The 113,366-nt window shown below is 74.2% G+C and carries 98 protein-coding genes and 8 pseudogenes (2 of these 106 only partly in view); 60 read left to right on the forward strand and 46 right to left on the reverse strand.

What is annotated here, in order from left to right; translation table 11 throughout:
- Together VSR01_RS24655 and VSR01_RS24660 are read right to left on the reverse strand one after the other, a co-directional pair.
- Positions 1-32, reverse strand: the 5' end (the start) of a protein-coding gene (locus VSR01_RS24655; RefSeq protein WP_326451314.1) for a DUF5691 domain-containing protein. It extends 1,531 nt beyond the left edge of the window; the window shows 32 of its 1,563 coding nt (coding positions 1-32); its start codon is at positions 30-32; the stop codon falls past the left edge of the window.
- Between the two features lie 223 nt (positions 33-255).
- Positions 256-1,647 carry an SWIM zinc finger family protein gene (locus VSR01_RS24660; protein ID WP_326451315.1) on the reverse strand — a complete coding sequence of 464 codons (1,392 nt, stop codon included), beginning with the start codon at positions 1,645-1,647 and terminating at the stop codon, positions 256-258.
- A gap of 222 nt (positions 1,648-1,869) precedes the next feature.
- Here VSR01_RS24660 and VSR01_RS24665 point away from each other — a divergent pair, with 222 nt between their 5' ends.
- From VSR01_RS24665 to sucD, 5 genes are all read left to right on the forward strand, one after another.
- A complete protein-coding gene (locus tag VSR01_RS24665) occupies positions 1,870-3,015 on the forward strand; it encodes an ATP-binding protein (RefSeq protein WP_326451316.1) in 1,146 nt (381 codons plus the stop codon).
- Positions 3,012-5,630 (forward strand): DUF5682 family protein, encoded by a 2,619-nt coding sequence (locus VSR01_RS24670; protein WP_326451317.1) that lies wholly within the window; start codon positions 3,012-3,014, stop codon positions 5,628-5,630. The genes VSR01_RS24665 and VSR01_RS24670 overlap by 4 nt, the downstream gene beginning before the upstream one ends.
- 172 nt (positions 5,631-5,802) lie before the next feature.
- Positions 5,803-6,942, forward strand: a complete 1,140-nt coding sequence (locus VSR01_RS24675; RefSeq protein ID WP_326453795.1) for a VWA domain-containing protein — start codon at positions 5,803-5,805, stop codon at positions 6,940-6,942.
- 402 nt (positions 6,943-7,344) lie between these two features.
- Positions 7,345-8,523 (forward strand): ADP-forming succinate--CoA ligase subunit beta, encoded by a 1,179-nt coding sequence (gene sucC / locus VSR01_RS24680; RefSeq protein WP_326451318.1) that lies wholly within the window; start codon positions 7,345-7,347, stop codon positions 8,521-8,523.
- A 22-nt stretch (positions 8,524-8,545) separates the two neighbouring features.
- Complete coding sequence (gene sucD, locus VSR01_RS24685; RefSeq protein ID WP_326451319.1) at positions 8,546-9,433, forward strand: succinate--CoA ligase subunit alpha; 888 nt, start codon at positions 8,546-8,548, stop codon at positions 9,431-9,433.
- A gap of 7 nt (positions 9,434-9,440) precedes the next feature.
- Here the strand turns inward: sucD and VSR01_RS24690 are convergent, their stop codons facing one another.
- Positions 9,441-10,487, reverse strand: a complete 1,047-nt coding sequence (locus tag VSR01_RS24690; protein ID WP_326451320.1) for a hypothetical protein — start codon at positions 10,485-10,487, stop codon at positions 9,441-9,443.
- Between the two features lie 704 nt (positions 10,488-11,191).
- Between VSR01_RS24690 and VSR01_RS24695 the strand changes: the two are divergent.
- Positions 11,192-13,929, forward strand: a pseudogene (locus tag VSR01_RS24695) (cell division protein PerM).
- Between the two features lie 93 nt (positions 13,930-14,022).
- On the opposite strand, the gene map reads toward VSR01_RS24695, so the two are convergent.
- A complete protein-coding gene (gene map, locus VSR01_RS24700; protein ID WP_326451321.1) occupies positions 14,023-14,790 on the reverse strand; it encodes a type I methionyl aminopeptidase in 768 nt (255 codons plus the stop codon).
- 150 nt (positions 14,791-14,940) lie between these two features.
- Here map and VSR01_RS24705 point away from each other — a divergent pair, with 150 nt between their 5' ends.
- A complete protein-coding gene (locus tag VSR01_RS24705; protein WP_326451322.1) occupies positions 14,941-15,228 on the forward strand; it encodes a helix-turn-helix domain-containing protein in 288 nt (95 codons plus the stop codon).
- Between the two features lie 111 nt (positions 15,229-15,339).
- On the opposite strand, the gene VSR01_RS24710 is transcribed toward VSR01_RS24705, so the two are convergent.
- Complete coding sequence (locus VSR01_RS24710; RefSeq protein WP_326451323.1) at positions 15,340-15,942, reverse strand: hypothetical protein; 603 nt, start codon at positions 15,940-15,942, stop codon at positions 15,340-15,342.
- A gap of 637 nt (positions 15,943-16,579) precedes the next feature.
- Here VSR01_RS24710 and purN point away from each other — a divergent pair.
- Both purN and purH read left to right on the forward strand, forming a co-directional pair.
- Entirely contained in the window at positions 16,580-17,200 is a 621-nt protein-coding gene (gene purN / locus VSR01_RS24715) for a phosphoribosylglycinamide formyltransferase (protein WP_326451324.1), read from the forward strand.
- Entirely contained in the window at positions 17,197-18,852 is a 1,656-nt protein-coding gene (purH, locus tag VSR01_RS24720) for a bifunctional phosphoribosylaminoimidazolecarboxamide formyltransferase/IMP cyclohydrolase (protein WP_326451325.1), read from the forward strand. Before purN ends, purH begins: the two co-directional genes overlap by 4 nt.
- Before the next feature lie 225 nt (positions 18,853-19,077).
- Here purH and VSR01_RS24725 read toward each other — a convergent pair whose 3' ends face one another.
- Positions 19,078-19,983: an SDR family oxidoreductase gene (locus VSR01_RS24725; RefSeq protein ID WP_326451326.1), complete on the reverse strand. Its 906-nt coding sequence runs from the start codon at positions 19,981-19,983 to the stop codon at positions 19,078-19,080.
- A 120-nt stretch (positions 19,984-20,103) separates the two neighbouring features.
- Between VSR01_RS24725 and VSR01_RS24730 the strand changes: the two genes are divergently transcribed.
- Positions 20,104-20,706 (forward strand): TetR/AcrR family transcriptional regulator, encoded by a 603-nt coding sequence (locus VSR01_RS24730; protein ID WP_326451327.1) that lies wholly within the window; start codon positions 20,104-20,106, stop codon positions 20,704-20,706.
- A gap of 136 nt (positions 20,707-20,842) precedes the next feature.
- On the opposite strand, the gene VSR01_RS24735 is transcribed toward VSR01_RS24730, so the two are convergent.
- A complete protein-coding gene (locus tag VSR01_RS24735) occupies positions 20,843-21,619 on the reverse strand; it encodes an RDD family protein (RefSeq protein ID WP_326451328.1) in 777 nt (258 codons plus the stop codon).
- 172 nt (positions 21,620-21,791) lie between these two features.
- Here VSR01_RS24735 and VSR01_RS24740 point away from each other — a divergent pair, with 172 nt between their 5' ends.
- The 4 genes from VSR01_RS24740 to VSR01_RS24755 all read left to right on the forward strand — a co-directional run bounded on the left by VSR01_RS24740 (position 21,792) and on the right by VSR01_RS24755 (position 25,326).
- Positions 21,792-22,652 carry a bifunctional methylenetetrahydrofolate dehydrogenase/methenyltetrahydrofolate cyclohydrolase gene (locus tag VSR01_RS24740; RefSeq protein ID WP_326451329.1) on the forward strand — a complete coding sequence of 287 codons (861 nt, stop codon included), beginning with the start codon at positions 21,792-21,794 and terminating at the stop codon, positions 22,650-22,652.
- A 174-nt stretch (positions 22,653-22,826) separates the two neighbouring features.
- A complete protein-coding gene (locus VSR01_RS24745) occupies positions 22,827-23,102 on the forward strand; it encodes a DUF3017 domain-containing protein (protein WP_442785530.1) in 276 nt (91 codons plus the stop codon).
- 215 nt (positions 23,103-23,317) lie between these two features.
- Positions 23,318-24,142, forward strand: a complete 825-nt coding sequence (locus tag VSR01_RS24750; RefSeq protein WP_326451330.1) for a helix-turn-helix domain-containing protein — start codon at positions 23,318-23,320, stop codon at positions 24,140-24,142.
- Positions 24,143-24,336: 194 nt separating this feature from the next.
- Complete coding sequence (locus VSR01_RS24755) at positions 24,337-25,326, forward strand: malate dehydrogenase (RefSeq protein WP_326451331.1); 990 nt, start codon at positions 24,337-24,339, stop codon at positions 25,324-25,326.
- A 115-nt stretch (positions 25,327-25,441) separates the two neighbouring features.
- Here VSR01_RS24755 and VSR01_RS24760 read toward each other — a convergent pair whose 3' ends face one another.
- On the reverse strand, positions 25,442-26,284 hold the full coding sequence (locus VSR01_RS24760) for an alpha/beta fold hydrolase (protein WP_326451332.1): 843 nt from the start codon (positions 26,282-26,284) through the stop codon (positions 25,442-25,444).
- 326 nt (positions 26,285-26,610) lie between these two features.
- On the opposite strand from VSR01_RS24760, the pseudogene VSR01_RS24765 reads away from it, so the two are divergent.
- Positions 26,611-26,955 (forward strand): annotated as a pseudogene (locus VSR01_RS24765) (winged helix-turn-helix transcriptional regulator); the annotation flags it as partial.
- Between the two features lie 101 nt (positions 26,956-27,056).
- On the opposite strand, the gene VSR01_RS24770 reads toward VSR01_RS24765, so the two are convergent.
- On the reverse strand, positions 27,057-28,154 hold the full coding sequence (locus VSR01_RS24770) for an SDR family oxidoreductase (protein ID WP_326451333.1): 1,098 nt from the start codon (positions 28,152-28,154) through the stop codon (positions 27,057-27,059).
- A 134-nt stretch (positions 28,155-28,288) separates the two neighbouring features.
- Between VSR01_RS24770 and VSR01_RS24775 the strand changes: the two genes are divergently transcribed.
- A complete protein-coding gene (locus tag VSR01_RS24775; RefSeq protein ID WP_326451334.1) occupies positions 28,289-28,849 on the forward strand; it encodes a TetR/AcrR family transcriptional regulator in 561 nt (186 codons plus the stop codon).
- A gap of 50 nt (positions 28,850-28,899) precedes the next feature.
- On the opposite strand, the gene VSR01_RS24780 is transcribed toward VSR01_RS24775, so the two are convergent.
- A complete protein-coding gene (locus VSR01_RS24780; RefSeq protein ID WP_326451335.1) occupies positions 28,900-29,118 on the reverse strand; it encodes a DUF397 domain-containing protein in 219 nt (72 codons plus the stop codon).
- Positions 29,094-29,933 (reverse strand): helix-turn-helix domain-containing protein, encoded by an 840-nt coding sequence (locus VSR01_RS24785; RefSeq protein WP_326451336.1) that lies wholly within the window; start codon positions 29,931-29,933, stop codon positions 29,094-29,096. The genes VSR01_RS24780 and VSR01_RS24785 overlap by 25 nt, the downstream gene beginning before the upstream one ends.
- A 267-nt stretch (positions 29,934-30,200) precedes the next feature.
- Here VSR01_RS24785 and VSR01_RS24790 point away from each other — a divergent pair, with 267 nt between their 5' ends.
- From VSR01_RS24790 to VSR01_RS24810, 5 genes and pseudogenes are all read left to right on the forward strand, one after another.
- A complete protein-coding gene (locus VSR01_RS24790; protein ID WP_326451337.1) occupies positions 30,201-30,581 on the forward strand; it encodes an ATP-binding protein in 381 nt (126 codons plus the stop codon).
- 185 nt (positions 30,582-30,766) lie between these two features.
- Entirely contained in the window at positions 30,767-31,114 is a 348-nt protein-coding gene (locus VSR01_RS24795) for a hypothetical protein (RefSeq protein WP_326451338.1), read from the forward strand.
- Between the two features lie 187 nt (positions 31,115-31,301).
- A pseudogene (locus VSR01_RS24800) lies at positions 31,302-31,511 on the forward strand (DUF6879 family protein); the annotation flags it as partial.
- A gap of 132 nt (positions 31,512-31,643) precedes the next feature.
- Positions 31,644-31,865, forward strand: coding sequence for a hypothetical protein (locus tag VSR01_RS24805; RefSeq protein ID WP_326454019.1), 222 nt, complete (start codon positions 31,644-31,646; stop codon positions 31,863-31,865).
- Positions 31,862-32,938, forward strand: coding sequence for a methyltransferase domain-containing protein (locus tag VSR01_RS24810; RefSeq protein WP_326453796.1), 1,077 nt, complete (start codon positions 31,862-31,864; stop codon positions 32,936-32,938). The genes VSR01_RS24805 and VSR01_RS24810 overlap by 4 nt, the downstream gene beginning before the upstream one ends.
- A 15-nt stretch (positions 32,939-32,953) precedes the next feature.
- Here VSR01_RS24810 and VSR01_RS24815 read toward each other — a convergent pair whose 3' ends face one another.
- The 3 genes and pseudogenes from VSR01_RS24815 to rocD all read right to left on the reverse strand — a co-directional run bounded on the left by VSR01_RS24815 (position 32,954) and on the right by rocD (position 37,577).
- Positions 32,954-34,717, reverse strand: a complete 1,764-nt coding sequence (locus VSR01_RS24815) for an aminotransferase-like domain-containing protein (protein WP_326451339.1) — start codon at positions 34,715-34,717, stop codon at positions 32,954-32,956.
- A 36-nt stretch (positions 34,718-34,753) separates the two neighbouring features.
- Positions 34,754-35,697 (reverse strand): annotated as a pseudogene (locus VSR01_RS24820) (hypothetical protein).
- Positions 35,698-36,326: 629 nt separating this feature from the next.
- The gene (rocD, locus tag VSR01_RS24825; protein ID WP_326451340.1) at positions 36,327-37,577 is read right to left on the reverse strand and encodes an ornithine--oxo-acid transaminase; all 1,251 of its coding nucleotides are present in this window, start codon (positions 37,575-37,577) and stop codon (positions 36,327-36,329) included.
- A gap of 194 nt (positions 37,578-37,771) precedes the next feature.
- On the opposite strand from rocD, the gene trpS reads away from it, so the two are divergent.
- Complete coding sequence (gene trpS / locus VSR01_RS24830; protein ID WP_326451341.1) at positions 37,772-38,785, forward strand: tryptophan--tRNA ligase; 1,014 nt, start codon at positions 37,772-37,774, stop codon at positions 38,783-38,785.
- A gap of 177 nt (positions 38,786-38,962) precedes the next feature.
- Complete coding sequence (locus VSR01_RS24835) at positions 38,963-39,535, forward strand: 2'-5' RNA ligase family protein (protein WP_326453797.1); 573 nt, start codon at positions 38,963-38,965, stop codon at positions 39,533-39,535.
- 163 nt (positions 39,536-39,698) lie between these two features.
- Here the strand turns inward: VSR01_RS24835 and VSR01_RS24840 are convergent, their stop codons facing one another.
- Positions 39,699-40,472 (reverse strand): TetR/AcrR family transcriptional regulator, encoded by a 774-nt coding sequence (locus tag VSR01_RS24840; RefSeq protein WP_326451342.1) that lies wholly within the window; start codon positions 40,470-40,472, stop codon positions 39,699-39,701.
- 102 nt (positions 40,473-40,574) lie between these two features.
- Here VSR01_RS24840 and VSR01_RS24845 point away from each other — a divergent pair, with 102 nt between their 5' ends.
- From VSR01_RS24845 to VSR01_RS24860, 4 genes are all read left to right on the forward strand, one after another.
- On the forward strand, positions 40,575-40,844 hold the full coding sequence (locus VSR01_RS24845; protein ID WP_326451343.1) for an NmrA family NAD(P)-binding protein: 270 nt from the start codon (positions 40,575-40,577) through the stop codon (positions 40,842-40,844).
- Positions 40,808-41,518 carry an SDR family oxidoreductase gene (locus tag VSR01_RS24850; protein ID WP_326451344.1) on the forward strand — a complete coding sequence of 237 codons (711 nt, stop codon included), beginning with the start codon at positions 40,808-40,810 and terminating at the stop codon, positions 41,516-41,518. The genes VSR01_RS24845 and VSR01_RS24850 overlap by 37 nt, the downstream gene beginning before the upstream one ends.
- A 118-nt stretch (positions 41,519-41,636) precedes the next feature.
- Positions 41,637-42,872: a lytic polysaccharide monooxygenase gene (locus VSR01_RS24855; RefSeq protein WP_326451345.1), complete on the forward strand. Its 1,236-nt coding sequence runs from the start codon at positions 41,637-41,639 to the stop codon at positions 42,870-42,872.
- Between the two features lie 96 nt (positions 42,873-42,968).
- Positions 42,969-44,162, forward strand: coding sequence for a GH12 family glycosyl hydrolase domain-containing protein (locus VSR01_RS24860; RefSeq protein ID WP_326451346.1), 1,194 nt, complete (start codon positions 42,969-42,971; stop codon positions 44,160-44,162).
- 125 nt (positions 44,163-44,287) lie between these two features.
- On the opposite strand, the gene VSR01_RS24865 is transcribed toward VSR01_RS24860, so the two are convergent.
- Both VSR01_RS24865 and VSR01_RS24870 read right to left on the reverse strand, forming a co-directional pair.
- Positions 44,288-45,043, reverse strand: coding sequence for a decaprenylphospho-beta-D-erythro-pentofuranosid-2-ulose 2-reductase (locus VSR01_RS24865; RefSeq protein WP_326451347.1), 756 nt, complete (start codon positions 45,041-45,043; stop codon positions 44,288-44,290).
- Positions 45,044-45,125: 82 nt separating this feature from the next.
- Positions 45,126-46,559, reverse strand: a complete 1,434-nt coding sequence (locus VSR01_RS24870; RefSeq protein ID WP_326451348.1) for an FAD-binding oxidoreductase — start codon at positions 46,557-46,559, stop codon at positions 45,126-45,128.
- Positions 46,560-46,670: 111 nt separating this feature from the next.
- Here VSR01_RS24870 and VSR01_RS37915 point away from each other — a divergent pair, with 111 nt between their 5' ends.
- The 5 genes and pseudogenes from VSR01_RS37915 to VSR01_RS24890 form a co-directional block, all read left to right on the forward strand.
- A complete protein-coding gene (locus VSR01_RS37915) occupies positions 46,671-46,904 on the forward strand; it encodes a hypothetical protein (protein ID WP_442785531.1) in 234 nt (77 codons plus the stop codon).
- Positions 46,905-46,909: 5 nt separating this feature from the next.
- Positions 46,910-47,215, forward strand: coding sequence for a phosphatase PAP2 family protein (locus tag VSR01_RS37920; protein WP_442785532.1), 306 nt, complete (start codon positions 46,910-46,912; stop codon positions 47,213-47,215).
- A gap of 3 nt (positions 47,216-47,218) precedes the next feature.
- Entirely contained in the window at positions 47,219-48,181 is a 963-nt protein-coding gene (locus VSR01_RS24880; protein ID WP_326451349.1) for a decaprenyl-phosphate phosphoribosyltransferase, read from the forward strand.
- Positions 48,182-48,282: 101 nt separating this feature from the next.
- Positions 48,283-48,768, forward strand: coding sequence for a GtrA family protein (locus tag VSR01_RS24885; protein WP_326453798.1), 486 nt, complete (start codon positions 48,283-48,285; stop codon positions 48,766-48,768).
- Positions 48,756-49,595, forward strand: a pseudogene (locus VSR01_RS24890) (YihY/virulence factor BrkB family protein); the annotation flags it as partial. The gene VSR01_RS24885 and the pseudogene VSR01_RS24890, both read left to right, overlap by 13 nt.
- Before the next feature lie 194 nt (positions 49,596-49,789).
- On the opposite strand, the gene VSR01_RS24895 reads toward VSR01_RS24890, so the two are convergent.
- Positions 49,790-51,112 (reverse strand): D-alanyl-D-alanine carboxypeptidase family protein, encoded by a 1,323-nt coding sequence (locus VSR01_RS24895; protein WP_326453799.1) that lies wholly within the window; start codon positions 51,110-51,112, stop codon positions 49,790-49,792.
- 228 nt (positions 51,113-51,340) lie between these two features.
- Here VSR01_RS24895 and VSR01_RS24900 point away from each other — a divergent pair.
- Positions 51,341-51,586, forward strand: a pseudogene (locus VSR01_RS24900) (SCO4848 family membrane protein); the annotation flags it as partial.
- A gap of 122 nt (positions 51,587-51,708) precedes the next feature.
- Here the strand turns inward: VSR01_RS24900 and VSR01_RS24905 are convergent.
- The 5 genes from VSR01_RS24905 to VSR01_RS24925 form a co-directional block, all read right to left on the reverse strand.
- Positions 51,709-53,007 carry a S53 family peptidase gene (locus VSR01_RS24905; protein WP_326451351.1) on the reverse strand — a complete coding sequence of 433 codons (1,299 nt, stop codon included), beginning with the start codon at positions 53,005-53,007 and terminating at the stop codon, positions 51,709-51,711.
- Positions 53,004-55,352 (reverse strand): hypothetical protein, encoded by a 2,349-nt coding sequence (locus VSR01_RS24910; RefSeq protein WP_326451352.1) that lies wholly within the window; start codon positions 55,350-55,352, stop codon positions 53,004-53,006. Before VSR01_RS24910 ends, VSR01_RS24905 begins: the two co-directional genes overlap by 4 nt.
- Positions 55,353-55,624: 272 nt before the next feature.
- Positions 55,625-55,909 carry a helix-turn-helix domain-containing protein gene (locus VSR01_RS24915; RefSeq protein ID WP_326451353.1) on the reverse strand — a complete coding sequence of 95 codons (285 nt, stop codon included), beginning with the start codon at positions 55,907-55,909 and terminating at the stop codon, positions 55,625-55,627.
- The gene (locus tag VSR01_RS24920) at positions 55,906-56,364 is read right to left on the reverse strand and encodes a hypothetical protein (protein WP_326451354.1); all 459 of its coding nucleotides are present in this window, start codon (positions 56,362-56,364) and stop codon (positions 55,906-55,908) included. The genes VSR01_RS24915 and VSR01_RS24920 overlap by 4 nt, the downstream gene beginning before the upstream one ends.
- Positions 56,365-56,500: 136 nt before the next feature.
- Positions 56,501-56,929: an ATP-binding protein gene (locus tag VSR01_RS24925; RefSeq protein ID WP_326451355.1), complete on the reverse strand. Its 429-nt coding sequence runs from the start codon at positions 56,927-56,929 to the stop codon at positions 56,501-56,503.
- 182 nt (positions 56,930-57,111) lie between these two features.
- Here VSR01_RS24925 and VSR01_RS24930 point away from each other — a divergent pair, with 182 nt between their 5' ends.
- From VSR01_RS24930 to VSR01_RS24940, 3 genes are all read left to right on the forward strand, one after another.
- Positions 57,112-57,900: a helix-turn-helix domain-containing protein gene (locus VSR01_RS24930; protein WP_326451356.1), complete on the forward strand. Its 789-nt coding sequence runs from the start codon at positions 57,112-57,114 to the stop codon at positions 57,898-57,900.
- Positions 57,876-58,091 carry a DUF397 domain-containing protein gene (locus tag VSR01_RS24935; RefSeq protein WP_326451357.1) on the forward strand — a complete coding sequence of 72 codons (216 nt, stop codon included), beginning with the start codon at positions 57,876-57,878 and terminating at the stop codon, positions 58,089-58,091. The genes VSR01_RS24930 and VSR01_RS24935 overlap by 25 nt, the downstream gene beginning before the upstream one ends.
- Positions 58,092-58,258: 167 nt before the next feature.
- Positions 58,259-58,540, forward strand: coding sequence for a DUF397 domain-containing protein (locus VSR01_RS24940; RefSeq protein WP_326451358.1), 282 nt, complete (start codon positions 58,259-58,261; stop codon positions 58,538-58,540).
- A 39-nt stretch (positions 58,541-58,579) separates the two neighbouring features.
- Here the strand turns inward: VSR01_RS24940 and VSR01_RS24945 are convergent, their stop codons facing one another.
- Complete coding sequence (locus VSR01_RS24945) at positions 58,580-59,545, reverse strand: NADP-dependent oxidoreductase (protein WP_326451359.1); 966 nt, start codon at positions 59,543-59,545, stop codon at positions 58,580-58,582.
- Positions 59,546-59,637: 92 nt separating this feature from the next.
- On the opposite strand from VSR01_RS24945, the gene VSR01_RS24950 reads away from it, so the two are divergent.
- Positions 59,638-60,237, forward strand: coding sequence for a TetR/AcrR family transcriptional regulator (locus VSR01_RS24950; protein WP_326451360.1), 600 nt, complete (start codon positions 59,638-59,640; stop codon positions 60,235-60,237).
- Positions 60,238-60,242: 5 nt separating this feature from the next.
- Here VSR01_RS24950 and VSR01_RS24955 read toward each other — a convergent pair whose 3' ends face one another.
- The 4 genes from VSR01_RS24955 to VSR01_RS24970 all read right to left on the reverse strand — a co-directional run bounded on the left by VSR01_RS24955 (position 60,243) and on the right by VSR01_RS24970 (position 65,317).
- Complete coding sequence (locus VSR01_RS24955; RefSeq protein WP_326453800.1) at positions 60,243-61,187, reverse strand: TetR/AcrR family transcriptional regulator; 945 nt, start codon at positions 61,185-61,187, stop codon at positions 60,243-60,245.
- Between the two features lie 19 nt (positions 61,188-61,206).
- Positions 61,207-61,980, reverse strand: coding sequence for a thiol-disulfide oxidoreductase DCC family protein (locus tag VSR01_RS37925; RefSeq protein WP_442785533.1), 774 nt, complete (start codon positions 61,978-61,980; stop codon positions 61,207-61,209).
- A gap of 1 nt (position 61,981) precedes the next feature.
- Positions 61,982-62,392: a hypothetical protein gene (locus VSR01_RS24965; protein ID WP_326451361.1), complete on the reverse strand. Its 411-nt coding sequence runs from the start codon at positions 62,390-62,392 to the stop codon at positions 61,982-61,984.
- 201 nt (positions 62,393-62,593) lie between these two features.
- Positions 62,594-65,317 (reverse strand): MMPL family transporter, encoded by a 2,724-nt coding sequence (locus tag VSR01_RS24970; RefSeq protein ID WP_442785704.1) that lies wholly within the window; start codon positions 65,315-65,317, stop codon positions 62,594-62,596.
- 329 nt (positions 65,318-65,646) lie between these two features.
- Between VSR01_RS24970 and VSR01_RS24975 the strand changes: the two genes are divergently transcribed.
- The 5 genes from VSR01_RS24975 (at position 65,647) to VSR01_RS24995 (ending at position 72,169) form a co-directional block, all read left to right on the forward strand.
- Positions 65,647-66,378 (forward strand): response regulator transcription factor, encoded by a 732-nt coding sequence (locus VSR01_RS24975; protein ID WP_326453801.1) that lies wholly within the window; start codon positions 65,647-65,649, stop codon positions 66,376-66,378.
- A 5-nt stretch (positions 66,379-66,383) separates the two neighbouring features.
- Entirely contained in the window at positions 66,384-67,907 is a 1,524-nt protein-coding gene (locus VSR01_RS24980) for a sensor histidine kinase (protein ID WP_326453802.1), read from the forward strand.
- 109 nt (positions 67,908-68,016) lie between these two features.
- Positions 68,017-68,853 (forward strand): carboxymuconolactone decarboxylase family protein, encoded by an 837-nt coding sequence (locus VSR01_RS24985; RefSeq protein WP_326451363.1) that lies wholly within the window; start codon positions 68,017-68,019, stop codon positions 68,851-68,853.
- A 441-nt stretch (positions 68,854-69,294) separates the two neighbouring features.
- Positions 69,295-69,687 (forward strand): hypothetical protein, encoded by a 393-nt coding sequence (locus tag VSR01_RS24990; protein ID WP_326451364.1) that lies wholly within the window; start codon positions 69,295-69,297, stop codon positions 69,685-69,687.
- Between the two features lies 1 nt (position 69,688).
- Positions 69,689-72,169, forward strand: coding sequence for a DUF4132 domain-containing protein (locus VSR01_RS24995; RefSeq protein WP_326451365.1), 2,481 nt, complete (start codon positions 69,689-69,691; stop codon positions 72,167-72,169).
- Positions 72,170-72,268: 99 nt separating this feature from the next.
- Here VSR01_RS24995 and VSR01_RS25000 read toward each other — a convergent pair whose 3' ends face one another.
- The 5 genes from VSR01_RS25000 to VSR01_RS25020 all read right to left on the reverse strand — a co-directional run bounded on the left by VSR01_RS25000 (position 72,269) and on the right by VSR01_RS25020 (position 76,500).
- Entirely contained in the window at positions 72,269-73,051 is a 783-nt protein-coding gene (locus VSR01_RS25000; RefSeq protein WP_326451366.1) for a succinate dehydrogenase iron-sulfur subunit, read from the reverse strand.
- Positions 73,051-74,805, reverse strand: coding sequence for a succinate dehydrogenase flavoprotein subunit (sdhA, locus tag VSR01_RS25005; RefSeq protein WP_326451367.1), 1,755 nt, complete (start codon positions 74,803-74,805; stop codon positions 73,051-73,053). Before sdhA ends, VSR01_RS25000 begins: the two co-directional genes overlap by 1 nt.
- A gap of 28 nt (positions 74,806-74,833) precedes the next feature.
- Positions 74,834-75,316 (reverse strand): succinate dehydrogenase hydrophobic membrane anchor subunit, encoded by a 483-nt coding sequence (locus tag VSR01_RS25010; RefSeq protein ID WP_326451368.1) that lies wholly within the window; start codon positions 75,314-75,316, stop codon positions 74,834-74,836.
- Positions 75,317-75,322: 6 nt separating this feature from the next.
- Positions 75,323-75,703: a succinate dehydrogenase, cytochrome b556 subunit gene (gene sdhC / locus VSR01_RS25015; RefSeq protein WP_326451369.1), complete on the reverse strand. Its 381-nt coding sequence runs from the start codon at positions 75,701-75,703 to the stop codon at positions 75,323-75,325.
- A gap of 197 nt (positions 75,704-75,900) precedes the next feature.
- A complete protein-coding gene (locus tag VSR01_RS25020; protein WP_326451370.1) occupies positions 75,901-76,500 on the reverse strand; it encodes a 2-oxo-4-hydroxy-4-carboxy-5-ureidoimidazoline decarboxylase in 600 nt (199 codons plus the stop codon).
- 228 nt (positions 76,501-76,728) lie between these two features.
- Here VSR01_RS25020 and VSR01_RS25025 point away from each other — a divergent pair, with 228 nt between their 5' ends.
- Both VSR01_RS25025 and VSR01_RS25030 read left to right on the forward strand, forming a co-directional pair.
- Entirely contained in the window at positions 76,729-77,418 is a 690-nt protein-coding gene (locus VSR01_RS25025) for an RNA polymerase sigma factor (protein WP_326451371.1), read from the forward strand.
- Positions 77,419-77,514: 96 nt separating this feature from the next.
- Complete coding sequence (locus VSR01_RS25030) at positions 77,515-78,396, forward strand: hypothetical protein (RefSeq protein ID WP_326451372.1); 882 nt, start codon at positions 77,515-77,517, stop codon at positions 78,394-78,396.
- A gap of 24 nt (positions 78,397-78,420) precedes the next feature.
- Here VSR01_RS25030 and VSR01_RS25035 read toward each other — a convergent pair whose 3' ends face one another.
- The gene (locus VSR01_RS25035) at positions 78,421-79,314 is read right to left on the reverse strand and encodes an IS982 family transposase (RefSeq protein WP_326451373.1); all 894 of its coding nucleotides are present in this window, start codon (positions 79,312-79,314) and stop codon (positions 78,421-78,423) included.
- A gap of 306 nt (positions 79,315-79,620) precedes the next feature.
- A complete protein-coding gene (locus VSR01_RS25040) occupies positions 79,621-80,568 on the reverse strand; it encodes a L,D-transpeptidase family protein (protein ID WP_442785534.1) in 948 nt (315 codons plus the stop codon).
- Between the two features lie 213 nt (positions 80,569-80,781).
- On the opposite strand from VSR01_RS25040, the gene VSR01_RS25045 reads away from it, so the two are divergent.
- Positions 80,782-82,362 carry an acyl-CoA mutase large subunit family protein gene (locus VSR01_RS25045; protein ID WP_326451375.1) on the forward strand — a complete coding sequence of 527 codons (1,581 nt, stop codon included), beginning with the start codon at positions 80,782-80,784 and terminating at the stop codon, positions 82,360-82,362.
- Positions 82,363-82,397: 35 nt separating this feature from the next.
- On the opposite strand, the gene VSR01_RS25050 is transcribed toward VSR01_RS25045, so the two are convergent.
- The 5 genes from VSR01_RS25050 to VSR01_RS25070 all read right to left on the reverse strand — a co-directional run bounded on the left by VSR01_RS25050 (position 82,398) and on the right by VSR01_RS25070 (position 86,717).
- Positions 82,398-83,087, reverse strand: a complete 690-nt coding sequence (locus VSR01_RS25050) for a TetR/AcrR family transcriptional regulator (RefSeq protein WP_326451376.1) — start codon at positions 83,085-83,087, stop codon at positions 82,398-82,400.
- A gap of 20 nt (positions 83,088-83,107) precedes the next feature.
- The gene (locus VSR01_RS25055; protein ID WP_326451377.1) at positions 83,108-83,680 is read right to left on the reverse strand and encodes an acyltransferase family protein; all 573 of its coding nucleotides are present in this window, start codon (positions 83,678-83,680) and stop codon (positions 83,108-83,110) included.
- Positions 83,611-84,153, reverse strand: coding sequence for an acyltransferase family protein (locus VSR01_RS25060; protein WP_326451378.1), 543 nt, complete (start codon positions 84,151-84,153; stop codon positions 83,611-83,613). The genes VSR01_RS25055 and VSR01_RS25060 overlap by 70 nt, the downstream gene beginning before the upstream one ends.
- Positions 84,154-84,348: 195 nt before the next feature.
- Positions 84,349-85,737 carry an alpha-2,8-polysialyltransferase family protein gene (locus tag VSR01_RS25065; RefSeq protein ID WP_326453803.1) on the reverse strand — a complete coding sequence of 463 codons (1,389 nt, stop codon included), beginning with the start codon at positions 85,735-85,737 and terminating at the stop codon, positions 84,349-84,351.
- On the reverse strand, positions 85,737-86,717 hold the full coding sequence (locus VSR01_RS25070; protein ID WP_326451379.1) for a glycosyltransferase family 2 protein: 981 nt from the start codon (positions 86,715-86,717) through the stop codon (positions 85,737-85,739). The genes VSR01_RS25065 and VSR01_RS25070 overlap by 1 nt, the downstream gene beginning before the upstream one ends.
- Positions 86,718-86,927: 210 nt before the next feature.
- Here VSR01_RS25070 and VSR01_RS25075 point away from each other — a divergent pair, with 210 nt between their 5' ends.
- From VSR01_RS25075 to VSR01_RS25095, 5 genes and pseudogenes are all read left to right on the forward strand, one after another.
- Positions 86,928-88,244, forward strand: coding sequence for a DUF6716 putative glycosyltransferase (locus tag VSR01_RS25075; RefSeq protein WP_442785535.1), 1,317 nt, complete (start codon positions 86,928-86,930; stop codon positions 88,242-88,244).
- A gap of 307 nt (positions 88,245-88,551) precedes the next feature.
- Positions 88,552-89,772, forward strand: a complete 1,221-nt coding sequence (locus tag VSR01_RS25080) for an acylneuraminate cytidylyltransferase (RefSeq protein WP_326451380.1) — start codon at positions 88,552-88,554, stop codon at positions 89,770-89,772.
- Between the two features lie 71 nt (positions 89,773-89,843).
- Entirely contained in the window at positions 89,844-90,809 is a 966-nt protein-coding gene (locus VSR01_RS25085) for an N-acetylneuraminate synthase family protein (protein WP_326451381.1), read from the forward strand.
- Between the two features lie 104 nt (positions 90,810-90,913).
- Positions 90,914-92,101: pseudogene (locus VSR01_RS25090) on the forward strand (hypothetical protein).
- Between the two features lie 328 nt (positions 92,102-92,429).
- Complete coding sequence (locus VSR01_RS25095) at positions 92,430-94,025, forward strand: glycosyltransferase (protein ID WP_326451382.1); 1,596 nt, start codon at positions 92,430-92,432, stop codon at positions 94,023-94,025.
- Between the two features lie 42 nt (positions 94,026-94,067).
- Here VSR01_RS25095 and VSR01_RS25100 read toward each other — a convergent pair whose 3' ends face one another.
- Entirely contained in the window at positions 94,068-94,637 is a 570-nt protein-coding gene (locus VSR01_RS25100; RefSeq protein ID WP_326451383.1) for a Uma2 family endonuclease, read from the reverse strand.
- Positions 94,638-94,950: 313 nt separating this feature from the next.
- On the opposite strand from VSR01_RS25100, the gene VSR01_RS25105 reads away from it, so the two are divergent.
- The 7 genes and pseudogenes from VSR01_RS25105 to VSR01_RS25135 all read left to right on the forward strand — a co-directional run bounded on the left by VSR01_RS25105 (position 94,951) and on the right by VSR01_RS25135 (position 103,387).
- On the forward strand, positions 94,951-96,204 hold the full coding sequence (locus VSR01_RS25105; RefSeq protein ID WP_442785536.1) for an amidohydrolase: 1,254 nt from the start codon (positions 94,951-94,953) through the stop codon (positions 96,202-96,204).
- Positions 96,205-96,418: 214 nt separating this feature from the next.
- Positions 96,419-97,447, forward strand: a complete 1,029-nt coding sequence (locus VSR01_RS25110) for a BMP family lipoprotein (RefSeq protein WP_326451384.1) — start codon at positions 96,419-96,421, stop codon at positions 97,445-97,447.
- Between the two features lie 161 nt (positions 97,448-97,608).
- Positions 97,609-99,236: pseudogene (locus VSR01_RS25115) on the forward strand (ABC transporter ATP-binding protein).
- Complete coding sequence (locus VSR01_RS25120; RefSeq protein ID WP_326451385.1) at positions 99,233-100,342, forward strand: ABC transporter permease; 1,110 nt, start codon at positions 99,233-99,235, stop codon at positions 100,340-100,342. The pseudogene VSR01_RS25115 and the gene VSR01_RS25120 overlap by 4 nt, the downstream one beginning before the upstream one ends.
- Positions 100,339-101,625, forward strand: a complete 1,287-nt coding sequence (locus tag VSR01_RS25125) for an ABC transporter permease (RefSeq protein WP_326451386.1) — start codon at positions 100,339-100,341, stop codon at positions 101,623-101,625. Before VSR01_RS25120 ends, VSR01_RS25125 begins: the two co-directional genes overlap by 4 nt.
- Positions 101,622-102,038: a cytidine deaminase gene (locus VSR01_RS25130; RefSeq protein ID WP_326451387.1), complete on the forward strand. Its 417-nt coding sequence runs from the start codon at positions 101,622-101,624 to the stop codon at positions 102,036-102,038. Before VSR01_RS25125 ends, VSR01_RS25130 begins: the two co-directional genes overlap by 4 nt.
- Positions 102,039-102,097: 59 nt before the next feature.
- Positions 102,098-103,387: a thymidine phosphorylase gene (locus tag VSR01_RS25135; RefSeq protein WP_326451388.1), complete on the forward strand. Its 1,290-nt coding sequence runs from the start codon at positions 102,098-102,100 to the stop codon at positions 103,385-103,387.
- Positions 103,388-103,430: 43 nt separating this feature from the next.
- On the opposite strand, the gene VSR01_RS25140 is transcribed toward VSR01_RS25135, so the two are convergent.
- The gene (locus VSR01_RS25140) at positions 103,431-106,706 is read right to left on the reverse strand and encodes a galactose-binding domain-containing protein (protein WP_326451389.1); all 3,276 of its coding nucleotides are present in this window, start codon (positions 106,704-106,706) and stop codon (positions 103,431-103,433) included.
- Between the two features lie 169 nt (positions 106,707-106,875).
- Entirely contained in the window at positions 106,876-108,288 is a 1,413-nt protein-coding gene (locus VSR01_RS25145; RefSeq protein ID WP_326451390.1) for an MFS transporter, read from the reverse strand.
- A gap of 124 nt (positions 108,289-108,412) precedes the next feature.
- Here VSR01_RS25145 and VSR01_RS25150 point away from each other — a divergent pair, with 124 nt between their 5' ends.
- Positions 108,413-109,474 (forward strand): LysR family transcriptional regulator, encoded by a 1,062-nt coding sequence (locus tag VSR01_RS25150; protein WP_326451391.1) that lies wholly within the window; start codon positions 108,413-108,415, stop codon positions 109,472-109,474.
- A gap of 136 nt (positions 109,475-109,610) precedes the next feature.
- On the opposite strand, the gene VSR01_RS25155 is transcribed toward VSR01_RS25150, so the two are convergent.
- Entirely contained in the window at positions 109,611-110,510 is a 900-nt protein-coding gene (locus VSR01_RS25155; protein WP_326451392.1) for an alpha/beta hydrolase, read from the reverse strand.
- A 100-nt stretch (positions 110,511-110,610) separates the two neighbouring features.
- Here VSR01_RS25155 and VSR01_RS25160 point away from each other — a divergent pair, with 100 nt between their 5' ends.
- Together VSR01_RS25160 and VSR01_RS25165 are read left to right on the forward strand one after the other, a co-directional pair.
- Positions 110,611-111,798, forward strand: coding sequence for an adenosine deaminase (locus tag VSR01_RS25160; RefSeq protein WP_326451393.1), 1,188 nt, complete (start codon positions 110,611-110,613; stop codon positions 111,796-111,798).
- 91 nt (positions 111,799-111,889) lie between these two features.
- Positions 111,890-112,204 (forward strand): hypothetical protein, encoded by a 315-nt coding sequence (locus VSR01_RS25165; protein ID WP_326451394.1) that lies wholly within the window; start codon positions 111,890-111,892, stop codon positions 112,202-112,204.
- A gap of 316 nt (positions 112,205-112,520) precedes the next feature.
- Here the strand turns inward: VSR01_RS25165 and VSR01_RS25170 are convergent, their stop codons facing one another.
- On the reverse strand, positions 112,521-113,003 hold the full coding sequence (locus VSR01_RS25170; protein WP_326451395.1) for a VanZ family protein: 483 nt from the start codon (positions 113,001-113,003) through the stop codon (positions 112,521-112,523).
- Positions 113,004-113,125: 122 nt separating this feature from the next.
- A protein-coding gene (locus tag VSR01_RS25175; RefSeq protein WP_326451396.1) for a hypothetical protein crosses the window boundary here: on the reverse strand, positions 113,126-113,366 show its final stretch. It continues 404 nt past the right edge of the window; 241 of the gene's 645 nt are visible here — the last part of the coding sequence; its start codon lies off the right edge, out of view — the gene reads right to left on this strand; the stop codon is at positions 113,126-113,128.

Here is a 113,366-nt window from a genome sequence, read left to right on the forward strand (position 1 = left end):
ACCCCCACCAGGTCGTCCCACCCCAACCCCATCCCCGACTCCCCTCACTCCGCATCCCGATCCCGATCCCGATGCCGGTTCCGATCCCGATCCCGATCCCGAAAGGCTCCGCGCTGCTCCTCGCCCTGCCCGGCCCGTCCCGCCGTGAGCGCAGCCCAGGCCCGAGCAGGCGCGGCCCGCACCGATCCGCAGCCCTGCCCCGGTCCTGGCCCCGTCCCAGCCGGACCCGGGCTCTGCCCCGGACCCGGGCGGGACTCAGGCGGTGAGTGACACCGGTGGCGTCGACGGAGCGGGCCAGGCGGCCAGGGGGCGGGCTCCCGCGGGGGTGACCTCGGCGAAGACCGTGAGCGGGTGGCCGCCGGAGAGCGCGGCCAGGCGCCAGTGCGACGCCGCGCCGGCCAACGGCACCGCTTCCTCGCCGGTGGCGTCCGCGAGCTGCCACCGGGTGGCCGAGGGTATGGGGACGACCCCGGACAGCACGACCGGCCACGCGTCGAGCCAGGGGTCGTCCGCGAGCGCCGCGCCGTAGGAGTCGAGCGCGGCCGCGACGCCGACGCCGCGGGGGACCGCACCGTCGCCGGGCTCCGTGGCGTACTGCGTGCCCAGCGCCGCCCGCAGCGGCACCGCCGACGGGTAGTAGGCCAGCTCCGCGTCGAGCACCGCCCCGGTCGGGAGGACGAGTTCGGGCGCGCGCCCGGCCGCCCCGAACGACAGCAGCAGCGCGAACCGGCCCGGCCCCTCGGCGTGCAGCCATATCCGCCGCGTCGTCAGCCGGTCCTCGGCGGTGTCCGTGACGGACAGGACCAGCCACCGCTCGCGCATCGCCGCCCCCGCGAGCACCTCGGCGGTGTCGACCGTGAAGCCGATCCGGGTCCTGACCGTCTCGACCAGCGGCTGCGGCAGCCGCTCGCGGCCGAGATAGCCGCGGGCCAGCAGATGCAGCAGCCCGGCCTCCTCCAGCATCCGCGACGGCCAGTCGCCCCCGCTCGCCGGCAGCGCGGCCAACTCCCGAACCCGCGCGGCCAGTCCGGGCGCCTGCGCGTCCACCATGCGCGCCGCGACCTCGTCCCACGGCTGATACCCGGCCCGGTCCGCGTCGGCCAGCCCGCCGCGCAGCAGATCCGTCAGCCGCTGCTCCAACTCCACCGCACCCCCCTCGACCCGCACCGCCCGCCGCTCGGCCCGCCGCCGCGCCGCCTCCCGGCCCGGCGGTTCCGGGGGCGGGGCCGCGCTCCCCTGCGCCGCGGCCCCGCCCACGCTCTTCGCCCCGCTCCCTTCGTCCCCGATCCGCGCGGCCGACCACTGCGCCACCCAGTCCGGCACGGCCGCCGTGTCCACCCCGCCGACCGTGGCCGTCCCGCCCTGCGCCGCGGTGCCCTGCGCCCACCGCAGCAGCAGTCCCAGCGCGTGCTTGCACGGGAACTTGCGGCTCGGGCACGTGCAGCGGAAGGCCGGGCCGCTCACGTCCACGGCCGTCTGATACGGCCGGCTGCCGCTGCCCGTGCACAAGCCCCACACCAGCGAACCGGCCGCGCCGGTGCCCGACCACGGCGCGGGCGTGGCCAGCCGCGCGCCCGCCTTTCGTGATGAGTCGTCAGGCGCGAGCGCGAGCACCTGATCGACCGTCCACCGTGCCTCGGTCTCCATGCCCAAAACCGTAGGGCCCACCACTGACAATCGCGCTGACCTGCGCATATCGCGCTCGGTGACGGATTGTCAGTGGTCGGGTGCATCGTGGTGGACAACGACGAACGCACGACGAGAGCACGACGCGAAGCACCACGAGAAGCACGACGCGAAGCACCACGAAAAGCACGACGAACGAGCCCGGGCCGGGGCCCAGATCCCGGCCGGTGAGTGGGGGAGACCATGTCCGAAACGACAAGCGCCGCGACCGTGACCGCGCACGCCGCCGGAGTCGGGACCGAGGCGGCGGCCGACGCCCTGCGCCCGCACGCTGAGACCGCGTTCGCCGACGAACTCGCCGCGCTCGCCGCCGCCGACGACCGCCCGCGCCCGCCGCGGTGGAAGCTGTCCCCGTGGGCCGTGGCCACGTATCTGCTGGGCGGCACACTGCCGGACGGAACGGTCGTCTCGCCGAAGTACGTCGGCCCGCGGCGCATCGTCGAAGTGGCGGTCACCACGCTGGCCACCGACCGCGCGCTGCTGCTGCTCGGCGTGCCCGGCACCGCCAAGACCTGGGTGTCCGAGCATCTGGCCGCGGCGATCAGCGGCGATTCAACGCTGCTGGTGCAGGGCACCGCCGGCACCCCGGAGGAGGCCATCCGCTACGGCTGGAACTACGCGCAGCTGCTCACCCACGGGCCCAGCCGCGCCGCGCTCGTGCCCAGCCCGGTGATGCGGGCGATGGCCGAGGGCCGGATCGCGCGCGTGGAGGAGCTGACGCGCATCCCGGCCGACGTGCAGGACACGCTGATCACGATCCTGTCGGAGAAGACGCTGCCGATAGCGGAGCTGGGCGCCGAGACCCAGGCGGTCCGCGGCTTCAACGTGATCGCGACCGCCAACGACCGCGACCGGGGGGTCAACGAGCTGTCCAGCGCGCTGCGCCGCCGGTTCAACACGGTGGTCCTGCCGCTGCCGGCCACCGCGGACGACGAGGTGGAGATCGTCTCCCGCCGGGTCGGCCAGCTCGGCCGCGCCCTCGACCTGCCCGCCGCCCCGCACGGCGCGGACGAGATCCGCCGGGTCGTCACCGTCTTCCGCGAGCTGCGGACCGGTGTCACCGAGGACGGCAGGACCAAGCTCAAGTCCCCGTCGGGCACGCTCTCCACCGCCGAGGCCATCTCCGTGCTGACCAGCGGCCTCGCGCTGGCCGCGCACTTCGGCGACGGCGTGCTGCGCGCCGGCGACGTGGCCGCGGGCCTCCTCGGCGCGGTGGTCCGCGACCCGGTGGCCGACCGGATCGTCTGGCAGGAATATCTGGAGACCGTCGTGCGGGAACGGGACGGGTGGAAGGACTTCTACCGTGCCTGCCGCGAGGTGTCGGCATGACGCCGCCCGCGCCCCGGCCCGGCGAGGAGCCGGTGCTGCTCGGGGTACGGCACCACGGACCCGGTTCTGCGCGGGCGGTGCGCGCGGCGCTGGAGGCGTACCGCCCCCAGGCCGTGCTCATCGAGGGGCCGCCCGAGGCGGACGCGCTGACCGCGCTCGCCGCCGATCCCGCGATGCGCCCGCCGGTGGCACTGCTCGCCCACGCGGTGGAGGACCCGTCGAAGGCGGCGTTCTGGCCGTTCGCGGAGTTCTCCCCGGAGTGGGTGGCGATCCGGTGGGCGGCCAAGGCGGGCGCGGAGATCCGCTTCATCGACCTCCCGGCCGCGCACACGCTCGCCTCCGGGAGCGAAGAGGCCGGCGAGGGCGGGAAGGCCGGCGAGCCTGGGGCGGGGACGGACCGGGAGGCGCGGGAGCAGGCGGTGCGGGGACGGGGGGATGCCGCGGAGGCGGAGGGACCGGCGGGGGGACCCTCGGGGAGACCGGCGGACGGCCCGGCGGACGGCCCGGCGCACGGTCGTGCGGGCGGACCGTCGAAGCGTCCGGCGGTCGGACCGGCGGACGACTGCGCGGAGGAGCCGAAAGGGGACGCCGCGGCCGTGCGGATCGATCCGCTCGCCGTGCTGGCCGCGACCGCCGGGTACGACGACGCGGAGCGCTGGTGGGAGGACGCCGTGGAGCACCGCGGCGGGGAGGGGGACGCGCTGGCGCCGTTCGCCGCGCTCGCCGAGGCCATGGCGGCGGTCCGGGAGACGTACGGCGACGGCGGGCACGAGCAGGACGCGGTGCGCGAGGCGCACATGCGGCTGCGGCTGCGGGAGGCCCGGCGCGCGTACGCCCGCACGGCGGTGGTGTGCGGCGCCTGGCACGTGCCGGCGCTCACCGCGCGGACCACCGTCGCCGCGGACAAGGCTCTGCTCAAGGGCCTGCCCAGGACCAAGGTCGAGACGACCTGGGTGCCCTGGACGCACCGCAGGCTGGCCAGGGCGAGCGGGTACGGCGCGGGGATCGACTCGCCGGGCTGGTACCGCCACCTGTTCACCGCGCAGGACCGGCCGGTGGAGCGGTGGCTCACCAAGGTCGCCGAGCTGCTGCGCGCGGAGGACTTCCCGGTCTCCCCGGCGCACGTGATCGAGGCGGTCCGGCTCGCCGAGACGCTCGCGGCGATGCGCGGCCGCCCGCTCGCCGGGCTCGGCGAGACCACCGACGCGGTCAGGGCGGTGATGTGCGACGGCTCCGATGTGCCGCTCGACCTGATCCGCGACCGGCTGGTGGTGGGGGACGTGCTCGGCGAGGTGCCGCCGGACGCGCCCGCCGTGCCGCTGGCCCGCGACCTGGCGCGCGAGCAGCGCCGCCTGCGTCTCAAGCCCGAGGCGGCGGAGCGCGAACTGGAGCTGGACCTGCGCCGCGACCTCGACGCGGACCGCAGCCGGCTGCTGCACCGCCTGCGGCTGCTGCGCATCGCGTGGGGCGAGCCGGTGGCGAGCCGCGGCGGCAAGGGGACGTTCCGGGAGACCTGGCGGCTGCGGTGGGAGCCCGAGGCGGCGATCGGCGTCGCCGAGGCGGGCGTGTGGGGCACCACGGTCCGGGCCGCCGCGACCGCCCGGGCCGAGGACGCGGCGACCGGGTCCGCCACCCTCGCCGAGGTCACCGCGCTCGCCGAGGCCTGCCTGCGGGCCGGGCTCTCCGAGGCGCTGCCCGTGGTGATGCGGGTGCTGGCCGACCGCGCGGCCCTCGACGCGGACGTGGCCCACCTCGCGGCGGCGCTCCCCGCGCTGGTCCGCGCGGTGCGCTACGGCGACGTGCGCGGCACCGACTCCGCCGCCCTGGCCGAGGTCGCCGAGGGCATCGCCGAACGCGTCCGGATCGGCTTCCCCGCGGCCTGCGTCAACATCGCGCCCGACGCGGCCCGCGCCCTGCGCGTCCATCTCGACGCGTCCCATCGCGCCGTCCACCTCCTCGCGCCCTCCGCCGGCCCGACGCCCCCGGCGGTCCCGCCGCCCGCCGCGCCGGCGGAGGAACGGTCCCCGGCGGCCGGCGGCGCGGTCGCCGGCGCCGCGCCGGGGGGCGGTCTCCGGGAGCGGTGGGCGCAGATGGTGCGGGCGCTGGCCGAGCGGGACGGCGCGATACCCGGACTGCTGCGCGGCGCGGCGGCGCGGCTGCTGGTGGACGAGGGGAGGCTGCCGGCCGACGAGGCGGCCCGGCTGATGGGCCTCGCGCTGTCGCCCGGCGCCGGGCCGGTCGAGGCGGCCGGCTGGATCGAGGGCTTCCTCGCCGGCGGCGGCATGCTGCTGGTGCACGACGAACGGCTGCTCGCGCTGGTCGACGGGTGGCTGTCGCGGGTGCCGGCGGAGGCGTTCACGGATGTGCTGCCGCTGCTGCGCCGGACGTTCGCCGAGTTCGAGCCGGGAGTGCGCCGCAGCCTCGGCGAACTCGTCCGCCGCGGCCCCGCGCGGTCGCGTCCCGCCGCCACCGGCGGCGAGCCCGGCCTGCCCGGCTTCGGCGCGGCTCTCGACACCGCGCGCGCCGACGCGGCCGTCCACACCGTACGGCTCCTGCTCGGCACCACGACCACAACGGACCTGGGGGAACTGGCAGATGACCACCTCACCGACTGACCCGCGGCCCGCCGCCCCCGCCGACGTCCCCGCCGACTTCCCGGCCGGCGCCTCCGCCAGCGTCCCGGCCGGCGTCTCGGCCGGCGTCTCGGCCGACGTCCCAGCCGCCGCCCCCGCCAGCACCCCCGCCGGCGCGGGGCCCGCCCCGCGCCCCGCCGGGGACGACGAACGGATGCGGCGGTGGCGGCTGGTGCTCGGCGGTGGGGGAGCGGACGGCACCGGGCACGAGCCGGCCGGGGAGGACGCCGCGATGGACCGGGCGCTCGCCGCGCTCTACGGGGACGGGCCGGGCGCCGGCGCCGGCGTGGCGAGCCGGGGCACGGAGCGCGGCGCGGGGCTCGGCGGGTCCGCGCCGCACGTGGCGCGCTGGCTCGGCGACATCCGCAGGTACTTCCCGAGCTCCGTCGTCCAGGTGATGCAGCGCGACGCGATCGACCGGCTCGGCCTGTCCGCCCTGCTGCTGGAGCCCGAGATGCTGGAGGCGGTCGAGGCGGACGTCCACCTGGTCGGCACCCTGCTGTCGCTGAACAAGGCGATGCCCGAGACCACCCGCGAGACCGCCCGCGCCGTCGTGCGCAAGGTGGTGCGGGACCTGGAGGAGCGGCTGGCCGGCCGCACCCGTACCGCGCTCACCGGCGCGCTGGACCGCGCCGCCAAGGTCGGCCGCCCCCGGCACCGGGACATCGACTGGGACCGCACCATCCGCGCCAACCTCCGGCACTACCTGCCCGAGCACGGCACGATCGTCCCCGAGCGGCTGATCGGCCACGGCCGCGCCGAGCACGCGGTGAAGAAGGACGTCGTGCTGTGCGTCGACCAGTCCGGGTCGATGGCCGCGTCGGTCGTCTACGCCTCGGTGTTCGGCGCGGTGCTCGCCTCGATGCGGTCCTTGAACACACGCCTGGTGGTGTTCGACACCGCCGTGGTGGACCTGACGGAGCACCTGGACGACCCGGTCGACGTGCTGTTCGGCACCCAGCTCGGCGGCGGCACCGACATCAACCGGGCGCTGGCGTACTGCCAGTCCCTGATCACCCGTCCGGCCGAGACGGTGGTCGTCCTGGTCAGCGACCTCTACGAGGGCGGCATACGGGACGAGATGCTCAAGCGCGTCGCGGCGATGAAGGCGGCCGGCGTGCAGTTCGTCGCGCTGCTCGTGCTCAGCGACGAGGGCGCGCCCGCCTACGACCGGGAGCACGCGGCGGCGCTCGCGGCCCTCGGTGCGCCCGCGTTCGCCTGCACCCCCGACCTGTTCCCCGAGGTGATGGCCGCGGCCCTGGAGAAGCGCCCGCTCCCCATACCCGAGGCGTGACCGCCCGCCCGGCGGCCCGCCCGGGTGCCCGGCCGTCCCTCCCCGCACCCGGCCGCCCGTCCGGTGGCGCGGCGCCCGCCCGCCCCCGCGCGCCCCGCGCCCCGCCCCGCCGCTGGATCTGTGACCGTTCTCACCGCGCACAAGTGATCCGCGATTTAGGCCGCCACCGCCCGCGGCGATAACCTGCAAGACGGACATGCCGCGTACTCGGTCACCGTGTGCGCTTCCCTTGTGACAGTGCAGTCGCCCTGCCCGTAGCGGCACGCCCAGCCGATCAGGCGGCGCCGCACATCCCCGATGGCGGCAGCGGCCTGCGGCCCGACGAGGCCCGACCAGGTGCCCAGCACCTGCCACGGCCTGACAAGTGGCCTGACAAGTCCAGGAAAAGGGAGACGGACGCGCGTGGACCTGTTCGAGTACCAGGCGAGGGACCTCTTCGCCAAGCACGGTGTACCGGTGCTGGCCGGTGAAGTCATCGACACGCCTGAGGCGGCGCGCGAGGTGGCCGAGCGACTCGGCGGCCGTGCGGTCGTCAAGGCGCAGGTCAAGGTCGGTGGCCGCGGCAAGGCCGGCGGCGTCAAGCTCGCCGCCGACCCCGCCGACGCGGTCGCCAAGGCCGACGCGATTCTGGGCATGGACATCAAGGGCCACACGGTCCACAAGGTGATGCTCGCCGAGACCGCGGACATCAAGGAGGAGTACTACGTCTCCTTCCTGCTGGACCGCACCAACCGCACCTTCCTGGCCATGGCCTCGGTGCAGGGCGGCGTGGAGATCGAGGTCGTCGCCGAGGAGAACCCCGACGCCCTCGCCCGGATCCCGGTGGACGCCCTGGAGGGCGTGACGCCGGAGAAGGCCGCGGAGATCGTGGCCGCCGCGAAGTTCCCGGCCGACGTCGCCGACCAGGTGGCCGAGGTGCTGCAGAAGCTGTGGACCGTCTTCGTCAAGGAAGACGCCCTGCTGGTCGAGGTGAACCCGCTGGTCAAGACCGGTGACGGCAAGGTCATCGCGCTCGACGGCAAGGTCTCGCTGGACGCCAACGCCGCGTTCCGCCAGCCGGAGCACGAGGCGCTGGAGGACAAGGCCGCCGCCAACCCGCTGGAGGCCGCCGCCAAGGCCAAGGGCCTGAACTACGTCAAGCTCGACGGCCAGGTCGGCATCATCGGCAACGGCGCGGGCCTGGTCATGTCCACCCTGGACGTGGTCGCCTACGCCGGTGAGGCGCACGGCGGCGTCAAGCCCGCCAACTTCCTGGACATCGGCGGCGGCGCGTCCGCCGAGGTGATGGCCAACGGCCTGGAGATCATCCTCGGCGACCCGGACGTCCGGTCGGTGTTCGTCAACGTCTTCGGCGGCATCACCGCCTGCGACGAGGTGGCCAACGGCATCGTGCAGGCGCTGGAGCTGCTCGCCTCCAAGGGCGAGCAGGTCACCAAGCCGCTCGTCGTCCGCCTGGACGGCAACAACGCGGAGCTGGGTCGCAAGATCCTGTCCGACGCGAACCACCCCCTGGTGCAGCGGGTGGACACCATGGACGGCGCGGCCGACAAGGCCGCCGAGCTGGCCGCGGCCGCGAAGTAAGGGAAGAGGACTACACACCACCATGGCTATCTTCCTGAACAAGGACAGCAAGGTCATCGTCCAGGGCATGACCGGCGCGACCGGCATGAAGCACACCACGCTGATGCTCGGCGACGGCACCAACATCGTCGGCGGCGTGAACCCGCGCAAGGCCGGCACCTCCGTCACCTTCGAGGGCGGCCGCGAGGTCCCGGTTTTCGGCGGCGTCAAGGAGGCCATCGAGGCCACCGGCGCGAACGTGACCGTGATCTTCGTCCCGGAGAAGTTCACCAAGGACGCGGTGGTCGAGGCGATCGAGGCCGAGATCCCGCTGGCCGTCGTCATCACCGAGGGCGTCGCGGTGCACGACACCGCCGCGTTCTGGGCGCTGGCCCAGGCCAAGGGGAACAAGACCCGGATCATCGGCCCGAACTGCCCCGGCCTGATCACCCCCGGCCAGTCCAACGCGGGCATCATCCCCGGCGACATCACCAAGCCCGGTCGCATCGGCCTGGTCTCCAAGTCGGGCACCCTGACGTACCAGATGATGTACGAGCTGCGGGACATCGGCTTCTCGTCGGCGGTCGGCATCGGCGGCGACCCGGTCATCGGCACCACGCACATCGACGCGCTGGAGGCGTTCGAGGCCGACCCCGACACCGACCTGATCGTGATGATCGGCGAGATCGGCGGCGACGCGGAGGAGCGGGCCGCGGCGTTCATCGAGAAGAACGTCACCAAGCCCGTCGTCGGCTACGTCGCCGGCTTCACCGCGCCCGAGGGCAAGACGATGGGCCACGCCGGCGCCATCGTCTCCGGCTCCTCCGGCACCGCGCAGGCCAAGAAGGAGGCGCTGGAGGCCGCGGGCGTCAAGGTCGGCAAGACGCCGTCCGAGACCGCGCGCCTCGCGCGGGAGCTCCTCGCCGGCTGATCCGGCGTCAGCGCGCCACCGCCGCGCGCGTCACGGCAGCACGGCCCGGGCCAGGCTCCCCGAAGGGGGGTCGGCCCGCGGCGTTTCCGGGACCCGTGGCGTTCCCGGGACCAGCGGCGTCCTCGGGGGCGTCCGAGCCGCGCGCGTGGCCCGAGCCGCTGCCGTGGTGGCCGGAACGGTGCGTGCCGGCGCCGCCGCCCGCGCCGGTGGTGAGGACGGCCACCAGCGTGACCAGCGCGATCAGGCCGGTGAGCGCGTACGCGCCGAGGGTACGGTTGCGCACCCCGCGCTCGCTGGCGTCGCGCACGCCCGCGGGGCGCTCCGGCGGCTCGGCGTCCGGACCGACGTCCAGCAACGCGCCCAGCCGCGCGGGCAGGTCCGCGCCGTCCGGCTCCAGCAGGTCCGGCGCGGCCATGACGATCTCCTCGCGTGCGTGCATGATGCGGGCGGCCATCGTCGCGGTCGTGGCCTCGTTCTCCACCGCGGCCTCGGGCAGGTCCAGGCCGAGGCCGTCGTAGAGCAGCAGCGCGCGGCGGTGCCCGGGCGGCAGTTCGAGCAGTGCCGTCTCCAGCGGGGAGCACGGCCGCAGCGGGTGCGCGCGGCTGCCCGGCAGCCAGCGTTGCCACGGCGACAGCGCGTAGTCATGCACCGCGGCGCGCACCCAGCCGACCGGGTCGCTGTCGCGCGCGACCTCGGGCCAGCGCTGCCACGCCATGTCGAAGGCATACGCCACCGCGCGTCGCGCCACCGCCAGGTCGCCGGTCAGCACCTCGGCCTGGCGCAGCAGGTCGCCGGCGGTGCGCTCGTAGAGCCGGTCGAACGCGGCTTCGGCCCTGCGGGCCAGGCGGTCGCCCTCGCGGCGCGCGTCGGCGTCGGCGTTGCCACCGCGGCCGGTGCCGGCGGACTTCGGCGCTTCCTCATGCGCCGGCGCGGCCTTCGGCTCGGGCTTGGGGTCGGGCTCAGGCCTGGGCTCGGCCCTGGACGCGGCTTGCGGGGAGGCGATCGTCGCGGCGACGGGACGGTACGCGCGGGGGTCCGCGCCCGGCGATCGCACCGCGCGCGGACCTTGTCCCGCGGAACGCCGTACGGTCGGCCCGTGGGCCGCCGCCTCCGCCCCCGCGCCAAAGGTTCCCTTCGTCCCCGCCCCGGACGGTCCCGCCGCCCCCGCCTTGGCGCCTCCCGTGCTTCCGGGATCTCCGACGCCCCGCGCCGCCTTCGCCCGGGTAGCGCCGCCCTGCGCCCCGGCCTGCGGTCCGGCCTTCGGTCCGCCCTGCGCCCCGGCCTTCGCTCCGGCCGCCCCAGCCTGCGCCCCGGCCTTCGAGGCGCCCGCGACGCCTCCGGCCGCGGCGCGGCGCCGCTGGGCCTTCTTGCGGTTGCGGCGGCTCATCGGCGGCCGCCCGCGAGCGGGCAGATGGTCCGGAGATCCGACCGTCGGAAGAAGTGACACATAGTGCTCATCGTGGGCGACACGTCGACCTTTCGCCCGCTCCCTGGGCGAAACGGGTGTTCTTGGCACCATGGGACGCCGTGACGCCTTCCCGCGATCCCCTGCGCGCCGCGGCGTCGGCCGCCCGCGCGCCGCACGCCGCCCATGACGCTGCCCGTGACGCTCGTGACGCCGCTCGTGACGCCCCCGGGGCCCGCGATCCGTACGGCGCGCACGGTCCGTACGGCGGGCCGCCCGCCCGCCGGGCCCCCGGTCCGCGCCGTGCCGCGCCCGGCCGGGGCGAGCCCTCCGCCCGTTGGGCCTCGACCCGGGTGTCCGCGCTCGCCGCCGGCGCGTCGGCCGCCGGGCTGGGCCTGGGCATCCCGGCGACGGTCGTCCTGCTGCTGTGGATCGCCTCGCCGTACGCCGACAGCGGCCTCGGCGGCGCCCTGCACGTCGGCGCGGGCCTGTGGCTGCTCGCCCAGGGCGCGGAGCTCGTCCGCTCCGACACCCTCTCCGGCGCGCCTGCGCCCATCGCCCTGACGCCGCTGCTGCTCAGCGTGCTCGCGGCGTGGCTGGTCCACCGCGGTACCTCGTCCGCGGTCGCCCCCGCGGAGGAGGAGGCGGAGGAGTCCGAGCCTGCCTCGAAGGATGGGTCGAAGGATGTGTCGAAGGACGCGTCGAAGGACGCCGCGCGTCGGCGCCGCCGTGCCGGGGAGCGTGCCGTGCGGACGCGGGCCGGGCAGGCCGCGCCGGGGTACGCCGGGCCGGTGCACGCCGCGCCCGACCTGCGCGAGGCCGCGGTCGTCGCCGGGTGGGTGCTGGCCGGCTACCTGAGCGTCGCGGCGATGGCGGTGGCATACGCGGCGTCCGGGCCGGTCCATGTCGCGCCGCTCACCGCGCTCTACGTCCCGCTGTTCGCGGCCGTGGCGGCGGCGTCCGGCGCGTGGACGGGCTGCGGCCGGCCCCGCTCGCGCCACTGCTGCGGCTGCCCGCGCGGTACGCCGAGGAGGCCGTCGCCGCGCTGCGGGCCGCGGGGGTCGGCTGCGGCGTCCTGATCGGCGGCGGCGCGCTGCTCGCGGCGGCGTCCCTGGTCTGCCACGCGGGCGCGTCCGGGAGTACGTACGCGCAGCTCAGCGGGCCGTACGCGGGACGGTTCGCGGTGTTCCTGCTCGCCGCGGCGCTGGTGCCCAACATGGCGGTGTGGGCGATGTCCTACGGGCTGGGCGCGGGCTTCTCGGTCGGCGCGGGCAGCGCGGTGGCGCCGACCGGTGTGCACGGGCTGCCGGTGCTGCCGGCGTTCCCGCTGCTGGCGGCGCTGCCCGGCGGGCGGTCCTGGGCCGGGTGGGCCGCGCTCGCGCTGCCGGTGCTGGCGGGCGCGGCGGTGGCGTGGACGGTCGGCGACGGCGGCTGGTCGCCGTGGCGCACCCTGCGGATCGCCTCCGGCGCGGCGCTGCTCCAGGGGGTCTTCGTCGCGGTCGCCGCGGCCTGGGCGGGCGGCGCGCTCGGCAACGGCGTGATGGCCGAGGTCGGCCCCACGTGGTGGCTCAGCGCCCTCGCCGCGCTCTGCTGGACCCTGCTCATCGCCCTCCCGGCAGCCCTCCTCCTCACCTGGCACACCGCCCACCCGCCCACGGCCGCGGCGAACCCGGCGTCGGGTGGGGGTAGCTGGTGGCGCGGGCGCCGGGGGGTGGTGGACGCGGGTTCTGCGCCGGGCGCTGCGGCGGAAGCCGAATCGGCGTCGGATGGGGGTAGCTGGTTGCGCGGGCGCCGGGGTGTGGGCGCGGGTTCTGCGCTGGGGGTTGGCTCGGGCGTCGACTCGCGGTCCCGTGGCGGTAGTTGGTGGCGCGGGCGCCGGGGGGTGGTGGACGCGGATCGCGCGCCTGGCAGAGGCGCGGCGTCTGCTCCGGGGGCTGCGGGCGCGGACGGCGTGAGCGACGGTGGCTCGGACCGGCGGGCCTGGGCGTTCCTCCGCCGTCGGTCCGGAACGGGTTCGGCGGGCGCGTCCACGCGTGGGGCCGGGGGAGGGGACGGCAGCGCCGAGGGCGTGCCGGCTCCGCGTCCGGCGTCCGGGCAGTGGTTCGCGCGCCGCCGCTTCCGCCGCGCGAACGCCGCGGAATCCGCCGCCGCCCGGACCGCGTCCGCGTCCACCGCGACCACCGCGTCGGCCTCCGACGCCGGCTCGACCGGCCCCGGCCGAGCCTGGCTGCCGTTCCGGCGTCGCGCCGACGACTTCGGTGATCCGGGAGCGCCTGCTTCCGACGCCGCCTCGACCGCCGACGCGCCGCCGACCGCCGCTCCCCGACCCCCGCGCCGCCGGTCCTGGCCCCTTCCCGCCCGAAACCCCTTCACGAAGACGCCCGCCGCGCCCCCGCACACCACCGCGTCGGCCCGCACCCCCGACGCCGTCCCACCCGCCGCGACGCAGGCCCGCCCGGCCGACGCGCGCCGGCACGCGAACACGCCGCCCCGCGCCGGTGCGTCTGCCCGCAGGAGCGATGCGGACCCGCCGGCCGGTGCGTGGGCTCGGACGCGCGACGTGGACTCGCAAGCCCGCCCAGCCGTCACGGGCCCCTCCGCCGTCACGGGCCCCTCCGCCGACGCGAGCCCGGACGCCGATGCGCGTGCTCGCACGGACGATGGCGACCCGCGTGCCGGTGCGCAGACCCGCCTGACCGACCCGGCCCCCTACGACACGGCCCCGTACGACGGCGCACCCGCGCGTGCGGCCGACGCGCGCCGGCACGCGAACACGCCGCCCCGCGCCGGTGCGTCTGCCCGCAGGAGCGATGCGGACCCGCGGACCGATGCGCCTGTCCGCACGGACTCGGCGGGCAGCGACGTGTCGGGGCGGACGGGCGGAGTGCCCGGTGTGGATGACGCGGCCGACGTGGGACGCCGCGGCAACCGCCAGGGCGGCACCGCGGCGGACGGCGCGCCCGATCTCGTGCCGCCTGCGCCGGACCCGCTGCCGTGGCCCGCGCCTGCGCCGACGCCCGCGCCGCTTCCGGTGTTCCCGCCGGTCCTGCCGGACCCGCCGCCGCTGCCGCCGTCGACGCCGGAGGAGTGACCGGCCGCTCGGCGCCTGCGCTATGCGGCGGCGGCCCTGCGGGGAGGCGGCCCCGCCCCCGCCGCCGGCCCCTGGACAACGCCCCCCGCCGGCTCACGGCAGCGTCAGCACCCGCGGCCCCTCCTCCGTGACGGCGATCGTGTGCTCGATGTGCGCCGCGCGGGAGCCGTCCGTGGTGCGCAGGGTCCAGCCGTCGGGGTCGGTGCGGTACGCGTTGCGGCCGCCGGCCATCATCATCGGCTCGATCGCCAGGGTCAGGCCGGGGCGCAGCGGGAAGCCGCGGCCCGGGCGGCCGCGGCCCGGCACCGAGGGGTCCTCGTGCATGCGCCGGCCGATGCCGTGGCCGCCGAAGTCCGGCGGCATGCCGAAGCCCGCCTCGTCGGCGACCGCCCCGATCGCGGCGGAGATGTCGCCGATCCGGTTGCCGGGCACGGCTGCCGCGATGCCGGCCTCCAGCGCCCGCCGGGTCGTCTCGATCAGCGCCAGGTCCTCGGGGCGGGCCTCTCCGACGACGAAGCTGATCGCCGCGTCGCCGGTCCAGCCCTCCAGGGTCGCGCCGCAGTCGACGCTCACCAGGTCGCCGTCGCGCAGCTTCTCGTCGGTGGGGATGCCGTGGACCACCGCGTCGTTCACCGACACGCAGACCACCGCGGGGAACGGCGTCGGCGCGAAGTGCGGCCGGTAGCCGAGGAAGGGCGACGTCGCGCCCGCCTTGGCCAGCACCTCCCGCGCCACCTCGTCCAGCTCCCGCAGCCGCACCCCGACCGCCGCGGCGTCGCGCGCGGCGACCAGCGCGTTCCCCACCACACGCCCCGCCTCGCGCATCGCCTCCAGCGCCGCGGGGCTCTTGATCTCCACCATGTCCGTCCACCTCTCCGGCGCCCTGGCCGGTTCCGACACCGCCCGGGCCGCTGCCGCCCGCCGCCCGGACGCCCTCCGGCGGCCCGGGCGGGCTCGACGGCACGGCACCCGGGCTGCCCCAATACTTATACCGGTATTAGTATCACAGGCATGGTGAGGACTCCCTTGACCCCGTGGGAACGAGAGCGCGGCGAGCGGTTCGGCACGCTGCTGCGCCGGGCCCGCGGCGACCGCAGCATGGTGGAGGTCGCCGCGGCGGCCGGGGTCTCGGCGGAGACGCTGCGCAAGATCGAGACCGGGCGGGCGCCGACCCCGGCGTTCTTCACGGTGGCGGCGCTGGCCGCGGCGCTCGGCATATCGCTGGACGAGCTGGCCGCGACCTGCCTGCCCGCCGGCCTCCCCGAGGACGCCGCGCGGCCCCCGGCCCTGTCGGCCTGACCCGGTCGTGCCCGCGCCGCGGTGGCGCCGACCGCGGCGGCTCAGCTCCTGGACGTCAGTTCCCGAACGTTCCCGAACGTTCCCGAACGTTCGCGAACGCCGGTTCCTGAGTCAGTTCTTGAACGCCGGCAGGTCCCGGAACGGCCCCGGCAGCAGCTTGGTGCACGCGTGCGACGCCGGCGAGGTCAGCGCGTCGGACTTGCAGGTGTAGTAGTCGCGGTAGGCGAGCTGGAAGCCGTACGTCGCGGCGACGATCGCCAGCGTGACCGCGCTGGTCACGATGCCCGTCCACGCCGCGGTCAGGAACGACCGCTGCGCGTCCGGGCCGGGCGCCGGCGGCGCCGGGCGGGGCGTCTGCGTGGCGTCGGCGAGCGCGGAGGCCGCCGAGGCCCGGGCGGACTCGCGGTCCTCGGGCGACATGCGCAGCGCGCTGATGCCCCAGTACAGGGCGAGCGCGCCGAGCAGCAGCCCGATCGCGGTCCAGCCGAACAGCGCGAAGATCAGGCCCCAGCCGCCGCACACCAGTGCGTAGCGGGAGCGCCGCTGGGCGGGGTCGGTCGGGTCGAACCGCGGGCCGGTGCCCTGCGGGCCGCTGGGCTGTTGCTGCTGCGGAGGCCGCTGGAACGGGTCTGCGCCGGCCCGACTGCGGCTGCCGGCTGCTCCACTGGCTGCCCCACACCGGCGGCGGGGGAGGCGTGCCGCGTCCGTCGCCACCGGAGCCGTCGCCCTGGCCGGACCCGGGCTGCGACCCCGGCCCCCAGCCGCCGGACCCCGAGCCGCCGCCGGACCCCGAGCCGCCGGAACCGGACCCGCCGCCGGACCCCGGGTCCGCGCCCGGACCCCCGCCCGGACCCCCGCCCTGCCCCTGCGCTCCGCCCTGCGGCCCGCGCGGCTGCCACGGCCGGTCCGGGGCGCCCTCGGCGGGCGGCGCGAACGGGTTGTCCCGCTGATCGCCCTCGGGCGCGCGCAGCGCGAGTTCAATGCGGCCGCTGCTCATGGTGTGATGCGCCATCCCTCTGGGCTCGACTCCTGTCGCGTACGTCTGTCGTACGCCGCTCGTACGTGTTGCCTCCAACGAAACGCTACCGTCCGCGCGCTCCCCCGTCCCGCGGGGGCCGTCCCCGGTGCCGGTATCGTTGCTGACGGTCGGCGGCTTCGTAGGGTTCCCCGGAATCCGGGCGGGCCCCGACTCGTACGAACATCCAAGCGGACCTGACCGGCAACGCCCCGGGATGTCCGAAAGTGTCCGACGCCGCCCGACGACCCCGGTCAACGTCCGCGCCCCGAGCCGCATTCCCGACCAGCCGTTCCCGCGCGCACCGCGCGCACTGCACCGAGAGAGGCCCGAACCGTGGCCCGCACCCCTGCCCGCCTCGTCGTCCTCGTCTCCGGTTCCGGCACGAACCTGCAGGCGCTGCTCGACGCCATCGACGCCGACCCCGGGTACGGCGCCCGCGTCGTCGCGGTCGGCGCCGACCGCGACGGGATCGCCGGACTCGCCCGCGCCGAGCGCGCCGGGCTGCCCACCTTCACCGTGAAGGTGGGCGACCACGCCGACCGCGCCGCCTGGGACCTCGCGCTGGCCGAGGCCACCGCGGCGCACGACCCCGACCTGGTGGTGTCGGCCGGCTTCATGAAGATCGTCGGCAAGGAGTTCCTGGCCCGCTTCGGCGGCCGGTTCGTGAACACCCACCCGGCGCTGCTGCCCAGCTTCCCCGGCGCCCACGGCGTCCGCGACGCGCTCGCGTACGGCGCCAAGGTCACCGGCTGCACCGTCCACTTCGTCGACGACGGCGTCGACACCGGCCCCGTCATCGCGCAGCGCGCGGTCGAGGTCCGGCCGGACGACACGGAGGAGGCGCTCCACGAGCGCATCAAGGACGTCGAGCGGCGCCTGCTCGTCGACGTCGTAGGACGGCTGTCGCGCGACGGCTACCGCATCGAAGGACGAAAGGTACGGATTCCGGCATGAGCGCCGACGTCACTCCTGGCACCCTCGGCTCCACGGACACTCTTGGCACCCCCGGCTCCACAACGGCCACCGGCTCCACGGACACCCCCGACCGCGACCCCGCCACCAAGCGGGCCTTCCGCCGGGCCCTGATCAGCGTCTACGACAAGAGCGGCCTGGAGGAGCTGGCCCGCGGCCTGCACGCGGCCGGCGTCGAACTCGTCTCGACCGGCTCGACCGCCGCCCGGATCGCCGACGCGGGCGTGCCGGTGACCCGGGTCGAGGAGCTGACTGGCTTCCCCGAGTGCCTGGACGGCCGGGTCAAGACGCTGCACCCTCGGGTGCACGCCGGCATCCTCGCCGACCTGCGCCTGGAGGACCACCGGCGGCAGCTGGAGGAGCTGGACGTCCGGCCGTTCGAGCTGGTGGTCAGCAACCTCTACCCGTTCAGCGAGACTGTCGCCTCCGGCGCGGGCCCGGACGAGTGCGTGGAGCAGATCGACATCGGCGGCCCCTCGATGGTCCGCGCCGCCGCCAAGAACCACCCCTCGGTGGCGATCGTCACCAGCCCGGCGCGGTACGCCGACGTGCTGGCCGCCGCCGAGGACGGCGGCTTCGACCTGGCCACGCGCAAGCGGCTGGCCGCCGAGGCGTTCCAGCACACCGCCGCGTACGACGTGGCCGTGGCCTCCTGGTTCGCCGGCAGCGGCTACGCCGGGCAGGACGAGTTCCCGTCCTTCGCCGGCGCCACATACACCCGGCAGTCCACCCTGCGCTACGGCGAGAACCCGCACCAGGGCGCGGCGCTGTACTCGGACGGCAGCGGCGCGGGCCTGGCCGGCGCGGAGCAGCTGCACGGCAAGGAGATGTCGTACAACAACTACGTCGACACCGAGGCCGCGCGCCGGGCGGCGTACGACCACGACGGCGTGTGCGTGGCGATCATCAAGCACGCCAACCCGTGCGGCATCGCGGTCGGCGCCGACGTCGCCGAGGCGCACCGCAAGGCCCACGCGTGCGACCCGCTGTCCGCCTTCGGCGGCGTGATCGCGGTGAACCGGCCGGTGTCGGTGGCGCTGGCCGAGCAGGTCGCGGAGATCTTCACCGAGGTGATCGTCGCGCCCGCGTACGAGGACGGCGCGGTCGAGGTGCTGTCGCGCAAGAAGAACATCCGCGTGCTGCGCTGCGCGGGCGCGCCCGCCGCGACCCTGGAGCAGCGCCCGATCGAGGGCGGCCTGCTGGTCCAGCACAAGGACCGGCTGCAGGCCGCGGGCGACGACCCGGCGACCTGGACGCTGGCCACCGGCGAGGCGCTGGACCCGGCGGGCCTGGCCGAGCTGGCCTTCGCCTGGCGGGCCTGCCGCGCGGTGAAGTCCAACGCGATCCTGCTCGCCAAGGACGGCGCCACGGTCGGCGTGGGCATGGGCCAGGTCAACCGGGTCGACTCGGCGAAGCTCGCGGTGGCGCGGGCGGGCGTGGAGCGGGCGGCCGGCTCCTACGCGGCCTCCGACGCGTTCTTCCCGTTCCCCGACGGCTTCGAGGTGCTCGCCGAGGCGGGCGTCAAGGCGGTGGCCCAGCCCGGCGGTTCGGTCCGCGACGAGCTGGTGGTCGAGGCGGCGCGCAAGGCGGGCGTCACGATGTACTTCACCGGGACGCGGCACTTCTTCCACTGAGGTGCGCCGGTTCCACCGCCGGGTCCAGTGCCGGTTCCGCTGCCGGCTCCAGTGCCGGTTCCAGTGCCGGTTCCCCTGAGGTGAGCCGAGCGTTCCCGAGCGTCGACGCGGCGGGGGCCGCGGGCCCGGTGCCCGCGGCCCCCGCCGCCGCGTCAGGCGGCCCGGCCCAGCGGCCCGCGCCCCGCCGGGTCGAGCCCTCCCCGCCCGCGTCGACGCCCCACGCCCTCACGCCGCGTCGAAGTAGTGCCCGTCCTCCAGCTCGGCGAGCAGCCCGGGGCCGACCGGCTCCCAGCCGAGCAGCTCGCGGGTGGAGGCGTTCGGCATGACGACGTCGAGCGCGGCGAACTGGAAGCCGGTGAAGTGCTCGGCGGCGCGTTCGGCCGGGATGCTCGCGGTGGGCAGGCCCAGGCGGCGGCCGATCGCCTCGGCGATCGTCCGCACCTCGATGCCCTCCTCCGCCGCGCCGATGAGCGGCACGCCGGCCGGGGCCTTCTCCAGCGCCAGCCGGAACAGCCGGGCCAGGTCCTCGGTGTGCACGGCGGGCCAGTGGTTGGCGCCCTCGTCGACGTAGCCGGAGACGCCCCGCTCGCGGGCCACCCGGATCATCATCGGGATGAACCCGTGCCGGTCCCGCGCGCTGTGCGTGACCGGCGGGACGGCCATCAGCAGCGGCCGCACGCCGCGCTCGGCGAAGCCGACGATCTCGCGCGCGACGGCGCTGCGCGGGTTGGCCTGGAAGGCCGCGTCGCTCGCCGGGTCGCCGGTGGGCGTCAGGCCGATCCCGACGAACGTCTTCTGCGCGCCCGAGCCGGAGCCCGGGCCGCCGGCCAGGGCGTCGCCCAGCGCGCGCACCACGGCCAGGTCGGTGCGCACCGCGGCCGGGAAGTCGCCCGCGGCCAGCGTCGCGTGGTCGAAGGCGAGGTGGACCACCGCGTCCGCGCCGGCCGCGGGCTCGCGCAGCGCGTCCGGGTCGGCCATGTCGGCGCGGTACGCCTGCGCGCCGAGCGCCTCGACCGCGGCGGCCGACTGCGCCGACCTGGCCAGGCCCACCACCTCGTGGCCCGCGCCGAGCAGTTCGGGCACCACGGCCGACCCGATGTGGCCGCTGGCGCCGGTGACGAATACACGCATGGTGACTCCCGTGCCGAGCCGCCCCGCCGGTGCGGGGCGCAAGTGATGTGACTCGGTACCGTCACCGTACCTCACCCCGTGAGTGTGACGGTACCGAGTCACATCACTTATGCTGGGCGCATGGGTCGATGGGAGCCGAACGGGCGGGAGAGGCTGGTGCTGGCCGCGCTGGACCTGTTCGCCGAGCAGGGCTACGACAGCACCACGGTCGCGCAGATCGCCGAGCGCGCCGGGCTGACCAAGACCACGTTCTTCCGGCACTTCCCGGACAAGCGCGAGGTGCTCTTCGTCGGCCAGCCGGTGCACAGCAGGCTGCTCGTCGACGCGATCGCCGACGCGCCCGCGGACGCCACGCCGATGGAGGCGGTCGCCGCGGCGCTGGACGCGGTCACCGCGTCGTTCGTGCCGGAGCAGCGCGCGTTCGGGCCGCGGCTGCTGAAGGTCGTCGCCGCCAACCGCGAGCTGCGGGAGCGCTCGGCGTTCAAGCGCTACGGCCTCGCGGAGGCGGTGGCGCAGGCGCTGCGGCTGCGCGGCGTCGAGGAGCGGACCGCCACGGTCGCCGCCGAACTCGGGATGCTCGCGTTCCACGACGCGTTCGCGCGCTGGACCGAGCCGCCGCACGAGCGGACGTTCACCGAGCTGGCCCGCGAGGAGCTGGAGCGGCTGTGGTCCGCCGCCGCGGGGCTGGGCGAGCCGCGGGTCACGGCGGCGGAGCCGGGCTGACGGACGCGGGCTGACGGAGCGGGCGGAGCCGGGCGTACCGGACGCCGGCTGACCCGGGCGCGGGCTGACCCCGGCCCGGGCTAGCCGGGCGCGGGCGCGGCGTCCGTGGCCGGGCCCGCGGCTGCGGTGCCGGGCGCTATCGCGGGTCGCGGACGACGACCGTGTGCGTCATCTTGTCGGCGAAGGTCTGCTTCCGCCCGTCCCACAGCGGCCACAGGAAGCCGAGGTAGCACGGCAGTGCGTCGAGCACATGCAGCAGCCGGCGGCCGAGCGCGAGGCCGAAGCCGAGCGCCGAGCCGTCCTGCTCGCGCAGCAGCCGGATGCCGACGATCCGCTTGCCCGGCGTCTGCCCGGTCTTCCCCTCCCGCAGGACCAGGAAGACCATCGCGACCAGTGACAGCACCCCGCCGATCACGATCAGGGTCACGGAGGAGGCGGGCGCCTTCGGCGTCGGGCACGCGTCACGGCTGATCCCCGCGTCGTCGCAGTCCTTCCAGCGGTCCGCGAGCTTCACCGCCAGCTGCACGTACCCGGCCGTGATCAGGCCGGACGGCACGAGCATGACCGTCAGCCCGTCCAGCAACAGCGCGCCGAGCCGGGCTCCCCAGCTCGCCGGCGGCGGCATCCCGGGCAGCGTCCCCGGCGGCATCCCGGGCGCGGGGTAGCCGTAGCCGGCGTAGGGGTACGCGCCCGGCGCCGGGTAGCCGTACCCGCTCCCGTAGGCCGGCGGCCCGCCGTACGGCTGCTGCGGCCCGCCGTACGGGGAGGCGGGCTGGGACTGAGGCGGTTGCTGCGGCTGCGCGTACGGGTACGGCGGCGGGCTCCCGTACGGCTGGGCGGGCGCGGGCTGCTGCGGTTGCTGCGGCTGCTGCGGGATGCCGGACGGCGTGCCGGGGCCGGGAGGCTGACTCACTCGTGGTCCTAGGGAGGGGCGGGACGGGCGGTGCGGGGGGACGCGGCACATCGTCCGGCCCGGGCCGGTGCGGACGCAAGAGGCTGGGGGCAACGGTGCCGGGCAGGGGGGCGTCACGGCGTGATCCGGGGGTGATTGGTCGGCGGCGGCCCCGATCCGCGAGTATGGGCACATGACCGCCCAGATTCTCGACGGCAAGGCCACCTCCGCCGCGATCAAGTCAGAACTGACCGCCCGCGTCCAGGCGCTCAAGGCCCGCGGGACCACCCCCGGACTCGGCACGCTGCTGGTCGGCGACGACCCGGGCAGCAAGTGGTACGTCGCCGGCAAGCACCGCGACTGCGCCGAGGTGGGCCTGGCCTCCATCCAGCGCGAGCTGCCCGCGACCGCCACGCAGGAGGAGATCGAGGCGGTCGTCCGCGAGCTGAACGAGAACCCGGAGTGCACCGGCTACATCGTCCAGCTCCCGCTGCCCAAGGGCATCGACACCAACCGCGTGCTGGAGCTGATGGACCCGGCCAAGGACGCGGACGGCCTGCACCCGACGAGCCTGGGCCGGCTGGTGCTGGGGGTGCCCGGCCCGCTGCCGTGCACCCCCAACGGCATCGTCCAGCTGCTGCGCCGGCACGACGTGGAGATCAACGGCGCGCACGTGGTGGTGATCGGCCGGGGCATCACCGTCGGCCGGTCGATCGGACTGCTGCTGACCCGCAAGTCGGAGAACGCGACGGTGACGCTGTGCCACACCGGCACGCGCGACCTGCCGGCGCTGCTGCGCCAGGCGGACATCGTGGTGGCGGCGGCGGGCGTGCCGCACATCGTCAAGCCCGAGGACGTCAAGCCCGGCGCGGCCGTCCTGGACGTCGGCGTGAGCCGCGACGAGAACGGCAAGATCGTCGGCGACGTGCACCCGGGCGTGGCCGAGGTGGCCGGCTGGCTCTCGCCGAACCCCGGCGGCGTCGGGCCGATGACCCGCGCGCTGCTGCTGTGGAACGTGGTGGAGGCGGCCGAGGCGGCGGAACGTGTCGGCTGAGTCGGCCGGCGCCGACCGGCCGCCGGCGCCGAGCCGGCCTGGCGGCACGCCGGCCGGCCGCCGCGCGAGCCCGGCGGGCGGCCGGCGGTCACCCGCGACACCGCGCGGCCCGAGGGCGGCGGTCGCGCGGCCGGCGGCGACGCGCCTGCGCCGGCCCGTCAGTGGCCGATCCTGGTGGTCATCGCGGGTGCGGTCATCGGCCTCATCGTCACCGCGACCGGCCAGTTCAGGGCCGGCTGCATCGTGGTCGCCGTGGCCCTGCTGACCGGGGCGGTGCTGCGCTGGGCGGTCGCCAACGTCGGCATGCTCGCGGTGCGCAGCCGCTTCACGGACGTCATCACGTACGCCGTCCTGGGGCTCGGGATCCTCCTGCTGGCGCTGATGGCCCAGCCGGACCCGATCATCCGGATCCCGTTCCTGGAGGACATCATCCACTTCTCGGTCCGTTAGCCGAACGGCAGCGGCGGGGCGCCGTCGTGCGCGGGCGCACTGTAGCCCCGGCAGGCGCGGGTTCGGGGCGAGTTGGGGAAACGGGCCTGTCGGCTGGACGGGTGTTCTAGCGTGACCTCGGGGGAAGTCGGGGCGTGGTCGGGCGGTCACCAAGGGTGGGGGCGGGTGCAGTGGCGGGTACGTGGGAACCGTTGGCCGACCGGATTCCCGTGGACATGCGGCGGCTCGCGACGCAGCTGCGGCGGATGAAGGACCGCAGCGGCCTGACCGTTCCCGCGCTGGCCGCGCGGACCGCGCACTCCGTCGAGGGCTGGGAACGCGCCTTCGCCGCCCGCCAGTTGCCCCCGCTGGACGCCGTGGAGGTGCTGGCGCAGGCCAGCGGCGCGGACTACGACCGGGTGGGCGCGCTGTGGAAGCTCGCGCAGAGGGCGAGCACCGGCGGCGGCGACCGCGGGCGCGGCAGACCGGTGCCGCACCCGGACCCGCTGGACCCGCTGGGCGCGGAGGAGGGCCTGCCCGGGCGCGGGCGCCGCGTGCTGCTGCTCCTCGCGGTGGCCGCGCTGGCCGCGGCGGCGCTGGTCGGGGTGATGCTCACGGCACGCACGGGCGGCGGGGCGCCGGACGGCAGCGCGCGCCCGACGATGGACGCGTCGTCCGTGCCGGAACGTTTCGCCTCTCCCGCCTCCGGCGGTGGCGGCACGGCGGCGGGCGGCGCGGGCTCGGCCCCGGGCGCGTCGTCCGGCGCGGCCGGGGGAGCCCCTGCCGCCGGCGACACCCCGTCCGCGATGGGCTCGGCCGTCCCCGCGGCCACGCCGGACGCCGCCTCCACCGCGCCGCCTTCCGCGGCGTCCACCACCGCCCCGGCCGGTCCCGCCGGCACGACGCCCCCGCCCACCACGTCCGCGCCACCCGCGACCCCGCCCCCCTCGGCCACGGCCGGCACCGCCGCCACCGGCGGCACCACCCCACCCGCCACGCCCACCCCCACCCCGTCCCAGCTCTGCCTCGGCCTGATCCTCCTGGGCGTCTGCATCGGCTGACCGCCCGAACGGAGCAGCGGTGATCGGGGCCACATGACCCGGCGGCGGGCGGGGTGGGCCGCGCGCGATAGCCTGGCCGGTGGGTTTCTTGACGCCGAGAGATCCGCGAACGGGGCCGCTCGGGCCACTGCCGGGGCGACCATCACCCGCGCAGTACACCCGCAGCACACCCGCAGCAAAGGCCAGGAGAAGGCATGACTCGCACTCCCGTCAACGTCACCGTCACCGGAGCGGCCGGCCAGATCGGCTACGCCCTCCTCTTCCGTATCGCCTCGGGCCACCTGCTCGGCGCGGACGTGCCGGTCAACCTCCGCCTGCTGGAGATCACCCCGGCGCTCAAGGCCGCCGAGGGCACCGCGATGGAGCTGGACGACGCCGCCTTCCCGCTGCTGCGCGGCATCGAGATCACCGACGACCCGAACGTCGCCTTCGACGGCGCCAACGTCGCCCTCCTCGTCGGCGCCCGCCCCCGCACCAAGGGCATGGAGCGCGGTGACCTCCTGGAGGCCAACGGCGGCATCTTCAAGCCGCAGGGCAAGGCGATCAACGACCACGCGGCCGACGACATCAAGGTCCTGGTGGTCGGCAACCCGGCGAACACCAATGCGCTCATCGCCAGGTCCGCCGCGCCCGACGTCCCGGCCGAGCGCTTCACCGCGATGACCCGCCTGGACCACAACCGCGCCATCGCCCAGCTCGCGAAGAAGACCGGCGCGCAGGTCTCGGACATCAAGCGCGTCACCATCTGGGGCAACCACTCCGCCACGCAGTACCCGGACATCTTCCACGCGGAGATCGCCGGCAAGAACGCCGCGGAGGTCGTCAACGACGAGCAGTGGCTCGCCGACACCTTCATCCCGACCGTCGCCAAGCGCGGCGCGGCCATCATCGAGGCCCGCGGCGCCTCCTCGGCCGCCTCGGCCGCCTCCGCGGCCCTGGACCACGTCCACACCTGGGTCAACGGCACCGCCGAGGGCGACTGGACGTCGATGGGCATCGCCTCCGACGGCTCCTACGGCGTCCCGGAGGGCCTGATCTCGTCCTTCCCGGTCACCACGAAGAACGGCGCGTTCGAGATCGTCCAGGGCCTGGAGATCAACGAGTTCTCCCGGCCGCGGATCGACGCGTCGGTCAAGGAGCTGGAGGAGGAGCGCGAGGCGGTCCGCGCGCTCGGCCTGATCTGACGTCGCCGCGTTCCCTGGTGCGGTGGAGGCCGCGTCCGCCCACGGGCGGGCGCGGCTTTCGCGTTCGCGGGCGAGCCGGTGTGCGTGCGGGTGGGCCGGCCGATGCGTCCGCGCCTCACGCCCGCGCGAGGAACGGCCGCAGCAGGTCCAGGAGTTCGGCGGGGCGGTGCAGCGGGATGATGTGGCCGGTGTCGGGCAGGAGGTGCTCGGTCAAGTCGTCGGTGACCGGCGCGAGTTGGCGGGCGAGCGCCGGGCCGACCGGGTACGCGCCGATCGCCAGGGTCGGCACGGTCAGCCGGCTCTGCGCGGTCGCCTCGGCGATCTGCGCGGCGCTCGCGGGCAGTTCGCGGTAGTACGAGAACGCGCAGCGCAGCGCCTCCCGCCCGGTGTACGCGGCGGTGAACGCGTCGCGGATCTCGGGCCGCACGCCCGCGCCCAGCGTCCCCTGGTTCAGGAACCACTCCACGTACTCCGCCTCGTGGCCCAGCAGCACGGACTCCGCCAGCCCCGGCACCGCGTGGAAGCCGAACCACCACGGCGGGCCGCCGGCGAGGAAGTCCTCCGCCCCGGGCAGCCGGCCGAGCAGCGACTCCATCAGCACCAGGCGCCGTACGAGGTCCGGGCGGCGCAGCGCCAGCAGGAAGGCCGGCGGCGTCCCCGCGTCGATCGCCACGACGTCGGCGGAGGTCTCGCCCAGCGCGGCGAGCAGCGCCTCGGCGTCGGCGGCGAGCGTACCGGCGTCGTAGCCGCCGGGGGCGTGCTCGCTCGCGCCGAACCCGCGCAGGTCGGGCGCGATCACCCGGTGCCGTGCGGCCAGGTCGTCCAGCACGTCCGTCCACAGCCGCCAGGTGTGCGGGAAGCCGTGCAGCAGCAGCACGGCCGGGCCCTGCCCGGCGACGGCGACGTTGAGGCGGACGCCGTTGGCGGTGACACGGCGGATGTCGACGGCGGGGGTCATGCTCTCTCCCAGGTGTGGTGCGTGTATGAGGTCACCAATGGTGACCACCTCACGCTAGGCGACTAGGCTGGGCGTTCCAAGAACGTACGAGCGCGACAGGTGGTGAGCCCGAGGTGACCACCCCGGCGACCCGCGGTTCCGAGGTCGGCCCTGGCCCTGGCCCTGGCCCTGGCCCTGGCCCTGGCCCCGGTCCCGGAAGCCGGACCGGCCCCGGTCCCGGCCCCGGTCCCGGAAGCCGGACCGGCCCCGGTTCCGGTCCCGGAAGCCGGACCGGTCCGGACGGTGCGGGTCCGGCGCCCGGCAGCCGCGGCGATCTCTTCGACCCGCTGTGCCCGACCCGGCGGCTGCTGGACCGGATCGGCACGAAGTGGACGTCGATGGCGGTCAAGGTGCTCGCGGAGGCCGCGCCGGAGGAGGTGCGGTTCGCCGAGCTGCGCCGCCGCATGCCGGGCGTCTCGCAGAAGATGCTGTCGGTGACCCTCCAGGCGCTGCTGCGCGACGGCCTCGCCGAGCGCCGCGTCGAGCCCACGGTCCCGCCGCGCGTCCACTACCGCCTCACGCCGCTCGGCTTGTCCCTCGACGCCCCCCTGGCGGCGGTCCGCGCCTGGGCCGAGGAGCACATGGTCGAGATCGACCAGGCCAACCGCCGCGCCGACGCGGCTGGCGCGGCTGGCGCGGCCGACGCGGCCGGCGTGGTCGACGCGAGCGGCGCGGCTGACGCGAGCGGCGTGGTCGATGCGAGCCGCGCGGCCGGCGGAACGTAGCACCGCGATCACGCCGACCGGCCCGACAGCCGTCGACCTCCTCCACCGCGTGCGCGGGACGCCTGGGCCGCGGCCGTCACGAGTCCGAGCCCGACCAGGCTCCGGGCGGTGTCGACGATGGACTGCTCGGACGGCCTGGGCTGCCAGCCCAGCACCTCACGCGCCTTGCGACCGCTCGACCTCTTGACCTTCCCGAGTTCGTACACGGCGCCGCGCAGGGACGGGTCCGCCAGGGCCGCGACGCGCAGCACCAGGTCGGGGAGCCTGCGGGTGGGCACCCGCCTCGCGGTGTCGTCGAGGCGGTCCCGCAGGACGCGGGCCACCTCGGCGACCGACATGGGTTCACCGGCGGTGGCGAGGAAACGCTCGCCCGGGGCCGCCGGGTCCGTCATCGCGCGCAGGTGCAGGTCGGCGACGTCGCGCACGTCGACCAGGCTGTAGGACAGGCGGGGCAGTCCCGGCATGTCGCGGTTCAGCAGGCGGTGGATCAGGGTCACCGAGGTGGACATGTCTCCTCCCAGCATCGGCCCGAGGATGCCGACCGGGTTGACGACGGCGAGTGCGAGCCCGTCGCCGTGGCGCTCGACGAAGTCCCAGGCGGCGCGCTCGGCCAGCGTCTTGGACTTGGCGTAGGCGCTCACGTGCGGACCGTCGAGGTCGGTCCAGTCCGTCTCCGTGAAGGTGCGGTCCAGGTCCCTGTGGCCGTGGCTCATCGCCGCGAAGGAGGAGGTGAGCACCACCCGGCGCACTCCGGCCTTGCGGGCGGCGCGCAGGACCCGCAGTGCTCCGTCGCGCGCGGGGACGATCAACTCGTTCTCGTCCCGCGGCACGGTCGCGGGGAACGGGGAGGCGACGTGGAGGATGAGGTCGCAGCCGGCGACCGCCGCGTCCCAGCCGTCGTCGGCGGTGAGGTCGGCCACCGCGAAGCCGAGCGCGTCGCCGGGCTCGATGCCGGCGGTACGCAGCATGGCGCGGACCGTCTCCTCGCGGCCCGGCGAGCGCACGGTCGTGCGCACCGCGTATCCGGCGCGCAGCAGTTGAGCGACGCAGTGCGCCCCCAGAAACCCCGAGCCGCCCGTGACCAGCACTGTGGCACCCCTGCTCATGCGTCCTGCCTCCCCGGCGATTCACTAGTCGATCGGCTCATGAATCGAAGCATTTCGCTAGCCGATCGTCAAGTGAATCATGAGTCGATGGGCTAACATCGGGACGTACGTCGGCGAGGGAAAGGGGTCGGTCTGTGGCACCGAGCCGGGCGGAGCAGGCCGAGCAGGCGCGTTCGAAGATCCTGACGGCCGCGGTCGCCCTGTTCAGCGAGCGCGGCTACGACAGCACGTCGCTGGCGGTCATCGCCGAGGCGGTGGGCATGACGAAGGCGCACGTCTACCACTACTTCCCGACCAAGGCGGCGATCCTGGAGGCGGCGTTGGCACCGCTGTACGCCGCGACGGAGGAGCTGCTGGACTCCGCGTCCGCCGTGCGCAACCGGTCGGAGCGGCTGGACCTCCTGGTCGACGGCTACGTCGAGCTGCTCCTGGAGCACCGCCGGCTGAACGCGCTGACGGCCAACGATCCGGCGATGCGGCGGGAGAAGGGCTTCCACGCCGCCCTGGGCGATCTCAACGCCCGTGCGCTGCACGTGCTGTTCGGAGAGCGTCCGAGCCTGGGCCAGCGGCTGGCGTTCCTGCAGCTGCGCGGGCTCGGAGCACTCGTGGAAGAGCTCGCCCCGGCCTCCGACGACGAGCTGCGCGCCACCCTCGCGCAGACCTGCCGCCGGCTCCTGGCCACCCGCGTCACCTGACGCGAGGCGGCCCCGACGCGGCGTCCGGCAGGCGCTACGAGGTCACGATGTCAGTGGGCGTAGCGCCCCGCCTTGATGTCGTTGACGAACGCGGTCCAGGCGTCGGCGGGGAAGACGAGGGCGGGTCCTTGCGGGTCCTTGGAGTCGCGGACGGGGACGATGCCGGTGTAGCCGTCGGCCACTTCGACGCAGCTGTCGGGGTCGGCGTGGTCGCTGTACGACGACTTACGCCACGCTGCGGTACTCAGGTCTGGTCCGGTGGTGTGCATGACGGTTGGCCCTCCAGCGTCGATCGCAGTAGCTCAAGAGACTCGGCTGGCGACAGCGCGGAGTCTCGCACTCGATCGTAGGACAGGCGGAAGTGCTCGACCTCCTCGATTTCGCTAATGAGCTGGCCGCTCCAACCGCCTTCTACGTAGGCAATCGTTTGGCCGCTGGGAAGCCACAACAACTGCAGCGATCCGCCGAGCAGGCTGTGGAGGCCCGCGTTGAGCGGCACGACGTGCAGCGTGATGTTGGGTCGCTGCGCAGCGTCGATCAGATGCTGCACCTGCTCGGTCCATGTCGACGGGCGCAACGTCGGTCGGCGGATGACCGACTCGTCCAGCAGCGCGCGGTAGTTGAGGGGCTTTACGCCGGTCAGGCGGTCCTGTCGGCTCATCCGGTCGTGCACCTGGCTGGCCAGTTGCTCCTCGCTGTCCGGGCCGAACGAACGTAGGAGTTCCTCCGCGTACCCGGGCGTCTGCAGCAAGCCTGGAACCGTGTTCGCGCTGAACGCCTGGATTCCTGTGGCCTCGGCTTCCAGTTCAGCGAAGCCTTGGTATCGCCGCTGTTTGTCCTCGCGTTTTGCCTTGCGCCACAGTTTGCTGAGCAGATCACCCGTGTCGTACAGGCGGTCCAGCACCACCATCACGTCATGGGAGCCGAGCCGAGTGCCGGTTTCGAGTCGCTGAAGGTACGACGGGTCGTACCTGGAGCGTTCGGACAGCTCCATCAGCGTCCAACCGGCCCGCTCCCGTTGGCGCTTCAGCTCGGCCGCGAGCAAGCTACGGGTACTGAGTTCGTCGTCGTCGGTGGCGTTCATCGAATCGTCTGCACCTTTCCCCTTGCCTCGGTGGCCGACAACAGCCGTACCGGCAGGGTCACTTCTCGCTCTCACCTGTGCGTTCCGCGGCGGTCGGCACAGGCGTGCCCCCGCGCCTTTTTGCTGGCCCGAAGGTCAACGGCTCAACTCTGGTGATCGTAGGCCGTAGTACGCACCCTTGTATGCAGAACGTCAGGACTCGGTCACAGTGAGAGTGGACACACGATGCAGGCAGCGAGGGATGTCACGGACACGGACACCGCGTCCGTGACCCATCGGTGGGCGCAGGTTCCCGCTTCCGTGGGGCTGGCGCGCCGCGAACTTCGCGTGGTGCTCGCACTGTGGGGCCGGGGCGATCTGGCGGACGAAGCCGGCGTCGTCGTCTCGGAGTTGATGACCAACGCGGTCCAGCACGCGCGCGGCCTCGACGGCGCGATCGAGACGACGTACCGCCTGCTGCCGGGCGACCGGGGCGTACGGATGGAGGTACGCGACGGCGATCCGTCGCGCCGGCCACGCGTACGGCCCATGACGGCCGAGGACTTCGGCGGTCGCGGCCTGCACCTCGTGGACGAACTCACCTGTCACCGGTGGGGCGTCGAGGCGGCGGCGGACGGCAAGACGGTGTGGGCGGAGATGCGCGGGTGAGGCCGCCGCGCGTCCTCGCGCCACGACACGACTACCAGGAAGGTACGGAGACGGATATGGGAACGTTGGAGCGTCGGACGAACGGAACGGCGGAGGCGGCCGGGGGCACCGGGGGCGCGACCGGAGCCGCGGCCTCACCCGCGACCGGAGCCGCGACCTCGCCCGGGACGGGGACCGGGCCCGGGGTGTCGGCCGTCGCCGGGGACGGCGTCTGCGAAAAGTCGGCGTTCCTGACGCCGGCGCTGCGGGCGGAGCTGCTGGCCAGCTACCCGGACGTGCGGCCGGACCTGGTCGCGGACGACCTGATCTGCCACCTGGCGGCGCACGACGACGGCGACCACTTCGCGATCCTCTACGACCACCTCCCCGGCCCGGACGCCGGCGCCCTGTGGACCCGCTGGTCCGACGACGTCCCCCGGGTGATCCTGCTGCGCCCCGACTGCCCGGCGCGCTCCCCCGAAGACCGCATCCCCTGCGGCCACTTCACCGCCCACCCCGGCCCCCACTCCTGGCAGACCCCCACCCAGGCATGACCGCCAGAGGCGGGTCGCCCCCAGCCCTTGACTACGTGAGGCGGGTACGTGACGCTCAAGCAATCCGCCGCGTTCCCGGCCACGGCACGGACGTCCCGGATCACGAAGAGATCATCCGGCTGCCCAGGGTCATGCTCCAGTACATCCCTCGACCGGGCGGAGGAACCACCGGTGAATCCTCCGGCACGTGAGCCGTTGTCCCGGGCGCGACGCACCGGACTGGTGGGAAGGCTGGCACGGCGTCGTCCGGTCTGCCGTCTCCCGTGGAGTCTCTGTGCGCCGCGCCCGGGTGATCTCCGAGCCGCTCACCGAGTACGTTCGCTGGGAATACGACTATGCCCTGACGAATGTCCTCGCAGGCGAGGACGTCCGCTGGCTTCCCCGGCGCCAGGCCAAGGACTTGGCGGTTCCCCCGTCGACTTCTGGGTGTTCGACGGCGGGCTGGTGCTCTTCCATCACTTCAGCGGGGACGGCGTCCTGACGGAACGCGAGTACGTCGAGGACGCGGCCTTGGCGGCGTGGTGCACTGATGCGTTCGATGCCGTCGACCGCCCACTACCTCCAGGAGCAGATCCCGAAGGCGTACGAGGTACGGCTCACGGTGGTCGACGGCAGGATGTTCCCCGCTCGGCTGGACGTGTTCTTCGAATGCAACCCTGCGGGCACCTGGGCCTGGGCCGAGAACGCAGCGGGATTGGGAATCGCGTCGGCGCATGCCGACTACCTGAGCGAAGGAACGAACGGAACATGAGCACCACTGACCAGGCCGCCGACCTGCGCGCCAGGTTCGCGGCCCAACTCGGGGAGGGCCATGCGGCCCCGTGGTGGCGTCAGGCATTCGCCGACGTGCCGCGTCATCTGTTCGTGCCTCGCTTCTACGACATGGGCCAGGGCCGGCCCACGGAGGTGACCGAGGATTCCCCCGGCTACTGGGAGAGGGTCTACTCGGACAACGCCCTGGTGACCCAGGTGGACGACAAGGGCATCCCCACGTCCTCGTCCAGCGAGCCGACCACCATGCTCACCATGCTCGAAGCCCTCGACGTCGAGGACGGACACACGGTCTTCGAACTGGGCACCGGCACCGGGTACAACGCGGCCCTGATGTCCCACCGCCTCGGAGCCGAGAACGTCACCTCCGTCGACGTCGACCCCGAGCTGGTGGACCTCGCCACACGCAGGCTCAGCGTCCTCGGCCCCCTCCCGTACGTCTTCGCCGGGGACGGGGCCCTCGGCTGCCCGGAACGTGCGCCGTACGACCGCTTGATCGCCACGGCCGCGATCCGGGCGGTCCCTCCGGCTTTCCTGGACCAGGCGAAGCCGGGGGCCGTGATCGTGGCCCCGATCGGCTTCGGCCTCGCCCGTCTCACCGTCTCCGAACCGGGACACGCTGACGGACGCTTCCTGGCCCTGCCCGCGTTCTTCATGCCGCGACGTGTGCCGGGACGGGCGCCCGACTTCCGGACATTGCTGGACCAGGAGCCGGACACCACCTCGGTGCCCGCCGCCGACGTGATGACACGGCTCGATTTCCCGCTCAGCCTGGCCCTACCCGGTCACAACTCGTGCACGTGGCGGGACGACAACGGTGAACTGACCAGCGTCGGGCTGTGGACCGAGGACGGCTCCACGGCCACCGCCCACGTGAACGGGAGCGTCCGTCAGACCGGACCCCAGCGGCTCTGGGACATCGTCGAAGCCCTGTCCGCGTGCTTCCCCGCGGCGCCCGGTCGAGAAGACTTCGGCGTCACGGTCCGGCCCGGCGGCCAACGCGTCTGGTACGGCCACCCGGACGGCCCCGCCTGGACGCTGCCGACGGCGTGATCTGCTCCTCGCGGCTCACCCCGGATGCACATCCGGAGAGGCGAGGACGTCGCAGAGGCGGGTGAGGGCCTCGGTGAAGGCGTGGTCCGGCGGGGTGGCGTAGCCGATGACCAGGGCCGGGGGTGCGGTGGGTGGGGCGCCGTAGACGGGGAGGGCGCCCAGGGCCAGGCCGTGGTGACGGGCGCGGGACACGACCTCCTCCAACGGAGCCGCGCCCGGCGGGAGTTCGAGCAGCGCGTGGAGGCCCGCGGCGATGCCGGACAGCCGTACGGACGGCACGCGTTCGGCGAGCGCGGCCACCAGGCGGTCCCGGCGCGCCCGGTAGCGCAGCCGCATCCGCCGCACGTGGCGGTCGTACGCCCCCGAGCCGATGAACTCCGCCAGCGTCAACTGGTCCAGCACCGGCGAGAGATGGTCGCTCAGCCGCTTCTCCCGCACCACGTCCTCCAGCAGGTGCGGCGGCACGGCGATCCACGCCAGCCGCAGGCCCGGCGCGAGGCTCTTGCTCGCCGTGCCCGCGTAGACCACCTGCTCGGGCGCCAACCCCTGCAACGCGCCTACGGGTTGGCGGTCGTAGCGGAACTCCCCGTCGTAGTCGTCCTCCACGACGACCCCGCCGGTGCGCCGCGCCCACTCCACCACGGCGGCGCGGCGCGCGGGCGACAGGCTCACGCCCATCGGGAACTGGTGCGCCGGCGTGAGGAACACCGCGGCGCACGACCCGGCGGCGCCGTCCCCGTACGCGTCGAGGCGCTCCACCGCCGCGCCCTCCGCGTCCACCGGCAGCGTCACCGGCTCCAGCCCGGCCGCCGCCAACTGCACGCGGGTGTCCGGCAGTCCGACCTCCTCGACCGCCACCCGCCGGGCGCCGCGGGCCCGCAGCGCCCGGCCCAGCACGGTGACCGCCTGCGCGTATCCGCTGCACACGACGAGCAGTTCGGGGTCGGTGCGCACGCCGCGCACCCGGGCGAGGTACGCGGCCAGCGCCGCGCGCAGCTCGATCCGGCCGCGCGGGTCGGAGTAGCCGAGCGCCTCGTTCGGCGCGGCCATCAGCGCGCGGCGCGCCGCCGCGGCCCACGCGGTGCGCGGGAACGAGGACAGGTCCGGCGAGCCCGGCCACAGGACGTACGGGGGCCGCGGCGCGTTCTGCGCGGACGGGAGGAGCGGTGCGGGCGCGCCGTGCGGTGCGGGCGGTACGGGTGCGCCGTGCGGTTCCGGCGACGTTCCGAGGCCGTACGTTCCGAGGCCGTACGTTCCGAGGTCGTACGTTCCGAGGTCGTACGCCCCGACGCCGCCGCCCCCGAAGCCGCGAGCTTCCAGATCCCGCACCACGCCGCCCGCCGCCCCGGCCGGGCGCGGCCCGAGCAGCGGCCCGCGCACCGGCGCCGGCGCGACCGGCGGCGCGGCGACCGACGTGCCCGAGCCCTGCCGCGCGGTCAGCCACCCTTCGGCGACCAGTTGCCCGTACGCGTCCGCGACCGTGTTCCGGGCCAGCCCCAGGTCCTTGGCCAGCACCCGGCTCGACGGCAGCCGGGTCCCGGCCGCGAGCCGGCCCTCGCGTACGGCCTCCCGCAGGGCGTCCTCCAGCGCGGCGCGGGAGTGGCGTCCCGCGAGGTCCAGCAACAGGTCGTAGTCGCCCCGGCTGGTCGCCGGGCCGGGCTCCCGTACGTAGCGCCGACCGTCGTCCCGTACGTCGCGCCTGCCGTCCTTCCGGCCCTCGTGCCGGTCGTCATGCCGGTCGTCGGTCCGGCCTCGCCGTTCCGCCGTGGGTTCTGCCATGGGCCCAGTGGACCATGCCCGGTGGGCCGGGGCCGCTCAGGAGCGGTGCGCGGAGGAGGACCGCGTGGGGGACCGCGTGGGGGAGTGCGTGGCGGGGGCGGAGGCGTCGGCGGGCGCGGAGCCGTCCGCGGGCGCGGAACCGTCCGGCCGGGCGGCGTCGGCGGGGGCGGCCGGCTCACCGAAGCGGGCCAGCGCGAGGGCGCCCAGCAGCGCGAGCGCGAAGCCCGCGACGGCGGCTGGGGCCCAGCCGGAACGCGTGCGGTCGCCGAGCGCCAGGACGCCGACCAGCGCGGGGCCGATCGTCTCGCCGACCACCATGCCCGCGGTGGCCGCGGTGACCGAGCCGCGTTGCAGCGCGGAGGTCAGCAGGAGGAAGCCGGCCGCGCCGCCGAGCAGCAGCGCGTACAGCGCGGGGTTGGTCAGCAGCCGGCCCGGCGCGAGGCGGTCGAGGAGGCGGACCGCGACCTCGACCACGCCGAAGCCGAGGCCCGCGCCGAGGCCGAGGGCCGCGGCGCGGGAGCGTTCCGGCAGCGCCAGGCGGTCGAGCCCAGCGCGAGGACCACCGCGGCGGCGGCGAGCGTGCCCCAGCGCAGCGCGGGCGAGCCGTGCGAGTCGCCCTCGCCGGCCGAGGCGAGGCCGAGCAGGGCGAGGCCGCCGCAGACGGTGGCGACCGCGGCCCATTCGCGGCCGCTCAGGCGTACCCCGAGCAGGCGGCCCGCGGCGACCGCGGTCACCGCGAGGCTGGCGGCGAGGGCGGCGCCGACAGCGTAGATCGGGAGGGAGCGCAGGGCGATCAGTTCGAGCACGAAGCCGACGGCGTCGAGGGTCAGGCCGAGGGCGTAACGCCATTGGAGGGCTGCTCGCGCGAGCAGTCGGGCGTCCACGCCGGAGCCCGTGCCGGGGGCGGTGGAGCGCGTCGCGACGGCTTGCAGCACCGATGCGATGCCGAAGCATACGGCTGCGCCGAGCGCCGCGATCATGCCCATAGCCACTCGCCCACTCTACGGCCCAGCTCGCGCTGGGCGCTCCGCTCTCAGCGCGCCAGCGGTCGCCCTCGCGCCGGGCCGTCGCGCCCCGGACGCCGGGGGCTGCCGATGCGCTGGGGCGCTGCCCCCCAGCCCCGCCCGGCCGCCGATGCGCTGGACGCTGCCTCTCAGGGGCGCGGGGAACGGCGCGCTCAATCGTCCGCATGCCGGTGGTCCGGAGCGGGCCGGACAGCCCCTTTGGGACGGTGACGATCTGCGGCCCGCAGATGGGCTTGTCGCGCAGTTCCCCGCGCCCCTTGTGTGCTGACGTCCAGCGTCGACGCGGCCCGGGTCGCTGAAGACACGTCCGGCGCCGGCGCAGCGCCGCGCGCCGGGGGCGCGGGGAACTGCGCGCTCAAGCGTCCGCATGGCGGTGGTCCGGAGCGGGCCGGACAGCCCCTTTGGGACGGTGACGACCTGCGGCCCGCAGATGGGCTTGTCGCGCAGTTCCCCGCGCCCCTTATGTGCTGACGTCCAGCGTTGACGCGGCCCGGGTCGCTGAAGACACGTCCAGCGCCGGCGCAGCGCCGCGCGCCGGGGGCGCGACGGTCGGCGCGGAGGTGACGTGGCGGGGCAGGGGGATCTCAGCCGGCGGCGAGGACCTCGCGGAGTTGGGTGAGGGACCAGTCGAGGTCGTCCTTGGAGATGACCAGCGGCGGCGCGAGCCGGATCGTGGAGCCGTGCGTGTCCTTGACCAGGACACCCCGCGCGAGCAGCCGCTCGGAGATCTCGCGGCCCGTCCCGAGCGCGGGGTCGATGTCGACCCCGGCCCACAGCCCGCGCCCGCGCACCTGCGTGACCGCCCCGCCGCCGACCAGCAGCGCCAGCTCCCCGTGCAGGTGCGCGCCCAGCTCCGCCGCCCGCGCCTGGTACTCGCCCGACCGCAGCATGTCGACGACTTCCAGGCCCACCGCGCAGGCCAGCGGATTCCCACCGAAGGTGGACCCGTGCTCGCCGGGCCGGAACACCCCGAGCACCTCGCGCGAGGACACCACCGCCGAGACCGGCACGACACCGCCGCCGAGCGCCTTGCCGAGCACGTAGACGTCCGGCGCCACGTCCTCGTGCTCGCACGCGAACGTCCGGCCGGTCCGCCCCAGCCCCGACTGGATCTCGTCGGCGATGAACAGCACCCCGCGCTCGCGGGTGAGCGCGCGCACCCCGGCGAGATAGCCCGGCGGCGGCACCAGCACGCCCGCCTCGCCCTGGATCGGCTCCAGCAGCACCGCGACCGTGTCGTCCCCGTTCGCGTCGAGCACCGCCTCCAGCGCGGCGAGGTCGCCGTACGGCACCACGTCGAAGCCCGGCGTGTACGGACCGTAGTCCGCGCGGGCCTCGGGGTCGGTGGAGAAGCTGATCACCGTGGTGGTGCGGCCGTGGAAGTTGTTCGCGGCGACGACGATCCTGGCCCGGCCGTCCGGCACGCCCTTGACCCGGTAACCCCACTTGCGCGCCGTCTTGACCGCGGTCTCGACCGCCTCCGCGCCGGTGTTCATCGGCAGCACGGCCTCCATGCCGCACAGCTCCGCCAGCTCCCGGCAGAACTGCCCGAACCGGTCGTGGTGGAAGGCCCGCGAGGTCAGCGTGACCCGGTCCAGCTGGGCCTTGGCCGCGGCGATCAGCCGGGGGTTGCCGTGGCCGAAGTTGAGCGCGGAGTAGCCGGCCAGCATGTCCAGGTAGCGGCGGCCCTCGACGTCGGTCATCCACGCGCCCTCCGCGGAGGCGACCACCACCGGCAGCGGGTGGTAGTTGTGCGCGCTGTACGCGTCGGCGGCGGCGATCTCGCGGTCCGTGCGCGTGCCGTGGACCTCTTCGGCGGCGGGTGTCGTGGTCACGTGCGTACTCCGTTCGTCGTGCGTCGGGAGGCCGGCCTGCTACGGGGGCGGGGGTGGTGCCCCGTTCGTTCGTACGGCTGTGCCTCCCATCGTCGCTCGCCGCCGCCCCCGCGCACCACCCCCCCCGCAGCGCGCGCAAAGGGCTCTCTGGGCGGCTCTATGGGCGCGCCCCCGCCACCTGAGACAATGGCCGCATGGCCACTGATCGTCCTCGCGCACTGTCCGGCATCCAGCCCACCGCCGGCTCCTTCCACCTCGGCAACTACCTCGGTGCGATCCGCCAGTACGTCGCGCTCCAGGAGAGCCACGACGCCTTCTACATGGTCGTCGACCTCCACGCGATCACGGTGCCGCAGGACCCGGCCACGCTGCGGGCCAACACCCGGCTCGCCGCCGCGCAGCTGCTCGCCGCGGGTCTCGACCCGGAGCGCTGCACGCTGTTCGTGCAGAGCCACGTGCCCGAGCACGCCCAGCTCGGCTGGGTGATGAACTGCCTGACCGGCTTCGGCGAGGCGTCGCGGATGACGCAGTTCAAGGACAAGTCGGCCAAGCAGGGCGCCGACCGCGCGACCGTCGGCCTGTTCACGTACCCGATCCTCCAGGTCGCCGACATCCTGCTGTACCAGGCCGACGCGGTGCCGGTCGGCGAGGACCAGCGGCAGCACGTCGAGCTGACCCGGGACCTGGCCGAGCGCTTCAACTCCCGCTTCGGTCCGACCTTCACCGTGCCCGCCCCGCACATCGTCCGCGAGGTCGCCAAGATCTACGACCTCCAGGACCCGAGCGCGAAGATGAGCAAGTCGGCGGCCACCCCGAAGGGCCTGGTCAACCTGCTGGACGAGCCGTCCGCCTCGGCGAAGAAGTTCCGCAGCGCGGTGACCGACACCGACACCGTGATCCGCTTCGACGAGGTCGCCAAGCCCGGCGTCAGCAACCTGCTCACCATTCACTCCGCACTCACCGGCACCACAGTCGCGGAACTGGAGGAGCGGTACGCCGGCAAGGGCTACGGTGCGCTCAAGACGGACCTGGCGGAGATCTTCGTCGAGTGGGTCACGCCGTTCCGGGAGCGCACGCAGGAGTATCTGGGCGACCCGGAGACGCTGGACTCGCTGCTGGCGAAGGGGGCGGAGAAGGCGCGCGCGGTGGCGGCGGAGACGCTGGCCGCGGCGTACGACCGGATCGGCTTCCTGCCCGCCAAACACTGACACAAGCGGACGAGGGCCCCCGGTGGCTGTGACGCATCTCGCTCCCGGGGCCCGCGCCCGCGCGCGACACTGGACCGACACTGGACGGGGTATCCGTCCCGGCATGACCGTGCATGACCGTTTCTGACCGACCCGGGGAAAGAGGTGAACGCAGTGGCCGGCTCCGCGGGCTCCACCATCGGAAGCACCACCATCGGCGTGTCCATCGCGGTCCCGGAGCCGTACGGACGGCTGCTGCAGGAGCGGCGCGCCTCCTACGGGGACCCGGTCGCCTACGCCATCCCCACGCACATCACGCTGCTGCCGCCCACCGAGGTGGCCTGCGCCCAGCTGCCCGCCTTCGGCCGCCACCTGGCCGACGTGGCGGCCGGCAGCCGGCCCTTCGCGCTGCGTCTCGACGGCACGGACAGCTTCCGGCCGCTGTCCTCGGTGGTCTACGTCAAGGTCGTCGAGGGCGTGCCGGCCTGTGCCGCGCTCCAGGAGGCGGTCAGGTCCGGGCCGGTGCGGCGCGAGCTGCTGTTCCCGTACCACCCGCACGTCACGGTCGCGCACGACATCGCCGAGGAGGCGATGGACCGCGCGCTGGTCGACCTGGCCGGCTTCACCGCGCAGTGGCGGGCGAACGGCTTCGCGCTGTACGAGCAGGGGCTCGACGGCGTCTGGCGGAAGATCCGCGACTACCCTTTCGGCCCCGACCCGCGCCCGGCGGTCCCGCACCAGGCGACGCGCGAGCCCGCCTCGCGTCTGTGAGGTGCGGCTGACGCGCCGCTGCGGCGTACGGTCGGCCCGCCTCGGGCGCTGACGAAGGTCTCCGCCGCCGCGGTCCCGCCGTCCCGCCGCCGTGGTCCCGCCGTGCCCCGCCGTCCCGCCGCCGTGCCCCGCCGTCCCGCCGTCTGGCCCTCGGGTGTGCCCGCTACCGGGCGGCGGTCGCCGGGCCGGCGCTCGCGTACGGGCCGGGTCCGGGGCCCTGGCTGGGGTCCACGCCGCTGACGGCGATCCGCAGCAGGCGGCCGGCCAGCTCGGGGTCGTCCTCGGCGCGCGCCGCGATGCCGTTGGCCAGTGCGAGCAGGTCGTCGACCGTGATCCCCGGGCGCAGCCGGCCCGCGGCCCTGGCGCTCTCGGCGAGGTCGGCGGCGACGGCCGCGAGCACGCCGTGGCAGTCGTCCTCGACGGTCGCGGTGGGCCGCAGTGAGACCGCCAGGCCGCGGGTGGTCGCGGTGTAGCGGGTGATCTCCTCCAGCCAGAGCGCCAGCGCGCCGCCGCCCTCCTGCTCGCCGAGCTGCCGGCCGCGCGCCGCGATCTGCTCGACGCCCTCGTGGAAGACCTCGGTCAGCAGCGCCTCGCGAGAGCGGAAGTGCCGGTGCAGCGTGGCCGAGCCGACGCCCGCGCGCCGCGCGATCTCCTCCAGCGAGGCCGAGGCGCCGTCGCGGGCCACGATCTCCGCGGCGGCGGCGAGCAGGCGCGCGCGGTTGCGCCGCCAGTCGGCGCGCTGCGGATTCGCCGGACCCGCCGACCGCCGCGGGCTCTGCGCGGCCCGCCCGGCCGCCGACGTGCCACCGATCGGCGTCTGCCCGGCCGCCGACATGCGGCTGTCGACCGGCGTGCTCTCGCCCGCCGGCGCGCCGCCGTCGCCGGTCGCGGGCCCGTCCACGCCGCCGCTCGCCGGCACTGTCCGCTCACTGCTCATCGCGCCGATTCTAGCCGCCGCTCGACAAACGGGGGGCCACCCCATATTCTCCGGGACAGGAAACGGGGACCCACCCCGTTTTCTCGACGCGAGGAGCATCCCATGGCGACATCCGACCGCGGCTCCGCGGACCCCGTGCTGGTGACAGGGGCGACCGGGAACCAGGGCGGCGCGGTTGCCCGCGCCCTGCTCGCCGAGGGGCGGCCGGTGCGGGCGCTGGTCCGCGACCCGTCGTCCGCGGCGGCCCGGGCACTGGCGACGGCGGGCGCGACGCTGGTCCGCGGCGACCTGGACGACTCCGCCTCCCTCAAGGAGGCGGTGACCGGGCCGGCGCGGTGTTCTCGCTGGAGACCGCCGACTACGCGAACCTGATGGCCGACTCCGAGGTGCGGCGGGCCCGCAACCTGGTCGCGGCGAGCTGCGCGGCCGGCGTCGCCCAGATCGTGCACACCTCGGTGTCCGGCGCGGGCGACGACGACCCGGCGGCGTTCGACGCGCAGAGGTGGGGCGCGTTCCCCGCGCACTACTGGCGCAGCAAGATCGAGGCCGAGCGGGCGGTGCGCGAGGCGGGCTTCCCGGCCTGGACGATCCTGCGGCCGGCCGCGTTCATGGAGAACCTCCGGCAGCCGTCGATCTGGTTCGCCGGCTTCACCTCGAACCGGCTGGGCGTGGTCAACGACCTCGACCTGCCCCGCCCGTGGGTCGCGGTCCGGGACATCGCGACCGCCGCCCTCGCGGCCTTCGCCCGGCCGCGGCGCTTCCACGAGGTGGTCCTTGAGCTGGCGGGCGACGAACTCTCCCTGCGCCGCGCGGTCGGGATCCTCAACGCCGTGCGGTCCGAGCCCATCGGACTGCCGGACAGCCCCGAGCAGGCGCTCGCGTGGGGCGTCCTGCCCGAACTCGCCGCGTCCCAGCGCCGGATGGACGCCCATCCGGCCCCGGCCCGCCCGGCGGCGGCCCGCGCGCTGGGGATCGCCCTGACGACCTTCGAGCAGTGGGCCGAGGGGGAGGCGGGTCCGGTGCGCGAGTTGTTTACAGCTCATTGAGGTGCTGTTACTTTCGAGAGCGATGGGAGCGCTCCCATATGGATTTCCCCCCACTTGTCCCCGAGCGCCCGCACTGGTGGACCACGGCCTCGGGGACGTTGCCCGAAAGGTCACCACCTTGCGCAAGAACAAGAAACTGTCCTTAATCGCCACGCTCGCCACGCTGCTGTCGGCCTTCGGCATCGTCCTCTTCGCCCAGAGCTCGGCTCAGGCGCACGGCGTCGCGATGATGCCGGGCTCGCGCACGTACCTGTGTTACGAGGACGCCGTCACCGGCTCGGGCGCGCTGAACCCGACCAACCCGGCCTGCGCCGCGGCGGTCGCCCAGAGCGGCACGACGCCGCTGTACAACTGGTTCGCCGTGCTGGACTCCAACGCCGGCGGCCGCGGCCAGGGGTACGTACCGGACGGCACGATCTGCAGCGCGGGCAACAAGTCGCCGTACGACTTCTCGGCGTACAACGCGGCACGCGACGACTGGCCGCGCACGCACCTGACGTCCGGTTCCTCGATCCAGTTGCAGTACAGCAACTGGGCCGCGCACCCGGGCACCTTCAAGGTCTACCTGACCAAGCAGGGCTGGTCGCCGACCACGCCGCTGGCCTGGGCGGACATGGACCAGATCGGCAGCGTCACCAACCCGCCCGCGGTGGGCTCGCCGGGCACCGACGGCGGCCACTACTACTGGGACCAGGCGCTGCCCTCGGGCCGCAGCGGCAACGCGCTGCTGTTCATCCAGTGGGTGCGGTCGGACAGCAACGAGAACTTCTTCTCCTGCTCCGACATCGCCTTCGACGGTGGCCACGGTGAGGTCACCGGCATCCACCTCGGCAGCGGCTCGACCAACGGCGGGACCACGTCCGGCACCACGTCGGGCACCACGTCCGGCACCACGTCCGGCACGAGCACCGGCACCAGCACCGGCACGACGACCGGCACCACCAGCGGCACGACCTCCGGTACGAGCACCGGCACCACGTCCGGTACGAGCACCGGCACGACCACCGGCACCACCAGCGGGTCCACGGGCGGCACCGATCCCGGCAACACCTGCATGGCCATGTACTCCGTCACCAGCTCCTGGGGCGGCGGGTTCCAGGGCCAGGTCGAGGTCATGAACCACGGCACCTCGCCGTCCAGCCACTGGAAGGTCACCTGGACGCCGGGCACCGGCACCCAGATCACCCAGCTGTGGAACGGCACCCTCTCCAGCAGCGGCGGCGTCGCGAACGTCACCAACGCCTCCTACAACGGCACCATCGCTGCGGACGGTTCGACCACGTTCGGCTTCACCGCCAACTCCAGCAGCGGCAACAACCTGCCCGCCGGCTCGATCACCTGCTCGTTCGCGTGATCCGCTGACACCACGCCCGCCCCGTCCGGTTCCCCACGACCGTGCGGGGCGGGAGTGTGCCCCACCCCATCCCCCCACCGTCCGCGAAGGGACATCATGGACATCCTCGCGCACGCACTCAGAACCACCCGCACGGCCGTCGTGGCGGTCCTGTGCGTCCTCGGCCTGGCCGTCGCCGGCGTCGTCATGCTGGGCACCGCCCCCTCGGCGCACGCCGACACCCAGATCTGCGACCAGTACGGCTCGACGACGATCGAGGGCCGGTACGTGGTGCAGAACAACCGCTGGGGCACCAGCGAGACGCAGTGCATCAACGTGACCAGCACCGGCTTCCAGATCACCCAGGCCGACGGCTCGGTGTCCACCAGCGGGGCGCCCAAGGCGTACCCGTCGATCTACAACGGCTGCCACTACACCAACTGCTCGCCCGGCACGAACCTGCCGGCCCAGCTCAGCGCCATCGGCAGCGCGCCGACGAGCATCTCGTACTCCTACGTCAGCAACGCGATCTACGACGCCGCCTACGACATCTGGCTGGACCCGACGGCGAAGAAGGACGGGGTGAACCAGACGGAGATCATGGTCTGGTTCAACCACGTGGGCTCGATCCAGCCGGTCGGCTCCAAGGTGGGCACGGCCTCGGTGGCCGGGCGCAGCTGGGACGTGTGGACCGGCAACAACGGCTCCAACAACGTCATCTCGTTCGTCGCGCCCTCGGCGATCGGCAGCTGGAGCTTCGACGTCAAGGCGTTCGCCAACGAGGCGATCAACCGCGGCCTGGCGCAGAACTCGTGGTACCTGACGAGCGTCCAGGCCGGCTTCGAGCCGTGGCAGAACGGCGCGGGCCTCGCGGTCAGCAACTTCTCGTCCACGGTGAACCTCGGCGGCGGCTCCACCGGCGGCTCCACGACCGGCGGTTCGACCACGGGCGGTTCCACCACCGGCGGGTCGACCGGCGGCACCGGCGGTCCGGCCGCGTGCAAGGTGACCTACGCGACCCAGTCGTGGTCGAACGGCTTCACGGCCAACGTGACCGTCGCCAACACCGGTTCGGCGGCCGTCGACAACTGGCGGCTGGCGTTCACCCTGCCGTCGGGCCAGACGGTGACCAGCGCCTGGAACGCCACGGTCAGCCCGTCCTCCGGCGCGGTGACGGCCTCCGGCCAGTCCTACAACGCGCAGATCCCGGCCGGCGGCAGCCAGTCCTTCGGCTTCCAGGGCAGCTACAGCGGCAGCTTCGCCAAGCCCGCGGCGTTCTCCCTCAACGGCACGGCCTGCACGGTCGCCTGACCGCCCGCAGCCGGACCTCCGGCCCGCCGCCCGGCCCGAGTCGCCGGGCGGCGGGCCGGACCCGCGCGCCGGACCCGCGCGCCGGGGCGGCGGGGCGGGGCGGCGGCGCCGCCCGGCCGCCCGCGCTACAGCGTGATGCTGCGGAAGACCCGCCGCGGCAGCAGCCGGACCGCCGCCATGACCGGGCGCAGCGTCCCCGGCACCCAGAGGACCTCGGCGCGGCGGCGCAGCCCGCTCTCGATGGCGGCGGCGACCGCGTCCGGCGTCGTGGACATCGGGGCGGGCGGCAGCCCCGCGGTCATCCGGGTGTGCACGAAGCCCGGCCGCACCACCATCACGTGGATGCCGTCGTCGTGCAGCGCGTCGCCCAGGCCCTGCGCGAAGGCGTCCAGGCCGGCCTTGCTGCTGCCGTAGATGAAGTTGGAGCGGCGGGCCCGCTCGCCGGCCACCGAGGAGAGCACCACCAGCGAGCCGTGCCCCTGCCGCTGGAGCGCCGCCCCGCACACCAGCGCCGCGGACACCGCGCCGGCGTAGTTGGTCTGCGCGACCCGCACCGCGGCGGCAGGCTCCTGCTCGTCCCTGGCCTGGTCGCCGAGCACGCCGAAGGCGAGCAGTACCGCGTCGATGTCGCCGTCGGCGAAGACCTTGCCGAGCACCTCCTCGTGGCTGTCGGGGTCCAGCGCGTCGAAGGCGACGGTGGACACCTCGGCGCCGAGCGCGCCCAGGTCCCGCGCGGCCGAGTCCAGCGCGGGGGAGGGGCGGCCGGCCAGCACCACCCGGCGGGTGCGGCGGGCGATCAGCCGGCGGGCGGTGGCCAGGCCGATCTCCGAGGTGCCGCCGAGCACCAGCAGGGACTGGGGGGCGCCGAACGCATCCTTCATCAAGGGCCTCCAGGACGGGAGTGGGACGGGTGCGTGAGCCGCGCCGGCGAGCCGGCCGCCGCGGCGGGGACTGCCCGGCGGGTCACAGCGCGAGCCGCCGCGCCAGGTCGGAGGTGAGCACGCCGCGCGGGTCGTAGCGGGCGCGCAGCTCGCGGAAGTCGTCGAGCCGCGGGTACATCGCGCGCACCAGCTCCGGCCGCAGCCGGGAGTCCTTGGCGAGGTAGACCCGGCCGCCCGCGGCGGCGACCTCCTCGTCCAGCTCGTCCAGCAGCGCGTCCAGGCCGGGCAGCGCGGCCGGGATGTCCAGCGCCAGCGTCCAGCCCGGCACCGGGAAGGACAGCCAGCCGGGATCGCCCTCGCCGAACCGCTTGAGCACCGCGAGGAAGGACGGGCAGCGGTGCGCGCTCAGCCGGCCGACGATCCGCCGCACCGCCTCCTGCTCGCCGTACCCGACGGCGAACTGGTACTGCACGAAGCCGCCGGGACCGTAGATCCGGTTCCACTCCGGCAGGCCGTCCAGCGGGTGGAAGAACGACGTCAGCTTCTGCAGCTGCCCGCGGCGCTCGCGCGGCGCCTTGCGGAACCACAGCTCGTTGAAGAGCCCGACCGAGGTGCGGCCGAGCAGCCCGCCGGGCAGGTGGCGCGGCGCGGCCGGCAGCCGCAGCGGCCGGAAGGCCAGCGGGTCGCGGCGGGCCCGCGCGCCGCGCCCGGCGGCGGGCAGCGCCTCCAGCGGGGCGTGGTCGCCGCGGGTGAGGACCGCGCGGCCGGTCGCCGCGCCGCGCGCCAGCAGGTCGATCCAGGCGACCGAGTAGCGGTAGCGGTGGTCGGTGGCGGTCAGCCGGTCCATCAGGTCGTCGAGGTCGGCGGCCCGCTCGGTGTCGACCGTCATCAACGATGTGGCCACCGGCAGCAGCCGGATCGTCGCGGCCAGGATCACGCCGGTCAGGCCCATGCCGCCGGCCGTCGCGCGGAACAGTTCGGGGTCGTCCTCGGGCGTCACCAGCCGGGTCTCGCCGTCGCCGGTGAGCAGTTCCAGCGCCGTCACATGGCGGCTGAACGAGCCCGAGACGTGGTGGTTCTTGCCGTGGATGTCCGCGCCGATTGCGCCGCCGACGGTCACGTACCGGGTCCCGGGGGTGACCGGCACGAACCAGCCCAGCGGCAGCAGCACCTGCATCAGGCGGTGCAGCGAGACGCCCGCGTCGCAGGCCACCAGGCCGTTGACCGCGTCGATCTCGTGGATGCGGTCCAGGCCGGTCATGTCCAGGACGGTGCCGCCGGCGTTCTGCGCGGCGTCGCCGTAGGCCCGGCCCAGGCCCCGCGCGACCACCCCGCGCGCGCCGCACCCGCGCACCGCGGCGACCGCCTCCTCGTACGAGCCGGGGCGCAGTAGCCGCGCCGAGGTGGGGGCGGTCCTGCCCCAGCCGGTGACGGGGGTCGTCGGCGCCGCGGCCGGCCCGGCGGCGGGCGGCGGGGGCGCGGACGCGGACGCGTCGGTGGCGGAGGGTACGGGCATGCGGCGACCGTATCGCCCTGAGACGGCCGTATTGCTTCTTATGCGGCTTTTCTCACTGAAAAGGCGCACAGGGGGTGCGTGAGCGGGAGGGCCGCACGGTAAGGACTCGGGGTGCGTTACGACCGAGAACTGCTCACCGTGCTGCGCCGCTGCGGCGACGCCCGGCACGTCGCGCGTGCCGCCCGGGGGCTGTCCTGGGCCGGTGAGCACGGCGCGGTCTGGCTGCTCGCGGGCCTCGCCGGAGCGTACGACGCGGCCGGCCCCGGCGCGCCGGACGCGGCGGCGACCGCGGCCTGGCCGCGGCCTGGCTGCGGGCCACCGCGCTGGTCGCCGGCGCGCACCTGACCAGCATGGCGGTCAAGCGCGTGGTGCGCCGGCCGCGCCCCGAACTGCCGGGCGCCGCGCCGCTGGTGCGCACTGCCGGCCGGCACAGCTTCCCCAGCTCGCACGCCGCCTCCTCGGCCGCCGCCGTGGTCGCCTTCGGCGCGGTGCTGCCGCGCGCCCGGTTCGCCGCGGCCGTCCCGCCGCTGGCCGCCGCGGTCTGCGTCTCACGGCTGGTGGCCGGCGTGCACTATCCCACCGACGTGGTCTGTGGCGCGCTGCTGGGCGGGGCGATGGCCCGCCTCGGCCGCGCCTGGGCCCTGGCAGGTGTCTGACCCATGAGCGAACGTTCCGCCGCCGTCATCGACCCGTCCGCCGCCGTCCCCGCACCGGCCGCCACCCCGGCGTCCCTGCTGGCCCTGGCCGCCGGGCTGCTGCGCACCGCGCGGCCCCGGCAGTGGGTGAAGAACGGCCTGGTGCTGGCCGCGCCGATGGCTGCGGCCCGGCTGCTCAGCGCCGCAGAAACGGTACGCCTGGGCATCGTCCTGATCCTGTTCACCGCGTGCTCCGCGGCCGTCTACCTGATCAACGACGCGCGCGACGCCGAGGCCGACCGGGCCCACCCGGTCAAGTGCCTGCGCCCGGTGGCCAGCGGCCAGGTCCCGGTCGGCGCCGCCTACGCCGCCGGCGCGCTGCTGGCCGTGCTCGCCCCGGCCGCCGCCGCGGTGGCCTGCAACGCCGACACCGCCGCGCTGCTGGCCGGCTACGTGGTGATGCAACTCGCCTACTGCGTTCGCCTGAAGCACATCCTGGTCGTCGACCTGGTCATCGTCACCACCGGCTTCCTGATGCGGGCGATGGCCGGCGGGCTGGCCCTGGACATCACCCTGTCCCGCTGGTTCCTGATCACCTCCGGCTTCTGCGCGCTGTTCATGGTCGCCGCCAAGCGGTACAGCGAGCTGCTGCTGATGGCCGACCGCGACGGCGACATCGGCGCCTCGCGCGCCCTGCTCGGCGAGTACACCACCGGCTACCTGCGGTTCGTGTGGCAGCTCGCGGCGGGCGTCGCGGTGCTCGCGTACTGCCTGTGGGCGATGGAGACCGGCGGCCGGCCCGGCGGGCTGCTGCCGTGGCGGCAGTTGTCGATGGTCCCCTTCACCCTCGGCGTGCTGCGCTACGCGGTCTTCGCCGACGCCGGCTCCGCGGGCGCCCCCGAGGACGTGGTGCTGCGCGACCGCGCGCTCGGCGTCATCGGCGTCGCGTGGGGCGTGCTCTACGTGCTCGCCGTGGTCAACCGGTGAGCCGCGGCCGCCTCCCCGCGCCGGCGGGGCGCGGTCCGTGGCGGCGCGGGGGCGGCGCCCGCCCGGCCGCGGACGTCCCGGGCGCCCACGGCGTCCCGGGTCTGCCGCGCGCCTCGGGCCTGTGGCACGAGGTCGGGTCGTTCGCCGCGTCCGGGGCCGCCGCCTACGCCGCCGACCTCGGACTGTTCGTGTGGCTGCGCGGCCCCGGCGGCTTCGGCCCGCTCACCGCCAAGGCGCTGTCCTTCGTGGCCGGCTGCACCGTCGCCTACCTCGGCAACGCGCTCGTCACCTACCGCGGCCGCACCCCCGCGGTCGGCCGCGCCCGGCAGTACGGCGTGTTCGTCGCGGTGAACGTCGCCGGCGCGCTCGTCCAGCTCCTCTGCCTGGGCTTCTCGCACTACGTCCTGGGCCTGACCGCGCCGCGCGACGACGTGGTCTCCGGCCTCGGCGTCGGGATGCTGCTGGCGACGGCGCTGCGGTTCTGGGGCACCCGCACCCTCGTCTTCCGGGCCGGCGCCTCACCCGTACGAGGCGCGGCAAGCGTGCACCGGACGGAGGAGGGTAACCGCTCCCCATGGACTGGTTGACGAGGCTGCCGTGGATCGGGCCGCGCATCGCGGCGGTGTTGCGCACCCACGCCTACCGCGCCTTCGCCCACCTGCAGACCGTGCACTGGACCCGGCTGGCCGCGGCGATGACGTTCACCAGCTTCCTCTCGCTCTTCCCGCTGCTCGCCGTGGTCGCCGCGGTCGGCGCGGCGCTGCTCAGCAAGCAGCAGCTGGACACCCTGGAACACAAGATCACCGAGCAGATCCCCGGCATCGCGGGTCAGCTCGACATCAGCGGACTGGTCGCCAACGCCGGCACCGTCGGCGTCATCGCCGGCGCCGCGCTGCTCTTCACCGGCGTCGGCTGGGTCGGCTCGCTGCGCGACTGCCTGCGCGCGGTGTGGGCCAAGGACGACGAGGAGCGCAACCCGGTCGTCGCCAAGCTGCTCGACCTCGGCGTGCTGGCCGGCCTCGGCGCCGCGGTGCTGGTTTCGCTGGCCGCCTCCGGCTTCGCCACCGCCGCGGTCACCTGGACCGCGCACCGCATCGGCCTGGCCGACCACGGGCCGGGCCGGGCGCTGCTCACCCTGGTCGGCTTCTGCCTGGCCGTGGTCGCCGACTTCCTGATCCTGACCTACCTGCTGACGCTGCTGCCGGGCGTGGAGCCGGCCCGCCGCTCGGTGGTCGTCGCCTCGCTGATCGGCGCGGTCGGCTTCGAGCTGCTGAAGCTGCTGCTCAGCGGCTACCTCCAGCAGGTGGCGGGCAAGAGCATGTACGGCGCCTTCGGCACGCCGGTCGCGCTGCTGCTGTGGATCAACTTCATGTCCAAGCTGCTGCTGTACTGCGCCGCGTGGACCGCGACGCCCGTCCACGTCAAGGAGGTCGACGGCGGCTGGCGCAGCATCGAGCCCGAGGACACCGGCACGACGGAGCTGCCCCCGGACACCGCGGCCGGCCCGACGCCGAGAAGGTCGAAGAGGCCGAGAAGGCCGGGGGCGCCGAGGAGGCCGGAGAGGCCGGGGACGCCGAGGGGGAGGCCGGCCCGACGCCGGGGAGAAGGTCAGCTCCGGCGCCGCCGGGAACGGCCACGGCGGCGGCGCCCACCGATGGGACCCCCGTCCGAAGCGGCGCCCGCACCGCGCGGACCCTCGGACGGAAGCGGACGGCGACGCCGTACGACGATGACGACCAGGGCCAGCAGCAGCGCCGAGCCCGCCGCCACGGCCGCCGCGGTCCACGCCCCGCCGGAGGAGGAGCCGGTCGCCGCTGCCGCCGCGTGCTCACCCGGGCCGGCCGCCTTCACCGTGCCGCTCGGCGTGGCGGAGGCGTGCGGCACCTTGCTCAGCGGCGGCACCAGCGTGCCGACCGGCTGCACGGTCGGCGCGGCCTTGAAGCCCCAGTCCAGCAGCGACGCGGCCTCCCGGTAGACCAGATTGTGCTGGGTGTGCGCCGGGTTCATGACGGTGACCAGCAGCTTGCGCCCGCCGCGCTCGGCGACGCCGGTGAAGGTCGCGCCGGCGTTGGTGGTGTCGCCGTTCTTCACCCCGGCGATGCCCGGGTAGCGGTCGATGTCGTAGTCGCCCGCGAGCAGCCGGTTGGTGTTGGAGATCGCGAACGACTCCCTGACCTTGGTCGGCTTGCCGTTCTTGCCCTTCTTGTAGTCGCCGGGGAACTGCGCGGAGACCGTCGAGCAGTACGCCCGGAAGTCGGCGTTCTGCAGGCCCTGCCGGGCGAACAGCGTCAGGTCGTACGCGCTGCTCGTCTGCCCCGGCTCGTCGTAGCCGTCCGGGGTGACCACGTGCGTGTCGTCCGCCTGCAGTTCGTGCGCCTCGGCGTTCATCTCGCGCACGGTGGCCGGCACGCCGTGGTTCATCGCGGCCAGCACGTGCACGGCGTCGTTGCCCGAGCGCAGGAAGACCCCGAGCCACAGGTCGCGCACGCTGTAGGTGAGGTTCTCCTTTATCCCGACCAGGCTGCTGCCCTCGCCCATGCCGTTCAGGTCCGAGGGCGCGACCTTGTGCACGGTGCTCGCCGGGAACTTCGGCAGCACGGTGTCGGCGAAGAGCATCTTCAGCGTGCTGGCCGGGGGCAGCCGCCAGTGCGCGTTGTGCGCGGCGAGCACCGCCCCGGTCTCGGCGTCCGCGACGATCCACGAGCGCGAGGTCAGCTTGGCGGGCAGCGCGGGGACGCCGGGCGCGGCGTTCACCTGCGTGCCGGGCAGGCCGAGACGGTCGCCGCCGACCGTCGACATCCGCGCGGGCGGGGTGGGCGTGGGCGTGGGCTTCGGGGCCGCGGCGGCGGTCCCGGCCAGCACGGTGCCGCCGAGCAGGGCGGCGGTCACGGACACGGCCAGGGCGCGGCGGCGGGCGGCGGAGGTCGTCATCACAGGCACCAGGCGAACGTACAGGCCCGGCTTCCCCGTACATATCACCGGGTCCGCGCCCATCGGGGTGAGCAATCCCACGGCGGTCCCGTGGAACCTCCGGGGGGCGCCGCGCCCTCCCCGGGGCCCGGGACCGGGTCCGGGGTTCGCCCGGGACCGGGTCCGGGGTTCACCCGGGACCGGCCCCCGCGCGGGGCGGCGCGGACGGGTCCGCCCATACTGGGACGCATGAAGCTCAGCCGCCGCGCCTCCTGGTTCCTCGCCGCCTTCGGCGTGTGGTCGTGGATCGTGTGGACCACGTTCGTGAAGAACCTGTGGAAGGACGCCAGCGGTCTCGCCTTCCACCACGGCGACCACGCGTCCCCGACCGCGTACTTCTGGATCCACCTCACCCTCGCGGTCGTCTCGACGGCGCTCGGCACCGCCATCGCCGTGCTCGGCGTCCGCAGCCTGCTGGCGCACCGCAGGGCCGCGCCGGCGCCGGACCCCGCTGCCGACGCCGCTGCGGATGCCGCCGCGGACCCCGCCGCGGACCCCGCCGTGGACGCCGCCCCGGACGTCGTCGCCGATGCCACCGCCCCAGGACGCCAGACTGTCTAGAACGCCCCGAGTCCGTTCGGGGTGCCGTTGCCGGTCGGGCCGTCGTAGCCGGGGACCGCGGTGCACAGGTAGTCGCCGCCGCAGTCGTTCTGGCTGACGTTGTCGCCGCCGACCACGTCGTTGAGCTGCCCGGCGTGCGCGTAGAGGTACGACGCGTCGGGGAACCGCTCCGGGTGGCCGGCCAGCGCGATCACGCCCGCCACGAACGGCGCCGCCGCGCTCGTGCCGCCGACCCTGACCCAGCCGTCCTCGTCGTGCGTGTCGTAGACGGCCGGCGAGGTCCGCGGGTCGGCGACGGCGGATACGTCCGCGACCGTGCGCCCCGGGCAGTTGGGGTCGGTCTGCCACGCGGGCTTGTCCAGCCACGCCGAACAGCCGCTGCCCGCGCCGTTCCACGCGGTCTCGTGCCAGCCGCGCGCGTCGTCCGAGGGGGTCAGCGAGGTGCCGCCGACCGCGATCACGCTCGGGTAGACCGCGGGCAGGCTCGGCACCGTGTAGCCGGAGTCGCCGCCGGCCGCGACGATCGCCGCGCCGGGGTGGGCGTAGTCGGCCCGGAAGGCGTCGACGCCGGTGGCCTCGGGCGAGCCGTAGCTGTTCGACACCTCGTCCGCGCCGAGCGCCACCGCCGTGTCGACCGCGGTGGCCAGTGCGCTGATCGACGGGTCGTCGGACTCCACGAGCAGGATGCGGCACTGCGGGCAGGCCGCCGAGACCATGTCCAGGTCCAGCGAGGTCTCCAGCGCCCACCCCCAGTCCTGCGGCAGCGGGTCGGCCCTGCCGTCCTGACCGACCTTGCGGAAGCAGCCGTCGGCGGTGGTGCACGGCGGCAGGCCGTACGTCCGCCGGTACACCGCGAGGTCCGCCTCGGCGGTCGGGTCGTCGCCCGCGTCCACCACGGCCACGGTCTGGTCGGCGCCGCCAGCAGCAGGCAGGTGGTAGGCGGCCCGCAGGTCGGCCGGGCCGTAGCCGTCGGGCAGCGTCGCGTCGGCCGGGCGCCGGGCGGCGGCCCCGCGCACTCCCGGGCCGCCGTGCACGTCGGTGCGGACCTCGGCGTAGCAGCGCGCGAAGCCGGGAGCGGGGGCGCCGCAGACGTCGCGGACGGGAGCGGAGGCGGCCGGGGCGGCGGGAGAGGCCGGGGCGGCGGGGGAAGCCGGGGCGGCCGGCGCTGTGGGGGCGGCGGGGCTCGCGTGGGCCGTCGCGGCGGGCGCCAGCGCCGTCGCGGCAGGCGCCAGCGCCGTCGCCGTCACGGCGAGCGCCGCGGTCAGGATCGCGCGCAGGCGGTGGATCGCGGTCATCGGGCCTCTCCCTGCGTGCTGTCGGCACGGTCGCCGGACGTGGCGATCGTGTACGCGGCGCTGACGGTCTGGCTGAACGCGTCGCCCGCCGCGTCGCGCGCGGTGACCTTCAGCGAGGGCGACGTGCCCGCCGCGGCGACCGGGTTCGGCCACACGGCCGCGTATCTGCCGAGCGCGCCCGCGACCGCGGCCCGCTGCCAGGTCCTGCCGCCGTCGAACGACACCGAGACCGTCACCGAGGTGATCGGCGAGCGCGACCCGACGCCGTGGTAGGCGACGTGCCCGACCCGCAGGCCCATCGTCTGCAGCCGCGCGCCGGAGGTGTTGGTCAGGTCCGCGGCCAGCCGGTAGTCGACGGTGATCGCGCCGCTGACCTGACAGGGCGTCAATTCGGCGTCCTGGTAGCAGGAGTCGTCGCCGGACAGCGGGGTGCCGGTGGCGTCCGGGTCGTAGCGGACGGTCTCCTCGGTGTGCGTGACCAGGCCCTGGCTGATCCCGTAGCCGCCGGTCTGGTCGACGTCCAGGACGCCGCGGAAGACCGCGGGGGTGTGCGGCACGCCGGTGACCACCGCGCCGTAGCCCGCCTGCTCGAAGACCAGCGCGTCGTCGCGGTACAGCGCGAAGTGCGCCTTCACCGAGCCGAAGGACGAGCCGGAGTGGTCGGGCACGCTGTCGCGGAACAGCGGGAGCGCGAGGCTGACGGTGTCGCCGGAGGAGCAGGCGTCGCACAGCTGCCTGGTCGTCCACTGCCCGAGCCCCGGGACGACCGGGCCGCGCCCCCAGTCCACCGTGGCGTGCTGCCCGCCGCGGTATGTCCGCGGGTCGGCCAGCATCAGCACGGCGGTGGGGGTCAGCGCGGCCTGGAACCAGCCGCCGGTGTCGGCGGTGCCGAGGTACTCGGTGGTGACCTGGCCGCCGGGCACGAAGTAGCCGACCGAGCCGTAGCTGTGCGCCAACAGCACGGGGTCGACGGGGCCGTTCAGCAGGGTGGCGGGCAGCGCGAGCCTCGCGGCCTGCGGGTCGCTGTACATCGCGTCGCGCACGGTGGCCAGTTGGTCGGCCCGGCCGGTGAACGACTCGTCGGCCGGGATTTGCGCGGCGGGGAACGCGAGGTCGACGCGGTAATGGTCGTCCGGGTCGGGCGCGGCGCCGCCCCAGTGCACCACGTAGTGCAGGGAGCCGACGGCCGGCTCCGGCACCGGGGTCGCGTACAGCGGAAGCCCGCTGAAGGCCGTCACGCCGACGGTGATCAGGCCCTTCCCGGTGGCGTCGAAGCGCGCGACGGTGGTGTCCACGAGGTCCTGCACGGCCGGCTTCGGCGAGACCACCGTGACCTTCGAGGTGGCGGTGCGCTCGTCGACGGTGGCGTACGTGGTCCCGGTGGCGTCCTCGGGCACGGTGAAGCCGTCCAGCGCGACCTGCCGGGCCGCGGTCGCTTGGCCGTCGTCGCCGTAGTCGAAGAACGTCGCGTAGGCGGCGTAGTGGCCGGCCGGGACGGCGATCCTGGCGATGCCGCCGGAGAGGTCGACGCGGTCGGTCTCCTTGGCGGTGGAGTCGGTGTTCGTCAGGGTGATCTCGCCGTTCACCGCCTGGCCGGAGAGGTCGGTGGCGCCCAACTGGAGGATGTGCAGGGGGTAGTTCGGGTGCACGCCGGTGGTGGCCGCGGCGGTCGGCGCGCTCGGTGTGCTCAGCCGGGCGGGCAGCGGGGTGGTCCCGGCCGGGCGTCCGGCGGCGACGTCGGCGCCGATCAGCCGGCGGAGCGCGGCGGCGAAGGAGGGCGCGGAGGCGGGGGTGAGGTAGCCGGTGGCGGTACGGTCGCCGGCCGACGTCACGGTGACGCCGGCCGGCGCGACGGGAGCCGACCCGGCCGGGTAGGAGAGGGCGACGGGGATGCGCGCCGGGCCGTCCGGTCCCGAGTCGGCCGGGGCGGCGGCGGCCAGCGCCGTCACGTCGAACAGCGAACGGTCCAACTGGCCCAGGTACGGCACGGCGGCGGCCGGCACGATGTACCGGTCGCCGTCCCCCGCCTGGAAGGACTCGAACCCGGCGGTGCCCGGGGCGGGGTGGACGGCGTAGGTGGTGGCGCCGCTCGCGGAGGTGGCGACGGTGACGCGGTCGCCGGTGATCAACGTGACGGTACGGGCCGCGGGAACGGCTCGCGCGGAGTAGGGAGGTGCCGCGGCGTCCGCCGAACTCCCGCTTCCGGGTGCCGCGGTGATTTCCGCCGAACTCCCGGGCGCGGGTGCGGCGGTGACTTTCGCCGAACTCCCGTGCGCGGGCGCCGCGTCGGCCGGAACGGCGAGCGCGGTGGCGAGCAGCGCGGCGACGCCGAGCGCTCCCACCACCCCCGCGACCGGCGCGCCGCGCCGCCTCCCCCTCGCACGTAACGGTGTGCGTCGTTTCACGGGCGTACCCCCTCCGAACGCGTTCCCCAGCAGGTCCGGACCATTCAGACACCGTTGTCATGTCCCGTCAACCCCACCCGCACCCCTCCCCCCACGCGTCCCTCGGCAGGACGCGCCGGGCCCGCCCACCGCACGGCGCGATCAGCACCCAGGGTGTGCGCGGTGGACGAACTCCCGGCTGGGGCCGAAGCGTTGGTCAGATCCGCTGGGGGTCAGCGGGCCTTGCGGACGTCGCCGCCGCGGCCGCGCAGGGGGATGCCGGCCTCGGTGAGGAGGCCGTGGATGAAGGAGTACGAGCGGTGGGTTCGGGCGGCGATGGTGCGGATGGAGGCGCCGTCGCGGTAGGCGCGGACGGTGAACTGCCGTAGTACGAGCCGTTGGTGGGGGCTGAGACGGCGGCCCCGGGGGAGGGCGCCCAGGGCATCCACGGCATCGGCGCCCTCCTCCTTGTCGCCGCCGTTGGCCGCCGGGTTGGGTGGGTTGGCCGGTGTGGTCATGCCCGGCCTTCGGTCTGCCAGGAGTGGGGGCCGGGGTGGGCGGCGAAGTGGCCGCAGCTGACGCCGAGTCGGGGGGAGTGGCTGGGGCAGTCGGGGCGCAGCAGGACGGTGGTGGGGAAGTCGTCGGTCCAGCGGGTCCACAGGGCGCCGGCGTTGGCTCCGGGCAGGTGGTCGTAGACGATGGCGTAGTGCTCGCCCTCGGTGTGCTGTCCGAGGTGGCACATGAGGTCGTCGGCGACCAGGTCGGGGTCCACCTCGGGGTAGAGCACGGCCACTTCGGCCCGCATGCGCGGCGTGAGGTAGGTGGTCTCCTCGCACTGTGTCAGCGCGACGCCGTTGTCGCTCTGCGGGGACGCGCCGGTCGTGTCGGGCGCGCCGGTCGCGTCGGTCGCCGTACCGGCCGGGTCCGCGGTCTCGACTCCGCTGTCCAGGACGTGCGTTCGTGACGTGTTCACAGGTTCAGGTCACCTTCCGTGGAGTTCGTTGAGCTGCGACAGTTCGTGGAGGAGCGCGGAGAGGTGAGCCCCGCCGTCGCGAGCAGGGCGACGTAGAGCGGTCCGGCGTAGCGGCCGAGTGCGCGCAGCAGCGGCCTCACCGGGACACCTCCGCCCAGACGGTCTTGCCGGGCGCGTCGGGCCGCAGGTGAACTCCCCAGCGTCGCCGGGTCAGTTCGTCGACCAGGTGCAGGCCGCGCCCGCCGAAGTCGTCCGCCGTGGCCGGCCGCATCCGCGGCCAGCGCTCGCGGTCGGCGTCGTAGACGTCGAGCCGCACGCCGTCGCCGCCGGGCAACAGGCTGAAACGCGTCTCGACCGTCCCCGCAGGGTTCCTCGCGTGCTGCACCGCGTTGGTCATCAACTCGGACAGCACGAGCTCCGCCTCGTCCGCTAGTTCGCGCAGCGCCCAGTCCGACATCACCGTGCGCAACGCCCGCCGCGCCCGTCCCACCGACGCCGCCGCCTGCGGCCATGCACCGGTCAGAGCAGGCTGATTGCCTGCGCTGACGGCGGAAGTTGCTGCCATGACCGGAACCCCTCTTTGCACGGACTGTCGCAATGTGCTCACAGCTTGCTGCCATCCGGGTTACCGTTGCCAGAGTCCAGTCGTGGCCTACTACGCAGGGGCCATGCGGCAGCGAGTGATACGGAGGTCTGTCCGTGGATGTGAGCCGACCGAGGCGTCCTTCGGCCAGGTTGGTCCTGGCCGTGGAGTTGGCCCGCCTACGAGAAGCCGCAGGTTGGTCGCTTACCGAGCTGGCGGAGAAGACGACGTACGACCGCTCGTACCTGCTCAAGCTGGAGAAGGGCGAGAAGCTCGGCTCGCTCAACGCGATGGCGGCGCTGGACAAGGCGTACGACACCGGCCGCCACCTGCAGAATCTCTGGGAGTTGGCGAAGCAGGAGGTCGTGCCCGACCGATTCCGGAGGTTCATGGCCCTGGAAGCCCAGGCCACAGTCCGGCAGACGTACAGCGTCTCGACGGTGCCGGGACTGCTGCAGACCCAGGCGTACGCGACCGAGGTTCTGAGCCTGCAGCGCCTCACCGAGGAGGAGCTGGCCGAGCAGGTCGCGTACCGCATGAGCAGGCAGCTGCTGATCTACGGCGACTCGCCTCAGCACTTCCGGGCGCTGCTGGACGAGGCCGTGCTCAGGAGGGGGGCTCGCGACCCGAAGGTGTGGCGCGAGCAGCTCGAACGCCTCATCGAGGACGCGCAGCGCCCCAACATCACCATCCAGGTGGTGCCGTTCAGTTCCGGGCTGCACAACCTGATGGGCGGCTCCCTCACCCTGCTCTGGCTGCCGGGCGGGAAGACGGTGGCGTGGACCGAATCGTCCTATTCCGGCGACCTGTTCGAAGAGTATGCCGATGTCGAGCACCTGAAACTGTCCTACGATCTGCTGAGGGACGCCGCGCTGTCACCGGCGGCGTCGCTGGACCTGATCCGGCAAGCGATGGAGGACAGCACGTCATGCTCAGCCCCGAGCCAGACCTGAGCGTCGCCCACTGGCGCAAGTCGTCGTACAGCAATTCCGCGGGAGGCGACTGCGTCGAGGTGGCCGACGGCTTCGCCGGGGTCATCCCCGTGCGCGACTCCAAGGACCCCGAGGGCCCGGCCCTCGTCTTCGGCGCGGACGCGTGGACCGCGTTCGTCGCCGACGTGAAGGCCGGCCACTTCTCCGCCTGAACCGTCCGCGTCCCCGGGCGCGTACCGGCACATCAGCCCCCGGCGCCCACACGGCCGCCGGGGGCTTCGCCGATCCTGGCCGGTTCGCGCCCTCCCCGCGCGCCCCGGCGTTCTGCTCTCCTGGACACAGCACGCGAGCCCCCACCGACGTCCCAGGAGGCGTACCCATGCCCGACCTGACCGGCGCCCGCTGGCGCAAGTCGTCGTACAGCAACTCCGCTGGCGGCAACTGCATCGAGGTGGCCGACAACCTCCCCGGCCTCGCCCGCTGGCGCAAGTCCACCTACAGCAACTCCAATGGCGGCGACTGCGTCGAGGTGGCCGACGGCGTTGCCGGCGTGGTCCCCGTGCGCGACTCCAAGGACCCGGACGGCCCGGCCCTCGTCTTCGGCGCGGACGCGTGGACCGCCTTCATCACCGCCGTGAAGGCCGCCCATTTCCCCGCCTGACCGCGCGGGTTGCCTCGGCCCGGCCGACCGCCGCGTGGGTCACATCGTCACGACGACCTTTCCGACGTTGTGCTCGCGGGCGTACGCGACGGCCGCGCCCACCGCGTCCTCGAAGCGGTGGCGGCGGGCGATCCGGACCGACAGCTCGCCGCGTTCCGCCGCCTCCGCGACCGCGCGCATCCCGCCGAACTCGCCCTCCGTGGCCAGGAAGTACCGCAGGTCCACGTCGTCCCGGCCGAGCAGTTCCTTCGCCGGTTCGGGGTAGATGATCGTCACCAGCCGTCCGCCGGGCCGCAGTGCGGCCGCCGCCGCGGACAGCCGGTCGTGGGGCAGCGTCAGGTCGAAGACGGCGTCGACCCCCGAGGGGTAGTCCGCCGCGTCGTAGCCGATGACCTCGCCGGCGCCCAGTTCCCGCAGCACCGCGTGGTCGGCGGCGGCCCCGGTCGCGACGACCGTCGCCCCCGCGGCGGCCAGCAGCGGGAGCAGCGCGGTGCCCACGCCGCCCGAGGCGCCGATGACGAGCGCGGTCTCCCCGGGCCGGATCGCGGCGAGCGCCATGATCCCCAGCGCGGTCGACCCGGCGATCGGCAGCGCCGCGGCCTGCTCGACGGGGACGCCGGCCGGGCGGTGCGCCAGATGCGGGGTGTCGGCTTCGAACACCGCGTACTCGGCCAGCGCGCCCGTGCTCAGCGACGGGCGGCGGCCGGTCACGAAGCGCATCTGCCGGGGCAGGGCCGATCCGAAGATCTCGTCGCCCACCCGGTAGTCCGCCACCCCGGCCCCGACCTCGGTGACGGTGCCGGCGAACTCGTTGCCGGGGACGTAGGGGAACACCAGCTCGACGGCCGCGCGGTACTCGCCCGCGACCACGCGGATGTCGGTGGGGTTGATCGCGGACGCGGCGATCCTCACCTGGATCTGCCCCGGGCCGGGGCGGGGCACGTCGAGGTCGGCGATCGAGAGCTGCTCGGGCTCTCCGTAGGCGGTCGCGACAAGGGCTTTCACGGGTTCCTCCGGTAAGCGGACCAGTCGGTCAGGTTAGCTGTCACGACCGTACGCATAAACGGACCGGGCGGTCAACTTGCTAGGATCGACGGGTGAGCCCGCCCTCCCGGACCCTGCGCGCCGACGCCGCACGCAACCGCGACCTGCTGCTGGCCGCGGCCGAGGCCGAGTTCGCCGAGCGGGGGCCGGACGCCTCGGTCGCCGACATCGCGCGCCGGGCCGGGGTGGGCAAGGGCACCGTGTTCCGCCACTTCGCCACCAAGGACGACCTGATCGCCGCGATCGTGCGCGTCCACGTCGACGCGCTCGACGCGGTCGGCCGACGGCTGCTGGACGCGGCGGACCCCGCCGCGGGGCTGCTGGAGTTCCTCACCGCGGCCGGCGGGCAGCGGGAGCAGCGCGACCTGTCGTTCCTGCTCAACGCCGACGACGCGGGGCCGGAGGTCGTCGCGCTGCGCGAGCGGCTGTACGGCACGGTCTGCCAACTGGTCGACCGCGCGCGCGAGGCGGGCGCGGTCCGGGCGGACGTCACCGGCCATGACGTCGTGCTCCTGATGTGCGCGCCGAACCACGTCGTCAGCTTCCTGAAGGACCCGCCGCCCGACCTGTGGCGGCGCTACCTGGCGATCATCTTCGACGGCCTGCGCCCCGAGGGAGCGCACCCGCTGGCCCCACCGGCGCCGGAACTCTAGGCCCTCTAGGACTTCTTGCGGCCGCGGCCCCCGGACCGCGCGGACCGCGCGGATCGCGGTGCGCCGGACGCGGCGGGGGTGGATCTGCCTATGACGGGGAGGACGAAGTCCTGGATCAGGGACTTCGCGTCGCGGACCAGGGGGCGGAAGGCGCGGTAGCGGGTGAGGGCGATCACGCGGGCCGCCAGGGGGGTGGAGCGGCGGACGAACTCGCGGGTGCGGGCGGTGTCGGGGGTGCGGTCGAAGACCCAGTAGAGGACGACCACCATCAGGTGCAGCCAGAGGAGGTCCGGGAGCAGTTCGGCGAGTTCGGCGTCGAGCTTGGGCGCGAGGTCGGAGCCGGTGAGGACGTCGCGGAAGAGCGCCACTGCGGTCGCGCGGGCCGGGTGGGACTCGCTGGAGAACGGGCTGAGCGAGCTGTCCGGGTCGGCCGCGGTGCGGAAGAACTGCGCGGCGAACTCGTGGTAGTCCGCCGCGCAGTCCAGCCAGGACTGCAACGCGATCTCCAGCCGCCGGGCGAAGTCCCGCTCGCCCTCCATGCGGGCCGCCGCGTCCACGGCGTGCGCGTGGGTCATCACGTCGTAGAACCCCTGGATCAGGAATTCCTTCGACTCGAAGTAGTAGTAGGCGTTGCCGACCGAGACGCCCGCCTCCTTGGCGATCGCCCGCATGGTCGTCTTGTCGTAGCCGCGCTCCTCGAACAGGCGCATCGCGGTGTCCAGGATCAGCGTCCGGGTCTGCTCGCTCTTGCCGGTCTTCGGCCGCGCCCGGCCGCCCGGCAACTCCTCGGCGCCGGGGGCCGCGCCGGGGGCTGCCGCGCCGGGGGCCGCGCCGGCGGTCCCGGTCGCGCCGGTCGTCCCGGCGGTCCCGGTCGCGCCGGCCGCGCCGTTCGCGCCGGCAGCCGCGCCGGTGGCCGTCCCGCCGGCCGCGTCCGCCGCCGCCTCGCTCATGTCCTCCACGCGAGCGAGCCTAACCGGGCGGCGGGCAGCCGTCCGCGCACGTGTCGGGCCCCGCTCCCGTCCCCGCTCCCGTCCCCGGTCCGGGCCCCGGTCCCGTCCCCGGGCGCGGCGGCGGCCCCGGCGGCCCCGGAAGGCGCTGCGTCCAGCCGCCGTTGCCCTCGTAGACCCAGACCGGCGCCGGGCCGTACGGACTCGCGCCGCGCCGGCCCGCCGGCGGAGCGCCGCGGCCGGGGGCGCGGACCGCGGCGCCGTGCGGCGGCCCCCCGGCGGGCGCGGGGGCGGGGCGCTGCCACCGCGCCCAGCCGCCCTGCCCCGCCCCCGCGTCGGCCGCGTTCCCGCGCGCGCCGCGCTCGCCGCGCTCGCGCCACTTGGCCGCGGTGAGGACCGCCGCGCGGGCGAGCCTGCGGCCGGCCGGCGTGGTGAGGGTGTGCGACAAGGCGCGGTGGTCGGCCAGCGCCCACAGGCACACGATCCACGCGGAGTCGCCCTTGTAGACCTGGCCGGCGTCGCCGACGACGGTGATCTCGCGCCGGGTCGCGCCGTCGTGGTCCAGCGCCGGGAACCACTGCCGGGCGCGCTCGGAGCCGACCGGCACCAACCGCACCGGTACGAGCTGCCGCTGCGACCGCAGCCACCCCGCGACGAACGCGCACAGCCGGCAGTTCGGGTCGTACAGCACGGTCAGCCCCCGCAGCGGCGCCCGCCGCCCGGCCGGGGAACCCGCGGCTCCCCGCGAGCCCTCCGCCGCTCCCCGCGAGCCCCCCGCGGCTGTCGTCGCCGGCACCTCACACCCCCGCCGCGGCGACCTTGGTGGTCTCGTCCGGGTCGATCGGCGGGAACTGCTCGCGCTCCAGCATCCCGCGGCGCCGGAAGCGGTTGAGTGCGTAGACGTTGCCCAGGTGCATCACGCCGAGCACCAGCAGGACCACGCCCAGCTTGACCGACAGCGCCTCGAAGACCTCGCGGGCGTCGTCGATCGCGTCGCCGGTCTTCAGGTAGAGGGCGACGAAGCCCAGGTTCACCAAGTAGAAGCCGACGACCAGCAGCCGGTTCACCGCGTCGGCCAGCGGTTCGTTCCCGTGCAGGACGTCGGCCAGGAAGACCCGGCCGTTGCTGCTGAGGGTGCGGGCGACCCACACCGTCAGGCAGACGCTGATCAGCAGATACACGACATACGCGAGGACCGTCATGTCCATTGCACGTACCACCCCTTATGTTGAACGTGTTCAAAATTCTCGCTCGACACGACGGTAGACCTGTTTTTGAACATGTTCAACGTGACCTGCGGCACGGTCCGGGCACGCAGAAGGGCCCGGCTCCCTCGGGGGAGGAGGAGCCGGGCCCGGTCCTGCGGGGCAGGTGGGGGAGGGGCGGCGGCCGAGGCCGCCGTACGCGCGTCAGTCCGTGGAGTAGCTGAGCTCCAGATCCACGCTGCCGTCGCCGTCGTCGTCCCCGCCCTCGCCGATCCGCACGGTCGCGGGGAACGGCGGATACCCCATGGTCAGCAGGGTGTAGCGGCCGGGGTAGAGGTTGCCGAAGGAGTAGCCGCCGTCCTTGCCGGTGACGACCGTCGCCACCTCGTGGCCGTCGGCGTCCTTGAGCACCACCCGCGCGTCCTCGACCGGCTCGCCGTCCGCGCGGCGCACCGTGCCGGCGAGCGTGCCGGTGCCGGTGAGGCTCAGGTCGCACTCCGCGGCGGCGCCCTCGGCGGTCAGCACGCTGGCCGTCTGCGGGTGGTGACCGTCCGCGTTGGCCACCAGGACGTACGCGCCCGGGCCGGGGGTCGGCAGCAGGAACGTGCCGTCCTCGGCGGCCCGCGCCCGGCCCACCTGCCGGCCGTCGGAGGCGATCAGCGTCAGCTCCGAGCGCGGCACCGGCAGCCCGGCGACGCCCGTCACCCGGCCGCGCACCGCGGGCCCGGAGGCGAACGCGCCGCCGCCACCCGCGCCGCCCGCGCCCGTACCGCCCGCGCCCGCGGCGCCCGGCGCGGCCTCCTCCGCCGGCTCGACCGCCAGGTGCGGCAGCCGCCGGTCCAGCCAGCCCGGCAGCCACCAGTTGGAGGAGCCGAACATGTGCATCAGCGACGGCACCAGCACCGTGCGCAGGATGAACGCGTCCAGCGCCACCGCCCCGGCCAGGCCGATGCCGAACATCGCCAGCACCCGCTCGCCGCTGAGCACGAAGGCGAAGAAGACGCAGATCATGATCACCGCGGCCGAGTTGATCACCCGGCTGGTCTCGGCGAGGCCGACCCGCACCGCCCGCGCGTTGTCCTTGGTGTGCACCCACTCCTCGTGCATCCGGCTGACCAGGAATACCTGGTAGTCCATCGACAGGCCGAAGAGCAGCGAGAGCATGATCACCGGCAGGAAGGCGTCGATCGGCCCGGCCCGGCCGGCCAGGGAGCCGCCCCAGCCGAACTGGAAGACCGCGACCAGCACGCCGAACGACGCGGCCGCCGCGACCAGGTTCATCACCGCCGCGGTGAGCGGCACCACCAGGCTGCGGAAGGCGAACAGCAGCAGCACGAAGCCCAGCGCGATGATCACGCCGATGAACAGCGGCAGCTTGCCGTAGAGCACCGACGCGAAGTCCTCGAAGATCGCCGTCTGCCCGCCGACGTAGGCGTGCATCGTGGTGCCCTGCTCGGCGGCCGGCACCACGTCGTCGCGCAGGTGGTCGATGAGGTCCGAGGTGCCCTTGTCCTGCGGCGAGGTGGTCGGCACCGCGTTGACGAACGCGATGTCGCCGGCGTCCTTCAGCGGCACCTGGGCGGCGTAGGCGATGCCGGGCGTCGACTTCAGCGTGGTGACCAGCCGGGTGACCGCGGCCTTGTCGCCCGCGGTCGGCGCCTCGGCGAGGATCGTCAGCGGGCCGTTGAAGCCGGGCCCGAAGCCGTCCGCCAGCATGTCGTACGCCTTGCGGGTGGTGGTCGTCGTCGGGTTGTTGCCCTGGTCGGAGGAGCCGAGCCGCAGCGACAGCGCCGGGATGGCCAGCACCGCCATGACGATCACCGCGACCGCGGCCAGCGGGCGGGTGTGCCGCTGCAGGAAGGACGACCAGCGGGCCGCGGCGCCCGGCGCGCCGGTCGTCTTCGGGTCGCCGGCCGCCAGCTTGCGGCGCTGGCGGCGGCTGAGCACCCGCATGCCGAGCGCGCCGAGCATCGCCGGCAGCAGCGTGGAGGCCGCGGCGACCGTGATGACGACGGTGAGCGCGGCGGCGACCGCCACGCCGTTGAGGAAGGTCAGCCGCAGCGTGAACATGCCCAGCAGCGCGATGCAGACCGTGCCGCCGGCGAACAGCACCGCGCGTCCGGAGGTGTTGAGCGAGGAGACCGCGGCCTCCTCGGGCGTCTTCCCGGCCAGGATGCCCTTGCGGTGCCGGGTGACGATGAACAGCGCGTAGTCGATGCCGACGCCGATGCCGACCAGGCTCGCCAGCTGCGGGGAGAAGTCCGCCACGTTCATGGCGTGGCTGAGCAGGATGATCGCCGACGACGCGATGCCGACGCCGAACAGCGCGGTCAGGATCGGCAGCAGCATGCCGAACAGCGAGCCCAGCGCGAGGAAGAGCACCACGGCCGCGGCGGCGATGCCGACGCCCTCGGCCAGCCCCGGCAGCGGCTGCTCGGCCTGCGCCGGCTTGTTGCCGCCGACCTCGACGTGCAGGCCCGGCGCCCGCGCCTCGTGCGCGGTGTCGATCAGCAGCGTCGCCTGGTCGTTGGTCATGTCGTTGCCGAGCTTGGTGTACGTCACCTGCGCGTACGCCGTGCGGCCGTCCTTGCTGACCTGCGCGGCGCCCGCGGGGTCGTACGGGCTGACGACGGTGCCCACGTCCGGCTGCTCGGCGATCTTCGCCAGCACCGGGGTGATCCGCCGGCGCACCGACGCGTCGCGCACCGAGCCGGAGTCGACGTGCCACACCACGGTGTCGGCCTCGCCGGAGCGCGCGGGGATCGCCTTGTCCATCAGGTCGAGCACCTTGCTCGACTCGGTCCCCTTCAGGGAGAACGCGTTGGAGTAGGCGTCGCCGGCCGCGCGGCTCGCGCCGCCCACACCGAGCAGCGCCACGACCCACAGGGCGATCACCCACCACTTGTGTCGGAAACACCATCGCGCCACTGCGGCCACGGTCACATCCCCCATCGTTCGGGCACTGCACACGGGTCGGGTACGTCGGACAACACCCTCAGCCTCTGGGGCGGGAAGGGCCGCCGCCAAACGGATCGGCGGACTCTCAAGGAACTCCAAAGTTCCGGCCGTGACCGGGCGCGCGGGCGGCCACGGATACTGGGGCAATGGACGCTGAAACGGCCGAGCCGGCCGCCGCCGCCGTGAGCCGTGCTGTGGGTGCCGCTGCCGCCGCCGCTGCCGCCGCTGCCGCCGCTGCCGCCGCGCCCGCTGCCGCTGCCGCCGTGACCGGTGCCGCCGCGCCCGCCGCCACCGTGCTGATCGTCGAGGACGACCCGGGCATCGCGGACGTGCTGCGGATCACCCTGCGGTACAACGGCTTCGCGGTGCACAGCGCGGCCACCGGGCGGGAGGCGCTCGCCGCGGCCCGGCGGCACCGGCCGGACCTGGTGCTGCTCGACGTGATGCTGCCGGACGGCAACGGCTGGGAGGTCTGCCGCGAGCTGCGCGCCGGGCGGGCCCGCGAGGCCGCGACGGCCGGACCCGACCGGCTCGACGGGGGCGAGGGGGTCGACGACCTCGCGATCATCTTCGTCACCGCGCGGGACGCGCCGCGCGACGTGGTGGCCGGGCTCGCGCTCGGCGGCGACGACTACATCACCAAGCCGTTCGAGGTGGACGAGGTGGTGGCGCGCGTGCACGCGGTGCTGCGCCGCACCCGCCGGCCCGAGGCCCGCCCGGCCGCGCGGGTGCTGCGCCACGGCGACCTGGAGATGGACGAGGCGACGTACACCGTGCGGCGGGCCGGGCAGCCGGTGGAGCTGACGCCGACCGAGTACAACCTGCTGCGGCACCTGCTGCGGCACGCGGGCCGCATCCTCACCAAGGAACAACTGCTCCAGCACGTCTGGCAGTTCGACACCGCGGTGTCCTCCACGGTGGTGGAGACCTACATCTCGTACCTGCGCCGCAAGCTGGACCGGTTCGGGCCGCCGCTGATCGAGACGCGGCGCGGCGTCGGCTACGGGCTGACCGGGGGCGGCGCGCGGTGAACGTGATGCGCTGCTCGTTCTGGCCGCGCCCGCACTCGCTGCGGGCCCGCTTCACCATCGCCAACGTCGCCTTCCTCGCCGTCGGCCTGGTGCTCGCCGCGACGGCCAGCATCGCCGCGACGTACATGGTGCTGGTCGGCCAGATCGACGACTCGCTGAAGTCGTCGAGCACCGCGCTGGGCCGCGCCACGACCGGTAGCGAGGGCCTGCGCCAGCTGTGCGCGCTGGGCAACCTGCTCAAGATCGACAAGGGCGGGCCGTCGGTCGCCGACGCCTTCCGGCAGGACCTGTTCATCGTGCTGGACGCACACGGCCGACCCGCGTCGATGTGCGAGAACGACGACCACCCGATCACCGACGACCAGCGCGAGATGGCCGGCGCGCTGCCCGACCCCGCCCGGCTGGCGGCCCACGGCGGCGCGGCCACCGTGCACTCCGGCGGCACCCAGTACCGGGTGATGGCGACCCGGCTGGCCGACGGCACCCTCGTGGTGCACGGCATCCGGCTCAACGGCGTCAAGCACGCCATCGGCAAGCTGCTGATCTGGGAGTCCGGGGCGGGGGTGCTGCTGCTCGCGCTGCTGGCGGCCGGCTCGATGACCGCCGCGCGCCGCCGGCTCAGCCCGCTGGAGGTGATGGTCGGCACCGCGTCGGCGATCGCCGAGGGCGACCTGTCCCGGCGGGTGCCGGCCGCGCGGCACGGCTCCAGCGAGGTCGAGGAGCTGAGCACCGCGCTCAACGCGATGCTCCAGCAGATCGAGACCGCGCTGACCGAGAGCGAGCGGGCCAGCGCCCAGCTGCGGCAGTTCCTCGCCGACGCCTCGCACGAGCTGCGCACCCCGCTGGCCTCGGTCCGCGGCTACCTCCAGCTGTACGAGAAGGGCATGCTCGACCCCGACGAGAAGGAGCGCGCGCTGCACCGGGTGTCCGCGGAGGCGCTGCGGATGAGCCGGCTGGTCGACGAACTCCTCGCGCTGGCCCGGCTGGAGGACCGGCCGTCGCTGCCCTTCCGCCCGGTCGACCTGTGCTGCCTGGTGCGCGACGCGGCGGCGGACCTCGCGGCGCAGCAACCCGAGCGGCCGCTGACGCTGCGGCTGCCGCAGGGCGGCGGGGACGCCGCCGGGCCCGCGGACGGCTGGTGCCACGCGCTGGGCGACGAGGCGGGGCTGCGGCAGGTGGTCGGCAATCTGCTGGGCAACGTCCGCGTGCACACCCCCGCAGACTCCCCGGTGACCGTCGAGGTCGCGCGCGAGGGCGGCGAGGTGACGCTGCGGGTCGCCGACGCGGGTCCGGGCCTCGCGCCCGAGGACGCCGCGCGGGTCTTCGACCGCTTCTTCCGCGCCGATCCGGACCGGGCCCGGGTGACCGGCGGCGCGGGCCTGGGCATGTCCATCGTGCAGGCCGTGGTCCAGGCGCACGGCGGCTCGGTGGCGGTACGGACCGCGCCGGGCGCGGGCCTGACCGTCGACGTCCGCCTCCCGGCCGCCGCACCCGCCGCGGCGCCGGCGCTGGAGGGTGCGGCAGTGTGAGGGCGCGGCGGTGCGAGGGCACGGCAGTGCGAGGGTGCGGCGGTGTGAGGGCGCGCCCGGGGGCGGGGTGCTTGTGCTGGAGCCCGCTCCAGGCCGTAGCGTCGTGGGCATGACGCGCGCAGCAGACGACAGCACCGCACCCGACGACCGCTACGCCCGCGGGCTGGCCGCGCTGCGGCTGGTCACCGGCACCGAGCACCCGACCGTGCTCGACCCGGTCGCCGAGATCGCCCCCGACCTGGCCCGGATGACCGTCGAGTTCGGGTACGGGGACATCTGGAGCCGGCCGGGGCTCACGCCCAGGCAGCGGCAGATCGCCACCATCGCCGCGCTGGCCGCGCTCGGCAACGCCGCGCCGCAGCTGCGCTTCCACATCGGCGGCGCGCTCAACGTCGGCTGCACCCGGCGCGAGATCGTCGAGGTCTTCCTGCACGCCACGGTCTACGCCGGCTTTCCCGCCGCGCTCAACGCGCTGTCCGCCGCGCGGGCGGTCTTCGCCGACCGTCCGGCCGACCCCGGCGACGACCCCGCGCGCCCCGGCTCCCGCGCCGCCTCACCCGGCACCGGCGCGGACGGCGACCGCTACCACCGCGGCCTGGACGCCCTGCGCGCCGTCGACGGCCCGCACGGCGTGGACGTGGTCCGCTCGCTGGACGACATCGCCCCCGACCTCGGCCGCTACCTGGTCGAGTACGTCTTCGGCGACATCTACGCCCGTGAGGGACTCTCGCTGCCCCTGCGCGAACTGGCCTCCGTCGCCATGTGCACCGCCCTCGGCACCGCGGCGCCCCAACTGCGCGTCCACATCCGCGGCTTCCTCAACGTCGGCGGCAGCCGCGAGGAGATCGTGGAGCTGATGACCCAGCTGGCCGGCTACGCGGGCTTCCCCGCGGCGCTCAACGGCATCACCGCGGCCCGCGAGATCTTCGCCGAGTCCGGCGCCTGACCCGGCGTCCGGCGTGGCGCGGAGCGGCGTAACGTTCCGTCACCATGCGCGCCTCCTACTGTGTGCGTGTCGACGCCGCGTGTCGACATCCCCCCTCGTCACACCGTGGAAGGTTCCGCATGTCCCTCCGCCTGCGCCGGACGGCCGCCGCTGCCGCCGCATCGCTCGCCCTGCTCCTGACGCTGCCCGGCTCGGCGCACGCCGCCGTGGGCGAGTTCCGGTACACACGGTCACCATGTTCACCGGCCCCGACTGCGACGGCGACTACTACAGCCTGCGCCCCGGCGGCAAGGCGAGCGACCGGCTGAAGCTGCGCTCAGCCCTGTTCAGCTGAGTCCTGCTCAGCCGGGGCTCCCTCAGCCGAGCCCGGATCGGCCACGCGCCCGGCGCACCGCGAGGTGCGGCCGGGCGCTGTCAGTGGGTCGCCGTAGCCTTCGGGGCATGGCAACGGTCACGTTCGTCGACGAGACGACATCCGGGGAACGCCGCGACTCCTGGGGCCTGGAGATCGCGGAGGAACGGCTCACCGCGGGGGAGTTGATACGCCGCAGGGTCTTCCAGGAGGTCGCGGAGTACAACGCGCGGCAGCCGGAGGTCTTCAGCGGCCTGGTGCAGCCCAGCGACGCCGAGCGCACGCTCAACGGCTACCGGCTGCGCACGCCCCGGCGGATCGACCCCGAGACGCAGGCCGCGCTGGCGCTCAAGGCGTTCCGGGCCAACGGCTTCCTGCTGCTCGTCGGCGACCGGCAGATCGAGGACGCCGAGGAAGAGGTCGACCTGCCGCTGGGCACCGAGGTCGTCTTCCTCAAGCTCGTGCCGCTGGTGGGGGGCTGAGATGAAGGATTTCGCCGAGGTCCTGGCCGCGTGCCGGCGGCACATCGCCGCGCGGGACGTCGACGCGCTGGCCGACCCGCTCGCCCAGGTGCAGGCGGCCGGCGTGGACACCCGGCGCGGCCCCGCCGTGGACGCGCTGGTCGAGGAGGTCGACGCACTGCCGGAGGACGACCGGCGCCGGCTGCTCGCCCTGCTCACCGAGCGGCACCTGACCGGCGACGCGCACCAGTCGTTCCTGGACACGCTGTTCGGGCTGGTCATGCGCCTGTCCCGCGGCCTGGGGGAGGACCCGTCGGCCGCCGCGATACGGGCCCGGCAGTTCGACCGCTACGCCCGCGTGCACAGCGTCTGGTTCAACGACGGGCTGGCCGGCCTGGTCGAGGCCGAGCTCGCCGCCGGCGGCGCCGTCCCCGCGCCCGCCGTCGCGGTCGTGCGCCGCAGCGACCTGACCGCCTACCGCCGCGGCCGGCTCTCCGAGGTGGCCAAGAAGCTCACCGAGCCGGTGCTCAACGTCGGCGAGCCCTGGGCCGAGACCGCGCTCACCGACGCCGCCGCACTCGGCTCACCCTGGCCGCGGCTGCTGGCCCACGCCGCCACCGCGACCGCCGCCAAGCCGAGCGACCGCTGGGAGAAGACCGGCCGCGCGCTGCTCGACCCGCTCGACGCGGACGCGGCGCGGGCCCGCGTGACCGGCTGGCTGGCGCTCGTCGGCCGCCCGCGCACCCTGCCGTACGACGAGGACGGCTACCACGGCCCCTCGCAGAACGACCTGTACGACCCGTACAACGCCAACGCGCTGCGCGGACTGACCTGGCTGCTGTCCCTGCTGCCGCCGCACCCGGACACCGCCCGCGCGCTCGGCCGGCTGGTCGAGACCTCGCTGCGCAAGGTGCCCGGCACCGGCCCGCGCAACCCCAAGGTGGCCAACGCCGCCGTGGTCGCCCTGTCCCGCACCGAGGGCGAGGCCGCGCTCGCCGAACTCGCCCGGCTCGCCTCCCGCGTCACCTTCAAGGGCACCCTCAAGCAGCTCGACGCGGCGCTGGAGACGCGGGCCGCCGCGATGGGCCTGAGCCGCGAGGAGGTCGAGGAGCTCGCCGTGCCCGCCTACGGGCTGACCGAGGTCGGCCGGCTGGTCCACGAGCACGGCGAGCTGGCGGTGGTGGGCACCAAGGCGGTGCTGACCTGGCGGAACCCCGCGGGAAAGATCGTCAAGAGCCCGCCCGCGCCGCTCAAGCGCGACCAGCCCGAACTGGTCGCCGAGCTGAAGGCCGCCGCGAAGGACATCGACAAGATGCTCGCCGCACAGGCCGAGCGGCTGGACAAGCAGTTCCTGTCCCGCCGCACCTGGGCCTACGCCGCCTGGCGCGCCCGCTACCTCGACCACCCGCTGGTCGGCACCCTCGCCCGCCGGCTGCTGTGGACCGTCGACGGCCGCACCTGCGGCTGGGCCGACGGCGAGCTGCGCACCCTCACCGGCCAGGCGCTGCCGGCCGTCGCCGACGACGCCGCCGTCGAGCTGTGGCACCCGGTCGGCCGCGACACCGCCGAGGTCGTCGCCTGGCGCGACTGGCTCGAACACCACGGCGTGACCCAGCCGTTCAAGCAGGCCCACCGCGAGGTCTACCTGCTCACCGACGCCGAGCGGGCCACCGGCACATACTCCAACCGCTTCGCCGCGCACATCCTGCGCCAGCACCAGTTCCACTCGCTGGCCGCCATCCGCGGCTGGCGCAATCAGCTGCGGCTGATGGTCGACGACACCTACCCGCCCGCGGTGCGCGAACTGCCGCGGTGGGGACTGCGGGCCGAGTTCTGGGTCGAGGGCATCGGCGACGACTACGGCGCCGACACCACCGAGTCGGGGGCGTATCTGCGGCTGTCCACCGACCAGGTGCGCTTCTACCGCACCGACGCACCGGAGAACTGGGCGCACGCCGGCGGCGGCGGATACGGCCCCGACTGGCGCAGCGCCCCCGCCGAGCCGCTGCCGCTGGCGGAGATACCCGCGCTGGTGCTCAGCGAGGTGCTGCGCGACGTGGACCTCTTCGTCGGCGTCGCCAGCGTCGGCAACGACCCGACCTGGCAGGACGGCGGCCCCGGCGGCCACTTCAGGACGTACTGGCACAGCTACAGCTTCGGCGAGCTGTCGCAGAACGCGCAGAGCCGCCGAGACCTGCTCAGCCGGCTCGTGCCGCGGCTGGCCATCGCCGACCGGGCGACCGTCGAGGGGCGCTTCCTGCACGTGCGCGGCGAACGCCACACGTACAAGATCCACCTGGGCTCCGGGAACATCCTGATGACGCCGGACGACCGCTACCTGTGCATCGTGCCCTCATCCTCGGCGGGCGCGGGCTCCGGCGCGGGGGACCTGGGCTACCTGCCGTTCGAGGGCGACCGCACGCTCGCGGTGATCCTCAGCAAGGCGATGATGCTCGCCCGGGACACCGAGATCACCGACCCCACCGTGCTCAGCCAGCTCTGACCGCGCCCGCCGCGCCGCACGGCGCCGCCCGGACACGCGGCGGCCCCGCTCCCACGGGGGAGAGCGGGGCCGCCGCGTAGCTCGCGGTCCTCCGGGACCTCACACGCGCCGGGTGATCAGCGCGCGCTTCACTTCCTGGATCGCCTTGGTGACCTCGATGCCGCGCGGGCAGGCGTCCGTGCAGTTGAAGGTGGTGCGGCAGCGCCAGACGCCGTCCTTGTCGTTCAGGATCTCCAGCCGCTGCTCACCGCCCTCGTCGCGGGAGTCGAAGATGAACCGGTGCGCGTTGACGATCGCCGCCGGGCCGAAGTACTGCCCGTCGTTCCAGAACACCGGGCACGACGAGGTGCACGCCGCGCACAGGATGCACTTGGTGGTGTCGTCGAACCGCTCGCGGTCCTCCGCGGACTGCAGCCGCTCACGCGTCGGCTCGTTGCCCTTGGTGATCAGGAACGGCATCACGTCGCGGTACGCCTGGAAGAACGGGTCCATGTCGACCACGAGGTCCTTCAGCACCGTCAGGCCCTTGATCGGCTCGATGGTGATCGGCTTGTCCGGGTTGACGTCCTTGATCAGCGTCTTGCAGGCCAGCCGGTTGCGGCCGTTGATGCGCATCGCGTCCGAGCCGCACACGCCGTGCGCGCAGGAGCGGCGGAAGGTCAGCGTGCCGTCGATCTCCCACTTGACCTTGTGCAGCGCGTCCAGCACGCGCTCCTTGGGGTCCATCGGGAGCTGGTAGTCCACCCACTGCGCCTGGTCGGAGACCTCCGGGTTGAACCGGCGCACCCGCAGGGTCACGGTGATCAGGTGGGCCGCGGTGTTCTCGGCCGCGTCCAGGGCGGCCGAATGCCCGTCCTGCTTGTCGAGCGTCGGGGTGCTCATCAGTACTTACGCTCCATCGGCTGGTAGCGGGTCTGCACGACCGGCTTGTAGTCCAGGCGGATCGACTCGGTGCCGGCCGCGTCCACCTCGCGGTACGCCATCGTGTGCCGCATGAAGTTCACGTCGTCGCGGTTGGGGAAGTCCTCGCGGTAGTGGCCGCCGCGGGACTCCTTGCGGGCCAGCGCGGAGACCGCCATCACCTCGGCCAGGTCCAGCAGGTTGCCCAGCTCGACCGCTTCCAGCAGGTCGGTGTTGAACCGCTTGCCCTTGTCCTGGATCGAGACGTTTCTGTAGCGGGCGCGCAGCTCGCCGATCTTCTCCACCGCGGTCTTGATGGTCTGCTCGGTGCGGAACACCATCACGTTGGCGTCCATGCACTCCTGCAGCTCCCGGCGCAGGTCCGTGACCCGCTCGTTGCCGGTGGCCGAGCGCAGCCGCTCGACCTGCTCCTCGACCAGGGACGCCGGGTTCTCCGGCAGCGGCGCGAAGTCGTTGGCGTGCGCGAAGTCGGCGGCGGCGATGCCGGAGCGGCGGCCGAAGACGTTGATGTCCAGCAGCGAGTTGGTGCCCAGCCGGTTGGCGCCGTGCACCGACACGCAGGCCACCTCGCCGGCCGCGTACAGGCCCGGCACCACCGTGGTGTTGTCGGCGAGCACCTCGCCCTGCACGTTGGTGGGGATGCCGCCCATGGCGTAGTGCGCGGTGGGCTGGATCGGGATCGGGTCGGTGTACGGCTCGATGCCCAGGTAGGTGCGGGCGAACTCGGTGATGTCCGGGAGCTTGGCGTCCAGCTGCTCCGGCGGCAGGTGGGTCAGGTCGAGGTAGACGTGGTCGCCCTCGGGACCGCAGCCGCGGCCCTCGCGGATCTCGGTGTAGATGGCGCGGGAGACCACGTCGCGCGAGGCGAGGTCCTTCATGACCGGCGCGTACTTCTCCATGAAGCGCTCGCCGTCCTTGTTGCGCAGGATGCCGCCCTCGCCGCGGGCGCCCTCGGTGAGCAGGATGCCCATCCGCCAGATGCCCGTCGGGTGGAACTGGAAGAACTCCATGTCCTCCAGCGGCAGCCCGCGCCGGTAGACCGCGGCCTGGCCGTCGCCGGTCAGCGTGTGCGCGTTGGAGGTCACCTTGAAGAACTTGCCGGTGCCGCCGGACGCGTAGATGACCGCCTTGGCGTGGAAGACGTGGATCTCACCGGTGGCCAGCTCGTACGCCACCACGCCGGCCGACCGCTTGACGCCGTCGACCTCGGAGATCAGCTGGTCCAGGACGTAGAACTCGTTGAAGAACTCCACGCCCTCCTTGACGCAGTTCTGGTACAGCGTCTGGAGGATCATGTGGCCGGTGCGGTCCGCGGCGTAGCAGGAGCGGCGGACCGCGGCCTCGCCGTGGTTGCGGGTGTGGCCGCCGAACCGGCGCTGGTCGATCCGGCCCTCGGGCGTCCGGTTGAACGGCAGGCCCATCTTCTCCAGGTCCAGGACCGCGTCGATGGCCTCCTTCGCCAGGATCTCGGCGGCGTCCTGGTCGACCAGGTAGTCACCGCCCTTGATCGTGTCGAAGGTGTGCCACTCCCAGTTGTCCTCCTCCACGTTGGCCAGCGCCGCGGCCATGCCGCCCTGCGCCGCGCCGGTGTGGGACCTGGTCGGGTACAGCTTGGTCAGGACGGCGGTGCGGCTGCGCTTGGTGGCCTCGATGGCCGCGCGCATGCCGGCGCCGCCCGCGCCGACGATGACGGTGTCGTACTTGTGGATCTGCATGGGGTCGCTTCCCTGTCCCTGCCCTGGCCTAGCGGATGTTCGGGTCGAAGGTGAAGATCACCAGTGATCCGAGCACGATGGTGAACGCCACCGCGGTGAACAGCAGCGTCTTGAGCCAGAAGCGGGTGTTCGGCTGCTGGGCGTAGTCGTTGATCACGGTCCGCAGGCCGTTGCCGCCGTGCAGCATGGCCAGCCAGAGCATCACCAGGTCCCAGCCCTGCCAGAACGGCGAGGCCCAGCGGCCCGCGACGAACGCGAAGCCGACCTTGGTGACGCCGCCGTCCAGCACCAGCTGGATGAGCAGGTGGCCGATGACCAGCACCACGAGCACCACGCCGGACAGCCGCATGAACAGCCAGCCGTACAGCTCGAAGTTGGTGCGGGTGGCGCGCGGGCTGCGCTTGGTGCGGGCGCGCGGCGGCTCGATGACGGGCGCGGGGTTGTCGACGCCGTACGACGTGCTGGAACCGGTCAGCTGGACGTCCTCGGCGGGGGTGACTTCAGTGGCCATCGTCGATCAGCTCCCGAACAGCACTCGTGCGGCGTGGCCGAGGACCGGGTAGATCGCGCCCAGCATCAGCACGATCCACAGGCCCATCACGGCCCAGAACATCTGCTTCTGGTAGCGCGGCCCCTGCGTCCAGTAGTCGACGGCGATGATCCGCAGACCGTTGAGCGCGTGGAAGAGGATCGCCGCGACCAGGCCGTACTCCAGCAGGCTGACGATCGGGGTCTTGTAGGTCGAGACGACCTTGTCGTAGTCCTCGGGGGAGACGCGCACCAGGGCGGTGTCGAGGACGTGGACGAACAGGAAGAAGAAGATGAGGACGCCGGTGACTCGGTGAGCCACCCAGGACCACATGCCTTCCCGGCCGCGGTAAAGCGTTCCAGCCGGCACGGAAAATACCCTCCGGGAGCGGGACGAGGGCTGCCGGCTGTTCTTGTGTTCAAGTCGGTCACGCCCGGCCGGGTACGGTCCACCGGCCCCGGCCATCGTAGCGACGCGATGTCGGTGCGGTACCACGGGGTGGGTCAGGTGTGATCGATCCCGCACGGTCGGGTGAACCTGTGGGCGTCCTGTGCGGCGGGCGGGGCTCAGCCGACGCGGGTGGGCGCGGCGGCCAGCCGCAGCAGGCGGGCGCGGCAGATGCGGCGCAGCTGCTCCGCGGTGACCACGGACTCCTCGTCCTCGTCGTGGCCCAGGCGTTCGCGCAGCGAGGCCAGCGTGCGGTCCAGCAGCGCGGTGGGGTCCTCGTCGTCCGCGGGGTCGGCGGCCAGCACGAAGACATGCCCGAACCGCGCTTCGTACGCGGCGTGGGCGGCGCGCAGCGCGGTGTGCACCGCCAGATTGCCCCGGTCGGGCAGCGCGGTGGTCGCCTCGCCGGCCAGCGCCTCGGCGAGATCGCCCGAGGTCAGGTCGTAGGCGGCCTCGTCGGCGGCGGCCAGCAGCGCGTCGAGCGTGGGGTACGGGCGGTGCGCGGCCATCCGCCGGGCCCAGCGGTGCGAGCCGCAGCACGCGCGCAGGGCCGCCTCGGCGTCGGCCGCGGAGGCGTCGTTCAGCCGGTGCAGCCCCTCGGGCAGTCCCTCGGGCAGGGTGGCGCTGGACAGCGTCGGGCTCCTGTGGGGTACGGAGGTGTGCGGCGGAACGGAACACGGTGGTGCGCGGCGGCGCGGCGGGCGGGCAGGGGAGGTCAACTCTACGGGCTGGCGCGGACGGCGGGCGGCGCGGTGGCGGCGGTGCGAGGAAGTTCACTCGTACGAGGGCCGGAAGGGGCGCGGCGCGGCGTCGAAGAAGACGGCCGGGGGCCGCCTCCCCCCACAGGAGCGTCCCCGGCCGCCATTAGTACGGCGTATGCCCCGGCGAAAGTGTCACCGTGCCCGATGGGGCAGGATGATGGAGGTGGCGAGGGGGTGTGACCCGAGGTGGATCTGGACACCGCGGTGGCCGCGGCGCAGGGGGGCGACGAGACGGCCTTCCGCGTCGTGTACCGCGCTGTGCAGCCGCAGTTGCTGAGCTACGTCCGCAGTCTGGTCGGCCCGGCCGACGCGGAGGACGTGGCGTCCGAGGCGTGGCTGCAGATCGCCCGCGACCTGCCCGGCTTCCGCGGCGACGGCGGCTCGGTACGCGGCTGGGCGGCGCGGATAGCCCGCAACCGGGCGCTGGACCACATCCGCGCGCGCAACCGGCGGCCGGTGTCCGGCGCGGGCATCGACGAACTGGTCCACCTCCCCGACCGCGCGGACACCGCGGGCGAGGCGCTGGACGCGGTCGCCACCGACCGGGCGCTCGCGGCGATCGCCACGCTGCCGCGCGAGCAGGCCGAGGCGGTGCTGCTGCGCGTCGTGATGGGCCTGGACTCCACCAGCGCGGCGCGGGTCCTGGGCAAGCGGGCCGGCTCGGTGCGGATGGCGACGCACCGGGGGCTGCGCCGGCTGGCCGAACTCCTCGACGTCGACGCCACGTTCCCCGGGCCCGAGCCGTCCGTCGCGCCGCGGGTCGGCGCACAGCGCTCCCGCGTGGCCGGGAGCGCCGCGGCGGCCTCCGGGGGAACCGCAGGCGACGACCGCGCGCACCGGGCGGATGTGACGCTTTCGGCGTCCAAGGCGCTGTGAGGAAGTGAGATGACCGACACCCCACGCCTCCCCCGTCACCCATACACCTCTTACGTCACATCCGCCCCGCCGTCGCAGGAGACGCGGAAAGGGCCAGTGCGGCGCCGCCGTGTGGACCTGGCGGCCGGGGCGCTGGGGCTGAGCGGCGGCCGGCTGGACGGGCGGGTGCTGGAGGCCCTGCTCGAAGGCGGCCGGGTGGAGGCGCGGGACGCGGAGTCGGCGCGCAGCGCGCAGCGGCTGGCCGGCCTGCTGACCGCGGCGGGCGCGGCGGCCCGGGACACGGCCGTGCTCGATCCCGAACGCGAGGAGGCGGCGCTGGCGGAGTTCCGCGCCGCGCAGGCGGTCCGCATCCCGGCGCCCCGCGGCGCCGCGTGGTGGCCCCGGCTGGGCGTACGGTCCCTGCGGGTGGCCGCCGCGGCGCTGGTGTCCGTGCTGGCGGTGGGCGGCGTGGCCGTCGCGGTCGCCGCGGGCACCGGACGGCTGCCGGCCTCGGGCGGCGGCTCCGGCACGTTCCCGGTCAGCAGCACGCCGCCGGGCGGCACGGCGGGCAACGCGCCCGCCGTCACCGGCGAGCAGTCCCCGCGGATCCGGCCCGACCGCGGCGTCGTCCCCGGCAGCCCTGCCGTCCCCTGCCCCGCGCGCACCCATGCCGCCGCGCCGCCTCGGGACCGCGGCGCGCCCGCGCCCGTGGTCGGCGACTGCGCGGCGGCCGGCCCGCACGCGACCGCGCGGGACGGCGGGCCGACCCGGCACACCGGCCGCCGCGCCGGCGGGCCGGGCCACGGCCGGTACGCCCCGAACGGCCGCCGCGCCGAACGCCCGGGGAAGCCCGTGGGCCACGGCGGGCCCAGGCCGGCGGGCGCGTCGGCCGCCGCGTCGGACGGCAAGGCGAAGTCGAAGGGCACGTCGAAGGCGAAGGGGAACGCGAAGGCGAGAGGCCGGGCCCGCGCCCGCACCACCAAGTCCGCCGAGTCCTAGACGAGTAAGTCCGAAGTCTGGGGGTTAGTGGTCGTAGGCGATCAGTGATCTGGTGATGGGGCTTCCGGTGTTGCGGTTGTGCCAGATGGCGGTGGTCAGGGCGAGGATGCGTTGGCCGATGCGGGCCAGGACTCCTTCTGGTGTTCTGGCGCCGTGGCGTTCGAGGTCGAGTTGGCCTTTGAGGGTGTCGTTGACGGACTCGATGAGCTGCCGGATCGGCTTGAGCAGGTGCTCGTCGGGGCGGGGTTTGCGGTTGCGGTAGCTGGGTCTGATCAGGGTCAGGCCCAGCTGCGCCAGGTGGGCGTCGAGCTGGTGGGAGACGTAGCCCTTGTCGCCGATGATGGTCTGCCCGGGGTGGGTGGCCGGCAGGTCGGGGTCGCGGGTGAGCATGTCGGCCAGGACTTCGCGTTCGTCGACCTTGGGGTTGGCCAGAGCCCAGGCGATGGGCAGTCCGCCGGGGGTGCACATCAGGTGCAGACGCAGGCCCCAGAAGAACCGTGAGTGCGAGGGGCAGTAGCCGTAGCCGGCCCATCCGGCCAGGTCGGAGCGTTTGGCCGTCGGGCGGGAGCGGGCGCATTCCACCGGTGTGGAGTCCACGACCCACACGTCGTCGTGCCACAGGTCGCTGTCGCGGGCCAGTGTGCGGATGAAGCGGCTGATCAGGGTGTTCGCGGCGCGTAGGCGTTTGTTGTAGCCGGACTGGCCGGGCAGGTAGGGGAACTCGGCCGACAGGTGGGTGCGGGTGTAGCGCAGCCATCTGGCCTCGGAGACGAAGCCGAGCAGTGCCTGCATGACCGCCAGCGTCAGCAGTTCGGCGTCCGACAGTCGGGGCGGGCGTCCTGAGCGCCGCAATCCTGCCAGACAGTCATCGATCTTCACGTAGAGTGCTGTCGCGAGGGCCTTGAGGTTTGTCGTCACACACAAACAACGAGGCCCTCGCGCCTTTGCACCCTGAAGACTTCGGACTTACTCATCTAGCGGCTGCGCCGCGGGTTCCGCGCCGGGGCCCCGCGCGGCGGCTGAAAACGCGCGGTACCGACCCCGTCCGCGGCCCGCGGCGCGGGTGTGACACTTCCGGGCCGCCGTGCGCTTGGGTAAGTGGACCGACTGGTCATCGGTTCAGTGGACCCCGGTTCTCCCCGTATCGGGGTCCACGTCTCACAGAGCGCGGCCGGGCGCATTTCCCCCTGTCCGGCCGCGCTCGTGAGCGTCCGCCGCCGGCCGCTACCAGTAGACGACGACCTTGTCGCCGTCCTTGACCTGGTCGAAGAGCGCGGCGATCGCCGCCTTGTCGCGGACGTTGACGCAGCCGTGCGACGCGCCGGCGTAGCCGCGGGCGGCGAAGTCCGCGGAGTAGTGCACCGCTTCACCGCCGCTGAAGAACATCGCGTACGGCATCGGCGTGTGGTAGATCGTCGACACGTGGTTGCGGCTCTTGAACGTGACGTGGAAGAGCCCCTCGCGGGTCGGCGTGTACTGCGAGCCGAACCGCACGTCCATCGTGCTGAGCACCTTCCCGTCGACCACCCAGGACAGCGTCCGCGTCGTCTTGCTGATGCACATGGCGTGCCCGGTCATGCAGCGCGGGTCCAGCTTGGCCGCGGGCCGCGGCGCGACCGGCGGGTACATCTCCTTGTGGGTCGGCGGCCGGGTCAGCGCCCGCACCCGTGCCCAGGTCGTGGCGTCGACGCGGCCGGTGGACGGCAGCGCGTGCCGCTCCTGGAAGTCGCTGACGGCGTGCTGGGTGACGCTGCCGTAGTAGCCGGTCGGCGTGCGGCTGAACAGGTGCAGCTGGCCGAGCCTGGCCTGCAGTTCCCGCACCTGGGCGCTGTTGGAGCCGACCGCCATGACCGCGGGGACGACCGGCGGCGTGGTCGGCGCCTTCGCGGGAGTCTTGGCGGGAGTCTTGGCGGGGGCCTTCGTCGTGGCCGTGGCCGTGGGCGTGGCCCGGGGCGTGGTGGGGGCGGCGGTCGGCGTGGCCGGCGCCGAGGTGGTGGGCGGAGCGCCCGCGGTGGTGGCCGCCGGGTCCGCCGCGGCGCTCCGCGCCGGTGTCGGGGCCCTGTCGTCGGCGGCCCCGGTGTCCTGCGGGCCGCACGCGGTCAGTACGACGGCGGCCAGTGCCGCCGTGGCGGCCGCCGCGGCGGCCGTCGCTTTCCGTGATGTCCTGCGCACAGCAGTCACCTTCCCCCTCGGCAGTGCTCCGTCACCCTCTAGACATCGAATGGCGGCTGGGCGGTTGCGGCCGATCCGGGGAAGACTGTGAGGAACGTCCCAGCCCGTTCCCCCTGCACGGGTCGCACGGCCGCCGCTACAGTCCGTGTCGACCCCCTTGAACTACCTGCCGGTAACCCCTACCGGCGACGACCTGCACAGCGGAGGCGTGACATGGCGCGCGAGTCGGAGTCCGGTCAGCCGATCGAGCCGGTCTACGGCCCCGACGCCCTGGCCGGCTGGGAGCCGCGGGAGAAGCTCGGCGAGCCGGGCGGCTACCCGTTCACCCGGGGCGTCTACCCGACGATGTACACCGGGCGGCCGTGGACCATGCGGCAGTACGCCGGCTTCGGCACCGCCGCGGAGTCCAACGCCCGCTACCAGCAGCTCATCGCCAACGGCACGATGGGCCTGTCGGTCGCGTTCGACCTGCCCACCCAGATGGGCCACGACTCCGACGCGCCGCTCGCGCACGGCGAGGTCGGCAAGGTCGGCGTCGCGATCGACTCCATCGAGGACATGAAGGTGCTGTTCGGCGGCATCCCGCTGGACAAGGTCTCCACGTCGATGACGATCAACGCGCCCGCGGCGCTGCTGCTGCTGCTCTACCAACTGGTCGCCGAGGAGCAGGGCGTGTCCGCCGACAAGCTGACCGGCACCATCCAGAACGACGTGCTCAAGGAGTACATCGCCCGCGGCACGTACATCTTCCCGCCCAAGCCCAGCCTGCGGCTGATCGCGGACATCTTCGCGTACTGCCGGGCCGAGATCCCCCGGTGGAACACCATCTCGATCTCCGGCTACCACATGGCCGAGGCCGGCGCCTCGCCCGCGCAGGAGATCGCCTTCACCCTCGCCGACGGCATCGAGTACGTGCGCACCGCGCTGGCCGCCGGGATGGACGTGGACGACTTCGCGCCGCGGCTGTCGTTCTTCTTCGTCTCGCGCACCACGATCCTGGAGGAGGTCGCGAAGTTCCGCGCCGCCCGCCGGATCTGGGCGCGGGTGATGCGCGAGGAGTTCGGCGCGAAGAACCCCAAGTCGCAGATGCTGCGCTTCCACACCCAGACCGCGGGCGTCCAGCTCACCGCGCAGCAGCCCGAGGTCAACCTGGTGCGGGTGGCCGTCCAGGGCCTGGCCGCGGTGCTCGGCGGCACCCAGTCGCTGCACACCAACAGCTTCGACGAGGCCATCGCGCTGCCCACCGACAAGTCCGCGCGGCTCGCGCTGCGCACCCAGCAGGTGCTGGCCTACGAGACCGACGTGACCGCCACCGTGGACCCGTTCGCCGGGTCGTACGTGGTGGAGAAGATGACCGACGACGTCGAGGCCGCGGCCGTCGCGCTGATGGACAAGGTGGAGGAGCTGGGCGGCGCGGTCGCCGCGATCGAGCGGGGGTTCCAGAAGTCGGAGATCGAGCGGAACGCGTACCGCATCGCGCTGGAGACGGAGTCCGGCGACCGCACGGTCGTCGGCGTCAACCGCTTCAAGCTCGACGAGGAGGAGCCGTACGAGCCGCTGCGCGTCGATCCGGCGATCGAGGCGCGGCAGGTCGCGCGGCTGGCGGAGCTGCGCGCGTCGCGCGACCAGGCCGCGGTGGACGCCGCGCTCGCCGCGCTCCAGAAGGCGGCGCAGGGCGAGGACAACGTGCTCTACCCCATGCGGGACGCGCTGCGCGCGCGGGCCACGGTGGGAGAGGTCTGCAACGCGCTGCGCGCGGTCTGGGGCACGTACACCCCCTCCGACGTCTTCTGACCGGCTGGGGCCGGACGCCGCGCCCCCCCGGAAGGTCAGCGCCGAGCGTAGCCGCGGACCGCGGGGCCGAGGAGGGACTCCACGGTGTCCAGGAGGGCGAGCGCGGCCTCCGCGACCGCGCCGGGCGCCTCGCCGGCGCGGGTGCGGTCGCCGATCTCGCGGAAGAGCTGCTCCTGCACCCAGCCGAGCTGCGCCGCGACCAGCCGCGGCAGCGGGTCCCCGGCCTCCGCGCCGGTCTCCGCGGCGAGCACCGCGGCCAGCCGGTCCACCATCTCGCGGCCTATCGAGTCCAGCCGCACCGCGAGCGTCGGCTCGGCCCGCACCATCTCCAGGAACCGGCCGAAGCCCTGGGTGAGGCCCACCATCCGGTCGCCGTTGCGCAGTTCGCCGCGCAGCGCGCCCAGCACCGCGTCGGCGGCCGACTCCCCGGGGAGGCGGTCGCCGACCATCTGGACCATGCGCTGCGCCGACGCCTCCTCCGGGTAGAAGACCAGGTCCTCCTTGGAGGGGAAGTAGGTGTAGACGGTGTTCACCGACACCTCGGCGGTGCGCGCCACCTCCGCGATCGTCACCTGCGCGAAGCCGCGTTCGAGGAAGAGCCCGGTGGCGACCTCGGCGATGTGCCGCCGGGTCTGCCGTCTCTTCTCGTCGCGCAGCCCGACCGCGAGGATCTCCTCCGCGCGCGTCGGCCGGTCGCGCACACTTCCGCGGGTGACGTCGCTCACGGTTCCATCGTAGGGCAGTGCTATCCGCCGACCGGTCGGCTCAGCACCCGCTTGAGGAGGGGGGCGAGCGGGCGTTCGACCAGGCGGTGCATCAGCCAGGCGAGCACCAGCATGGCCACGACGGTGCCGGCGAAGATCACCCCGGCCGACAGGTCCGTGTGCTCGCGGGCCTTGCCGATGACCACCCAGCCCAGGTGCTCGTGCACCAGGTAGAAGGGGTACGTCAGGGCGCCCGCGGTGGTCAGCCAGCGCCACTCGACGCGGGCGATCCACGGCACCAGCGTCACCGCGGCGACCGCGGCGAAGCCCAGCGCGACGATCGCGATCACCGCGAACTGGGTGCGGTGGTGGAAGACGTCCATGTGCTTGGGCGCCACCAGGTCCTGCACGGCATAGCGCTGGCCGAGCAGGAAGCCGACCGCCACCACGCCCCACGCGAAGGCGTCGTGGCCGAAGCGGTACACCAGGTACAGGCCCATGCCGCCGACGAAGAACGGCGCGTACGTCGGCATCAGCGCGGTCTTCAGGAACTCTTGCCCGGAGGTGTCGGCGTACAGCGCGCCGACCGTCCACACCGCGCAGAACACCAGCACCCGCTTGCGGGTGGCTCCTGGGGGCACCTCCCGCCCGAAGGGTGGGGACACACCACGAAGAGCGTGAACAGCAGGTAGAACCGCATCTCCGCCCACAGCGTCCAGCACACCCCGAGCACCCGCTCGGCGCCGGCCGGCATCTGCAGCATCGTGAAGTTCGTCAGCAGGTCCGCGTCCGAGGGCCGCTGGTAGCCGACCGCGACGAACGCGACCGTGACGATGATCAGCGCGGCCCAGTACGCCGGGTAGAGCCGGACGATCCGGGATATCGCGAAGTCCTTCACGCTGCGGCCCCAGCCGCTCATGCAGATCACGAAGCCGCTGATGATGAAGAAGATCTGCACGCCCAGCGGACCGTAGGAGAACGCGCCCGCGACGTGCGGGAAGAGGTGGTTGGGGGAGCTGCCCCAGGCGTGCTGGATGTCGCCGCCGCGGCCGCCGTAGTGGTAGGCGCACACCATCAGCGCGGCCACCAGCCGCAGGCCGTCCAGCGCGCGCAGCCGCCCGCGGGCCCGGCCTGGCCTTCGGCGGTTGGGGCCCGGCCGCCGCTTGTGCGTCCGGCCGCGCTTGCGGCGCGGCGTGCGGCTGCGCGTCCGGCTGCGGCGACGCGGCGGACGCCGTGCCGCCACCGCCCGCGGACTCGTCGGCGGGCGCGGGGATCTGCAGGCTCATCCCAGGGTGGCTTTCTTCAGGGCGCGGGCGCGGCGGGCCACCCGGCGGACGGTTCGGTTGCGCGGGACGAACGCCAGCCGTCCGGGCACCGCGCCGGGCAGGCCCAGCGAGGTCAGGCGGCGGCGCTTGAAGTACACCCAGGTGCGGTCGGTCAGCCGGTGCGCCAGCCAGTCGGACGCCTCGTCCCGCAGGTGCGGGTACGCCTGCGCCTGCATGCAGAAGCCGACCGTGTGCAGCAGCGGGGTCAACTCGCCGGCCACGTACTCCGGGCTCGGCGGCCGCCAGGCGCGCACCGCCTTGGCGTCGGACAGCTCCGGCAGCGCGTCGTGCACGATGGTGACCGGCACGCGGTTGCTGTTCTGGTACGGCGTCAGGCGGTCCAGCAGGAGTCCGGTGCCGGTGCGCGCGACCGGGATGCCGTAGAGCGCGGACGCGGTGATCAGGGCGGTGGAGAAGCAGCCGACGACCAGCGCCGGTTCGGCCTTCTGGTACACCACCTCGGCCAGCACCGGGGTGTCGAGCACGGTCAGCGTCGCGCCCAGCCGCTTCGCCTCGGCGGCCAGCGGCTCGGTCCAGTGCGCCGGCGCCGTCGGGTGCGGCTTGAAGACGATCTCCTTGTGGCCCAGAGCCGCGGCGCCGCGCACCATCGACAGGTGCAGCTCCTCCTCCTCGGCCGCGCTGATCAGGCCGAGCGCCGACAGGTACTGACCGAGCAGCAGCGCGCCGCCGGTCGGCACGCCGGACAGGGTCTCGCGCGCGGCCGTCTCGGAGGCGTCCGCGACCTCCGCGAGGACCTTGGTGAACACCTCGGTCGGCACCACCTCGGACGGCACGCCGTGCTCGCTCAGCAGCAGCGGGCGCAGCCCCGGCACCAGGTCCAGGTGGAGCAGCCGGTCGATCCGGGTGTCGACGAGCGCGCCGATCTTGTTGCGGGTCGGGCCGTACGACATCAGGCCGTCGGCGTAGACGGTGATCGGCGCGCCGGTGAAGCACGCCGCGACCGCGAGCGCCGGCTCGACCTGGATGGACTCCACGACCAGTTCGATCCGGTCCTCGCCCAGGTCCCACAGCATCCGCAGATGCCGCTCCCAGATCGGCACGTCGTCCGCGCGCGGCGACCAGCCGCCCGGGTGCAGCGGGTGGATCGCCTCGTTCCACGACAGCACGTCGTCGAACCGCGGGCGCAGCGCGGCGAAGCCGGGCGCCTCGTCCAGCGGCGGGGTGATCTCCGGGATCGCCGCGTTGTTGCTGACCAGCAGCAGCCGCCGGTCGGCCGCGTCGAAGCAGCCCGCGTCCAGCGCGGCGACGAGCGTGGCCGCGCCGTAGAGGGTGGAGGCGAGGAAGATCTGCGTGCGGCCGCCGGGGCCGCCGGCGCCGGGCGCCATCACGCGGCCGCCGTTCCGTCGGCGGGCAGCCGCCAGCGCAGCCGGCGGATCTTGGAGCTGCGCTCCAGGTCCATCGAGTCCAGCGCGTCGGTCAGCACGTCCTGCGGCAGCCGGCGCAGCGCCGCCGCGCTCATCGCCTTGAGCTTGCGCGCCACCTGCGGCTCGAACCGGTCGATGTTGCCCAGGTGGTGGGCGATGATCGCGCAGTAGGTGCGGACCGCCTTGGGCAGGAAGCGGTCGGCTTCCGGGTCCTGGCTGACCTCCGCGATCACCTGGTCGAAGCTGCGGATGAAGTCCAGTTGGCGCACGTCGCCGATCTGGGTCAGCGACGTGGTCACGCCGCGCCGGTAGAAGATGCCGAACAGTTCGGCCACCCCGAAGCTCTCCGCCTTGCGGTGCAGCCGCCAGATCCACGGCCGGTCCTCGGCGGTGCGCAACCCGTCGGGGAAGTGCAGCAGCCCGGCGTCGACCAGCCGGCGGTGGTAGATCCCGGCCCACGCGTACGGGTAGTCGACCGAGGTCGAGCGGTCGGCGGGCAGGATCGCGTCGCGCGCCTTCAGCGGGACGCCCCGGCGGCCGTGCGGCACCCGGATCACGTTGCGGGCGCGGCCGGTGCACTGGACGTGGTCCACCCGGACGAAGTCGGTGCCCAAGTCCTCGATGGCGGCGACGAGTCGGGGCAGGTAGCCCGGCCCGTACCAGTCGTCGCCGTCCAGGAAGGTCAGGTACTCGCCGCGCGCGGCGTCGATGCCGGTGTTGCGCGCGGTGGCCAGGCCCCCGTTGCGCTCGTGCCGTACCAGGCGGGCGCCCGGCAGCGAATCCAGCGACCTTTCCAGCAGTTCCGGCGTGCGGTCGGTGGACTTGTCGTCCACCAGCACGAATTCGAAGTCGGACCGGGCGTTGGCCCGCAGGCTGTGCAGCGTGTCAGGAGCGTATTGCTGCACATTGAAAAACGGCACGATGACGGAGAGCTTTACCACCCGCCGTACATTACGGCGGGGTACCGCCCGGTGCTTTGCCGCCGGAGAACATCTGGTGAAACGAAAGATGACGAGACGGTGACATGCGGTGTCACCGGGAGTTCGGCATACCGCGCTGACCTGCGTACGTGCGAAGTGGCGGCATTTTGTTTACCTCCCGTTGGCCTCGGATTTGTCCGCCGAACCCTCCGGCTTCCTACTGTCTGCGTCGTGCCAGAACGCAAGTCCGGCCCGCTGCGGGTCACGGTGATCGCCGATTCGGACACCCGGTGGAAGTGGGGCGCGCTGACCGCGCGACGACTCGACCCCGAGGCCCGACTCGACGCCAGGCTGCTGCGCGGCCGGGCCACGCCCACCGCCCGGCAACTCGCCGAACTCGGCATATCCGCCGACTCGATGACCGAGCAGACCGCGGCGGAGATCCTCGCCGCCACCGACGCCGACACCTGCGACGTCGTCGTGCTGTCCTGCGTCGGCGGCACCGTGCAGGCGTTCATCCACGGCTTCAACCGCGCCTGGCAGGGCCGCCGTTCACGCCCGGTGGTGGTCACCGGCTACGTCGGCGTGGTCTACGAGAAGCTCGCCGACGGCCTGCTGCTGCGGGCCGGCGCCGACGTCGTCCTGGCCAACAGCGCCGACGACGCACGGCGGTTCACCGAGGTCTACCGCGGGGTCGGGCACCCGACCGACGCGATCGTGGAGACCGCGCTGCCCTTCCTCGGCGGCGAGCGCTACCGGCCGCCGGGCGACGAACAGGGCCGCGGCGCACGGCGGTTCACCGTCACCTTCGCCGTCCAGCCGTCCGCGCCCGAGGGCCGAGCCGACCGGATGCACCTGCTGCGCCGGACCGTCGAGCACGCCCGCCGGCACCCCGAGCGCGACGTGCTGGTGAAGTTGCGCAGCAAGCCCGGCGAGCACACCACGCACATCGAGGAGCACCCGTACCAGAAGCTGGTCGCCGCCCTCGACCCGCCGGACAACGTGCAGTTGGTCTACGGCGCGATGGGCGAGGTGCTCGACCGCACCGACCTGCTGGTCACCGTCAGCTCCACCGCGGCGCTGGAGTCCCTGCATCGGGGCATCCCCACCGCGGTCCTCACCGACCTCGGCATCCGCGAGTCGCTCGGCAACCACCACTTCCTCGGCTCCGGGTGCTACGCGTCCTGGGACGAACTCGACGACGGGGTGCTGCCGCGGGCCGATCCGGACTGGACCGCCGCGCACGGCGTGGCCGGCGCGGACCCCTACGCGGCGCTGCGCGCTCGGGTCAAGGCGCTGCGGGCCGCGCCCGAACTCCCGCCGCTGTCCCCTTACTACACGCTGCGCACCGCGCCGGGTTACCTGCCGGGGGTGCTCGCGCGGCACGGCCTGGACCCCAAGGGCGAGCCGGTGGCCGGGCTCGCGCCCGTCGACGCGGGGCCGCTGCGGCGGGCGGCGCGGGATTTCCTCCGCAATTCGGCTCGCGCCGCGTATCGGCAAGGGGTGCAGCGGGTCGCTCCCTCCATCCGCCGCTGGGGCCAGCTGTGAGGTCCCGCTACACGCTCGGCGTTGAGTTCAGGGGCGCGGGGAACTGCGCGAGCAACCCACCACATGCCGGTGGTCCGGATCGAACCGAACAGCCCCTTCGGGCCGGTGACGACCTGCGGGCCGCAGACGGGCTGGTGGGGGTACCTCCCGGACGGAGTCTGGGGGAGCAGTTCCCCGCGCCCCTGAAGAACACGCCCGGCGCCGGGTCGGCCGGGAGACCCACGCCCCTGATCGCAGCGCCCGGCGCGGCGCTGGGCCGCGGGGGCGCACCCGTGAACGCAATCGCAACGATGACAGGAGCCACCGCATGAGCGAGACGCACCCCGGAACGGGGGAAACGGACCACCGCAGCCGGAACGTCCTCGCGGTGATCCCCGCGCGCGGCGGCTCCAAGGGCGTGCCCGGGAAGAACCTCGCCGCGGTCGGCGGCATACCGCTGGTCGCGCGGGCGGTCCGCGCGTGCCGCGGGGCGCACCGCGTCACCTCGGTGGTCGTCTCCACCGACGACCCCGCGACCGCCGAGACCGCTCGCGCCGCCGGCGCCGACGTGGTGCTGCGGCCCGCCGCCATCGCCGGGGACACCGCGACCAGCGAGGCCGCGGTCCTGCACGCGATGGACGCGCACGCCGTGACGACCGGCGCCGCCGCCGACGTGGTGCTGCTGGTGCAGTGCACCAGCCCCTTCCTCACCAGCGAGGAGATCGACGACTGCGTCGCCGCGATCACCGAGGGCGGCGCCGACACCGCGCACACCGTCGCCGCGTTCCACGGCTTCGTCTGGCGCGAGGACGCCGGCCCGCAGGGGGCGTTCGGCGTCAACCACGACCGGGCGACCCGGCCGCGGCGCCAGGACCGGCCGCAGGATTTGCTGGAGACCGGCGCCGCGTACGCCATGCGCGCCGACGGCTTCCGCGTCTCCAACCACCGCTTCTTCGGCCGCACCGCGCTGATCCCCACCGACCCCGCCCGGGTGCTGGAGATCGACGAGCCGGCCGACCTGGCCAGGGCCCGCGCGCTGGCGCCGCTGCTGGACCCGGCCGCGACCACCCCGGGCCGCGACGAGATCGACGCGGTCGTCCTGGACTTCGACGGCACCCAGACCGACGACCGGGTGCTGATCGACGCCGACGGCCGCGAGACGGTCGCCGTGCACCGCGGCGACGGCCTCGGCATCGCGGCGCTGCGCCGCGCCGGGCTGCCGGTCCTGATCCTGTCCACCGAGACCAACCCGGTCGTCGCCGCACGGGCCCGCAAGCTGCGGGTCCCCGTGCTGCACGGCATCGACCGCAAGGACCTCGCACTCAAGCAGTGGTGCGAGGAGAACGGCATCGCGCCCGAACGGGTCCTGTACGCCGGCAACGACGTCAACGACATGGGCTGCTTCGCCCTGGTCGGCTGGCCCGTCGCCGTCGCCGGGGCCCACGACGTGGTGCGCGCCGCGGCGCGCGCCGTCACCACCGCGCACGGCGGCCAGGGAGCGATCCGCGAGATCGCCGCGTGGCTGCTCGGTCCCTCGCTGGACCGCTGAACCGCCGCACCGCCGTACCGGCGGGAACCGCAGCCGCATCCCCACGACACCGAATCCGAAGGAACATCCCCGTGACCTCTCCGCAGAACACCCTCCCGGCCAACCTCCGCGCCGTCGGCTCCCGCCACATTGGCAACGGCCAGCCCGTCTACGTCACCGGCGAGATCGGCATCAACCACAACGGCGACCTGGAGAACGCGTTCGCGCTGATCGACGCGGCCGTCGCCGCGGGCTGCGACGCGGTGAAGTTCCAGAAGCGCACCCCGGAGATCTGCACCCCGCGCGACCAGTGGGAGATCGAGCGCGACACCCCCTGGGGCCGGATGACCTACATCGACTACCGCCACCGGGTGGAGTTCGACGAGGACGGCTACCGCGCCATCGATGAGTACTGCCGCAAGCGCGGCATCGACTGGTTCGCCTCCCCGTGGGACGTGCCGTCGGTGGAGTTCCTGGAGAAGTTCGACGTCCCCGCGCACAAGGTGGCCTCCGCCTGCCTCACCGACGACGAGCTGCTGCGCGCGCTGCGCGCCACCGGCCGCACCGTCATCCTGTCCACCGGCATGTCGACGCCCAAGCAGATCCGGCACGCCGTCGAGGTCCTCGGCAGCGACAACATCGTGCTCTGCCACGCCACGTCGACCTACCCGGCCAAGCACGAGGAGCTCAACCTGCGGATGATCAACACCCTGCAGAACGAGTACCCGAACGTGCCGGTCGGCTACTCCGGCCACGAGGTCGGCCTGCAGACCACGCTCGCCGCGGTCGCGCTCGGCGCGGTCTTCGTCGAGCGGCACATCACCCTCGACCGCGCGATGTGGGGCTCGGACCAGGCCGCGTCCGTGGAGTCCCAGGGCCTGGAGCGCCTGGTGCGCGACATCCGCATCATCGAGTCCTCGCTCGGCGACGGCGTGAAGAAGGTCTACGAGGGCGAGCTGGGCCCGATGAAGAAGCTGCGCCGGGTGCCGGGCGTCGTCGCCGAGGCCGAGGCGCGCGCCGCGGCCGACGCGGACTCCGCCGCGACCGCGTCGGTCTGACCGGACGACGGACGAGCGGGAGCGCGGGGCCCATGACCGGACAGCCCGGACAGCCCGGACAGGCCGTACGGCCCGACGACGCGGGGACGCATCCGCCGGAGCAGGTGGCCGGCGGACGCCGCCCCGCGCCGGGCGCCGGCACGGTCGCCCTGGTCGAGTCCCCGGTGCAGCTGCTCAACGTCCTGGAGTGGGCGCACGTGCGCCCGCCCGAGCCGCCGGTGGTCCCCGCCGCCCGCAGGGGCGTCGCGGGCCCGGCCGCCGGGCCCGCGGACGCCGGCGCGAGCGGCCCGGGCGGCGACGGCGCCGGTACGGCCGGCGGCGGTGAGGGCGACGCCGGTACGGCCGGCCCGGCGCCGGACCGCTGCTGATCGTCGTGCTGTCGCCGTCCGACCCGACCAGCCGCGGCCAGTTGCGCCGGATGGCCGAACTCGCCCGCGACGAGGGGGTGGTGGTGCGCTGGTACGAGGCCCGCGGCGGTCGCGGCGGACTGCTGCGCACCGCGTTCGCGCTCGCCCCGACGCTGCTACGGGTACGCCGCCTGGTGGTCGGCGACCCCTTCTCCCGGCTGGTGCAGGTGCTGTTGCCGCTGTGCCGGCGGGCGAAGGACCTCACGGTGGTGGACGACGGCACGGCGACCATGGAGTTCACCGAGATCCTGGCCCGCGGCGGCCGGCTGGTGCGCTGGCACCGCAGCGGCCACCGCAGGTCCCCGGCCGACGTGGTCCTCGGCGTCTTCTCCTCCGCCGCGCGGCGCCGGCTCACCCGGCAGGCGGCGCCGGGTGGAGCTGTTCAGCGCGATGCCGGCGTCGCCGCCGGCCGGGATGGCGCTGCGGGCCAACCGGTTCGCCTGGACCCGCAGCCGGTTCGGGCCGCCGCGCACCCTCCAGGGCACCGACCTGGTGGGCACGTCGCTGGTCGAGACCGGCGTGGTCGACCCCGAGCGCTACCTCACGGTGGTCCGCGGGCTGGCCGAACGCCACGGCGCCAAACGGTACTTCGCGCACCGGCGGGAGGCGGCGGACAAGCTGCACCGGCTGGCGGCGGAGACCGGCCTGGAGATCGTCCGGCCCGACCTGCCGCTGGAACTCGTCGCGCGGCGCGGGCCGATCGGGCGCTCGGTGCTGTCGTTCCCGTCGACGGTCGTCCACACGCTGCCGCTCGCGCTGGCGGGGACCGGGGTCGACGTGGTCGTCGTCGACATCGACGCGGAGTGGCTCACCCCCGCGGCCTCCCCCCGCGCGCACACCTTCCTCACGACGATCACCCAGTCCGCGCACAACGCTGGGCGCTGAGCCGGTCAGGGGCGGGGGTTGCGTCGACGCTGGGCGTCAGCAAAGAGGGGGCGCGGGGAACTGCGCGACCAGCCTCCCCCAGGGCTTCGCCTGGGAGGTGCCCCCTGCGGCCCGCAGGTCGTCACCGCCCCGAAGGGGCAGATCGGTCCGATCCGGACCACCGGCCGTGGTGGGTTGCTCGCGCAGTTCCCCGCGCCCCTGGGGCGCAACGTTGAGCGCGAACGGAACCCGCGCCCCTGATCGGCGCAGCGCCGAGCGTCAAGACGGCGTTCGCCGGGGGAGGTGCGGACGTAACCTGTGGATCATGTTCGTCCGGTTGAGTGCCCGAATGGCGGGCACCTTACCCAACCCCACGCGCCCACCGCGCACCACGCACATCGCCGTGCTCTCGACCGCCGTCCTGGACGGCGACTCCCGCGCGCGCCGGGTCGCGACCGCCGCGCGCGACGCCGGCTACCGCGTCACCCTGATCGGCCGCGCCGGCCCGACCCCCGACGGCCCGGCGCCGAGCGCCTCCGCGCCGCGCGGAGCCGCGCCGGGCGGAACCGGAGCGCCGCGCGAGGCGACCGCGCCGCCGGGCGTGGCCGTCCGCCACATCCGGGTGCGGGACGTGCTCCGGACGCACCGCGAACGCCGCCCGCACCCCGTCCCGCGCTGGCCGCTGGCCTACCGCAGCGCCGAGGCGTACGACCACCGGACCGCCCAACTGGCCGCCGCCCGCGCCCTGCTGGCCACCCGCGGCGCGGAACTCGCCCTGGTGCACCGCCCGTTGCCGCTGCTCGCGGCGGCCAGGACCGCGTACATCCTGGCCTGGCTGCGGCACGGGCTGCGGGCCGGCTGGGTCAGGGTGCGGGCCGCCCAGCACCGCGCCGCCGTGCGCCGGCGCCGGCACCCCACGACACGCCTGGACAACCTGCTGACCGCCGCCACGCGGCTGCTGCTCGGCCGCCGGGCCTGGCGCCGGCTGGACCCCGGACTGCTGGACGAGGAAGTCGCGTTCGGGCCGGTCCTGGACACCGTGCGCCCGCACCTGATCCACGCGCTCGGCCACCGGGCGCTGGGCGTGGCGATCCGGGCGGCGCTGCGCGCGGAGGCGTCCGGGCACCGCATCGAGGTGGTGTGGGACGTGCCGCCGCGCACCCCCGAGGCGGACCGCAGGGCGCAGGCGGCGGCCGAGGCGCACGAGCGGACGTTCGCGCGCGAGGCGGACGGCGTGGTGACCGTCGGCGACCGGCTCGCGGCCGAACTGCGCGCCCGGCACGGCCTGTCGGCCACCCCCACGGTCGCCCGCAACACCCCGCCGCTCACCGAGCCGCCCGAGCACCCGGCGGGCGGGGTGCGGGCACGCTGCCGGCTGGCCGCGGACGTGCCGCTGCTGGTGCACACCGGGCCGGTCACGCCGGACCGGGGAGCGGCCACCGTGGTCGAGGCGCTGCCCAAGCTCTACGACCTACACGCCGCCTTCGTGGTGCCCGACCCGGCTGACGCGGAGCTGGCCGCGCTGCGCGAGCGCGCCGCCCAACTCGGCGTCCACGCACGGCTGCACGTCCTGCCGTACGTCCCCGTCGAGGAGGTGCCGGCCTTCCTCGCCTCGGCCGACATCGGCGTCCTGCCGGTGCGCCAACTCCCGTACCACCAGCCGGTGCTGGCCTCCCGCTACTTCGAATACGCGCACGCCCGGCTGCCGGTGGTGGTCAGCGACGTGCGGGCGATGGCCGCGGCCACCCTGGAACTCGGCAACGGCGAGGTGTTCCGCGCCGGCGACACCGCGGACTTCGTGCGCGCGGTCGGCGCGATCCTCACCAACCCCCGCCGCTACCGCAAGTCCTACGACCGCGCGGACGTCCTGCGCCAGTGGTCCTGGCAGACCGAGTCCGCCCCCCTGCTGGACCTCTACACCCGCCTCCTCGGCCCCCGCCGCTGACCCCGGCTGCCGACCCCGCCGCCCGCGGGTTCGGCGAGGCCCTCACGGAGTGATCTGATCGAGGTCCAGGGTGATCTCGAACGGGACCGTGCGGTGCAGCGCGTGGCGGAAGATGCCGGCCGGGGCGTACGCGCCGGTGGGGCGGTCCAGTTCGTAGACGTGCACCGCGGGAACGCCGTCCTCGTCCTCGACGCACCAGTAGTGCGCGATCCCCGCCTCGGCGTACTTGTGCAGCTTCACCGTGCGGTCGCGGTGCGCCGACTCCGGCGAGACGACCTCGACGACGAGCTGGACCTCCTCGGGGGCGAACCAGGTGCGGTCGCGGTCGTACGGAGCCGTGACGACCAGGACGTCGGGCTCCGGCCGGTTCCGGGTGTCGAGCCGGATCGTCATCTCGCGGCCGACCCGGAGGCCCTGCGGCGCCTGCTGCTTGAGCGCGTTCTTGAGGAGGTCGACGAGTTCGCCGTGCCACCAGCGCTGGGGGGACATCATGAAAACGAGCGCTCCGTCGATCAGCTCGGTGTGGCGGGGCGCCTCGGTGAGGCGGTCCAGGTCATCGGCGAACCAGCCCTCCTCGCGCGGAGGGCGCATCCAGTCAGGCAGCTCCGTCATGCTCCGAGCTTATCGAGCGCGCCGCCCCCGCCGCCGCCACAGTGCCGTAACACCGGAGTCGTAAGGTGGAACCCGCGCACCGGTGCGCGGTCACTCCGTTGCCGTACGCCGGGCCGCACGGCCCCGCGTTGCCTCGCGGCGGCCTGCTCGTTGAGCGACTATGGGTGGCACCGAGCCCGTGACCCCAAAAGGGTGGGCATACCCCCGAGGATGATCCGGTATGCGCCGATCGGGCGACTTCTTCTCCTCCAGCCGCGATTCATTTTTCCCCATCATGTAAGAGGAGCCGGTCGTGGGGCATACCCTGACTGAGGTGAACGACTCACCAGCAGCGTCGTCCGACGCGTCGCCCGCAGAGCCCGCCGCCTCCGCGCCGCCCCCCGCCGCGCCCGCCCCCCTGGCGGCCCCCGTGCTGACCCCGCGGCTGCGCGCCGAGCTGATCGCGTTCCGGCGCGACCTGCACCGCCACCCGGAGCTCGGCCGGCAGGAGTTCCGCACCACCGAGCAGGTCAGGGCGCGGCTCGCCGCCGCCGGGCTCAGCCCGCGGGTGCTGCCCGGCGGCACCGGCCTGGTCTGCGACATCGGCGCCGACGACGCCGAGCGGCCGCGGCTGGCGCTGCGCGCCGACCTGGACGCGCTGCCGGTGCCGGACACCAAGAACGTCGAGTACCGCTCCACCGTCGAGGGCCGCGCCCACGCCTGCGGCCATGACGTGCACACCACGGTCGTGCTCGGCGCCGGCCTGGTGCTCGCGGACCTCGCCGCGCGGGGGCGGCTGCCGCGGCCGGTGCGGCTGGTGTTCCAGGCCGCCGAGGAGATCATGCCGGGCGGCGCGCTGGACGCGGTGAAGGCGGGCGTCCTGGAGGGCGTCGGCCGCATCCTGGCCGTGCACTGCGACCCCAAGGTCGAGGTCGGCCGGATCGGGCTGCGGCACGGGCCGATCACCTCGGCCGCCGACAGGCTGAAGCTCTCGCTGGACGGCCCCGGCGGCCACAGCGCCCGCCCGCACCTGACCACCGACCTGGTGATGGCCGCGGCCAAGCTCGCCACCGAGCTGCCGGCCGCGCTGACCCGCCGGGTCGATCCGCGCTCGGGCCTGAGCATCGTGTGGGGCCGCATCGAGGCCGGCCACGCCGCGAACGTCATCCCGCAGCACGCCGAACTGGAGGGCACCGTCCGCTGCCTGGACCTGACCGCCTGGCACGAGGCGCCCGACCTGGTGCACGAGGTGATCGACCAGGTCGCCTCGATCTACCGCGCCAAGTGCGAGATCACCTACCAGCGCGGCGTCCCCCCGGTGGTCAACGAGGCCGACTCGGTCGAGCTGCTGCGCGCCGCCATGACCGAGCGGTACGGCGCGCACACCGTCGAGGACACCGAGCAGAGCCTGGGCGGCGAGGACTTCTCCTGGTACCTCGAACACGTCCCCGGCGCCCTCGCCCGCCTCGGCGTCCGCCCCCTCGGCGACACCGCCAGGCGCGACCTCCACCAGGGTGATTTCGACGCCGACGAAGCGGCCATCGACGTCGGCGTGGAACTCTTCACCGGGGCCGCGCTGCTGTCCTGACGACCGGCCGGGCGCCCGCGGACCCGGGCGCCCGCCCGCAGCGCCCGCGGCGCCCCCGACCGGCGCGTCACCTGGGCGTCATCGGATCGAAACGTGGCCGGATTGCGTCGATCCGATAACAGGACTTCATTCGGTCTTTACGTGACATCTACGCGCGTTAAGCTCCCGGATTAGCCAGCGCCGGACGGGGCGCTTCCAACTGAAGGGGACCCTCTTGCGCCGGGTATCCAAGATCGCTGCCGCGGGTGTGGTGTCCGCGGCACTCGCGCTCACCGCGACCGCGTGCGGCAGCAGCTCCACGTCGGACAGCGGCAAGAACAAGGGCGTCGGCATGGCCTTCGACGTCGGCGGCCGCGGCGACCACTCCTTCAACGACTCCGCCGCGCGCGGCATGGACAAGGCCGACGCCGAGTTCAAGACCGGTCACAAGGAGCTGACCGCGTCCAACGGCGAGACCGAGTCCGACCGCGAGCAGCGCCTGGACTCGCTGGCCGCGGCCGGCGACAACCCCGTCGTGGCGGTCGGCTTCACCTACGGCGACGCGGTCACCAAGATCGCCAAGAAGTACCCGAAGACCACCTTCGGCCTGGTGGACTCGGTCGTCGACCAGCCCAACGTCGACAGCATGACCTTCGCCACCGAGCAGAGCTCGTACCTGGCGGGCGTCGCCGCCGCGCTGAAGAGCAAGTCCGGCAAGGTCGGCTTCATCGGCGGCGTGCACAACGCCCTGATCGGCACCTTCCAGGCCGGCTTCGACCAGGGCGCCAAGGCCACCAAGCCGTCCATCCAGGTCACCGACCAGTACCTGTACGAGACCGACACCAAGGGCTTCAACGACCCGACGTCGGCGCAGGGCAAGGCGCAGGGCATGCTCGACAAGGGCATCGACGTGATCTACTCCGCGGCCGGCCTGTCCGGCGACGGCTCCATCCAGGCGGTGGCCGGCAAGCCCGGCGCCTGGGCGATCGGCGTGGACTCCGACCAGTACAACGACCCGGCGCTGGCGAAGTACAAGAACTCGATCCTCACCTCGGCGATCAAGAACGTCGACGTGGCCGTGTACGACCTGATCAAGTCCGTGCACGACGGTTCGCCGAAGACCGGCACCACCACGTACGACCTGAAGAACAACGGCGTGTCGCTGGCCACCTCGGGCGGCTTCCTCACCGACATCCAGTCGCAGATCGACGCCGCGAAGCAGAAGATCGTCTCCGGTCAGATCACGGTCAAGTCCACTCCCTGATCCCGGGAGTGCGCACGAGGCTCGGCGGGGGGTGCCGCGACCACCCCGCCGAGCCTTCGCTTTACGTGCCGATAGGGCAACGCTACGCGCGTAGAGATGATTTTCCGCGATACGTTCGGGCCCACGCCCCGCCCGAGCCTTTCCCCCGAGGAGAGTGCGCCATCAACGCCTCCACCAGCCCACCCGCGTCACCGGCCGGCGCCGCCCCCGCCGGCGCGCCCGCCGTCGAACTGCGCGGCATCACCAAGCGCTTCCCCGGCGTCGTGGCCAACCACGACATCGACATCACCGTGCGCAGCGGCACCGTGCACGCCCTCGTCGGCGAGAACGGCGCGGGCAAGTCCACCCTGATGAAGATCCTCTACGGCATGCAGAAGCCGGACGAGGGCACCATCGCGGTCAACGGCGAGCAGGCCGTCTTCCACGACCCCGGCGACGCCATCGCCCGCGGCATCGGCATGGTCCACCAGCACTTCATGCTGGCCGACAACCTCACCGTGCTGGAGAACGTCGTCCTGGGCAGCGAGAAGCTGTACGGGATCGGCGGCCGCGCCAAGGCGAAGATCCGCGAGATCTCCGACGCGTACGGCCTGGGGGTGCGGCCCGACGCCCTCGTGGAGGACCTCGGCGTCGCCGACCGGCAGCGGGTGGAGATCCTCAAGGTCCTCTACCGCGGCGCGCGCATCCTGATCCTCGACGAGCCCACCGCGGTGCTGGTCCCGCAGGAGGTCGACGCGCTCTTCGACAACCTGCGCGGCCTGAAGTCCGAGGGCCTGACCGTCATCTTCATCTCGCACAAGCTCGGCGAGGTGCTGTCGGTCGCCGACGAGATCACCGTGATCCGCCGCGGCACCACCGTCGGCGAGGCCGACCCGAAGCACACCACCACCAAGCAGCTCGCCGAGCTGATGGTCGGCAGCGAACTGCCGTCGCCGGAGACCCGCGAGTCCACCGTCACCGACGAGCCCATGCTCACCGTCGAGGGCCTGCGGCTCGCCGTGGTCGACGCCGAGGGCGTGGAGCGCAAGGTGCTGGACGACATCTCGTTCACCATCCACAAGGGCGAGGTGCTCGGCATCGCGGGCGTCGAGGGCAACGGCCAGGCCGAACTGGTCGAGACGATCATGGGCATGCGCATCCCGGACGGCGGCGGCCTGCTGCTGGACGGCCGCGACATCGCCCAGGCGCCCACCCGCAAGCGCCGCGAGGACGGCATCGGCTACATCCCCGAGGACCGGCACCGGCACGGCCTGCTGCTGGAGGCCCCGCTGTGGGAGAACCGCATCCTCGGCCACGTCACCGAGCGCCCCAACAGCCGCGGCTTCCTGATCGACGCCGGCGCGGCCCGCCGCGACACCGAGCGGATCGTCGCGGAGTACGACGTGCGCACCCCCGGCATCGAGGTCACCGCGGCGTCGCTGTCCGGCGGCAACCAGCAGAAGCTGATCGTCGGCCGCGAGATGAGCCACCTGCCCAAGCTGCTGATCGCCGCGCACCCCACCCGGGGCGTCGACGTCGGCGCGCAGGCGCAGATCTGGGACCAGATCCGCGAGGCCCGCCGCGAGGGCCTGGCGGTGCTGCTGATCTCCGCCGACCTGGACGAGCTGATCGGCCTGTCCGACACGCTGCGGGTGATGTACCGGGCCGGCTGGTCGCCGACGCCGACCCGGCCACCATCACCCCCGAGGAGCTGGGCTCCGCCATGACCGGCGCGGCCTCCGGCCACCTCGCATCCGAGACCGACGGGCAGTCCGGGGGAGCCGGGGCACCTGGGGGAGAGGACCGATGAAGAAGTTCGACAAGGACCGGCTGCTGCTGGCCGTCGCCGCCCCCGTGCTGGCCGTCGTCGGCGCGCTGATCGTCACCGCGCTGGTGCTCGCCGCCACCGGCAAGCAGCCGTTCGACGCCTTCCACGTGATGCTGACCTACGGCAGCAAGTCCGACAGCCAGGTCTACATCCTCAACAAGGCCACCACGTACTACCTGGCCGGCCTCGCCGTCGCGGTCGGCTTCCGGATGAATCTGTTCAACATCGGCGTGGACGGCCAGTACCGGCTCGCGGCCTTCTTCGCCGCCGCGGTCGGCGGCGCCCTGTCGATCCCCGGCGCCATCGAGATCCCGGTCATCATCCTGACCGCGATGGCCGTCGGCGCGGTCTGGGCGGCCATCGCCGGCGTGCTGAAGGTGACCCGCGGCGTCAGCGAGGTCATCTCCACGATCATGCTGAACTCGCTGGCCGGCATCGTGATCGGCTACTTCCTGCAGGACGGCCGGCTCGGCGTGCTCGACAAGAACGCCAACATGGTCTCCACCAAGCCGCTGCCCTCCTCCAGCCACCTGTTCAACTTCCACACCTCCACCGACCCGGTGGTCGGCTTCATCGTGATCGCGGCGGTCGTCGGCGTCATCTACTGGTTCGGGCTGTCCCGCACCCGCTTCGGCTTCGACCTGCGCGCGGTGGGCCGCTCCCAGTCCGCCGCCGAGGCCTCCGGCGTCAGCGTCAAGCGCATGGTGGTCACCAGCATGCTGATCTCCGGCGCGATGGCCGGCCTGGTCGGCATGCCCACCCTGCTCAACCAGTCCTACGACTACGGCACCGACTTCCCCGTCGGCATCGGCTTCACCGGCATCGCGGTCGCCCTGCTCGGCCGCAACAACCCGATCGGCGTCGCGGTCGGCGCGCTGCTGTGGGCGTTCTTGGAGCGTGCCTCCAACGGCCTGGAGTTCGAGGGCTACGACAAGGAGATCGTCGGTGTGATCCAGGGCGTCATCGTGCTGGCCGTGGTCATCGCCTACGAACTCGTCCGCCGCTACGGACTCACCCGGCAGCAACGCCAGGTCGGCGCGGAACTCGCGGCCGCCGGCTCCGACGACAAGCAGGAGGTCACGGCGTGAGCGCCACCGCAACCCAGACCCCGCCGCCGGCCGCGCCGCGGGTCGAGCGGCCCAGCACCGGGCGGCTGCGGATCACCCCGGCGATCATGCTGCTGATCGTGGCCGGCGCGCTGATCGTGGTCTCCGCGGTCCGCGCGGTCACCGGCGCGGAGGACATCACCTCGGCCGGGCAGGTGGCCGGCGCGCTGTCCGGCGCGGTGCCGATCGGCCTGGCGGGCCTGGCCGGCCTGTGGTCGGAGCGGGCCGGCGTGGTCAACATCGGCCTCGAAGGCATGATGATCCTCGGCACCTTCTTCGGCGCGTGGGCCGGCTGGCAGACCAACCCGTGGATGGCGGTGCTGGCCGGCGTCCTCGGCGGCGCGGTCGGCGGCCTGGTGCACGCGGTGGTCACCGTCACCTTCGGCGTCGACCACATCATCGCCGGTGTCGCGATCAACATCCTGGCCACCGGCGTCACCACGTACCTGGCCAAGAAGCTGTTCACCACCGGCGACGCGGTCGAGAAGGGCGGCACGCCCAAGCAGTCGCCGCCCATGACGGACATCAAGCACTTCACCGTGCCGGGCCTGTCGCACTGGCTGGGCGACCTCCAGGCCCACCACTGGTTCCTGGTCTCCGACCTGGCCGGGATCGTCGGCGGCCTGGTCACCAACATCTCGTCGCTGACGCTGCTGGCGGTCGTGCTGTTCGTGCTCACCTTCTTCGTGCTGTGGCGCACCTCGTTCGGGCTGCGGCTGCGCTCCTGCGGCGAGAACCCCACCGCGGCGGAGTCGCTGGGCGTCAACGTCTACACGTACAAGTACGTCGCGGTGATCGTCTCCGGCGCGCTGGCGGGCCTGGGCGGCGTGTTCCTGGCCATCCAGACGCACTTCTACCTGGAGGGGCAGACCGGCGGCCGGGGCTACATCGGTCTGGCCGCGATGATCTTCGGCAACTGGCGGCCCGGGGGCCTGGCCGCGGGCGCCGGCCTGTTCGGCTACGCCGACAGCCTCCAGCTGCGCAACGGCGGCGACTCGGTGCACGCGCTGCTGCTGCTGATCGCGCTGCTGCTGGTGGTCATGGGCGCCTGGAAGCTCTACCGCAAGGCGTACGTCTCCGGGTCGATCTCGGTGGCCTTCGCGGTGCTGCTCACGGTCTGGTACATGCTCACCGACTCGGTGCCCGACGAGGTCGTGCAGGGCACGCCGTACGTGGTCACGCTGCTGGTCATGGGCCTGTCCGCGCAACGGCTGCGGATGCCCAAGGCGGACGGGGTGCCGTACCGGAAGGGGCAGGGCGGATGACCCGGCCCGCCGCCAGCACGCCGGCCGACGTGGACTGGGAGGCGCTGCGCGGCGCCGCCCGGGAGGCGATGGAGCGGGCCTATGTGCCCTACTCCCGCTTCGCGGTCGGCGCGGCGGCGCTGGCCGACGACGGCCGCACGGTCGTCGGCTGCAACGTGGAGAACGCCTCGTACGGCGTCGGGCTGTGCGCGGAGTGCGGGCTGGTCTCGGCGCTGCACGCCTCCGGCAGCGGCAGGCTGACCGCGTTCACCTGCGTGGACCGGCACGGCAACGTGCTGATGCCGTGCGGCCGCTGCCGGCAGCTGCTCTTCGAGCACGGCGGCCCCGGTCTGCTGATGGACACCGTCAGGGGCCTGCGCACCCTGGCCGAGGTGCTGCCGGACGCCTTCGGCCCGGAGGACCTGGGCCGCTGACCCGCGCGGGCGGGGCCGGCGGGACCGGCGGCGACAACGAACGACAGGAAGTTGTGCACGTGGACGTCATTTCCGTCATCCGTACCAAGCGCGACCGCGGGCGGCTCAGCGACGAGCAGATCGACTGGGTCGTCGACGCCTACACCCGCGGCGCGGTCGCCGACGAGCAGATGTCGGCGCTGGCCATGGCGGTGCTGCTGAACGGCATGGACCGGGCCGAGATCGCCCGCTGGACCGCGGCGATGATCGCCTCGGGGGAGCGGATGGACTTCTCCGCGCTGTCCCGGCCGACCGCCGACAAGCACTCCACCGGCGGCGTCGGCGACAAGATCACGCTGCCGCTCGCGCCGCTGGTCGCCGCGTGCGGCGCGGCCGTCCCGCAGCTGTCCGGGCGGGGCCTGGGCCACACCGGCGGCACCCTGGACAAGCTGGAGTCGATCCCCGGCTGGCGCGCGTCGCTGTCCAACGACGAGATGCTGTCGGTGCTGGACGGCGTCGGCGCGGTGATCTGCGCGGCCGGCGACGGGCTCGCGCAGGCCGACAAGAAGCTCTACGCGCTGCGCGACGTCACCGGCACGGTCGAGGCGATCCCGCTGATCGCCTCCTCGATCATGTCCAAGAAGATCGCCGAGGGCACCGGCTCGCTGGTGCTGGACGTCAAGGTCGGCAGCGGCGCCTTCATGAAGTCCCTCGACGACGCCCGCGAACTGGCCGCCACGATGGTGGGCCTGGGCGCCGACCACGGGGTGCGCACGGTCGCGCTGCTCACCGGCATGTCGGTGCCGCTGGGCCTGACCGCGGGCAACGCGCTGGAGGTCCGCGAGTCCGTCGAGGTGCTGGCCGGCGGCGGCCCCGCGGACGTCGTGGAGCTGACCCTCGCGCTGGCCCGGGAGATGCTGGACGCCGCCGGGCTGCCGGACGCCGACCCGGCCCAGGCGCTGGCCGACGGCTCGGCGATGGACGTGTGGCGGCGGATGATCCGGGCGCAGGGCGGCGACCCGGACGCCGCGCTGCCGGTGGCCCGCGAGACGCACGTGGTCCCCGCGCCCGCCTCGGGCGTGCTGACCGCGCTGGACGCGTACGCGGTGGGCGTGGCGGCGTGGCGGCTCGGCGCGGGCCGGGCCCGCAAGGAGGACGCGGTGCAGGCGGGCGCGGGCGTGCAGTGGCACGCCCGGCCCGGCGACCGGGTCACCGCCGGGCAGCCGCTGCTGACCCTGCACACCGACACCCCGGAGAAGTTCGCCTACGCGCTGCAGGCGCTGGAGGGCGGCTACGCGGTGGCGCCGCAGGGATCGGAGCAGGCCGCGGGCTTCACCCCGGACCCGCTGGTGCTGGACCGGATCGCCTGAGCGGCGAGGGGGGCGGCCGGTCAGGTCGGCCGCCCCACGCCGGTCAGGACCCCCAGACCTGGAGTTCGGACAACTGCCCGGCCGGCCAGCCGGTGTTGGCGGTGAAGGTCACCCGCACGTAGCGCTGCGAGGCGGCCGGGAAGGTGATCGTCACGGTGTTGCCGCCGGAGTTCGGGTCGAAGGTGTACGACGCGGAGGACTTCAGCGTGCCGAAGGACGATCCGTCGGTGCTGCCGGTGACCGCGAGGGTCTCGCTGCGCGCGCCCCAGGACGCGGGCAGCTCCAGCACCACCTCGCCGACGCTCTGCGCCGCGCCCAGGTCGACCTGGACCCACTGCGGGAAGGCGTTGTTGGCGCTCTCCCAGTAGCTGTCCTGGTTGCCGTCGGTGACGTTCGCGGCGGCGTAGGTCTGGGTGTGGCTGGACTCGGTGGCGGACTTGCCCGCGGCCAGGTTGCCGGCCGGCGGCGGGTTGTCGCCGCCCCCGCCGTTGTCGCCGCCGGTGCCGGGGAAGACCTCGAAGTCCGACAACTGGGCTGCGTTCCAGCCGGTGTTGGCGGTGATGTCGGCACGCACGTAGCGGGCGTTCGCGCCGGTGAAGGTGAGGGTGACGGTGTTGCCGGTGCTCGGGTCGAAGGTGTAGGACGCCGAGGACTTCAGGGTGCTGAAGGAAGAGCCGTCGGTGGAGCCGAGCAGCGACAGGGTCTCCTGGCGGGTCGCCCACGCGGTGGCCGGCGGCAGCTTCAGCACCACCTTGCCGACGCTGTAGCTCTGGCCGAGGTCGACCTGCGCCCACTGCGGGAAGGCGCCGGCCGCGCTCTCCCAGTAGCTGGAGGCGTCGGAGTCGGTCAGGTTGGCCGCGGTGTAGGCGCCGTTGCTGGAGCTGGCCGAAGCGGCCTTGCCCGCCGCGACGTTGGTGGAGCCGTCGATGCCGGTGCCGCTGAGCGCGACGGTGGTGGGGCTGTTGTTGGCGTTGCTGTTCACCGTCAGGGTGCCGGTGCGGGCGCCGCCGGTGGTCGGCTTGAAGGTGACGGTCACCGTGCAGGACGCGCCGACGGCGAGCGTGGAGCAGGTGGTGCTCTGGCCGAAGTCGCCGGTGACGGTGGCGCCGGAGACGGTCGCCGAGGTGGTGCCGGAGTTGGTCACCGTGACGGTCTGGGTGGCCGCGGTGGCGCCGACGACCGTGCCGGGGAAGGACAGGCTCGCCGGGGAGGCGTTGAGCACCGGGCCCGGCGCGGTGCCGGTGCCGGACAGGCTCACCGTGCTGGTGGTGCCGCCGGCGTTCACCGTCAGGGTGCCGGTGCGGGCCCCGGCCGCGGTCGGCTTGAAGGTCACGCTCACCGTGCACGAACCGTTCGCCGGGATCGACGAGCCGCAGGTGTTGGTCTGCGCGAAGTCGCCGGTGGCCGCGACGGAGGAGACCGCGGCGGCCGAGCCGGTCGGGTTGGACACCGTCACGTTCTGCGCCGCGCTGGTGGAGCCGGTGGCGACCGAACCGAAGCTCAGCGCGCTGGGGTTGGCGGTGACGCCCTCGGACGGGTACGGCGGGAAGACCGGGGTGGGCCAGCCGCCGCAGGCCGGGGTGCCGCTGATGCCGGAGTTGCCGCCGCCGTCGGTGACGGTGAAGTTGCCGCCCTCGCAGCTGTAGACGGGGGTGGAGGCGCCGATGCCGGTCGCGGTGACGTTGCTGAACTTCGCTGCGCCGCCGGTCTGTTCCTGCAGCGCGAAGGTGCCGGCGCCGGCGATGGTCACGTGGTCGAGGCTGACCCCGCTGATGGTGCCCTCGACCCACTGCACCGCCTCGTAGGGGCTCTGCTCGATCAGCGCGTTGCTCACGTTGATCGGGCCGTTGATCGAGCCCTGGCTGCCGTCGAACCACAGCGCGCCCACGCCGAACTGCCAGTTGGGGTCGAGGCTGCCGTCGCGGATCAGGGTGTTGCCGGAGATCGTGGTGGTGCCGACCGGGGTCGAGGTGAAGCGCTGGCCGACGTGGATGCCGCCGCCCTGGGTCAGGCCGGAGTCCTTGACCAGGTTGCCGCTGACGGTGTTGTCGTGGCCGCCGTAGATCGCGATGCCGTTGGCGAGGATCTGCAGCTGCACGGTGTTGTTCGAGATGGTGTCGCCCGCGTCCGCGCCGACCGAGGAGTCCGCCCAGGTGGCGATCCCGTCGTCACCGGTGTTGCGGACGTCGCTGTTGGTCACCGTCGAATTGGTCACGCCGCCGTGGAAGTTGATGCCGTCGGCGGTGGTGTCGCGGATGCGCAGCCCGCTGAAGGTCAGCTTGTCCATCGGCCCGTCCATCCAGGCGCCGACCTTCATGTGCTCGATCCACAGGTTGCTGGCCGAGGAGTTGCTCAACTGGCCGCCGATGCCGTTGACCTGGTCGTTGTCGTTGCGCTCCTGGACGTTGCCGAAGATCGCGAAGTCCTTCAGGTGCACATTGGACTTGGCGGTCGACGGCGGGTAGGTGCCGTAGAAGCCGGGCGCCGCGCCGGTGACGGTGGAGTACCACATGCCGGCGCTGGCGATCGTGACGTTGTCCACGGTGATGTGGCCGGGGATGTTGTACGTGCCCGGCGGTATCCAGACCGTGCCGCCCGAACCGGCCGCGGCTATCGCGGCGTTGAAGGCGGCGGTGGAGTCGCCCGCGCCGGTGGCGTCGGCGCCCTTGCTGGTCACCGAGACCGAGCCCGAGGGCTGCGTCAGCGCCGGGCCGACCTGCTCGAAGTCCGCGAAGTCGATCGTGTACGAGGAGGCGGTGTCGCCCGCGTCCACCTGGAGCTTGAAGGTGGTGCCCGCCGGATACGTCTGCGACAGCAGCCGGTGCGCCTCGTCGTAGAAGTGGTGGGGGTTGCTGCCGGGGGTGTTGGTGAACGGGTAACTGCCGTAGAACCAGCTGTAGGCGTTGGTCAGCGTGACGTCGGCCTGCTTGACGCCGTTGATGTACAGCGACAGCGGGGCGGTGTACACCGAGCCGTTCGCCGAGTCCGGGATGCTGTAGCGGAAGTCGATCGAGTTGGTCGCCACCGGGGTGGTGAACTGCACGTACTTGCCGCTGCCCTGGAGCGTCACCGCCTTGCGGTACGACGCCTCGTCGGCGAGCTGCCCGTACGCCCAACTCGGCCCGATCACCGTGCCGTTGGTGCTGGAGTTCTCCGCCTGGACCTCGACGTAGGGCAGGCTCGCGCCGCTGCCGCCGGTCGCGGCGGCGAGCGCCGGCTGCGCGGCCACCGCGACCACGCCGGCCGCCACCAGCGCGGCGCCGCCGCCCAGCGCGACCGCGCGGCGCAGGCCGCGGAGACTTCTGAGGGGTCTGAACACCTGTTGCTCCTTGAGAGGGGGTGGGGGGAGCAGTGCAGGGGGACCGTAGCCTCTCCGACACATGGCAGCAATATTGCGATCCATTTTCGTTGAAAATTGACTGATGCTTGCAAGAACTTGAGTTCACCGGCGGGGTCCGGGGTGGGGTGTTCGCCCGTCCGCGCCGGCCCTACCGCCGGCGGTCCCGGACCGGCGCTAGGCCGCGCGGGTCGCGGAGGGCCGGACGGGTGGCCAGGGCTACTGCGGTCAGGGCGACGGCTGTCGTGGCCGGCCAGCGGGCCGCGTGGTAGGCGGACGCGCCCAGGGTGCCGCCGAGGCTGTTGCCGATGTAGTACGCCGTCAGATAGAGCGCGGACGCTTGGGCGCGGCCGGTGGTCGCGGTGCGGCTGACCGCGCCGGAAGCGGCCGCGTGGCCGGTGAAGAAGCCCGCGGTCACCAGCACCAGGCCGAGCAGGATCAGCCACAGCGCCCCCGCGAGCGTCAGCAGCAGGCCCGCCGCGCACAGCGCGAGCGCCAGTGCGAACACCCCGCGCCGGCCCAGGCGCGCCTGCACGGCACCGGACACCGCGGAGGCCGCGGTGCCGACCAGGTAGACCAGGAAGATCGCGCCCACCGCGGCCTGCGACAGGCCGTACGGCGCCGCGGTCAGCCGGTAGCCGAGCACCGTGTACACCGCGCCGAACACCGCCATGAACAGCAGCCCCACCGCGTACATCGACCGCAGTCCGCGGTGTGCCAGGTGCCCCGCGACGGTGCGGGCGACCGCGCCCGGCCGGATCGGGCCCGGCGTGAAGTGCCGCGCGGGCGGCGCGAGGACGCGGAACGCCACCGCGCACGCCAGCGAGGCCAGGCCCACCGCCAGCAGCGCCGCGCGCCAGCCGTACGCCTGCGCGAGCGCGCCGCCCGCGACCCTGCTGCTCATGCCGCCGATCGAGTTGCCCGCGACGTACAGCCCGATCGCGGACGGCACGGCTGAGGGGTGCACCTCCTCGGCGAGGTACGCCATCGCGGTGGCCGGCAGCCCCGCGAGCGCCAGGCCCTGCGCCGCCCGCAGCGCCACCAGCACGCCCAGGTTCGGCGAGAACGGCACTGCGAGCGCCAGCAGCGACGCGCCGAACACCGAGACCGTCATCACCCGTATCCTGCCTGCCCCGCGGCCGCGCCCGAGAGGTATCCCCCTTTCGCTCAGCGCGCTCATCGGCAGCAGCGCCACCGCCAGCGCGCCCGTGCACACCGACACCGACAGGCTCGCCTGCGCGGGCGACAGCCGCAGGCCCTCGGAGAGCGCGGGCAGCAGCGCCTGCGTGGAGTACAGCAGCGCGAACGTCGCCAGGCCGGCGGCGAACAGCGCGAGATTGGCACGGCGGTAGCCCGGTGAGCCCTTCCGCAGCCGGGTGTCGCCGTCCGCGGCGCCGTCCGCGGCGCCGTCCGCGGTGCTGTCCGCGGCGCCGGGTGCGCCCGCCCCGGTCGCGGAGCCGGTCGCCGGTACGGGCGTGCTGCCGCGTGCGGGCCCGGGTGCGGACGGGGACGCTGCGGTGCGGGCCGGCCGGGCGGAGGCCGGCCCCGGTTCTGCGGGGTTCATGCCGGTGACGCTAGGACGCCCCGTTTTATGCGTCCAATGCTCGGATCGGCGACGATCGATACGTCAGCGTATGAATGCAGCGTACGGGCGCAAGCGCGCGGATCGGGCGGAGGCGGGAAAAGGCATGGGCGAGCGGAGCGCGGACGCGAGCGGCACGGGGCCCGCGGCGGACCCGGGCGGGGCGCCCGGCGCGACCCGCGGCCTCGGACCCGGCGCCGGCGGCGGCCGGGACACGCCCGGCGGCCCCGCGGTGGAACCGGCCGCGCTCGCCGAACTCGCCCCGGACTCCTGGGCGTTGCGGCTGACCCCGCGCCTGGCCCAGTTCGCCGCCGTCGCACGGCACCAGCACGTGACCCGGGCCGCCGCCCTGCTCGGCATGCCGCAGCCCACGCTGAGCCGCGCGATCGCCCGGCTCGAAGCCGACCTCGGCGTGACGCTGTTCGCCCGGCAGGGCCGCTCGCTGCGGCTGACCACCGCGGGCCGCGCGTTCCTGCGCACCGTGGAACGCACCCTCGCCGAGGTCGAACGGTCCGCCGAGTCCGTACGGCTGGACGCGGACCCGGACGCCGGCCGGATCGCGTTCGGCTTCCTGCACACCCTCGGCTCCGAGGCGGTGCCGGCGCTGCTCGCCGCGTTCCGCGCGGACCACCCGCGGGTGCGGTTCCAGCTCGTGCAGACGTACGGCGAGGAGATGGTGGCCCGGCTGCGGGCCGGGGCGCTCGACCTGTGCCTGACGTCGCCGCCGCCGCAGGAGTCCGGCCTGGTGGTACGCCGGGTGGACCGGCAGCGGCTGCGGCTCGTGGTGCCGCTCGGACACCGGCTCGCCGGCCGTCGCCGGGTGCGGCTCGCCGAGGTCGCCGCCGACCCCTTCGTCACGCTGGAACCCGGCTATGGGCTGCGCCGCATCACCGACCAGCTGTGCGCGGAGGCGGGGTTCGCGCCGCGCATCGCCTTCGAGGGCGAGGAGGCGGAGACGCTGCGCGGGCTGGTCGCGGCGGGGCTCGGCGTCGCGCTGCTGCCGCCGCCGGCGGTGCCGCGGCCGGGGGTCGCGGAGCTGGACGTGCTCGGCGGGGGCGCGTTCCGCGAGATCTGCGTCGCCTGGCGTGAGGGGGAGGTCGAGTCGGCGCCGGTCGCCGCGTTCAAGTCCTTCCTGCTGGCCCACCGCGGCCTCCTCGCCTCGCGCTGAGGGCATGGCGCGCCGGCCGCCCCGACGCTCGACGTCCTGCCGCGCCCCCGGTGTGCTGACGCCCGGCGCGCGGCCGGCGTCCACGCCTGACGCTGTAGGTCAGGGCGCGGCCGGCGTCCACGCCTGACGGCGTAGGTCAGGAGTGGAGGGAGCGGCCGAAGCCGGAGGCCAGGGGCATGCGCAGGCCGAGCGGCGGGGGCGCCGCGAGCGCGTCGGCGACCGGGCGGGCGTAGGGGCGGTCCAAGAGCGAGCCGAGGACGAAATCCGCGGTGAGCGCGAAGACCTCCGCGCGGTGCTGGTGCAGCGCGTGCCCGTCGGAGTGCACCTCGAACCTGCACACCTCCCGGTTGACCTTCTTCACCCGCTCCGCCAGCCGGTAGGACGCCTCCGGCGCGGTCACCTCGTCCTCCGTGCCGTGCACGATGAGCACGCGCCGTCCGATCAACTGCTTGACCGGCTCGGCCTCCCCCTCGCCCTCACGCTCCGGCTCCCGCCCCCGCGCCGCGGCGCCGCGGCCCGCGCCGGCCCCGTCCGCCGCCGGGTCGGCCACCGCACCGCGTCCCGCGGACCCCTCCGCGTCCGCGCCCGGCAGCCACGGCGCCAGCGCCACCACCGACGTCACCGCGGCGTGCCCCGCCGCGTGCAGCGCCGCCCGCGCGCCCATGTCCATGCCGACCAGGCACACCGGCACGTCGCCGTAGCGCCGCACCGCCTCGCCGACCGCCCACTCCGCGTCCTCCGCGGGATGCGCGTGCCCGCCGTTCCAGCCGCGGAAGCGGTAGTGCACGACATGCGCGGCCAACCCGTCGGAGAAACCTTCCCGCACCAGGTGCCGGGCCAGCGGCCACATCAGCGCCGCGGCCATGGGCGAGCGCCGCCGGGTGCTCAGCGCGTCGCCGCCGGGCAGCGCCAGGACCACCGCGCGCACGGTCGCGCCGGAGCGCTCGTCGACCGGGCGGGCGGACCCCGGGAACAACCCGGGCGCCACCGGCCGGCCGAGCCGCGCGCCACGTGCCGGTAATGCTTGCGAAGCCATGCCGCAACCTTGGCAGACGACAGGGTGTGCGCTGTATGGCCTGGCGGAAAATACTTGGCTGCTCCGGTACATCTACGCGCGTAGGAGATAGTGTGGGGGCATGCCGAACCCCGTATCGGGCCGACCGACCCGCGAACAGATCCGCCGCGCCCCCAAGGTGCTGCTCCACGACCACCTCGACGGCGGGCTGCGCCCGGGCACGATCGTCGACATCGCGCGCGAGACGGGGTACGCAGGGCTGCCGGAGACCGACCCGGACACGCTGGGCGCGTGGTTCCGCGCCGCCGCGGACTCCGGCTCGCTGGAACGCTACCTGGAGACCTTCGCGCACACCTGCGCCGTGATGCAGACCCGCGACGCGCTGGTGCGGGTCGCCGCCGAGTGCGCCGAGGACCTGGCCGCCGACGGCGTCGTCTACGCCGAGGTGCGGTACGCCCCCGAGCAGCACCTGGAGGGCGGGCTCACCCTGGAGGAGGTCGTCGAGGCGGTCAACGAGGGCTTCCGGCTGGGCGAGCGCCGCGCCCGGGAGGCCGCGGCCCGCGCCGGCGGCACCGCCGGCGGCCGGATCCGGGTGGGCGCGCTGCTCACCGCGATGCGGCACGCCGCCCGCTCCCAGGAGATCGCCGAACTCGCCAACCGCTACCGGGACTCGGGCGTCGTCGGATTCGACATCGCGGGCGCCGAGGCCGGCTACCCGCCCACCCGTCACCTGGACGCGTTCGAGTATCTGAAGCGGGAGAACAACCACTTCACCATCCACGCCGGCGAGGCGTTCGGCCTGCCGTCGATCTGGCAGGCGCTCCAGTGGTGCGGCGCCGACCGGCTCGGCCACGGCGTGCGGATCATCGACGACATCGAGCAGAAGGACGGCGAGGTCACCCTCGGCCGGCTCGCCTCCTACGTGCGCGACAAGCGCGTCCCGCTGGAGATGTGCCCGACGTCCAACCTGCAGACCGGCGCCGCCTCCTCCTACCGCGAGCACCCGATCGGGCTGCTGCGCCGGCTGCACTTCCGGGTCACCGTCAACACCGACAACCGGCTGATGAGCGGCACCAGCATGAGCCGCGAGTTCGAGCACCTGGTCGAGGCCTTCGACTACACCCTCGACGACATGCAGTGGCTGACGGTCAATGCGATGAAATCAGCGTTCATTCCTTTTGACGAACGTCTCGCGATGATCAACGAGGTCATCAAGCCGGGCTACGCCGAACTGAAGGCCGAGTGGCTGTTCGCGCCGGTGGCCGCCGCACCCCCGGTGGCCAGCGGTTCCGCCGACCGTCGCGGCTGAGGCGGCGGCGTGGCGGCGGCCTGGCGGGGGCGGGCCGCCGCGCGCCACGCCGGTTGCACGGCAGGTCAGCGGATGGCTACGTTCCGCAGTTATGCAAACCCGAACCCAGAAGACCCTCGCCACCACCGTGCTGGGCCTGGCGGCCGTCGCCGCCGCGGCCGGCTCCGCCTCCGCCGCCGACCTCACCGGCGGCGCCCTCGGCTCGCTGCCGGTCGGCCAGGCCACCAACCTGCTCCCCGGCGCCACCGACTCCGCGTCCGGCGCGCACACCGCCGTCAAGAACGGCACCTCCGCGCTGCCCACCGACGGCCTGCTGCCCTCGGGCAACCACCTGTCGGGCAACCAGGTCGCGCCGGTCTCCGGCCTGCTCGGCGGCCTGCCGGCGGGCGGCGTCCTCGGCAGCTGACTTCGGCGCCGCCCGCGCGGCCCAGTCGTGCGCCGGACCCGAACGGCCCGCGGCCCGCACCCCTCGTCGCACGGAGGGGCGCCGGGCCGCGGGCTGCGGCGTACCCGTGGCGTATCCGTGCCAGGCCGTGAGGGCGCGGGCTCGCGGTACGGGCACGGCACGCGGTACGGGCACGGGCTCGCGATACGGGCACGGCACGCGGTCGGGTACGCGCCCGGTCCCGTGGTGGCGCTCCGCCTCCGGCGGCGACCGGCGGCGACCAGCGGCGACCTGTGGCGACCTGTGGCGACCGGCGACCGGCGACCGGCGGCTGCGGCTACGGCAGCGGGGCCAGGGCCGGCTCCGGGAGCGGGGCGGGCGCGGCGGTCGCGCGGCCGCGCAGCCGGCGCCGGGCGACCGGCACCACCACCAGGTGGAGCAGCGCCACGCCGAGCGTGTTGAGCAGCAGCGCGTCCACGTCGAAGAGCTGCCCGGGCACCAGTGTCTGCGCGAACTCCAGCGACAGCGACACCATCAGCGCCGCGAAGACCGTCCTGGCGAAGGACGCGAAACCCGAGGTGTCCACCCGGCCGCCGGTCAGCGGCAGCAGCACCCCGAGCGGGGCGAGCAGCCCCAGCCCCGCGCCGATCCTGCGCGCCGCCTGCAACGGACCCATCCGCAGGTCCTCGTGGATGGTGGCCAGCGGACGCAGGTTCGGCGCGGGGACCCAGGCGACGTAGTGCGGGCGCAGCAACAGCCAGCCGACGAAGCACAGATACGCCGCGGTGAGCAGCAGCCCGGCCGCGCGCACCCTGATCATGGAGCCATCGTGCCGCACGCCCTGCAGGACGCTCCGCGGCACGCCGCGGTTCCCGATCCGAACGGCTGTTCCCCCGCGTCCCCGGGCGGCCGGCGGCCCGCGCACCCCGGCGGGCGCGCGGCTCAGCGCACCGGGATGCCCGCGGTGTCCGCCGCGTACGCGCTGGTGCGCAGGTCGGACGTGCAGGAGTAGCGGCGCAGCTCGTCCGCGCGGTCCGGGCCGCCGAGTACCACCGAGTGGTCGGGGGACACGGTCGCGTCGGCGGCGAGTGTGCAGACGATCTGCCCGAGCGCGTACGAGGGCAGCTCGTCCGGCGCCTGGTTCAGCCGCAGCGTGCCGGCCGGGTCGCCGGGGCGCGCGCCC

The sequence above is a fragment of the Actinacidiphila sp. DG2A-62 genome, from assembly GCF_035825295.1.
Taxonomy (GTDB): domain Bacteria; phylum Actinomycetota; class Actinomycetes; order Streptomycetales; family Streptomycetaceae; genus Actinacidiphila.

What these genes read in the sequence shown, in the direction of transcription:
- map (WP_326451321.1), bottom strand. Translation starts at nt 14,790, where the DNA reads ATGGTGGAGATCAAGAGCCCCGCGGCGCTGGAGGCGATGCGCGAGGCG.
- VSR01_RS25045 (WP_326451375.1), top strand. Translation starts at nt 80,782, where the DNA reads ATGGCGCGCGAGTCGGAGTCCGGTCAGCCGATCGAGCCGGTCTACGGC.
- VSR01_RS24940 (WP_326451358.1), top strand. Translation starts at nt 58,259, where the DNA reads ATGCCCGACCTGACCGGCGCCCGCTGGCGCAAGTCGTCGTACAGCAAC.
- trpS (WP_326451341.1), top strand. Translation starts at nt 37,772, where the DNA reads ATGGCCACTGATCGTCCTCGCGCACTGTCCGGCATCCAGCCCACCGCC.
- VSR01_RS25120 (WP_326451385.1), top strand. Translation starts at nt 99,233, where the DNA reads ATGAAGAAGTTCGACAAGGACCGGCTGCTGCTGGCCGTCGCCGCCCCC.
- VSR01_RS24880 (WP_326451349.1), top strand. Translation starts at nt 47,219, where the DNA reads ATGAGCGAACGTTCCGCCGCCGTCATCGACCCGTCCGCCGCCGTCCCC.
- VSR01_RS25065 (WP_326453803.1), bottom strand. Translation starts at nt 85,737, where the DNA reads ATGGCGCCCGGCGCCGGCGGCCCCGGCGGCCGCACGCAGATCTTCCTC.
- purH (WP_326451325.1), top strand. Translation starts at nt 17,197, where the DNA reads ATGAGCGCCGACGTCACTCCTGGCACCCTCGGCTCCACGGACACTCTT.
- sucD (WP_326451319.1), top strand. Translation starts at nt 8,546, where the DNA reads ATGGCTATCTTCCTGAACAAGGACAGCAAGGTCATCGTCCAGGGCATG.
- VSR01_RS25100 (WP_326451383.1), bottom strand. Translation starts at nt 94,637, where the DNA reads ATGACGGAGCTGCCTGACTGGATGCGCCCTCCGCGCGAGGAGGGCTGG.
- VSR01_RS25165 (WP_326451394.1), top strand. Translation starts at nt 111,890, where the DNA reads ATGCAAACCCGAACCCAGAAGACCCTCGCCACCACCGTGCTGGGCCTG.
- VSR01_RS24740 (WP_326451329.1), top strand. Translation starts at nt 21,792, where the DNA reads ATGACCGCCCAGATTCTCGACGGCAAGGCCACCTCCGCCGCGATCAAG.
- VSR01_RS25000 (WP_326451366.1), bottom strand. Translation starts at nt 73,051, where the DNA reads ATGAGCACCCCGACGCTCGACAAGCAGGACGGGCATTCGGCCGCCCTG.
- VSR01_RS25155 (WP_326451392.1), bottom strand. Translation starts at nt 110,510, where the DNA reads ATGGCTTCGCAAGCATTACCGGCACGTGGCGCGCGGCTCGGCCGGCCG.
- VSR01_RS24895 (WP_326453799.1), bottom strand. Translation starts at nt 51,112, where the DNA reads ATGACGACCTCCGCCGCCCGCCGCCGCGCCCTGGCCGTGTCCGTGACC.
- VSR01_RS24870 (WP_326451348.1), bottom strand. Translation starts at nt 46,559, where the DNA reads ATGCCCGTACCCTCCGCCACCGACGCGTCCGCGTCCGCGCCCCCGCCG.
- VSR01_RS24815 (WP_326451339.1), bottom strand. Translation starts at nt 34,717, where the DNA reads ATGGCAGAACCCACGGCGGAACGGCGAGGCCGGACCGACGACCGGCAT.
- VSR01_RS24845 (WP_326451343.1), top strand. Translation starts at nt 40,575, where the DNA reads ATGGCGACATCCGACCGCGGCTCCGCGGACCCCGTGCTGGTGACAGGG.
- VSR01_RS25130 (WP_326451387.1), top strand. Translation starts at nt 101,622, where the DNA reads ATGACCCGGCCCGCCGCCAGCACGCCGGCCGACGTGGACTGGGAGGCG.
- VSR01_RS24925 (WP_326451355.1), bottom strand. Translation starts at nt 56,929, where the DNA reads ATGGCAGCAACTTCCGCCGTCAGCGCAGGCAATCAGCCTGCTCTGACC.
- VSR01_RS24990 (WP_326451364.1), top strand. Translation starts at nt 69,295, where the DNA reads ATGGCAACGGTCACGTTCGTCGACGAGACGACATCCGGGGAACGCCGC.
- VSR01_RS37920 (WP_442785532.1), top strand. Translation starts at nt 46,910, where the DNA reads ATGGCGGTCAAGCGCGTGGTGCGCCGGCCGCGCCCCGAACTGCCGGGC.
- VSR01_RS24915 (WP_326451353.1), bottom strand. Translation starts at nt 55,909, where the DNA reads ATGACCACACCGGCCAACCCACCCAACCCGGCGGCCAACGGCGGCGAC.
- VSR01_RS24865 (WP_326451347.1), bottom strand. Translation starts at nt 45,043, where the DNA reads ATGAAGGATGCGTTCGGCGCCCCCCAGTCCCTGCTGGTGCTCGGCGGC.
- VSR01_RS24905 (WP_326451351.1), bottom strand. Translation starts at nt 53,007, where the DNA reads ATGACCGCGATCCACCGCCTGCGCGCGATCCTGACCGCGGCGCTCGCC.
- VSR01_RS25010 (WP_326451368.1), bottom strand. Translation starts at nt 75,316, where the DNA reads ATGGCCACTGAAGTCACCCCCGCCGAGGACGTCCAGCTGACCGGTTCC.
- VSR01_RS24935 (WP_326451357.1), top strand. Translation starts at nt 57,876, where the DNA reads ATGCTCAGCCCCGAGCCAGACCTGAGCGTCGCCCACTGGCGCAAGTCG.
- VSR01_RS24755 (WP_326451331.1), top strand. Translation starts at nt 24,337, where the DNA reads ATGACTCGCACTCCCGTCAACGTCACCGTCACCGGAGCGGCCGGCCAG.
- VSR01_RS24840 (WP_326451342.1), bottom strand. Translation starts at nt 40,472, where the DNA reads ATGAGCAGTGAGCGGACAGTGCCGGCGAGCGGCGGCGTGGACGGGCCC.
- VSR01_RS24750 (WP_326451330.1), top strand. Translation starts at nt 23,318, where the DNA reads ATGCGGCGGCTCGCGACGCAGCTGCGGCGGATGAAGGACCGCAGCGGC.
- VSR01_RS24675 (WP_326453795.1), top strand. Translation starts at nt 5,803, where the DNA reads ATGCGGCGGTGGCGGCTGGTGCTCGGCGGTGGGGGAGCGGACGGCACC.
- VSR01_RS24965 (WP_326451361.1), bottom strand. Translation starts at nt 62,392, where the DNA reads ATGGACATGACGGTCCTCGCGTATGTCGTGTATCTGCTGATCAGCGTC.
- VSR01_RS25170 (WP_326451395.1), bottom strand. Translation starts at nt 113,003, where the DNA reads ATGATCAGGGTGCGCGCGGCCGGGCTGCTGCTCACCGCGGCGTATCTG.
- VSR01_RS24760 (WP_326451332.1), bottom strand. Translation starts at nt 26,284, where the DNA reads ATGACCCCCGCCGTCGACATCCGCCGTGTCACCGCCAACGGCGTCCGC.
- VSR01_RS24995 (WP_326451365.1), top strand. Translation starts at nt 69,689, where the DNA reads ATGAAGGATTTCGCCGAGGTCCTGGCCGCGTGCCGGCGGCACATCGCC.
- VSR01_RS24730 (WP_326451327.1), top strand. Translation starts at nt 20,104, where the DNA reads ATGGGTCGATGGGAGCCGAACGGGCGGGAGAGGCTGGTGCTGGCCGCG.
- VSR01_RS24665 (WP_326451316.1), top strand. Translation starts at nt 1,870, where the DNA reads ATGTCCGAAACGACAAGCGCCGCGACCGTGACCGCGCACGCCGCCGGA.
- VSR01_RS24725 (WP_326451326.1), bottom strand. Translation starts at nt 19,983, where the DNA reads ATGCGTGTATTCGTCACCGGCGCCAGCGGCCACATCGGGTCGGCCGTG.
- VSR01_RS24810 (WP_326453796.1), top strand. Translation starts at nt 31,862, where the DNA reads ATGAGCACCACTGACCAGGCCGCCGACCTGCGCGCCAGGTTCGCGGCC.
- VSR01_RS24985 (WP_326451363.1), top strand. Translation starts at nt 68,017, where the DNA reads ATGACGCGCGCAGCAGACGACAGCACCGCACCCGACGACCGCTACGCC.
- VSR01_RS24955 (WP_326453800.1), bottom strand. Translation starts at nt 61,187, where the DNA reads ATGAGCGAGGCGGCGGCGGACGCGGCCGGCGGGACGGCCACCGGCGCG.
- VSR01_RS24860 (WP_326451346.1), top strand. Translation starts at nt 42,969, where the DNA reads ATGGACATCCTCGCGCACGCACTCAGAACCACCCGCACGGCCGTCGTG.
- VSR01_RS24980 (WP_326453802.1), top strand. Translation starts at nt 66,384, where the DNA reads ATGCGCTGCTCGTTCTGGCCGCGCCCGCACTCGCTGCGGGCCCGCTTC.
- VSR01_RS24805 (WP_326454019.1), top strand. Translation starts at nt 31,644, where the DNA reads ATGCGTTCGATGCCGTCGACCGCCCACTACCTCCAGGAGCAGATCCCG.
- VSR01_RS25080 (WP_326451380.1), top strand. Translation starts at nt 88,552, where the DNA reads ATGAGCGAGACGCACCCCGGAACGGGGGAAACGGACCACCGCAGCCGG.
- VSR01_RS25095 (WP_326451382.1), top strand. Translation starts at nt 92,430, where the DNA reads ATGGCGGGCACCTTACCCAACCCCACGCGCCCACCGCGCACCACGCAC.
- VSR01_RS25145 (WP_326451390.1), bottom strand. Translation starts at nt 108,288, where the DNA reads ATGAACCCCGCAGAACCGGGGCCGGCCTCCGCCCGGCCGGCCCGCACC.
- VSR01_RS24785 (WP_326451336.1), bottom strand. Translation starts at nt 29,933, where the DNA reads ATGAACGCCACCGACGACGACGAACTCAGTACCCGTAGCTTGCTCGCG.
- sdhA (WP_326451367.1), bottom strand. Translation starts at nt 74,805, where the DNA reads ATGCAGATCCACAAGTACGACACCGTCATCGTCGGCGCGGGCGGCGCC.
- VSR01_RS24780 (WP_326451335.1), bottom strand. Translation starts at nt 29,118, where the DNA reads ATGCACACCACCGGACCAGACCTGAGTACCGCAGCGTGGCGTAAGTCG.
- VSR01_RS24770 (WP_326451333.1), bottom strand. Translation starts at nt 28,154, where the DNA reads ATGAGCAGGGGTGCCACAGTGCTGGTCACGGGCGGCTCGGGGTTTCTG.
- VSR01_RS25150 (WP_326451391.1), top strand. Translation starts at nt 108,413, where the DNA reads ATGGGCGAGCGGAGCGCGGACGCGAGCGGCACGGGGCCCGCGGCGGAC.
- VSR01_RS24705 (WP_326451322.1), top strand. Translation starts at nt 14,941, where the DNA reads ATGGTGAGGACTCCCTTGACCCCGTGGGAACGAGAGCGCGGCGAGCGG.
- VSR01_RS25160 (WP_326451393.1), top strand. Translation starts at nt 110,611, where the DNA reads ATGCCGAACCCCGTATCGGGCCGACCGACCCGCGAACAGATCCGCCGC.
- VSR01_RS24670 (WP_326451317.1), top strand. Translation starts at nt 3,012, where the DNA reads ATGACGCCGCCCGCGCCCCGGCCCGGCGAGGAGCCGGTGCTGCTCGGG.
- VSR01_RS24660 (WP_326451315.1), bottom strand. Translation starts at nt 1,647, where the DNA reads ATGGAGACCGAGGCACGGTGGACGGTCGATCAGGTGCTCGCGCTCGCG.